The organism is Chromobacterium paludis (assembly GCF_008275125.1).
GTDB lineage: Bacteria > Pseudomonadota > Gammaproteobacteria > Burkholderiales > Chromobacteriaceae > Chromobacterium > Chromobacterium paludis.
In genome coordinates this window covers 1,764,030-1,877,837 of sequence record NZ_CP043473.1, presented here as the reverse complement: position 1 = coordinate 1,877,837, position 113,808 = coordinate 1,764,030, and the positions used below count along the sequence as shown (strand labels likewise).

Here is a 113,808-nt window from a genome sequence, read left to right as displayed (position 1 = left end):
GTTGCCGTATTTCTGCTTGATGGGCCACAGCAGGCGGCGGGCCTTGTCCAGATTGCCGTTGTCCGGCCAGCTGTTCAGCGGGGCGAAGCGCTGGTTGCCGCTGCCCGCGCCGCCGCGGCCGTCCGCGGTGCGGTAGGTGCCGGCGCTGTGCCAGGCCATGCGGATGAACAGGCCGCCGTAATGGCCCCAGTCGGCCGGCCACCAGTCTTGCGACGCGGTCATCAAGGCTTTGAGGTCCTGCTTCAGCGCCGGATAATCCAGCCGCCGGAAAGCGGCCGCGTAATCAAAGTCCGCATCCATGGGGTTGGAGGCGGGCGCATGCTGATGCAGGATGTTCAGGTTCAATTGCTGCGGCCACCAGTCGCGGTTGCCGCGCGCGCCGGCCAGCGCTTTGCCCGCATGGGCGCCCGCGAAGGGACACTTCTGTTCCTGGCTCATTGCTCTCTCCTTGCTGTCGGTACAAATGAGGGACTTGTTGAGCCTAGGTTAGTTGACATGCAGCGGCATGGCCATTGAGTAAGTTTTATCGCCGCCATTTCAATTTACTATTGAAATTTATTTTCAAGTTGTTATTGACTATTGATTATTCGGCGGGCTGGCAGCTTGGACAAGCAGGATTGTCAGTTCAGCAGTGTGGCCTTCTGCAGCATGGCGGCGGGCAGCCTGATACCCCAGTGCGCGAGTCCGGAGCGGCTGAAAATGAAGGCGCCTTCGGATGGGATGGTGGGAAAGATTTTGTCGGGTGGCACGTGGTCTTTCAGTATGGCTTTCACGATGGCGGACGCGGCCATTCCTTGCTCGGCGCCTGTCAGCACGATGCCGCCCAGGGCCAGGTGGGGCCCGACGGCGAAGCTCCAGAACGCAAAGACCGGCACCGGCGTGTGCTTCATGGTCCAGCGCATGACATCGTCGCCGGGGATGTAATGGCCGCTGCGATCATGCAGGGCAAAATACAGTCCCACCCAGATGGCGCGGTAGGTGTCCTTGGCGCCCAGCACCGCTTGCTGCCAGTCCTCGAAGGTGGGCGCTTGCTGCATGATCACGTTGAACATGCCTAGCTTCACCGCCGGCAGATTGTCGAAGCTTTCCCGCTGGATGACGTCGGCCGTCGTTTCTTTGTCGAACAGGATCAGCACATTGTGCGAGCGGCCTGGGACATAGGGCGCGATGCTGAGAATGTTGCGCGAAAACAGCGGCCGCTCCAGCACGCCGGTCACATGATGGGGGCTGCTTTTGAAGTAGCGCCTGGGGTTGTTGTTGATGCCGAGGTAGACCACGGGAATCTGCGGGTCCGTCTTGGTGCCGACTCGCTCCAGTGAGGCATCGTCCCCGGCAATGACCAGATCCGGTTTGTCCTGGTCTATGAGACGGACCAGCTTGTCTGCCGTGGCCTGGACCGTGTCAGGGGGATCGACCTTGGTGTTCAGCTCGTAGAAGGAAAGGTTGGCGATGGGTGACAGCTCGGTTTTCAGAGCCTCGCGGTAGGCGCGGCTCCAGGCATACTGTTTCGAGTAGCTGTCTATCACGTAGACTCGCTTGAGGCTCTGGCACCAGGCTGGGCAGGCGACAAGCAGGAAGAGCAGGAGCAGGCCAGGGCGCTTCATCGCGGTTCTCCTCTGCGCCGCGGGCCTTGGCCGAGAGGACAATGGGGAATGCGGCGCTTCCCACCATGTTAGGTCGAGGCCGCGGGGTTCTCCAGCGCGGCCGCGCCGGCCGGCTACTTCACCGCTCCATCCATGCCGCGCATGAAGTAGCGCTGGCTGAAAACGAAAACCGCCAGCACCGGCAGGATGGTCAGCACCGCGCCGGCCGCGACCAAGCGGGTGGACGTGGCGAAAGCGCCTTTCAAATACAGCACGCCCACCGACAGCGGATAGAGGTCCGGCGTTTTCAGCACCACGCTGGGCCAGACGTAGACATTCCAGGACCAGACCAGGGTGAAGATGCCCAGCGTGGCGAGATAGGGCAGGGACAGCGGCAGGCAGATGCGGCTGAATACCTGCCAGTCGTTGGCGCCGTCCATGCGTGCGGCGTCTATGATTTCGTCCGGGATTTCCTCGAAGGCGTGCTTCATCAGGTAGATGCCGAAAGCGCCGGCCAGCGAGGGCAGCACCACGCCCAGGCGGGTGTCGTCCAATCCCAGGCGAGCGATGGTGACGTAGTTGCTGATGAAGTTGATCTCGCTGGGCAGGAGCAGGGTGGCGAGGATGGCGTAGAACACCAGCTGGCGGCCGCGGAAGCGCAGCTTGGCCAGCGGGAACGCCGCCAGCGCCGACACCGCCAGCGTGCCCACGGTGGTCAGGCCGGAAATCCACAGCGAATTCCAGAAGAAGCGGCCCAGCGGGATGGCGTCCCAGACGGCAGCGAAATGCCGCCAGCCGGCGTCTTGCGGCCACAGCGGCGGCGGGAAGTCGAATACCTGGTCGCCGTTGCCGACGGCGATGCCCAGCGTCCAGATGAAGGGGTAGCAGCAGGCGAGCGACAGCGCCAGCAACAGCAGGAAGTGGGGCAGCCGGCGCAACAGCCGGCGCGGGGCGCGGCGGGGCAGGGCGAGCGTGGTCATTTTATCCTCCTCAGCGGTGGTCGGCGCGGAGCAGCCGGAAGTTCAGCCAGGCCAGCAATAGGCAGACGGCGGTCAACACCAGTCCGGCGGCGCTGCCGCGGCCGAAATCCAGCTGGTTGAAGCCTTGGTGGAAGGCGTAGTACAGCACGGTGTAGGTGGCGTTCAGCGGCGCGCCGCGCGTCATCACCAGCACCTCCTCGAAGGCTTTCAGCGCATCCAGGGTGGACATCAGGCTGCAGAACAAGAGGGTGGGCTTGAGCATGGGCAGCGTGATGCGCCAGAAGCGCTGCCAGCCATTGGCGCCGTCCAGCCGCGCAGCCTCCTGCATTTCTGCCGGGATGGCCTGCAGTCCGGCCAGGTAGAGCACCATGTAATAACCTATGCCCCGCCAATACGTGACGAACATCACGGAATACAAGGCCAGGTCTTCGTCGCTGAGAAAACCGATGTCGTGCTCCGGCGCCAGCCAGCCCAGCCAGTGCAGCGCGCCGTTGAGCACGCCGTAGTCGGCGTACATCCAGTTCCACATGATGCCCACCACGGAAACGGTGGTGATCACCGGCAGATAGAGCGCGGCGCGGAACAGCTTGATGCCGGGCAGGGCCTGGTTGACCAGCACCGCCAAGGCGATGCCGGATAGCTGGATCAGCGGCACCACCAGCAGGTAGCGCAAGGAGTTGGCCATGGCCTGCCAGAATACCGGGTCGTCCAACAGATAGCGGAAATTGTCCAGGCCCGCCCATTGTGGCGGCGAGATCAGGTCGTAGCGGGTGAAGGCAACGTAGCTGCCGAACAGCAGGGGCCAGAAGGTGAATACGCCCATCAGCAGCAGGGCGGGGGACAGGAACAGCCAGGCGTTGCGGGACGAGGTCTTCATCGTGCGGGTCCGGAAAGCCGAAAAAAAGGCCCCTTCATGCGGCAAGAAGGGGCAAGGAGAGGAGACGGTCGCTGCGTCTTACTTAAGTTGTCTGTTCCAGAAGGCTGCGGCGTCGTCCAACGCTTTCTGGGCGTCTTTCTTGCCGGTCACCGCGGCTTCCACATTGTCCACCAGGTTTTTCTTCAGGTCCGCCACATTGGGCACGCCGGTCAGCACCAGGGTGCGGATGTTGTGCGCCACCTTGGCGCCCTGGATGCGGGAGTCCTCGATGGCGCCGCCGGCGGCGGTCTTGACGAAGTAACTGTCAGTCAGCGCTTTTTGCGTGGACGGGAAGGTGGCGCCGGTCACCTTGGAGAAAGCCAGTTGCTGGTTGTCGTTGGTGAGGAAGCGGGCAAACTTGATCGCTTCCTGCTCGGTGGCGGCAGGCAAGCCCTTGGAAACCGCCCAGCTGAACAGATAGCCGCCCTGGGCGATCTTGGTGGGGCCAAGCGGCGCAGGCTGCACCACGGTCGTGGCGTAGATGGAGCGGGCATCGCTTTGGGTACGCCGCGCGGCGGTGGGCGCGGTTTCCATCATGGCCAGGCGGCCGCTGTTATACAGTTTGATGCTGGCCTGGTAGTTGTCATCGGCAAACAGGTTGTCCTTGGCCAGCGCGCCGGCCCGGTAGGCGTCGGCTAATTGGCGGATCAACGCGACATGCTTGGGACTGTTGAACACGGCCTTGCCGTTCTGGATCAGGGGCAGGCCTTGGCCCAGCATGATGCCGTCTATCTGGCCCAGTTGCGGCAGCAGGCCAGGCACGCCGGTCTTGGCCTTGATGATCTTGGCCAGGCGCAGCTCGTCTTCCAGGCTGGCGACGGGGTGCTTCGGATCGAGCCCGGCCTTCTTGAACAGCTCGCCGTTGATCACCAGCACATTGATGTTGTTGTACCAGGGCAGGCCGTACAGCTTGCCGCCAAAGCTCAGGTCCGCCAGCGCGTTGGGCAGGTAAGCGGCCTTGTCCGCGCCCAGGGCGGCATTCAGCGGGATCAGCGTGCCCTTTTGGGCGTATTTGAACAGGCGCGGCACGTCGTGATTGACGAGGGCGGGCGGTTTGCCGGCGGCGATGGCGGCGTTGAGCTTGGTTTCGAAGCTGTCGTTGAACACGTCCACCCACTGGACTTCCACATTGGGATGTTGCGCCTCGTAGGTTTTCTTGACGTTGGCGAAATAGCCGTTGAAGGTGGGTTGAAGCGAATCGGTCCAGAACTCCAGCTTGATTTTTTCCGCGTGCGCCGAGGCCGCCAGGCCGCAGGCAAGCAGGGACAGCCCTGCCAATGTCAGACGTGCTGCTTTCATCACCATCTCCTCTGTTATTGTCAGCGGCGCAGCAAGAGTAGCGCGCCTGAAACGGAATCTCCCTTGGCGGCCACCAGTTTCTGGCGGAAGCCGGGCGGCAGCCAGTCGCGCAGGGCCTGGCCCAGCCCACCGCACAGCGCCACCGGCAATTCGCCTGTCGGGTCCAGCGCGCGGGCGATGGCCCAGGCGTCTTCGCCGGCCTGGCGCAGCAAGGCGTCCGCTTCCGGGTCGATGCGCGCGGCGGCGATCACCAGCGGCGCCAGCTGGGCGAAGTGCGCCGGGCTGGCCTTGCCGTTCCAGCGCATCATCGCTTGCCAATCGCCGCCGACTTGCGCCAGTACGGCCCGGGTCAGGGCGCTGTGCGTACTGCGGCCGTCCAGCGCCATCTGCGTCAGTTGCGCGGCGCGTTGGCCCAGCCAGGCGCCGCTGGCTTCGTCGCCGCTGGGGTAGCCCCAGCCGCCCACTTCGCGGTGGCTGCCATCGGGGTACAGCGCCTCGCCTATGCTGCCGGTGCCTAAGGCGACGATTACGCCGGGTTGGCCGCCATGCGCGCCCAGCAAGGTGGTGTAGCCGTCGGTGGCCAGTTCCAGCCGGGCGAAACCAGGCGCCAGTTCCCGGAAACGCTGCGCCCACTGCTGGTTGTGCACGCCGGACAGACCCAGGCCGACGGCGCAGTCGCTGCGCGGCGGGTAGCCCAGTCCGGCTTGGTCAAAGGCTTGCTCCAACAGGCCGAGTATGGTGCACCAGGCGGCCTCTATGCCCTGGGACAAGGCTGAACCGGGGCCTTCCGCCTGGGCGAGCATCTGGCCGGCGGGGTCGGCGATGCGTAGCCGGGTGCCGGTGCCGCCGCCGTCCACGCCTATCTGAAACGGTGTCGAAGCGTGCATGTTTTGCGCCCATCTTATGATGACAATTGGATTTCGGCCAGTAAAGCACGTCGATTTTATTTCGTCAACTTGATTTATTTAAGTGCGAGGCATGACAAGTGCTTGTCGGCGGGGTTGGGCGCTTGCGATACTGGCGGCCATGAAATCGACCGCTTCCCGGCCGGCCTCCTTGATGGTGACCGGCACCAATCTTGAACATGCCCGCTCCCATAATCGGCGCGCTGTGCTGGAAACCATACGCCTCAACCAGCAGCTGACCCGGGCCGACCTGGCCCGCCTGACCGCGCTGACGCCGCAGACCGTGTCCAATATCACGGCGGAGTTGCTGGAGGCCGGCATGCTGCTGGCGGGCCAGCCCTTGCGCGAAGGTGCGCGCGGCCAGCCGGCCGTGCCCTTGAGCATCAACCCGGACGGCGCTTACTCCATGGGCGTGCACCTGGATCACCAGCGCGTGATCATGGTGCTGTCCGACTTGTCCGGCCGCGTGCGGGCGCGGGCCGAGCGTGAGGTGCGGCAGCCCGAGCCCGCCCTGGCGCTGCCGTTGATCGCCGAGTTGCGCGACAGCCTGCGGCGCGAGTGCGGCCTGGATTGGTCGCGCTTGCTGGGCATGGGGTTCGTGATGCCGGGTCCGTTTGGCGTGGAGGGCATGACTTCGGTGGGGCCGACCACGCTGCCGGGATGGGAGGAGGTGGATGCGGCGCGCTTGAGCCGGGAGCTGGGCTTGCCGGTGCTGCTGCAAAAAGACGCCACTGCCGCGGCCATAGGTGAGCGCCTGTACGGCATGGCCAGCCAGTTGCGCCATTTCGTTTACCTGTTCGTCGGCACCGGCCTGGGCGCCGGCTTGTTCTTGGATGGCCGGTTGTATACCGGCGGCCGGGGCAATGCCGGCGAGGTGGGGCATATGATAGTCACGCCGGGCGGGCGGCCATGCGAGTGCGGCAACCAGGGCTGTCTGGAGCGTTACGTTTCCTTGCGCGCCTTGTATGAGGCCTTGGGCGTGGCGGATGGCAAGCAGGCCACCCCGGAATTCCTGGCCGGCTTGCCGATAGCGTCGGCCGGCGAACGCTGGCTGGATAGCGCGACCGGTCCCTTGCGCCAGGCGGTGAGCATGCTGGAATCCACTCTGGACATCGAGGCGGTGGTGATAGGCGGCTTGCTGCCGCCGCAATGGCTGAACGCGCTGGTGGAGCGGCTGCATCCGCTGCCGGTGTCCATCCGCCACCGCGCCGGCGAGCGTCTGCGCTTGGGCAGCGCCGGCCGCGACGTGGTGGCGCTGGGGGCCGCGGCGCTGCCCATCTTCGACGAATTCAATCCGCAGTACGAGGTATTGCTGAAAAACAGCCGCGGCTGAGCCTGGCGCAGGCTGGCGGACCATCACGAACTGGAGGGGGCGGACATGCGGTTCCTGTTCAATCATCTTGGCTTCGAGGCCGGCGCGGAAAAGCGGGCCTTGCTGCAGGGCGAGGCTGGGGCAAGGGTGGATGCGGTGGCGGTGCTGGATGAGCGAGGCCGCGTGGCGCTGCGCAGCCCGCTGCGCGCGCTGGGCCATGCGGAGGGCTGGGGAGCGGCGCATTACTGGTCGGTGGACATCGGGGAGGTGAAACAGGCGGGGCGCTACCAGCTGTGGCTGGAGGGCAGCATGCCGCCGGTGGTGTCCGCGCCGTTTGCCGTGGTCGACGGCTTGTACGGACCGGCCTTGTTGTCGGACCTGTTGTTCTATTTCAAGTCGCAGCGCTGCAGCGGCGTGTTCGACGCCGCGGATCGGGCCGCGCCCGAGGAGGGCGGCGATGAGCGGCGCGATGTGCATGGCGGGTGGTACGACGCCTCCGGCGACTGCTCCAAGTATCTGACCCACCTGTCTTACGCCAATCATCTGAACCCCCAGCAAGCGCCCTTGCTGGCGTGGAGCCTGATCCGCGCGCGCGATATCCTGCCCAGCCACGGCAAGTGGTTTGATGAGCGCATCGTGGACGAGGCCCTGCATGGCGCGGACTTTCTGGCGCGCATGCAGCATGAGTCGGGATTCTTCTATCAAACGCTGTTTGATGGCTGGAGCAAGGATGAGCGCCGGCGCAGCCTGTGCGCTTACGCCACGCAGCAAGGCTTGCGCTCGGCCGCGTATCAGGCCGGCTGGCGCCAGGGCGGCGGCATGGCCATCGCGGCGCTGGCGGCCGCTTCGAGGCTGCCGCGCGCGGGCGAATCGGCGCGCGAGCGCTATCTGGACGCGGCGCGGCGCGGCTTCGCCCATCTACAGGAGCATGGCCTGTCCTATCTGGCCGATGGCGAGGAAAACTTGATCGACGATTACTGCGCCTTGCTGGCGGCGTGCGAGCTTTACGCCGCCAGCGGGGAGGCGGATTACGCCGATGCGGCGGCCGAGCGCGCGGCCTGCCTGCTGGATAGGCAGCACGATGCCGGCTGGTTCTGGCTGGATGACGCGCGCAGCCAGAGCTATTGCCACGCTTCCGATGCCGGCTTGCCTTATCAGGCGCTGGCGCGCTATCTCGAAGTCTTGCCGCAAGGCCCTTATGCCGATGCGGTGGAGCAGGGATGCCTGTACGGCTTGTTGGGCGAACTGGAGCGCAGCATGGAGCCGGGCAACCCTTTCGCTTACCCCAGGCAGTGGGTGCAAAGGCCGGGCGAGGAGGGTGCGGCGCGCTTCTTCATGCCGCAGCGCAACGCCAGCGGCTATTGGTGGCAGGGGGAGAATGCCCGCCTGGCCTCGCTGGCGGCGGCGGCCTGGCAGGCGGCGCGGCGTTGGCCGGGGCATGCGGCGGCATTGGGCGCGTACGCCCAGGCGGCGGTGGACTGGGTGCTGGGATGCAATCCGTTCGATATGTGCATGTGGCAGGGCCATGGCCGCAATAATCCGCAGTACGAGCCGGGCTTTTTCAACGCGCCGGGCGGCGTGTGCAACGGCATCACCGCCGAGCCGGGGCGCGAAGACGGCGTGGCTTTCTTCCTGCCCAGCCAGACCGACATCAGCCAGTCCTGGCGCTGGAGCGAGCAGTGGCTGCCGCATGGCGCCTGGCTGTTTTTGGCCTTGGCGCAGCGGCAGGCCTGAAGCGGATGCGGCAATGAAAAACGCCACCGGGAGACGGTGGCGTTTTGGTTAGGCTGGCTTATTGCTGGGCGCTGCTGCGCGGGCCACGGTTGCCCTGGTAGCCGCCTTCGCGGCGTTGGCCTTGATAGCCGCCCTCGCGACGGTTGCCTTGGTAGCCGCCGCGGTTGCCGCCATTGCCGCGGCGATCGCCGTAGCCGCCCGGCTTGCCGTTGCGGCGCGGGCCCTTGGGCGGGCGACGGGTCGGTTCCAGGCCGTCGATCACGCCTTCGGTGATCTGGCGCTTCAGGTACTGCTCGATGCGGCGCACCTTGTGGAATTCCTTGGACTCCGCCAGGGTGATGGCGGTGCCGTCGCGGCCGGCGCGGCCGGTGCGGCCGATGCGGTGCACGTAGTCTTCAGCCTGCTTCGGCAGGTCGAAGTTCACCACGTGGGTGATGGTCGGCACGTCGATGCCGCGGGCGGCCACGTCGGTGGCCACCAGCACCTTGATGCGGCCGCGGCGCAAGTCGTTCAGGGTGCGGTTGCGCCAGCTTTGCGGCATGTCGCCGTGCAGGCAGGCGGCGGAGTAGCCCTGGTCGGACAGCTTGTCGGCCAGTTCTTCCGAGTAAGCCTTGGTGGCGGAGAAGATCACGCACTGGTCGAAGCCGGATTCCTTCAGGATGTAGTCCAGCAGGCGGTGCTTGTGGTTCAGGTCGTCCGCGTACAGCAGGTGTTCTTCGATGGTACCGCCGGAGGTTTCGGTGCGGGCGATCTCGATGCGCTGCGGATCGCGGGTCATCTTTTCAGCCATGCGGCCGACGATGCCGTCCAGCGTGGCGGAGAACAGCACGGTCTGGCGCGATTCCGGAGTGGCCTTGACGATGGCTTCGATGTCTTCGATGAAGCCCATGTCCAGCATGCGGTCGGCTTCGTCCAGCACCAGCATTTCCAGGCGGGAGAAGTCGATGCGGCCAGAGCGCATGTGGTCCATCAGGCGGCCCGGAGTGGCCACGATCAGGTCGATCGGGCGGCTCAGCGCGCGGATCTGGTAGCCAAAGGAGGAGCCGCCCACCAGGCAGGCGGTCTTCATCCAGCGCAGATCCTTGCCGTATTCCAGCGCGTTCTTCTCAACCTGTTGCGCCAGCTCGCGGGTCGGCGTCAGCACCAGCACGCGCGGGCCCTGGCCCTTGCCGGTGGAGCGCTCGGACAGCTTGGTCAGCGCGGGCAGCAGGAAGGCCGCGGTCTTGCCGCTGCCGGTTTGAGCGGATACCAGCAGGTCGCGGCCGGCGATGGCTGCCGGAACGGCTTCGGCTTGAACCGAGGTCGGGGAGGTGTAGCCGGCAGCTTCCAGGGCGCGCAGGATGGTCGGGGCGATGCCCAGATCGGAAAAGTTCATGTATGTCCTTTCAGGCCGGCTGTCTGCCGGCGTCACTTAATAGCCAGATTTCGTGGCGGTTATACGGCGCCTTTTGGCCGTAAATCATCGGCACTAACCTGGCAAGCGGCGAACAGCGGTCCAGTCGAGCAAACGACGACATTGCATGGACGAAGCCTGGAAAGGGTCAGGGACGATGAAAACACACTCGGGCAGAGGCGTGGTGTGGGTTTGCCCGGTGAAAATACAAGAGGCCGGACTATACGGTAAATATTGGTATGGTGCAACAGTTTTCGACATTTTGGCGGTTTAAGTGTTTGATTGTGTGCGGCTTGAAAGCAACGTTTTCAAAAAAATGACAGGCTTGCCGCTTGGCGGCGGCGTGGGGCCGTTCCGCTCGCTAAACTGAGAGCGGACCCCGCCAAAGGCTGGCGGGGGTGCAAACGGGCGGGAAACGGAGATGAATTGGGTGCAAAGGCTGTCCCGGTGGGCGTGCCGGGCGCGTCCGGCCGTCGTGTACGCCCTGGCCATGGCCGGGGCGGCGCTGTTGGTGGGGCTGCTTCTGCTGGCGCAGATGGGCGGGGTGGGCGAGGCGGCGCGGCACGGCTGGCGCAGTCTGGGACCCGCCTTGGATGCCATGCTGCTGGCGCTGGGGCTGGGCGCTGCGCTGGCCAGCTGGCTGCGGCGCGGCGCCGGCGCGCGGCGGGCGACGGAGTGGGAGATACTCGAGGGCATACGCAATGGCGAGTTTTCCGTGCAATACCAGCCCATCGTCACGGCAGCCGCCGGCGAGTGCGTGGGCGCGGAGGTGCTGGCGCGCTGGCGTCATCCAGCCCAGGGCAATATCCGCGCCGAATTGTTCATCCGCGCGGCGGTGGAAGCCGGCTTGATCACGGAGCTGACGCGGGCCTTGCTCAAGCAGGCGGCCTCGGAGTTGAGCCAGGTGGCGCTGCCGGCCGGCTTCATGGTGGCTTTCAATATCGCCAGCGAATCCTTGGCCTCCCCGGCGCTGCTGGATGACTGCAGGGAGTTGCTTGAGGTGCTGAAGGCGAATCAGGGCGTGTTGGTGCTGGATGTGTCCGAGCGCTCGCCGCTGCGCGAGGAAGCCGCCACGCTGGAAGTGATCTGCGCCTTGCGGCGGGAGGGGGTGCAACTGGCGCTGGATGACTTTGGCTCCGGTTACGCCGATCAGGCTTACCTGCGGCGCTGGGGCTTCGACTTCCTGAAAGTGGAGAAGGGCTTCGTGTCGGCCTTGGGGCGGGAATGCCTGCGCGGCAATGTGCTGGAGAACGCCGCCTTGACGCCCGGGCGAGTGGGCGCCAAGGTGATCGTAAAGGGCGTGGAGACCCAGGGGCAGCAAAACTACTTGAACGTCAAGGGTTATGAATTGCTGCAGGGTTATTACTTTGGCAGGCCCATGGGGTTGGGGCATTTCAGGCAGTGGCTGTATTCCGGCATCGCCGAGGACAGGCAGGCGGTGCGCTTGCGCGAAGAGGCCTCCGCGCGCAAGGGGTGAATGGGCGGCTTTGGCGCGGCGGCGGCCTTTGTTACAATGCCGCCTTTTTATTTTCAAGGACGCAGAGGAATGCAATACGCCGTGCAGCGCTACGCCGCCACCCGGCCCTGGGCCAAGCGGGTGGCCCAGCTTTACGCGCAGGCCGTTCAGGCCGCGGAGGCCAGGAAACAGATGCAGGACGTGATCAAGCGGGAATTGGAGCGGGCGGCGCAGGTGTTCGATATTCCTCAGTCCGCCATCGTGACGGAGTTGGCCCTGGCCGAGGCTTGGGGGCATTTTGCCCGCCAAGGCCGCGTGGTGTCGCATCTGGATGACGATTTGGCCAAAGCGCTGGCGCATACGCGGCAGCCGGGCAATCTGCCGGATACGCTGGTGCTGCCCGCGGACGCCTTTTTTCTGCATGTCCCCGGAGAGGGCGGCGCTTTCGTCGTGCACCAGCCGGAGCGGCGCGCCCTGTTGCTGACCATGGTGCGCATGGGTTTTGCGCCGGATGGCGTGAACTGGCTGCAGGCGGCGGATCAGGTTGAACTGGTGCGCGTGGAGTATCCCGGCGAACTGGGGCCGCAGCTGGGCGAGGTAGAAGCCGGGTGGCAAGTATTGTTGGCGGCCGTGCTGAATGGCCTGGCGATGATGACTCAGTCCAGGCTGTCTCTGGCCAAGGCATGGGAGGCGGCGGCGCCGGCGCAGTGGGTGGCCGATGCCGCGCACCCCGCTTGCGCCAAGACGCGGCAGAAGGCGCGAGGCTTGCTGCTGAAAAGCGGCTTTGGCGAGATCACGTTTTGCCGCGTCGAGGACCTAGCGCCGGCTGAGGCCTATGCCATGCAAGGGTATTGGCGCCGGCAGGCTTTTGGCGAGGACAAGGCGCACTCGCGCCTGGTGTGGGTGGCGCCGCGCTGAGTCCTGCCGCGCCCGCCCCGGTCCGGCGTTGCGCCGCTCTATGGCGCTGTTGGGGGGGGGCTTGGTGATGCGAGTCGCGGCGGCGAGGGGCAGCTGTTCTTGCTGTGTGGCGTCTGTCTGACTGGGGCCCGGATGGCGCGCCACGAATGGCGCTAAACTCTTCGTTTTGATGATTCCATCTGGAGTGCGCTGTGTCTTGTCCTCGTATCCTTTTGCGTCCGGGTGGTCCGGATTTTTCTCGGATTGTTGCCGGCATGTGGCGGCTGGCCGGCTGGAATCTGTCCGTCGCTGAGCGCGTGCGTTTCATCGAGTCATGCCTGGAACTGGGCGTCACCACCTTCGATCATGCCGACATCTATGGCGATTATCAGTGCCAGAAGTTGTTCGGCGAGGCGCTAAAGGCGGCGCCTGCGCTCAAGGAGCGCATCCAGTTGGTGGGGAAGTGCGGGATCAAGCTGGTGTCTCCGCATCGGCCGTCGCATCGCCTCAAGCATTATGACACCAGTGCGGCGCACATCCTGGCATCGACCGAGCAAAGCCTGAGGGAGTTGCAGGTGGAGGCGCTGGACCTGCTGCTGATTCATCGGCCCGATCCGTTGATGGATTACGACGAAATGGCGCGCGCGTTCGAGCGGCTTCGCGCCGACGGCAAGGTGCGGCATTTTGGAGTGTCCAATTTCACACCGGCGCAGTTTGCCGCGCTGGATAGCCGTTTCGAGCTGGCGACCCATCAGCTTGAGTTTTCGCCCTTGCATCTGACGCCATTGTTCGATGGCCAGTTCGATGTCCTGCAGCAGCGTGGCGTGGCGCCCATGATTTGGTCCGCATTGGGCGGCGGTGCCTTGTTTGCGACTCAGGCCGCCGAGTCCTCGCCATTGCAGCGATGCTTGTCTGCGCAGGCTGCCGAGCTGGGTGTATCGGTGGCGGCGCTGGTCTATGCCTGGATTCTGCAGCTGCCATGCCGCCCCTTGCCGCTGACCGGCAGCGGGCGCATCGAGGTGGTGAGGGAGGCGGTGGCTGCGACGTCGCTTGAGCTGGATCGCCAGCAGTGGTATTGGCTATTGGAGGCTGCTTGCGGGCATGCGGTGGCTTAGCTCTGCCGCGCCCGCCCCGGTCCGGCGTTGCGCCGCCTGGGGCGGTGGCGCTGTCGGGAGTTTTGCCGGCAATGCTGGCGGAGCGTCGCGGGGCCAGCATGGGTGCCGGCTGGGGGCTTGTGCGCGCTAGTACTCGTTGAGCAGGCGGCGAACCAGTGCGCGCAGCTGCTCCATGTCGAAAGGCTTCTCGCAGCAGGCGGCGATGCCGGCGTCTTCCAGCGCCTCGTCTCCGGCGATATCGTTGTGGCTGGTGATCATCAGGATGGGTGTGCCGGGCTGCAGCTCGCGCTCCCGCACGTGGCGGGCGAATTCCAGCCCGTTCATGCCTGGCATATTGTAGTCGGTGATGATGAGCTTGAAGGGTTCCTGTTCCAGGTATGGTAGCGCCGCTTCGGCGTTGGCGGCCTCGCAGAAATGTTCGAAGCCCAGCTTCTCCAGCACTTGGCGGATGTGATGGCGAGAGGTGCTGCTGTCGTCGACTATCATCACGCTCATCAGCGCCATGTCGGCGTCCACTTCCGCGCCCAGGCTTTCGCAATTGATGAAGCTCATCACGGTTTGCATGGTCTCGGCCAGCTGGGTGTTTTCAAACGGCTTGGGCAGGATGGCCAGGCTGCCGGCCTGGCGTATGCTCTCCAGCCGCTCGGGATTGCTCTCGCTGCTGATCAGGATGAAGGGCATGTCGTAGAGGTCTGAGCTTTCACGCAGGTTTTGCACCAGATCGGCCCCCGTCATGTCCGGCAGGTAATACGCGCTGATGACCAGGCTGGGGCGGAGCTCTCTGGCCTGGTTGATCAAGTCCTCTCCCGTCGCATGGACTTCTATCTGGCTTGCGCCCAGCTCTTCCAGTGCCTTGGTGATGATCTGGGCTTGCACCGGCGAAGGCTCCGCCAGCGAGATCAGCAATTCTTCTAGGGCCAGCATGGCTCCACTCCCATATATCCCTTATTGCATTATTGACGGTTTTGGCATGAATTGGCATGGCGGGCAAGCAAATTTGTGGCGAAGGCCCGGCTTGCGAAGCTTGCCGGGTGGGCGGCAAGTTTTGCCGCCGTGCGGCTGGCGTGGGCTGCGGGCTATGGGCGGACATGGGAAATCAATGGCTTAGCGCTGTATTTTTCCTGGCATGGTTTGTGCTTAATGAAGGCCGTCAGTCAGGAGGTGGTTCATGTTAGACAAGATTGCCCACTATTTCGATTTCCAACAGCGCGCGCTCGACCTGCAGGCTTATCGAGCCGAAGTGATAGGCAGCAATATCGCCAACGCGGAAACGCCTTATTACAAGGCGGTGGACTTCGACTTCAAGGCAGCCTTGCAGGCGCAGACGGAAAAACAGAACCGCCTGGTCCTGGCGGTGACCGATGCGCGCCATATCGAAGGCGCGGCGGCCCAGGGCGGGGCGACTCCGCTGCAATACCGCTCGGCGGTGCAGCCCAGCCTGGATGGCAACACGGTGGACATGGATGTGGAGCGCGGCGCTTTCGCTGACAACGCTTTGCAATACCAGACCACCCTGACTTTTCTGAATAAGCGGATCAGCGGCCTGAACGCCGCGATCCAAGGCAGCGGCAACGGAGGTTGAGCTAAATGTCTCTGTCCAATTTGTTCAATATTTCCGGTTCGGCGCTGTCTGCGCAGTCCATGCGCCTCAATGTGGTGGCGAGCAATCTGGCCAACGCCGAGAGCGCCACCAGCTCCACGGGCCAGCCGTACAAGGGGCGCCATGTGGTGTTCACGGCGGTGCCGGTGGACAGCGCCCAGCCGCAGGTGGCCGGCGTGCGCGTCACCTCGGTGGTGGAGGATCAAAGCCCGCCGCGCCTGAAATACGAGCCGGGCAACCCCTTGGCCGACGAGCGCGGCTATATCGCCATGCCCAATGTCAACGTGGTGGAGGAAATGGCGGACATGATCGCCGCCTCCCGCGCTTACCAGAACAACGTTGAAATGATGAACACCGCCAAGACCCTGATGCAGAAGACCCTGCAGCTGGGCCAGTGATTTAGAGGATTAAGCCATGGCTACCGCAAGCACCTCATACAATTACAGCCAGCTCAATAACCAGGCTGTATCAGGCGCCAACGCCCTCTCTAGCGTCAATGGGGCCGGCAATGGCAACACTTTGACCGCGACCAGCGCGCAGGACATGCAGAACAACTTCCTGAAGCTGCTGACTGCCCAGCTCAATGCTCAGGATCCGCTGAATCCGATGGACAACAGCCAGGTGACCAGCCAGATGGCGCAGATCAGCCAGGTGGCCGGCATCCAGTCGCTGAATCAGACCATGCAGCAGATGGTGGGCGCGCAAAGCGCCACCCAGTCCATGATGGCGGCCAGCATGATAGGCAGCAATGTGTTGGTGGCGGGCAATAGCCTGCCCACGCCGGCGGCGGGCAAGCAGACCCAGGCTGGCGTGATGCTGAGCGGGCCCGCGGCGTCGATGCAGGTCGACGTGCTCGACAAGTACAACAATGTGGTGGATAGCTTCACCGAGTCCAACCCATCCGCCGGCATGAATACCTTCAGCTGGGACGGGACCGATGGCAAGGGCAATGCCCTGCCTGCCGGCAATTATACCTTCCAGGTCAAGGTGGCCCAGTCGAGCGCCAATGGCTCGACTACCGCCACTGCTTACAATATGCAGCAGGTCAAGGCCGTGTCCTGGGTGAACGGTTCGCCGATGCTGGTGCTGCCGGACAATTCGCAGGTGCCGCTGTCCGGCGTCGCGCAAATGTCCTGAAACACGTCGTGGATAATCGAGCAGATTCGAGGAATTGAGAAATGGGCTTCCAACAAGGTTTGAGCGGTTTGAATGCGGCGTCGGTGCAGCTGGATACCATAGGCAACAATATCGCCAACGCCAACACGGTGGGCTTCAAGGGTTCGCGCACCGAGTTCGGCGACCTGTACAGCCGCAGCATCTACGGCCAATCCACCACCTCGCCGGGCCTGGGCACGCAGGTGGCCGCGGTGACGCAGGACATGAGCAACGGCAATAAGGATACCACCGGACGCAGCCTGGACTTGGCCATCAATAACAGCGGCTTCTTCATCATGGGGTTGACCGATGGCACGCTGGCGTACAGCCGCAACGGCCAGTTCCAGGTGGACAGCCAGGGCTACATCGTGAGCAATGCCGGCAGCTACCTGCAAGGCTGGACCGCGGATAGCAGCGGCAATGTGGCGCAGGGTCCGGTGGGCAAGCTGCAGCTGACCAATACCTCGATTCCGCCGACGCCGACCAGCAAGATCAATATGGCGGTGCAGCTGGACTCCACCAAGACGCCGCCGGTCAATACGCCGGTCAACAATCCGGCCGATCCGACGTCTTACACCTGGAGCAATAACCAGACCATTTACGACAGTCTGGGCAACTCCCACCAGTTGACCATGTATTACTCGATCGGCACGCCGACAGCGGCCGGCAATACCTGGTCGGTCAGCGCCTATGTGGATGGCGCGGCGGTGTCCTCGCCGAATCCGAACAGCTTCAATCTGGGTTTCAACACCAATGGCGTGCTCACCACCAATACCCCGGTGTCGCTGACCTTTACCCCGGCCGCGCTGAACGGCGCCGCCGTGCCGCAGACGGTGACCGTGGATTTCACTCACTCCACGCAGATCGCGCAAACCTCCGGCACCCTGAGCGCCACGCAGGACGGCGCGGCGCCGGGTGCTTTAAATGGCATCAGCATCGGAAGCACGGGCCTGATCCAGGCCACCTTCTCGAATAGCCAGACCAAGACCATAGGCCAGGTGGCGCTCGCGACCTTCCCGAACCCGCAAGGCCTGCAGGATATCGGCGGCAATAACTGGATTCAGACCGGCAATTCGGGCGGGCCGACCAATAACGCGCCGGGTTCGGGCAATACCGGCACCCTCGCGTCTGGCCAGGTGGAAACTTCCAACGTCAACCTGACCAGCGAACTGGTCAACATGATCACCGCTCAGCGTTACTACCAGGCCAATGCGCAGTCGGTGAAGACGCAGGACACGATCATTCAGACCCTGCTCAACATCTGATCCCGCTGAATAGAGACGAAATATGGATCGCGTGCTGTACCTGGCCATGACCGGCGCCAAGCATGAGATGTGGCAGCAGGCCACCACGGCCAATAATCTGGCCAACGTCAACACCAATGCCTTCAAGGCGGACCTGGCGGCATTCCGCGCCTTGCCGGTAGTGGGCGACGGCGCGCCCACCCGGACCTATGTGGTGGACAACACCATAGGCTTTGACGCCAGCCAGGGCAGCTTGCAGCACACCGGCAACCCGGCGGACTTCGCCTTGGGGTCGGCCGGCTTTTTTGCCGTGCAGGGGCCGGACGGCCAGGAAGCGTATACGCGAGACGGCGGCTACACGGTGGACTCCAATGGGCTGATGCGCACTCGTTCCGGCATGTTGATCATGGGCGACGGCGGCCCGATCACGGTGCCGGCCGGTTCGCAGATCCAGCTTGGCGCGGACGGCTCGGTGCTGGCCATTCCGCTGTCCGGCACCAATCGCACGCCGCAGCTGGTGGGCCAGATCAAGATGGTCAATCCCGCGCCCAAGGATGTGTACAAGGGCGAGGACAGGCTGTTTCATCCAAACGGCGGCGGCACGCTGCCGGCCAGCGCCGACGTCAAGCTGGTGCCGGAAATGCTGGAGTCGTCCAACGTCAATGCGGTGGACGCGCTGGTGCAGATGATCTCGCACGGCCGCCAGTATGAATTGAATGTCAAAATGATGCAGACCTCGCAGCAAAACGATCAGCAGGCTGCGCAATTGCTGTCCATGGGCTGACGGCAGGCACACGAATAAAGAACGGATAAATCGCCATGATGCGCGCACTGTATATCGCCAAGACCGGCATGGATGCCAGCCAGTTCCAACTGGACGTGGTGTCCAACAACCTGGCCAACGTCAACACCATAGGCTTCAAGCGCAACCGAGGGGTATTCGAGGATCTGTTTTACCAGACCCTGCGCCAACCTGGCGGCCAGCTGGCCAATGGCAATACCTTGCCATCCGGCCTGCAGGTGGGCACCGGCGCGGCGGCGGTGGCCTCCACCCGGATTTTCGAGCAAGGGCCGGCGCAGCAAACCGGCCAGCCGCTGGACTTGCGGATCGAGGGCGATGGCTTCTTCCGCATCCTGCAGGCGGACGGCACCACGGCCTATACCCGCAACGGCCAGTTCCAGCGCAACGCCAGCGGCGACATCGTCAATGCGGATGGCTTGCCGATGAATCCGAACATCAATATTCCGGCAACGGCGCAACAGATCTCCGTCTCCGCCGCGGGCGTGGTGCAGTACACCGTGGCCGGCGCCACGGCGCCGCAGACGGCGGGGACGATACAGCTGACCACCTTCGTCAATCCGCAGGGCCTGCAAAGCCTGGGCAACAATCTCTATCTGCAGACGGCCGCCTCGGGCGATCCGCAGGACGGCAACCCGCAGACGGATGATCGCGGCGCCATTCGCTCGGGTTTTCTGGAGTCCTCCAACGTCAATGTGACGGAAGAACTGGTCAATATGATCACGGCGCAGCGCTCGTATGAAATGAACTCGCGGGCGGTGACCACGGCTGACCAGATGTTGCAGAAGCTGAGCAATCTGTAATGCCGATGCGGTTTGAAGGGAGTCGGACATGAAACGGATGGGTTTAGTGTTGGGCGCCTTGCTGCTGGCCGGCTGCGCGGTGCAGGAGCCGCCGCTGGTGACGACGCCGACCACGGCGCGGCCGCAGCCGCGCGCGGTGGGCCTGCCGGCCAATGGCGCGATTTTCCAGGCCGCCAGCTATCGGCCCTTGTTCCAGGACAATATGCCGGTTCAGGTGGGCGATACCTTGCAGATCATGATCCAGGAAAACTCCTCCACCTCGCAGTCTGAGCAGACGACGGATACGCGCAGCTCCTCCCTGACGTCCAGCATCAGCGCCGGCGTGAAGATTCCCTTCCTGCCGACTGGCCTGGCAAACGGTCTGGGCGGCACCAATTTCAACAGCTCGGGCTCGGCCAACAATACTGGCAAGGGCAACAGCCAGGTGGCCACCACCTTCGTCAGCTCCATCACGGTGACGGTGATAGACGTGCTGCCCAATGGCAATCTGGAAGTCAGCGGGGAAAAGAAGGTGCGCATCAACAGCGACACCGAATCCATCCGCCTGTCGGGCGTGGTCAATCCGCGCGACATCTCGCCCGAGCGCACCGTGTCCTCGCTGAAGGTGGCCGACGCGCGCATCGAGCAGCAAACCAAGGGCAATAACCGCCTGTACAACGAGCCGGGCTGGCTGTCTAAGATTTTCTTGTCGCTGTTGCCCATCTGACGGCGCAGCGGGAGTTTGACGATGAAGAAGTGGATTGTGCTGGCCAGCTTGCTGCTGGCCGCGCTGCCCGCCTGGTCGGCGCAGCGCTTGAAAGACATTGCCAATATCGGCGGCGTGCGCCCCAACCAGCTGATAGGCTACGGCCTGGTAGTGGGCCTGGACGGCAGCGGCGACAAGGTCACCTCGTCGCCATTCACTGGCCAGGCCATGATCAATATGCTGAACCAGCTGGGCGTGCAGGTGCCGCCCGGAACCAAGATCGACCCCAAGAACGTGGCCGCCGTCACGCTGACGGCCACCTTGCCGCCGTTCGCCAAGCGCGGCCAGGCGCTGGATGTGACGGCGTCTTCCATCGGCGACGCCAAGAGCCTGCGTGGCGGCACGCTGCTGCTGTCGCCGCTGAAGGGCGCCGATGGCCAGATTTACGCCATGGCGCAGGGCAATGTCGTGGTGGGCGGCGCCGGTGCCTCTGCCGGCGGCAGCTCCACGCAGATCAACCAGTTGAGCGTGGGACGCATTCCGGCCGGGGCGACGGTGGAGCGCGAGGTGCAAACCGCATTGGGCGATGGCGAGTTCATTCACCTGGAACTGCAGGATGCCGACTTCACCACCGCCAATCGCGCGGTGCAAGCCATCAACAAGGTGTTCGGCCCCGATACGGCCCGCGCGGTGGATGGGCGGCTGATCGAGGTGCGCGCGCCGTTCGACAGCAATCAGCGCGTGCAATTTCTGTCCCGGATGGAAAATATTGCCGTCGATCCGGCAGATGTTTCCCCCTTGGTCATCATCAATGCCCGCACCGGCTCCATCGTGATGAACCAGGCCGTGACGCTGGGCGCCTGCGCGGTGTCGCACGGCAACCTGTCCATCACCATCAATAACACGCCCCAGGTCAGCCAGCCCAATCCCTTGTCCGGCGGCAAGACCAAGGTGACCAATCAGGCCGACATCACCATCAACAGCACCAGCGGCAAAGTCGTGGGCCTGCGCGAGGGCGCCAATCTTGGCCAGGTGGTCAATGCGCTCAACGCCCTGGGCGCGACGCCGCAGGATTTGATCTCCATCTTGCAGGCGATGAAGTCCGCCGGCTCGCTGAAAGCGGATCTGCAAATCATCTGACGTCGTGGCACGCTTCTTGCTTTTTGGAGGGCAAGGAGCGAAGCGATGACGATGAAGTTTCAGGGCGTGCTGCCGCAGGATGCCCTCAGCCACCAGCTTGCGATTGACCCTGCCAGCCTGCAAAAGCTGAAGGTCAACGCCGAAAAGGACCCGCAGGGCGCCGCCAAGCAGGCGGCCTCCCAGTTCGAGGCCTTGCTGATGAATACCATGCTGAAGACCATGCGGGCGACGCATTTCGATGAGTCCGACCCGTCCAACAGCCTGGATACCTATCAGAGCATGGCTGACCAGCAGCTGGTGCAGGGCCTCTGCGCGCGCGGCGGCATGGGGCTGGGCGACATGATTTATCGTCAATTGTTGCGGCAGAGCGGCGCCAGCCAAGAGGCTGCTGAGGCGACGCCTTTGCAAAACTATGGTCCGGCGCTGACGGCGCAGCCGATTGCCGGCAAGGGGCTGCAAGCCTACCGTGAGGCGCAGATGGCCGTTTCGCAGGCCATGCCGCAGTCGTCGGCGTCCAGCGGCAAGGATTTCGTCAGCCGCCTGTTGCCGCATGCGCGCCAGGCCGCCCAGCAACTGGGCGTGGCGCCGGAGTGCGTGGTGGCGCATGCCGCGCTGGAAAGCGGCTGGGGCAAGCGCGCCATCCGCAACGCCGACGGGTCGGACAGCCATAACCTGTTCGGCATCAAGGCGGGCTCGGATTGGCACGGCAAGACCGCGACGGTGCTGACCACGGAATACAGCGGCGGCGTGGCGCAGAAGCGCATGGAAACCTTCCGCTCCTATGGCTCCTATGCCGAGGCTTTCTCCGATTACGCACAACTGCTCAAGGGTTCGCCGCGTTATCGCAACGTGCTGAACCAGGGGCAGAACATGTATGGCTTCGCCAGCGGACTGCAGGCAGGCGGCTACGCCACGGATCCGCGCTACGCGCGCAAGCTGGTGGATGTGGCGGCATCGTTGGCGCAACAAGTTGCCGGCGCGTGATCAAGTTGGATCGCGGTCTGCCGATAAGGTATTAGAGAGAGGTTAATCATGGCACTCGTCGGAACGGATATTTTCGGAGTGGGGCTGAGCGGCCTGAATGCAGCCCAGAATGCCTTGGCCGTATCCAGCAACAATATCGCCAACGTCAACACGCCAGGCTATACCAGCCAATACATCACCCAAGCCGGCCGCGAGCCGCAGAACGCCGGCTTTGGCTTCCTGGGCCAGGGGGTGGACGTCACCAGCGTGCAGCGCAGCTACAACGTGTTTCTGTCCACCCAGATGCAAGTGGCGCAAACCAGCAGCAGCTACTATAGCACCCAGTCCCAGCAGCTGGCCCAGATCAACAATATGATCGCGGATACCACGCAAAGCCCCAGCGTGGCCATGCAGGACTACTTCGGCGCCATGCAGACCCTGACCCAGCAGCCGTCCTCCCTGCCCAGCCGGCAGAACGTGCTCAGCATGGCGCAGGCGCTGGCGACCAAGATCACCTCGGCGAATTCGCAGCTGGTGCAGATGCAGCAGGGCGCCAACGGCCAGATCACGACGACCGTGCAGAGCATCAACGCCTTGGCGCAGCAGATCGCCACCCTGAACCAGCAGATCGGCGCGGCGACCGGCGGCAACGTCAATGGACCGCAGCCGAACACCTTGCTGGATCAGCGCGACCAGGCCGTGCTGCAGCTGAATCAGCTGATCGGCGCCACGGTCAGCAAGCAGAGCGATGGCTCCTACTCCGTCTATATCGGCAGCGGCCAGTCCTTGGTATCCGGCACCGTGGTCAATCAGATGGCCACGCAGGCGGATCCGACGAATCCGGCCAATGTGCAGGTTGGCTTCACCAATGCCAACAATACCCTCACCGTGCTGCCGGACAGCCTGCTGGCCAGCGGACAACTGGGCGGGCTGCTCAATTTCCGCGACAACGCGCTGGTGCAGACGCAAAATCAGCTAGGCACGCTGGCCATTAATTTCGCCTCGGCGATGAATTACCAAAACCAGCTGGGCATGGATTACAACGGGCAGCCCGGCGGACCTATTTTCAAGGACCTGTCCGCGCTGGCGGCCAATCCGCAATACGCGGCCGGCCAGTTCGCCGTGGTGATGTCCGACCCCAAATCGTTGGCCACCGCGTCCAATTTGGTGCCCACCGGCACGGCGGGCGGCAATGGCGTGAAGATGAGCGGCGTGTGGTCCACCATGCCCGGCGGCTATACCGCCGGCCTCAACGCCACGCCGCCGACGTTTGCCCCCCAGACTCAGCACCCCTCGTCAGGGCTGACCGGCATGACCATCACCGCGGCCGGCAATCCGGTGTCCATGACCGCCACCATCGCCGGCACCAATGGCGGCGGACCATACAATGTGGTGGTCGATCCCTCTTTGCCCAATAGCTACAAGCTGCAGACTACGGCGAATCCGCCGGTGGATGTGGGCATAGGCTTCCAGTTGTCCGGGGCGCCGATCGCCGGCCAGACCTTTAGCGTCGGTCCGCAGACCGCGGGCACCCAGTCTTTGGGCGATGGCAACAATCTGCGGCAACTGACGGCGCAGCAGAACTTGCAATTGGTCAATAATCAGTCCTACCAGACCTATTATTCGAGTATGGTCGCCTCGGTGGGCAACCAGACCAACACGGCAAACCTGCAAAACACGGCAGCCCAGAAGACACTGGATCAGGCCACCACCAATAATTCCAACGCCAGCGGCGTGAATCTGGACCAGGAGGCCGCCAGCCTGATCAAATTCCAGCAGTCCTACCAGGCCTGCAGCAAGGTGATCCAGATCGCGCAGAGCACCTTCAACAGCATTCTGAACATGATCTAGGCGTAAGCGCCCCAAGGAGTAAGGCGATGCGAATCAGCTCATCCACCCTGTATCAATCCGGGGTCAACAATATGTCCGAGCTGCAGGCCAACCTGCTGCAGGTCAACAAGCAGATCGACAACCAAAAGCGCGTGGTGACGCCTTCCGACGATCCGGTGGCGGCCGCGCGCATCGAGCTGTTGAACACCTCGAACGGGCAGAATTCGCAGTATCAGAAGAATACGGATTCCGTGGCGAGCTGGCTGTCGCTGTCGGATTCGACGCTGAACAGCGCGATCAACTTGCTCAACTCCATGAAGAGCGAGGCCATTCACGCCGGCAATGGCTCCTTGTCCACTGTGCAGCTGCAGCAGATTCAGCAGACGGTGAAAGAGGGCATAGGCGAGCTGACCGGCTATGGCAACGCCACCGATGGCAACGGCAGCTATCTGTTCGGCGGCAATCAGGTGACCACGCCGCCGTTCTCGGTCGATGTGAACGCCGTGCCGGCGGTGACCTACAACGGCGACAATGGCCAGCGCAGCGTGCAGGTGGCCGCCTCGCGCACCATGACCATTTCCGATCCGGGCAACCAGGTGTTCGGCATTCCCGGCGGCAGCCAGACGGCAGCCTTCGACTCCCTGGTCAATCTGTACAATCTGCTGGGGCAGAATCCGCGCCCGGCAAATTACAACACCCAGCTCAATGGCGTGATCAATCAAATCACCGATGCGGTGCAGCAGCTGTCGGTGAGTCAGGCCTCAGTGGGCGCGCGCGAGCAGGAAAACGCCAATCTGCAGTCCATGAGCACCAACCTGGGCCTGCAGTACAACAGCAGCATCAGCGACTTGCAGGGCCTGGACATGGCCAAGGCGATTTCCGACTTCACCATGACGCAGACTTCCTTGCAGTACACGCAAAAGACCTACGCCCAAGTGGCGCAACTGTCGCTGTTCAATTACATCTCCAGCTGAGCTCCGGTCGCCGCGGAAGAGCAAAGGGCCGCCATGCAGCGGCCCTTTTGCTTGGCCTCAGTCCAGCCGCGCCGGCTCCACCACGATGCCGGCGCGCAGGCCGGGCTGCACTTTCGGGTTGGGGAACAGGATGCGCTCCGCGCCGCCCGCGGCCGTGTAACGCACCTCGCCGTCCTCCGCGATCAGCATGCCGTCCGGCAGCAGGGTGAAGTTTTCCACGCTGTCCGCCAGATGCAGCTTGAAGTCCTCGCTGTGTTTGATCAGATCGTACTTGGCGCGGAACAAGGGCAGACGCTGCTCGTCTAGCGCTGCAATGTCGGCTTGCGGATCGGACAGCAGGCCGCGCAGCGCGCCGTCTATGCCGGAGAAACGGGACAGATCGTTCTGGCCGAAGGGCCTGGCCTTGCCCAGCTCCAGGGTGAAGGCGTCGGCGCCGCAATGGCGGCTGGTGAAATAGCTGAAGGTGTTGGCGGGTTGGCTGTGCAGCAGGATGGCCTCGATGCCGCACTGCTGCAGCCAGGCCAGTTGCTCGCGGCTGTGCTCGCGCTCGTGCAGATAGGGATAGATGGCGAACTTCTCGAACGCCGAGCCGCGGATGGCGGTGTGCAGGTCGTAATGCAGGCGGCGGCCCTGGGCGGCGGCGAAAAAGTCAGCGGCCAGGGTTTCCAGTTCTTCGGCGCGCCGGGCCTCCGGCAGTTCCGGCAGCTTGCGATGCGCGCCGTTGAACAGCCGGTTCATGTCGTAATGGCCGTAACGCTCGCCGGCGCGAATCGCATCCAGATTGGCGAACATCACCAGCAAGCGGCAATTCAGCGTCAGCCTGCCCTCCGCCAGATCATCCAGAATGGCGTCCACCACCTCGATGGGCGCGGTCTCGTTCCCATGCACGCCGCAGGACAGCAGCACGGAGTCGGCGCCGGGGAGGCCTGTTTCGATGGCCGCGCAGCCGCGGGCCAGCCAGCGCAAGGTCAGGCCGGAGGGCAGCGTCCAGTGTTCCAGGGCGGCGGCGGAGTCTAGGGCGTGTTGCAAGAAGCGGCTCATGGTGCGTGTCGGCTAGGGTGGAGGAGGCTTTGATTGTAAACGCGGACGCGCCGTCGCGTCATGTCGCGCCGGGTGTTGCGTATTTGATGAAAATACCTTTTCGATGTGGAAAATGTTGAGCTTGAACAGATTGTTCCGCAGCAGACGCATGTCATGCTGCGGCCTTGGCAATGCGCGCAATTCATTGTTTTGACAGTACGGATTTTCAGCGGCCCGGATCACGACTTTTGCTGAGGGGCGGGCAGGCTGGCGCGGGCTGTGTTTCAGGTACATTTTTTTACTTGTCAATCAGCGCGATGTTGTTACAATCCGCGCTCGTTTGCGCTGTGCAACAACTACAATTCACTCTGTTTCGCTCCGACATCCCAGGCCCACATAAAAGCTGTAGAGCCCGAAAGCCGTGCACTAAGGAGCGGGGTTATCCATCATAAGTTCTGAGAGGAAAACTCATGGCTTGGTCTGTGGCTGATAGCCGGAGCCTGTATGGCATCCGGCATTGGGGGGCTGGTTATTTCGATGTGGGCGACACCGGCAATATCGTCGTGCGTCCCAATGTGCGCCAGCACAAGGAAATCGATCTGTATCGACTGGTGAGCGAACTGGGCGGCAAAGGCCTGGATCTGCCGCTGCTGGTCCGTTTCCCGGATATTCTGCAAGACCGCGTCGCCCGTCTGTGCGGCGCCTTCGACAAGGCCATCGCCGAGCAAGGCTATGGCAATCGCTATACCGCCATCTACCCGATCAAGGTCAACCAGCAAGAAGCGGTGGTGAAGAGCATCATCGCCACGCCTGACGTGTCCATCGGCCTGGAAGCCGGCTCCAAGCCGGAACTGATGGCGGTGCTGGCGCTGGCGCCCAAGGGCTGCACCATCGTCTGCAACGGCTACAAAGACCGCGAATTCATTCGCCTGGCCCTGATCGGCGAGCGCCTGGGCCATCAGGTGTTCATCGTCATCGAAAAAGAATCCGAAGTCGAACTGGTGATCGAAGAGTCGCGCAAGCTGGGCATCAAGCCCAATATCGGCCTGCGCGTGCGCCTGTCCTCGCTGGCTTCCAGCAAGTGGTCCGACACCGGCGGCGAGAAGGGCAAGTTCGGCCTGTCCGCCGGCCAGCTGATTTCCGCCACCGACAAGCTGGCGGCGGCCGGCCTGACCGACTGCGTGCGCCTGATGCATTTCCACATGGGCTCGCAGATCGCCAACATCGCCGACTACCGCATCGGCTTCCGCGAAGCCATTCGCTATTTCGCCGAACTGCGCGCCCTGGGCATGCCGGTGGACCACGTGGACGTGGGCGGCGGCCTGGGCGTGGACTACGACGGCACCCACTCGCGCAACGACAGCTCGATCAACTACGACATGGACGAGTACGCCCGCGTGATCGTATCCATGCTGGCCGAGTTCTGCGACGAGAACGGCATCCCGCATCCGCGCGTGCTGTCCGAGTCCGGCCGCGCCATGACCGCGCACCACGCCGTGCTGCTGATGAACGTGACCGACGTGGAGCGTCTGCCGGATAGCGTGGCGCCGATCGAGAACGTGGAAGAACTGTCCCGTCCGCTGCGCAAGCTGATCGGCCTGGCCAGTCTCAATGACGAAGAGCTGGTCACCGAAATCTACTACCGCGCCAGCCATTACGTGTCGGAAGTGGGCGAAATGTACGCCGAAGGCCGTTTGTCGCTGAAGGAAAAGGCGCTGGCGGAAGACGTGCACGCCGCGCTGTGCCGCCGCTTGCACAATCAGCTGCAAGCCAGCCAGCGTTCGCAGCGCCAGGTGTACGACGAACTGACCGACCGTCTGGCCGACAAATACTTCTGCAATTTCTCCGTGTTCCAGAGCCTGCCGGATACCTGGGCCATCGACCAGGTGCTGCCCATCATGCCGCTGCACCGCCTGGCCGAGAAGCCGACGCGCCGCGCCGTGCTGCAGGATTTGACCTGCGACTCCGACGGCAAGCTGAAGCAGTACGTGGACCAGCAGAGCATCGAATCCAGCATGTCCGTGCATGAAGTGAAGCAGGGCGACGAGTACTTGATCGCCGTGTTCCTGGTGGGCGCTTACCAGGAAATCCTGGGCGACATGCATAATCTGTTTGGCGATACCGACTCGGTCAACGTCTACGTGCGCCAGGGCGGCGAGCTGGAAATTTCCGGCATCGAAGAGCATGACACCATCGAGGACATGCTGCGCTACGTGCACTTGTCGCCGGAAGACTTGCTGAACCGCTACGAAGCCAAGACCCGCGAGTGCGATCTCAGCGCCGAAGAGCGCAGCCAGTACTTCGCCGAGTTCTGCCGCGGCCTGAAGCAGTCGTCCTATCTGGCGGTTTGAGCCGCCGGACGGCAAGCCAAAACCAAACCGGGCCCAGGCCCGGTTTTTTTGCGTCTGCGCAAGCCGCCGTCAGCCCGGGTCCGCGGGCACGAAATACAGGCTGGGTCCTTCGATGCCGGGCAATTCCAGCGTGCGATCATAGCGCAGGCCCAGTTTTTCCAGCACGCGGATTGAGCCCAGATTGTGCGGCGCGGTGATGCCGACGACCTGCGCTATCTTCAGGACGGCGCTGGCGTGCGCCAAGCAGGCCGCGCCGGCTTCGCAGGCGTAGCCGCGGCCCCAGTGGCGCTGCAGGAAGGCGTAGCCGATGTCGGGATGAGGCAGGCTGTCGCGCTTGACCAGGCCGCAGATGCCGACCGGCTCGGCATTGCCGCTCAGTTCGACCAGCAGCAGGCCGTGGCCGTATTGCTGGTAACTGGCCTGCGGGCCTTTTTCGATATAGTTGCGCGCGCCGGCGAGGTCGCGCACGTCCTTGTCGCCGATATTGGCGAGGAAGGCCGGCTCGTTTAGCAGTTCCAGGATGAACGGCGCGTCGCGCTCGTCTAGCGGGCGCAGGCGCAGGCGTAAAGTTTCGATTTCGAGTGCGTGCACGGAATAGTCTTGCAATGAGTTCGTCGTCCAGTGTGCCAGCGGGGCGGGCGGGACGCCAGAGCGAAAACGGCCGCGAATCAACGCGGCCGCAGGTTTCAAGCGAGTGGCGGGATCAGCATTCCACGATGTTCACCGGCACTTCGATCACATTGATCGCCAGGCCGCCGCGCGCGGTTTCCTTGTACTTGGTGCTCATGTCCATGCCGGTGTCGCGCATGGTCTTGATCACGCGGTCCAGCGACACGAAATGCTGGCCGTCGCCGCGCAGCGCCATGCGCACCGCGTTGATGGCCTTGACCGAGGCCATGGCGTTGCGCTCGATGCAGGGAACCTGGACCAGGCCGCCCACCGGGTCGCAAGTCAGGCCCAGATTGTGCTCCATGCCGATTTCCGCGGCGTTTTCCACTTGCTCAGGCGTGCCGCCCATCACTTCGCACAAGGCGCCGGCGGCCATGGAGCAGGCCGAGCCCACTTCGCCTTGGCAGCCCACTTCCGCGCCGGAGATGGACGCGTTGAGCTTGAACAGGATGCCGATGGCGCCGGCGGTCAGCAGGAAGCGCACGATGCCGTCGTCGTTGGCGCCCGGCACGAAGCGGGCGTAGTAGTGCATCACCGCCGGGATGATGCCGGCCGCGCCGTTGGTCGGCGCGGTCACCACGCGGCCGCCGGCGGCGTTTTCTTCATTGACGGCCAGGGCGTACAGATTGACCCAGTCCATCACGGTCAGCGGGTCGCGCATGGCCGCTTCCGGCGAGGCCAAGAGTTTCTTGTGCATGTCGGCGGCGCGGCGGCGCACCTTCATGCCGCCCGGCAGAATGCCTTCGCGCTCGCAGCCGCGCTTGACGCAGGCTTGCATCACGTTCCAGATGTTCAGCAAGCCGGCGCGCACCTCTTCCTCGCTGCGCCAGGACAGTTCGTTTTCCAGCATGATCTGGCTGATGCTCTTGCCGTGGCGCTGGCACAGCGCCAGCAACTCGGCCGCGCTCTTGAACGGGTGCTTCAACTCGGTCACGCCCGGCGGGACGAAGCCGGCGTCGATGGCTGCCTCGTCCACCACGAAGCCGCCGCCCACCGAGTAATAGGCGCGCTTGGACAGGCTTTGGCCCGCGGCGTCGAAGGCCTCGAAGATCATGCCGTTGGGGTGGTAGGGCAGGGTTTTCTTCTTGTGCAGGATCAGGTGCTCGCCTTCGACGAAGTCGATCTCGCGCTTGCCCAGCAGCTTCAGCTTGCGCTGCTCGCGGATGGCGGCCAGCATGCCGTCCACCGCGTCGGTGTCCACCAGGTCCGGCTGCTCGCCTTGCAGGCCCAGCAGCACGGCCACGTCGGTGCCGTGGCCTTTGCCGGTGGCGCCCAGCGAGCCGAACATTTCGGCGCTGACGCGCGTGGTCGAATCCAGCAGGCCGTCTTTTTCCAGGCGGGCGATGAACTGGCGGGCGGCGCGCATCGGGCCCACGGTGTGGGAGCTGGACGGGCCGATGCCGATCTTGAACAGGTCGAAAACACTGATTGCCATGGTAATGCTTCTCTGTAAGGGATTCCCGGCTGCTGCCGGATAGTTGTCGGGCGCCGTGAGGCGTCGCTTATCTTGATATGTATTGTAACGGTTGCCGGCGGGAAGGTGCGGTTCCTCCGCCTATGTCTGGGCGGCGCGGCGGCAAGCGCTGAGAGGGTAACCCAGAGTGGCGGCAGATGCCACCTTGTCCGCGCCAGGGTTTTGCATGGCATGAAGAGACGGGGCGCAAGAGGAGTCCGAAGGCAAGCGCTTGATTGCGAGCCGGCCGCCCTGGATGGCGCGGATTTCGCGCAGGGTTGGCCCGTGCGGTATGGTTTTCATGGGGTGGTCTGGCCTATTTAATCAACGACTTGGCGGTGGCTTTTTCTTGGCTAGGACTTGGGCGCCTGCGCTACAGTGAGAACGCATAGTCTGCTTCCCGGCAGGCGGGGCGGCTGTGATCCGCTCATCCACGCCTGGGTCCCGGATGGCGCCGCCTTGCCGTATGGCTTGCACTGTCAGCGTCGGCTGGCCCTGGCTTAATTGTTTGGCGAGCTTGGGTTGGGCGCGCGGGTGCGGCGCCAGCATGGATGAATATGAGAGCGCGATTGAAATGAAAATGGTATCCATTGCGATGGCAATGCTTTGCGCAGTATTTCTCAATAATGCCAATGCGAAGTCTTTTGTCGTAGGCGTGGAGCAAATTGATTACTACCCATTGCATGGTTATGTTAATGGGAAATACTCCGGGTATGGCAGAGACGTCCTGGACGCATTTGCCAAGCAATCAGGCTATTCGTTTACTTATGCTCCGCTTCCCGTTTCCCGGCTGTTTTATACCTTCCTCAACGAGAATACGATTGACTTCAAATATCCGGATAATCCGCATTGGCAAGCGGATATGAAAAAAGGAAAATCAGTCCTGTATAGCGATCCAGTCATAAATGTCATTGAAGGATTGCTGGTGAAGCCGGAAAAAGTCGATCAATTGTCTGAGGGTTCTCTTAAGGCCATCGTTACCATGCGCGGCTTCACGCCTTGGCCTTTAGAGCCCGCCATGCGGCAAAAGGTAAATGATGGCATCATTCGGGTCTATCAGGAGAATACCTTCAGCAAGGTGATTGCTCTGGGCTTGACGGGTCACTACGATGCGATCTATGCCAGTCCGATAGTCATCAATTACTATCTGGATGAGATTATTCACCAGCCAGGCGCCTTGGTCTTCGATAAAAACCTCCCGTTTGAAAGTAGCGATTTCCACCTCTCCAGCCTTCGCCAAGGGAAGGTTATCAAGCAGTTCAATGAATTTCTTTATAAAAACCAGGCCTTGATTTTGGAACTGAAAAGAAAGTACAGGCTGACGGAGAAAGCTGCGCAGTAAAAGGCGGATGTCAAAGCAGTTGTGCCAGGCGCTGCCAAAAGCCATCCGGCACCCAGAGCAAGACGGTGGTGGTCAGGAGATAGCGCAGGAACTTGCCAATTGCCATGTAGCACACGCTGGGCCAGAACGGAATGCGCAGCCAGCCGGCCAGGGTGCATAGCGGGTCGCCGATGCCCGGCAGCCAGGAAAGCAGCAGCATGGGCGCCCCGCGCTGGCGCATCCAGCGAAAATAGCGCGGGTTTAGCCTGGGTTTGCCCGCGCGCGGCGGGGGATGGGCGGATCGGCCGTGCGAGTGTGAGCGGTGGCTGCGGCGCTGGCGATAACGCAGCAGCGCCACCTTCGCGCCGTAGCCCATCCACCAGTCGATCATACCGCCCAGGGTATTGCCCAGCGTGGCGACCGCCAGCACAGGCCAGAACATGTCCGGCCTGAGCTTGATGTAGGCGAACACGGCGGGTTCGGAGCCCAAGGGCAGCAGCGTGGCGGATGCCAGGCTGATCATGAAGATGGCGCTAAGGCCCACCTTGGGTAACGCCAGCGTTGCGAGCAGCCAGTCCAGCATGGCTTCCATGATCCTGAGCCTCGGTCGTGTGAGTGGCGCCGATGATAGCATCGCCACGGCTTAAGAGCCTGTTCACCCTCTTTCGCCTTGGCCTCTGGCGCTTATGAAGGCGCGCATTTCGATGCGCCTCTCCTTTGAAGCCAACCGCAGGGCGGCAGGCCAGAGGTGTTGAGCGGCGCGCGAGATTCGCTGTCAGCGCCTCATGCCCGGCGCCAGGGCGATGCGACGGGTGGTCGCGTCAAACAGACCGCGCGGTCGCTGGTTTCATGCGCAGGCTGGGCAGGATGTCGGCGATGATTTCGCAGGCTCGCAAGCGGTCGGCAAAATCGTGACAGTCCACGGACAGCATGATTTCATCGGCGCCGGTGCGGTCCAGCAGGGCCTGCAGGCCGGCGCGCACGGTCTGCGGTCCGCCGAACACCGCTTCACCCAGCCAGTCGTGGCGGACGGCGAATTCCTCGCGCGGGTTCCACAAGCCCTCCATGCTGCGCACCGGCGGCGGCAAGGGCTGGCGGTCGCCACGAATCAGATTCAGGAACTTCTGGTACGGCGTGCTGGCCAGGTATTGGGCCTGTTCGTCGCTATCCGCGGCCAGGGCCGGTATGCACACCATGGCGTAAGGCTGGCTCAGCGTGGTGGAAGGCTGGAACAGCCGCCGGTACAGCGTCAGCGCTTCGTCCAGCTGCGCCGGGGCAAAATGGGCGGCAAAGGCGAAAGGCAGGCCCAGCTGCGCCGCCAGTTGCGCGCCGTACAGGCTGGAACCCAGCAGCCATACCGGAACGTCGGTGCCGATGCCGGGAATGGCGCGAACCTGCTGGCCCGCCCGCTCCGGGCCCAGGTAGCCGCGCAGCTCGGCCACTTGTTGCGGGAAGTCGTCGCCGGCAAAGCGCTCGCGGCGCAGGGCGCGGGCGGTGAGCGGGTCCGTCCCGGGGGCGCGGCCCAGGCCCAGGTCGATGCGGCCCGGAAACAGGGTGGCCAGGGTGCCAAATTGCTCGGCCACCACCAGTGGCGCATGGTTGGGCAGCATGATGCCGCCGGAGCCGACGCGTATGCGTTGGGTGTGGGCGGCGATGTGGCCGATCAGCACCGCGGTGGCGGAGCTGGCGACGCCGGCCATATTGTGATGTTCGGCCACCCAGAAGCGGGTATAGCCCAGTTGCTCGACATGGCGGGCCAGTTCCGCGCTGTGGCGAAGGGCCTGGGCGGCGTCGCCGCCGGCGACGATGGGCGCCAATTCCAGCATGGAGAGGCGTGGGTGAGGCGTGGCGGTCATGGAGGGCTTCCGTGGGTGCGGCGGGTTGGAGGGCGGGGCGACTGTCTTGTATCTGGCGGCGGTCGGCGGCATTTCAAGGCGCACGCGAGGGTCGGCGGGTTGGCGCGCTGGGCAAGGTCGCAGGCAAGGCGGGGAGAGGGATTGCCGTGAGCCTTTGACGCTAGTCAAGCGAATGGTTATCCGTTACGGCGATGGTTGGCTATGAATAGAGCTGGGGCCGCTGCTGGCCTTGATACCGATAGGGAGATAGCCATGCGACTTTTCGTCTCAATGAGCCTGCTCTTGACCTGTCTGTCCGCCGCGGCCCTGGCCGCGCCGGATGGCAAGGAGCTTTTTCAACAGAACTGCGCGGTGTGCCATGGCGACCGCGGGCAGGGCAAGGTCGGGCCCAAGCTGGTGGGGGACTCCAGCCGCTGGAGCAAGAAACTGTTCGAGAGGGCCGTGTTGGAAGGGGTGGATGACGAAGGCAAGGCCTTGAAGGCGCCGATGCCGCACTGGGGGCAGAGCAGCCTGAAGGAAGACAAGGGCAAGCCGCCCACCGCGGAGGAGATCGACGCCATCCAGGCCTATCTCAAAAAGCCGCACTGAAGCGCGCCGCAGACGGGGTGGCCAGCGTCATGAGACGCTGGCCATGTTCATTTCAGGCAGCGCGCAATGGCGCGGCGGGCGCCAGGCTCAGCAGCCGGCTCAGTATCAGTTTCAGCGCCACGCCGTACATCGGCAGGAAGAACAGCATGCAGATCAGCAGCTTGAAGCCGTAATCCACCAGGGCGATCTCCCCCCAGTGGGCGGCCATGAAGGGGTCGCTGCTTTTGTAGAAGGCGATGAAGAAAAAGGACAGGGTGTCGCTGATATTGCCCAGGAACATCGCCGCCGCGGGCGCAATCCACCAGGCGGGGAGCTGGCGCAGGCGGTTGAACACCTGCACATCCAGGATTTGGCCCAGGGCGTAGGCGGCGAAGCTGGCCGCGGCGATGCGGGCCACGAACAGGTTTGGCTGTTCCAGCGCCGCTGCGCCTTGCCATGCGCCCTGGTAGAACAGCACGGACACCAGATAGGAGATGGCCAGCGCCGGCAGCATGGATGCCAGGATGATGCGTCGGGCCAATGGCGCGCCAAACACGCGGACGGTCAGGTCCGTGGCCAGGAAAATGAACGGAAACGTGAAAGCGCCCCAGGTAGTGTGCAGGCCGAATACGGAGACCGGCAGCTGCACCAGATAATTGCTGGACGCGATGATGGCGATATGGAACAGGGACAGCCACAGCAGCGCGCTGGCGCGCTGGCGGTCAGTGAAGTCAAACATGGCTTTCCTTTTTGCTGAATGGGGTGAGGGAACCCAGTGAACGGACGCCGAGACTGCGCGAAAGGGCGGCATCATACCGGTTTGTGCGGCGAAAAGGAAGAGAGTATGTCGATGCGAATCGGGTAGTTGCCAGTTTCACTATACCAGCTATAACTACTCTAAGTAATTTCCCGGTCTGGGTTTCCGGGAATCGGGAGAGTGCGACATGACGATCACGAAGCGGCTGATGATGACGATAGCCTTGGCGCTGCTCGCCTTGATCGTGGTGGGGGGGCAGGGCCTGTGGCAGCAGCGTCAGGCCAACGAGCGCTTTGATTATCTGAGGATCAACACCTTCCCCAGCATTCATGACCTGGATGAGGCCAAGGTCGTCCTGGCCGACATGCGCCTGGCTTTGGCGCGCGGCGCGGCCATGGTGGACCCTGCGGCCAGACAAGCCCAGCTGGGCTTGCTGCCCGATCTTGACCGCCGCTTCGATGCGGCCATGGATAAATACGAGAAAGAGCTGCTGTCCAACGACGAGGATAAGCAGATGCTGCAGGCTGACCGCGAAAGCATGAAGGCCTACCGCGGGCAGCGCGACAAGTACTTGCAGCTGTTGCGCGCCAATGATGTGCCCGGGGCCGACAAACTGCTGGTGGGCGAGATGTCGGAGGTGGCCAAAAGCTTGAATCAGCAATTGCTGGCGCATGTCGAATTCAATTACAAGCTGGCCGAGCAACTATCGAGCGACAACGCCGCCGCTTATCAAGAGGGCGTGATGACCTCGCTGGCGGTGGTGGCCTTGGCGGTCTTATTGTGCGGCGGACTCAGCGCCCGGCTGTATGTCCACATTCGCCGCAGCCTGTCCAGTCTGCTGGGCATCATGCAAGAGGTGCGCAGCCGGCTGGACTTCAGGCTGCGCGCGCCGGTGGCGCGGATGGATGAGATTGGCCAGGCCTCTTCAGCCTTCAATGAGCTGATGGGCCGGTTGCAGCAAAGCCTTCAGGAGATACGCGGCAGCGTGGGCGAGATGCAGGGCGCCATCGTCAAAATGGCGGACTCTTCCTTGCATATCGCCGGCAGTTCTGTGGCGCAGAGCGAGTCGGCTTCAGCCATGGCGGCGTCGGTGGAGCAGGTGACGGTCAGCATCAATCACGTGGCGGACCGCGCGCGCGAGGCGGACGAGCAGGCGCGCGAGGCCGGCTCCATCGCGGAGCACGGCAGCGGCGTGGTCTTGGGCACAGTGGACGGCATCAGCGCGGTGGCGCAGGCGGTGACCGAGGCGGCGGAGCGCATCGGCAAGCTGCGCGACGATAGCGCCACCATCGCCACGGTGCTGAGCGTGATCAAGGACATCGCGGACCAAACCAATCTATTGGCGCTGAACGCGGCGATAGAGGCGGCGCGCGCCGGCGAGATGGGCCGCGGTTTCGCCGTGGTGGCCGACGAGGTGCGCAAGCTGGCTGAGCGCACCGCCAGCTCCACCACCGAGATTTCCGGCGTGATAGACAAGATGCAGCACGGCACGCAGGCGGCGGTGAGCGGCATGCAGCAGGTGGTGGACCAGGTCAATCAGGAAGCGGAGAGGGCGCGCGGCGCCAGCGTGGCTATCCAGCAGATCAAGACCAATTCCGAGCGCAGCGTGGAGCTGATCAGCGAAATTTCCAGCAGCATCGTGGAGCAGGGCACGGCCAGCAACATCATCGCGCAGAAAGTGGAGTAGATCGCCCAGATGGCGGAAGCGAACTCCAGGGACGCGGGGCGCTCGGCGGACTCCGCCAATCGTCTGCGGCAGCAGGCGGCGAGCATTCAGCAGACGGTGGCGCAGTACCAGGTATAACAGGAGGGTGCAGGTCGGGGAAAACAGGGCCGGAAGGCCCTGTTTCATTTGTGGCGGGGATCAGCCTATCAGCCGCATCTTGAATTGCTTGCCCTTGATCTTGCCCTGGGACAGCTTGGCCAGCGCGTCCTCGGCGATGGCGCGGTCCAGCGCGACGAAGCTGGCGAACTCGAAGATATTGATCTTGCCGATCTGGCTGCCGGCGAAGCCGGCGTCGCCGGTCAGCGCGCCCAGAAGGTCGCCCGGGCGCAGCTTTTCGCGTTTGCCGCCGGCGATTTCCAGCGTGACCATGGGCGGCAGCAGCGGGCCGCCCGGCGCCGGGGTCAGCTCTTCCACGTCGGCCCAGGTCAGGTCCGCCTGCTGGTAGTTTTCGATCTGCACCAGGCGCTTGGCCTCGCTGTCGGTGGCCAGGGTCAGCGCCAGGCCGTGTTGTTCGCCGCGGCCGGTGCGGCCGATGCGGTGGATGTGCACTTCCGGGTCGTGGGTGACGTCGACGTTGATCACCACGTCCAGCTCCTTGATGTCCAGGCCGCGGGCCGCCACGTCGGTGGCCACCAGCACGGTGGCGCTCTTGTTGGCGAAGCGCAGCAGGATCTGGTCGCGCTCGCGCTGTTCCAGATCGCCGTGCAGGGTCAGCGCGTGGAAGCCTTGCTCTTGCAGCTCGCGTACCAGCTCCTTGCAGCGTTCGCGGGTGTTGCAGAAGGCCAGCGCCGAAGTGGGGCGCAGGTGGCGCAGGATGCGGCTGACCGTCTCCAGCCGGGTTTCCGGCTTCACCTTGTAGAACCACTGCTCGATGTGGTCGGCGGTGTGCAGGGATTCCACCTTCACTTCCACCGGATTTCTCAGAAACTGCCCGCTGGCCTTGCGGATGTCTTCCGGATAGGTGGCGGAGAACAGCAGGGTCTGGCGGGTCTTCGGGCAGGCGCGGACGATGCCGACGATCTCTTCGATGAAGCCCATGTCTATCATGCGGTCCGCCTCGTCCAGCACCAGCGTCTTCACGCCGGCCAGGTTCAGCGTTTCGCGGAACAGATGGTCCTGCAGCCGGCCCGGCGTGCCCACCACGATGTGGGCGCCATGCTCCAGCGAGCCGATTTGCGGCCCCATGGGGGTGCCGCCGGTCAGCGTCACCACCTTGATGTTGTCGATGGCGCGCGCCAGGCGGCGGATTTCCTGCGCCACCTGGTCGGCCAGTTCGCGCGTCGGGCACATCACCAGCGCCTGCACGCCGAACCAGCGCGGATTGATATTGGCCAACAGGCCGAGGCCAAACGCAGCCGTCTTGCCGCTGCCGGTTTTGGCCTGGGCGATCAGATCGCGGCCTTCCAGAATGGCGGGCAGGCTGGCGGCCTGGATGGCGGTCATCTGGTGGTAGCCCAGGCTGTCCAGGTTGGACAACAGCGGGGCGGGCAGGGGCAGGGTGGAAAAAGCGGCTGGTTTCACAATGACTTGGCGCGGTTGGCTAAAGGCTGGGCAGTGTAACAGCAGTGAGGCTCGCGGCCAAATGCCCGGCGCATTTTCGTTGAAAAAACGCCTGGTCGAGCCGGGCGCGGGTCTTCCCATCTAGTTGTACCAGATGCGGCGGTTTCTGCCTGCCGATCTCGCCTGCGGGCCAATTTCCGCCCGCCTTGCGCCCTTCAATTGGCGCCGTCTGTGCTGGCGGGCCCTGGCCTGGGCGCGCGCAGCAAATCCAAGCTCAAACCTTGAAGCGCGACACCGAGTCGGTCAGCCGGCGCGCCAGCGTTTCCAGCGCCTCCGCCGCGCCCACGGTTTGCTGGATGCCGGCGTCGTTGGTGCGGGCCATGTCGGCGATCGCGTCTATGTTTTCGTTCACCGCCTGGCTGGTGAGGCGTTGTTGCTCGGTCACCTGCACGATCTGCTGCAGGCCGTCGCGCACTTCCGCCACCGATTGATTGGCGGCGGCCAGCACCCCCGCCACGCTGTCGGTGGACTGGCGGCTGGCGTGCAGCGACTCCAGGCCGGCGCTGACAGCCTGGCGCACGGCATCGGTCTTGTCGTTGAGCGAGCCCGTGACCGCGTCGATCTGGCTGGCGGAACGGGCGGATTTTTCCGCCAGCTTGCGCACCTCGTCCGCCACCACGGCGAAGCCGCGGCCCATCTCGCCGGCGCGCGCGGCTTCTATCGCCGCGTTCAAGGCCAGCAGATTGGTCTGCTCTGCGATCTCGCGCACTTCCTTGGTCATGCTGGTGATCACGGCGGTGGAGTTGACCAGGTCGCTTTCGGCCTGCGCCATCAGCTGCACCGCGCTTTCCACTTGTCCCACCTCCTGCTGCAGCTGCTGCAGGCTGCGCCGCCCTTGCTCGGAGCGTTGCAAACTCTCTTCCGCGCCGTTGCTGACGTGCTCGGCCTTGCCGGCGATTTCGCCGATATGGCTGGCCAGCTGTTCCACCGCTTCGGCGGCGGCCATGGACTGGCTGTTTTGGCGGTGAGAGCTGGCGGCCAGCTGGCCGGCGCCGCCGCTCAGCCGGCGCGAAGCTTGGGCCACCGCGTCGGCGCTTTCGCTCACCTGGCGCACCAGGCTGGCTACCGTGCCCAACATGCGGTTGAACAGGCTGGCGGTGACGCCGATCTCGTCATTGCTCTTGACCGGCAGCCGGCGCGTTAGGTCGCCTTCGCCCTGGGCCAGCTCGGCCAGGCCTTTCGCCATTTCCTGCAAGGGATCGGTGACGAAGCGGCGGATGAACAGATACACCACGCCCAACAGCGGCAGCGAGGCCAGCAAGGCGAACAAGATGCTTTGCGCACGGAAGCTGTCCACGGCGGCGTAGGGCTTTTCCAGCGAAATGCGCATGCTGACGGCGCCCAGCGGCGTCTTGTCCGCCACTTGGTGGCAGGTCATGCAGTTCTTGCCCAGGTAGTTGGACGAAGCCAGGGCCGGGTAAACCACGCGCAGCTGTTCGCCGCGGCCGGGCGCGGACTCTATCTCGATGCGCGGCTTGCCGTCCTGCAGCGCCTCGCGCTCCAGCTCGTCGCCGGCGCGGGCCTTGTCGCCGGCGTTGCCGGGGCCGAACTGCTTGCTCACCGCGTCGCCGCGAATCACGCGCAGGTCGCGCACGGCGGACAGCTCTCGGATCTGGTCCAGAAACACGTCGCGCTGGCCCACGGTGCCGGTGATCATCATGCCGGTGAGGCCGGCCAGCGTCATCTCATTCATGCTGTGCGCCAGGTCCTTGGCCTGTTCGACCGCGATGTCGCGGCTGGCCCGCGTTTCCCAGGCGATCAGCCCTCCCCATGCCAACACCAGGCAGCCCCAGATGGCGCCGGTCAGTCGCAGCCAGATCGGCCAGTCGGAAAATTTTCTCATCGCCTGCCGGGGCGGCGCGGCCCCGTCTCCTGTGTGTGTTTGATATTCTGGTCGTCGCCTCGCGGAGCAACTGATTTGACTTATAGCATGTTCATGCCGTAGGAATTCTAATGGGACCGAGTGGAAGAAAGTCTGGCGAAGATCAAGGAATAGGCGGAAAAATCTTGCCGCAATGGCGGTTTTGGTATTGCGGCTTGGGCTGTGTGCCTTTTTCTGCAACAATCGCGCCCTTGCCGCCGCGGCGGCTATGGTGAAATCAGCTTGTTAGGACGAGGTATTGGGCATGAAAGAAGAGGCGGGGCGCAAGGTCGCCATCATTGGCGGCGGGCCGGCGGGTCTGATGGCGGCGGAAGCGCTGGCGCAGCGCGGCATAGCGGCGGACGTGTATGACGCCATGCCTTCGGTGGGACGCAAGTTTCTGCTGGCCGGCATCGGCGGCCTCAATTTGACCCATTCCGAATCTTATCCGGCCTTTGTCAGCCGCTATGGCGAGCGCGCGGCGCAAATCGACCTGCTATTGCGCGGTTTCGATGCCGGCGCCTTGCGCGCCTGGGCTCACGGACTGGGCGTGGAGACCTTCGTCGGCAGCTCTGGCCGGGTGTTTCCGCGGGAGATGAAAGCGGCGCCGCTGCTGCGCGCCTGGCTCAGCCGCCTGCGCGAGGCCGGCGTGCGCATTCATGTCCGCCATCGCTGGCAAGGCTGGAACGAGGACGGCAGCCTGCGTTTCGACACGGCGGACGGCGAGCTGGCGGTGCGCGCGGACGCCACCTTGTTGGCGCTGGGCGGCGGCAGCTGGAAAAAGCTCGGCTCGGACGGCCGTTGGCTGCCGTGGTTGGCGGAGAGGGGCGTCGCCACCGCGCCGCTGTTGCCGTCCAATTGCGGCTTCGACGCCGGCTGGAGCGCGTTCTTCGCCGACAAGTTTGCCGGCGAGCCGCTGAAATCCGTCGGCCTGTCCTTCCAGGGCGGCGACGGCCGCGCGTTTCAGCGCGTGGGGGAGTGCGTGATCACTCAAAGCGGCATCGAGGGCAGCTTGATCTACGCCTGCTCGGCCTTGCTGCGCGACGAGATCCTCCGCGCCGGCTCCGCCACCTGTTACCTGGACCTGATTCCGGCCTGGGACGAAGCCAGGGTGCTGGCCGAGGTCACGCACCCGCGCGGTTCCCGCTCGCTGTCCAGCCATCTGCAAAGCCGGCTGAACCTCAAGGGCGCCCGCGCCGGCATCCTGCGCGAGTGTCTGGACAAAGACCGTTTCCAGAACCCGGCGGCGCTGGCCGCGGCCATCAAGCGGCTGCCCTTGACGCTGACGGCGACGCGGCCCATGGACGAGGCCATCAGCACGGCGGGCGGCGTATGCTTTTCCGCGCTGGATTCGCGGCAGATGCTGAGCGCGCTGCCCGGCGTGTTTTGCGCCGGCGAGATGCTGGACTGGGAGGCGCCCACCGGCGGTTATTTGTTGACGGCCTGCTTCGCCAGCGGCCGCGCGGCAGGGATCGGGCTGGCCGAGTGGTTGGCGGCCGAATAGTTTGACTTGAGAACGGCAAGCAGGCCTGACAGAATACCCGGATTGCATGTATTCGCCATTTCTGGCGCGATCCCCAAACTGTTTTTCTTGCTTGCCATGAGTGAAAAAAGCAATCCCTGCCAATCCTGCGGCGCTTGCTGCGCCAGCTTCCGCGTTTCCTTTTACTGGGCCGAGGCCGATGACGGCGGCGGCACGGTGCCTCATCACCTGACCGAAAAAGTCAACGACTGGACGCGCTGCATGCGCGGCACCTGGTCATCTGCGCCACGCTGCGTCGCCTTGCAGGGTGAAGTGGGGCGCAGCGTCGGGTGCGCCATCTACCCCTTGCGCGCGGATGCCTGCCGGGCGGTGGAGGCCGGCTCGCCGCAGTGCGGGAAGGCGCGCGCGAAGCATGGCCTCCCCCTTGTGCCGCTGGATCTGGCCGACGCAGCGCCGCTGCTGGCGGGATGACGCCCGTCGCAGGCTGCGGCTAGTCTGGGCGCGCGCCGCCGTCGGCCGCCAGCCTTGCGGCTTCGCGCAGCTTGTCTTTCTTGCTCTTGCGTTTGCCCTTGATGCCGCCGTTGCCGTCTGGGTCGGTCGCGGAGGGCGGCGGCGCGGCCGCCGCGCTTGGCTCGAAGCTGGCGATGCGCTCGCGCGGCAGGCTCAGGCCTTGGCGCTTTTCGATCAGCCGGAAGTGGGCGGCGCTGTCGGCGCAGACGAAGCTGATGGCTTCGCCGCGGGCGCCGGCGCGCCCGGTGCGGCCGATGCGGTGGGTGTAGTCGGCGGTCGAACGCGGCAGGTCGTAGTTCACCACCAGCGGCAGCCGGGCGATGTCGATGCCGCGCGCCGCCACGTCGGTCGCCACCAGCACCCGCAAGCGGCCGGACTTGAGATCGGCCAGCGCCTGGCCGCGCTGGCTCTGGCTGCAGTCGCCGTGCAGCGCGGCGGCGGGCATGCCCTTGCGCTGCAGCTTGTCCGCCACCCGGTCGGCGGCATGGCGGCTGGCGACGAAAACCAGCGCTCGCTCCCAGCCATGTGTCTGCAGCAGATGGTGCAGCAGCATGGTGCGCCGATCGGCGTCCACCTCGATGGCGCGCTGGCGGATGTCCGGCGCGCTGGCGGCGCCTGGCTCGATCTCAATCCGCAGCGCTTGCTGCTGCAGCTTTGCCGCCAGCGCGCGGACCGCCGGCGGGAAGGTGGCCGAGAACAGCAGGTTCTGCCGCGACGGCGGCAGGCGGTCCAGCACCGCGTTCAGCTCGTCGGCGAAGCCTGGATCCAACAGGCGGTCCGCCTCGTCCAGCACCAGGGTGCGGATGGCGGAGAGCCGCAGCGCGTTGCGCTCCAGCAGGTCCAGCAAGCGGCCGGGCGTCGCCACCAAGATGTCGGCCCCGCCTCGCAGCGCCATCATTTGCGGATTGATGGACACGCCGCCGTAGACTACGGCCGTTTTCAGCTTGCGCGGCAGTCCCAGGGACAGCTCGCGCAGGATGTCGCCCACCTGAACCGCCAGTTCGCGCGTAGGCAGCAGGACCAGGGCCTGCGGCTGGCGCAGGATGGCGCGCGGGCTGTCCAACCACTGCCGCAGCAGCGGCAGGCAGAAGGCCGCGGTCTTGCCGGAGCCGGTTTGCGCGGTGGCTAACACGTCTCTGCCTTGCAGAATGGCGGGGATGGCGGCTTGCTGGATGGCGGTGGGCTGCAGATAGCCTTGCGCCAGGGCGGACTGGGCCAGGTCGGGCGGCAGGCCCAGGGAGGCAAATGGCATGAATGGTGACAATCAATTAAAGAGTGGGGGGCTTGGGGCGGCCCGAGGCGGCAGGAGTATCGGCCGCGGCGGGCGCCAGGTCAAGGAGAAGGACGGGGGCGGGATGGCGACTTGTCAGCGGACGCCGCCGTTTGCGGGTACTATCTGCGCTCTATCATCCCGAATGAAGCCATCCCTAGATGCAAACAGAAGTCAAAGAGAAGCCCCGCTACGCCATTGTGGCCTCGGTGCAGTTGCCGGACGTCAGCGATGTCGAATTCGAGGCCTCTCTCGCCGAGCTGAGCGAGCTGGCCAAGACCCTGGGTTTCCGCGTGGTGCAAACCTTTGTGCAAAAGCGCAGCAGCTTCGACCGCACCGCCTATCTGGGCGTCGGCAAGCTCGAAGAAGTCAGCCAGTTCGTCAAGCGCGGCATCCGCGCCGATGAGCTGGAAGACGAGCCGCAAGCGTGGGACGCCAGCGCCGTCGAGATCGACGCGGTGCTGGTCGATCACGAGATTTCGCCATCGCAGGCGCGCAATCTGGAACTGGCCGTCGGCTGCGAAGTGATGGATCGCACCATGGTCATCCTGGAGATTTTCCATCGCAACGCGCGCTCGCGCGCGGCGCGCGCCCAGGTGGAAATCGCCCGCCTCGGCTATATGGCGCCGCGCCTGCGCGAGGCGGCCAAGCTGGCCGGTCCGCAAGGCCGGCAGCGCAGCGGCATGGGCGGCCGCGGCGCCGGCGAATCGCATACCGAGCTGGATCGCCGCAAGGTGCGCGACCGCATCGCCGAACTGCAGCGCGAAATCACCGCCATGGAGTTGGAGCGCAAGACCCAGCGCGCGCGCCGGCTGGAGCGGCAGGGCCTGGGCTTGGGCGGGGTGTCGCTGGTGGGCTACACCAACGCCGGCAAATCCACGCTGATGCGGGCGCTGACCGGCAGCGAGGTGCTGGTGGCCAATAAGCTGTTCGCCACGCTGGATACCACGGTGCGCGTGCTGTACCCGGAAAGCGTGCCGCGCGTGCTGGTCAGCGATACCGTGGGCTTCATCAAGAACCTGCCGCACGGTCTGGTGGCCTCCTTCAAGTCCACGTTGGAGGAGGCGCTGGACGCCTCGCTGCTGCTGCACGTGATCGACGCCAGCGACCCCGGCTTCCAGCGCCAGCTGGAAGTGACCGACGAGGTTTTGCAGGAAATCGGCGCCGACGAGGTGCCGCGCATCCGCGTGTTCAACAAGCTGGACCATGTCGGCGACGAAGCGGCGCAGAACGAGTGGGCTGCCGAGCTGCGGCAGCGTTATCCGGGCTGCGCGGTGATCAGCGCGCTGCGTCCGGATGATGTGGCCGGCCTGCACTCGACCATTGTTTCCTTCTTTCAGCAGGATTTGGTGGAAGACGAACTGCTGCTGCCGTGGTCGGCTCAGCAATTGCGCGGCGAAATCTACAGCCATTGCCAGGTGCTGGAGGAGCATGCCGAGGAGGAAGGCAGCCGCTTCCGCGTTCGCGCCGAGCCGGCCAAGCTGCGCAGCCTGCGCGAGCAGCTCTATCCCGGCTCCCAGGGTCGGGAAAAGGAAGACTGGGAAGTCTGAACCGGGCGGCGGGCCCGCCGACTTGCCGCCCAAAGGCTGTTGATGTCCGCGGACCGCCCGGCAAACGTCCGCAACGCATGGGCCCGTCCTGGTGATGCCATGAGCAAGCGGCAAGGGAGTGCCCCTGCCGGCCTCGTTTTCACCTAGACTTACAGTCATTCGCACCGCGAGATTGCCATGGCCAGGATCGCCGCGCTGTCTGCCCGTTCTTTTCGACTGGTACCCTATTTTTTCATGCTGTCGCTGCTGCTCATGAGCTGCGCGACCGCATTGATGGCTGGGTATCTGCGGCATTACTCATCCGAGCAGCTGCTAAAGCTGGAGATGAGCCGCGCGGCATCCTTGGTGCAGATTTTCAAGAATTCGCTGTGGGGGGACTTTCGTCCCCTGATCCCGCTCTCGAAGCAACCGGCCCGACTCAAACAGCTTGCCAGCAGAGCGGAGCTGCGGGAGGCTGTTGTCCGCCTGATGCAGGGCAGCGATGTGATCCGGGTAAAGATGTATGCGCCGGACGGCATCACTATTTTCTCCACCGACGCGCGACAGATCGGAGAGGACGAAAACGATGATGGCGGGTTCCGGCTTGCGATCAACGGCAGCCCAGCCAGCGAGCTGGTGCACAAGCACAGCATAGATGCCTTCGAACACACCCTGACCGAGCGCGACATCATCTCCGCCTATGTGCCGGTGCATGGGCAAGCCGGCAATATTGAAGGCGTGCTGGAACTATATCTGGACGCCACGCCTTTCGTGGACGATGCCAATCATCAACTGTGGTGGTTGACGCTTGCCATCGTCGGTCTGATGGGCACGCTGTTTATCGCCCAAATGCTGGTCGTCCGTCATGCTGGGCGGATCATCTCGCAGCAAGCTGCCTCATTGGCGGAGGCCAACCGCGAACTTGACCGCCGAGTCGCGGAAAGAACCCGCGAGCTAGAGGCCAGCAACCGCCTGCTTCACAGCGAAATCATCGAGCGCAGGCGCGCGGAAGCCACGCTGGACAAACTGGCGCATCATGACACGTTGACAGGCTTGCCCAACCGATTGCAATTTCAGCAACAGCTTGCCAGAACGCTGGCGGATGAAGGCATTGCGCTACGTGGGCCGGCCATTCTTTATATCGATCTGGATCGTTTTAAAGACGTCAACGATACCCAGGGGCATTACGTAGGCGATCAACTCTTAATCGCCGTTGCAAATCGCCTGTCCGATCATGTCGCCCCGCGTGACTTGCTGGCACGGCTAGGCGGAGATGAGTTTGTTTGCATCCTGGGAACGCTGGCCCATCCGGATATGGCGGATGCGGCGGCGGGCAAGCTGCTGGCCTTGTTCCAACGGCCATTTGCTGTCGGCGGTCAGGATATCTATCTCTCCGCCAGCATAGGCATAGGGTTTGTCGGGCAAGATGGCTCGGATGTAGACACCCTGCTACGCAATGCGGACCTGGCCATGTACCAAGCCAAAGCCGCGGGTCGCAATCGTTACCAGCGCTATACGCCCCAGCTGTCGGCCGCGATAGAGGAAAGGGTCCGGGTTGAGCATCATCTGAGGCAATCCATCGCCGATGGCGCGATAGAGGTCTACTATCAGCCCAAGATTTTGTGCGCAGGCGGGTCTCTCTACGGGGCAGAGGCTTTGGCGCGCTGGCATAGCGCAGAACTGGGCGACGTCAGCCCCGCCCGCTTTATTCCTATTGCGGAAGAGTCGGGGCAAATCCAAGCGCTAGGCGATCTGGTTCTGGAAAAGTGTTGCCGGCAGCTTGCCCAATGGCATCAGGCGGGTCTTGTCATGCCATCTGTTTCCGTCAATCTGTCAGTCAGGCAGCTTGAACAGGCTGACTTCCCGCAACATGTCCACGCCTTATTGCAAAAACATGGGCTGCGGCCGGAGTGGCTGGAGCTAGAAATCACGGAAAGCGTCATCATGGCCAGTGATGATGCCATTTCCACTTTGACAGAGCTGCACCAGCTGGGTGTTCGATTGTCCATCGATGACTTCGGTACCGGCTACTCCTCCCTATCCTACCTGGGGCAATTGCCGGTCCAAACCCTGAAAATCGATCGCTCCTTTGTCATGGGAATAGGCCAGGGCCAGGATGCCGAGGCCTTGGTGCGTGGCATCCAGTCGCTAGCGGATAACTTGAATCTGGAATCGGTAGCCGAAGGCGTGGAGACCGCGGCTCAGTCCGACTTTCTGATCGCGATCGGCTGCACGGCCATACAAGGATTCCTCTACGATAAACCGCAACCTGCCGCAATCTTTGAATCCCGCTGGCTTCAAGCCGCCACCCTTCACCGTCTTTGATCGCCATTGCAGGCAGGCGATTCTTGAGCGGCGCCGGGTCCTCGTGCTCTCGGACGGCTGGCGAAGGCGGCGCTCAAGCGGAAGGAATGCCTTGTTCATGGCGGCCGGTGGCCGCATGGCTGCGCAATGTCTCAATATCGCGTTTGGGCGGGGCGCCGAAGAGCCGGGCGTACTCGCGGCTGAATTGCGACGGGCTTTCATAGCCCACCTCGAAGGCGGCGCTCGCGGCGTCCCGGTGCGCGTTCAACATCAGCCGGCGCGCCTCATTCAGCCTCAGCCATTTCTGGTACTGCAGCGGGCTCATGGCGGTGAGTTGGCGGAAGTGCTGGTGCAGGCTGGACGTGCTCATCTGCACATGCGCGGCCAGGTCTTCAATGCGCAGCGTCCGGGTGTAGTTCAGCTTCAGCCAGTCAATCGCCCTGGCGATGCGGTGGCCCTGGCTCCCCACCGCCGCGATCTGCCACAGCCGCGGCGCCTGCTCGCCGCGGAGCAGGCGGTAGTGGATCTCGCGCTCGATCAAGGGCGCCAGCACGGGTATGGCGGCAGGGTCATCCAGCAGGTCCAGCAGCCGCTTGAACGACTCCAGCAGCGGCGGGGTGACCGCGCCCAGACCCACGCCGCCCGCCTTGTCTTGGGAGCGCTCCGCCGGCAGCGGCAAGCCGCCCTGGGCGATCAGCTCCGCCATCACCCTCAGGTCCAGCTTCAAGGCCAGCCCCAGGCAGGGCTGGTCCGCGCTCGCCCGCATCACTTGCGAGTTCGCCGGCAGGTCGAGCGATGTGATGAGAAAGCGATGGATGTCGTAGGGGTAGGCCTCGCCGCCCACTAGCATTTGCTTTTCCCCCTGCACCACAAGAATGATGCTGGGTTCGACCAGGCAGATGCAGGGCGGCATGGGGCGCTCGCGCCGGAAGAAGGTGAGATTGGCGATGGGGCTGCGCCAGTCCGTCAGGCCGGCCGTCCTGCTGCCAATGCTGTGAATCATGGATTCCCGCAAGCGGGCGAGCGGATCCGGGGCGAGGGCGTCGGATGATCGTGGGTCGGGCATGGCAGGGTCTCCAGGCGGGGTTTGGGCTGAAGCATATCTCGTCCCGGCGCGGTCGCCCAGGCCGAAATTTGCATCCATGGAGAATCAGGCAAGAAGCGCGCAGGATTTATATACCGATGACGGGCGTGGATGAAGAAAAATACGCTGCATCAAGTCACTGCACGCATCACATCGAAAGGCGAGCCATGGAAAACTTCAGCTTCTTCAACCCCACCCGCATTGAATTCGGCACCGACAAGGAGCGCCTCATCGGCAAAGGCCTGGCCGAACACGGCGTCAAGAAAGCGCTGCTTTGCTACGGCAGCGAGCGGATCAAGCGCGAAGGTCTGTTTGATGTCGTCGGCCGGAGCCTGGCCGAACATGACATTCAGCTCGTCGAATTCGGCGGGATCGTCAGCAATCCAGTGATCTCCCGTGTGCGTGAAGGCATTGCGCTGGCGCGGGCTGAGGGGGTGGATGCCATACTCAGCGTAGGCGGCGGCTCCGTGCTCGACAGCGCCAAGGCGATTGCGGCCGGCGTCCGCCATGCCGGGGATGTCTGGGATCTTTTTGTCGGCAAGGCCGGCATCGAGTCGGCCCTGCCGCTGTTCGCCATCCAGACCCTGGCGGCCACGGGCAGCGAGATGAACCCCTCCGCGGTGGTGACCAATGACGAGACGCAGGAGAAGTTCTTCATCGCGTCGCCGCTGCTGTTTCCCAAGCTGTCCATTGTCAACCCGGCGCTGATGCGCGGCGTATCGCGCGACTACCTCGTCTATTCGGCTTCCGATGTCATCGCTCACCTGATCGAAACCTATTTCACGGCCACGGTGCAGCCCAAGCTGCAATCGCGCCTGGTGGAATCGCTGATCATCACGGTCATCGAGACGACCGAGGCCCTGCTGGCCAACCCGGCGGACTATGCCGCGCGCGCGCAGTTTGCCTGGGCCGCCACGTTGGCGCTCAATGGACTGTGCTATTCCGGCACGGCGGGCTTCAGCTATCCCAACCATGCCATTGAACACTCGCTGTCGGCGCTGTTCAACGTGCCGCATGGCGCCGGCTTGTCGGTGGTGGTGCCAGCCTGGATGAAGTGGTATCGGGCGCGGAATCCGAGCCAGTTCGATCGCTTCGCCGTCGAAGTGTTCGGCGTGGACGGCGGCGAGCAGGGCATCGCGGCCTTGCAGGCCTGGTACGACAAGATCGGCACGCCGACGCGGCTGTCGCAGTTGGGCATTCCGGCCGATGACCTGTCTGCCATCGTCGACAACGTGCAGCGCAATGTCCGCCTGTTCGGCATCGCCGAAACCTATACCCCGGAAGCGGTCGCCGAGATATTGCGGCTTGCGCGCTAAGCCCGCGCCCATCGCGGGCCCGCCGCCTGGGCGGCGTTCCGGATGGGCGAGGCAGCCCAAGGGGCATCTCTATGGAAGGAAAATCATGAAATACAGCGATAAAGCGGCGTTCGATAGGGCCAATATGTTTGGCACGGGGGTGCCGAACCAAGCGTATGCGCAATACTTCATCGGGAATTCATTCTTGAACTTTCTGCTTAAGCCGGGCGAGGCGCCGTTATTCCTGGCCAACGTCACCTTCGAACCCGGTTGCCGCAATCATTGGCATATCCACCATGCCAAAAGCGGCGGCGGGCAGATGTTGATCTGCACCGCCGGCGAGGGCTGGTTCCAGCAGGAAGGCGAGCCGGCCGTCAGCCTGCAAGAGGGTTCCTTCGTCTATATCCCGGCAGGGAAAAAGCATTGGCACGGCGCCAAGGCCGACAGCTGGTTCAGCCATCTGGCGATTGAAATTCCCGGAGTGGGAAGCCGCAACGAATGGCTGGAGCCGGTCAGCGACGAGGCGTACCGCCAGCTTTGAATCGGCCGGATAGGCGGCCCGCCAGGACCGCCGCCACCCCTGCATTTTTTTTGCAAGCATCTATGATGAAGTGTCGTGAGCGAAGCAGCCCAGGGGCTGGGGTCGATGTCGCGGAGGATCGGGGGAGGAACATCATGAAATTGGATGATTTCAATGTGGTGGCGGACTTGATCGGCATGAAAAAGCGTTCGCGCGAGGCGGTGTGGCTGATGGAGGTGGAGGGCATGACCGGCTATTACGCCGCTCAGCAAATGGACATCAGCGAATCCACCGTGTCCCGCGCCCACGCGCGTTTCCGCCGCGCCATCACGCAGCTGAATACTTTGTCGGGGCATTTGCCCCTGCGCTGAATACTGTTCATTGCTGTCCATTGGCCCGAGGCGTTGCCCACGCTTCGGGCTTTTTGTTTTCGCCGAGCGCGCGGCGTGTCTGCATCGGCATCTGCGGATCACGCCATTCCACATGATGCGTTGGCTCAGCCCGCATGCGGCCGCCGCTGGTGCTGATGGGCTACTTGGCCGCCTTCGCTGTCTGGCCGGCCGAGGCCAGATGGGGCCGTCACGGCGGGCGGTTTCTGTTAATTTGCGTGTCATCCGCGGCGGCAAGCGCGAACCCGGTGATATAACCACGCTGTGAGGGGGCGAGTCCCCGGCCGATGAAGTGGATGCCATGCGTTTTGCCATTACCCTGTCTGACCGGTGCAAACCGGTGCTGGATGTGTTCGTGAAGGCCGGCTGGGAGCCGCTGAAGGTGTTTTGCACGCCGGTGGATCACCGCATGCATCATCACAAGGCCTCGGTGGCGTTTGCCGAGCAACACAAGCTGCCGCTGCAGTTGTCGCCCATGCGCGAGCGCGATCTGGCCGAACTGGCCGACATGGGATGCGAGGCCCTGCTGCTGGGCAGCTATAACTGGCGCGTGCCGGACTGGCGCCCATATCTGAAATACGCGGTGAATTTCCATCCTTCTCCCTTGCCCTTGGCGCGCGGGCCATACCCCCAGGTGCGCGCCTTGCTGGAGGGGCGCAAGGAATGGGGGGTGACCTGCCATAAGGTGGGGCCGGAATTCGATACCGGCGATATTCTGGATCAGGAGAAGTTTCCCTTGGGCGAGATGGACAGCCATCAGGTACTGGACATCAAGCTGCAACTGGCTTTGCACCGTCTTTGCCATCGCGTGGCGGGACAGTTCGAGCGCCTGTGGGCGGAGGCCCGTCCGCAAGGCGAGGGCGGCAGCTACTGGCCGCTGTGGAGCGATCAGGATCGCATGCTGGACTTTCGCCGCAGCACGTCCGATTTGTTGCGCCAGATTCGGGCTTTCGGCGATTTCGAATGCGTGGCCACCCTCAATCAGGTCACCTTGTTTGTGCATCGAGCGGAGGGGTGGACGGAGGCGCACGCGTTTCAACCGGGTAGCTTGATCTACTCTCAGGCCGAGCAATTGCTGGTGGCGACGGCGGACGGCATGCTGCTGATCAGCGAGTGGAGCGTGCACACGCCCGGTGCGGTCACCGGGCGAGGGCGTGGCTAATTTAATGCCTTTGGAATATTTGTTGCGCGCTTGCTGCGCGCTTGTCCTGTGCATGGCGCGCGATTTGACCCCCGGCTCGACTTGTTGAAAAATGCCTTCCGCGTCAAGTGCTTGACGCAATGAGGAGAGTCGGCTTGCTGCCGGTTCGGCATCGCCGTGCGGACATGTTCCGGCGGCGATTGTTGTTTGGAGAAGGTGCCGCGTAGCGGCGTTGGTGTCGGGAATATGTACGGGAAGTGGTTGGGATGGGTGTGCGCGCTGGGCTTGAGCGCCGGCGTGTGCCAGGCGAGTGTGCCGCAATGGTATGCGGAAAGCTCAGCGGTGGTGGCGCGCCAGGCTTGCCAGGCGGCGGCATGCGAGCCCGCTCCGGTTGCCTTGCGCCATTCCGAGGCTTCCGGGGCTGGCGGCGACAATATCTCGCAGCTGGCGCTGGCGGACGAGGTGATGTCGCGCAGCGAGAATATGCGCGACGCCAAGCGGTGGTTCGCGTTGGATCTGCTGTTGCTGGGCGCAGGGGTGCTGTGTTTGATCGCGTATTGCCGCCGCTTGCTGGGGCCGGATGAAGACGAAATGTGCTGAGGCTGTTAAACAGCGTGCAAAAGTGACCAGGTTCCCGGGGTAAACAGCGTCCAATTTTGACCACCCCGGGCATGTGCCACACTTCGTCTTTTTGGCGAGGGCAAACCTGGAGTGATTTGCATGGAAACCATCGGCAAGATCCGACGCCGTCACCTGGTGGGCAACGAGAGCATCAGCGCTGTTGCCCGCTCCCTCAACCTCTCCCGCAACACCGTCAAGAAATACCTCAAGGCCACCACCGCCCCGCAATATCAGCGCCAGCCGCGCCATCCCAGGCTCGGCGCCTTCATGGACACGCTGAACGCCTGGCTCAAGCGCGATAGCCAGCTCCCCAAGGCCCAACGCCGTACCGCCCGCCGCCTGTTCGAATGCCTGCAGGCCGAGGGGTACAGGGGCGCCTACGACAGCATCCAGCGCCACGTCAAAGCCTGGAAGGCCGCTCAGCCCGGCACGCTCACCCCAAAGCAGGCTTTCGTCCCGCTGCTCTTCGCGCCCGGCGAAGTTTGCCAATTCGATTGGAGCTACGAGCAGGTGGTGCTCGGCGGTATCGCCCAGACCATCAAGCTGGCGCACTTCCGCCTGGCTTATAGCCGCCAGCCTTTCGTCATCGCCTATCCGCGCGAAACCCAGGAAATGGTGCTGGACGCTCACGTCCAGGCTTTCGCCTTCTTTGGCGGCGCGCCGCGCAAGGTGATCTACGACAACCTCAAGGCAGTGGTGGACGCCATCTTTACCGGCAAGTCCCGCCGTTTCAACAGCCGCCACCTGGCTTTGGCCAATCACTACCTGTTCGAGCCGGTGGCCTGCACGCCGGCATCGGGCTGGGAGAAAGGGCAAGTGGAGAATCAGGTCGGCAATATCCGGGAATGGCTGTTCACGCCCACCCCGCGCTTTGCCGACTTCGCGGCGCTCAATGCCCATCTGGCGCAACGCTGCCGCGAACTGGGGCAACGCCAACACCCGCACCAGCCGGTGACGGTGGCCGCAGCCTGGGCAGACGAGCGGCAGCAGCTGACGCCGATCGCCATGCCGTTCGACAGCTATGTGGAGCAGGCGCTGCGCGTCTCCAGCACCTGCCTGGTGACGATAGAGCGCAATCGTTACAGCGTGCCGGCGCAATGGGCGGGCAAGGTGGTGTCGGTGCGCGTCAGCGCTGGCCAGATCCGCGCCGTCGCCGACGGCGCCGAGATCGCCTGCCACGACCGTCGCTTCGGGCGGGATCAGTGGATCTGCGAACCCTGGCACTACGTGCCGATCCTGCAAACCAAACCCGGCGCCTTGCGGCATGGCCGGCCCTTTGTCGAATGGGTGCTGCCGGCGGCGATTGAAACCGTGCGCCAGGCGCTGATGAAAGAAGCCAAAGGCGATCGGGCCTTCGCCGATCTGCTGCTGGCCGCGCGAGAAACCGGCCTGGAAGCGCTGGAAGTGGCCTGCCAGCTGGCGCTGGAGCACAAGGCTATCAGCGCGCCCATCATTCTGAATGAGCTGCGCCGGCTGACCGAACCCGCCCGTCCGGCAGCGTTGAGCGTGATGGAGAACTTGCAGCTGAAAGAAGCGCCGGCGGCGAACTGCGCGCGTTACGACCAGTTGCTGGAGGGCTGCCATGACTGATCCCCTGAGCAAACTGAAAGCGCTGAAGCTGTACGGGATGGCCAGCGCCTGGGGAGAACTGATGGCCGAACCCCGCCGCCAACCTTTGACCGGCGAAGCGATGCTGCTGCGACTGTTGGAGGCGGAACAGGCCGACCGCCAAGCGCGCAGCCTGAGCTACCAGATGAAAGCCGCGCGCTTCCCGCACCACCGAGATCTGACAGGCTTTGACTGGGCGGAAAGTCCGCTGCAGTCAGACAGATTGACCGCGCTGGCCGGCGGCGACTACCTGGCGGAAGCGCGCAACCTGATTCTGGTGGGCGGCACCGGGACGGGCAAAACCCACCTGGCGACAGCGCTGGGGGTGGCGGCGATCCATCAGAGCAAGCGGGTGCGGTTCTATAACGCGGTGGACCTAGTCAATCTGCTGGAGCATGAAAAGCGCGCCGGCAAAGCCGGGCACCTGTCGCGTCAACTGATGCTGATGGACGCGGTGATCCTGGACGAGCTGGGCTACCTGCCGTTTCCGGAATCAGGCGGCGCGCTGCTGTTTCACCTGATCAGCCAGTTGTACGAGAAGACCAGCCTGATCGTGACGACGAACCTGAGCTTCGGGGAATGGGTGAGCGTGTTCGGCGACGCGAAGATGACGACGGCGCTGCTGGACCGGGTGACGCACCACTGCGACATTCTGGAGACGGGGAACGATTCCTACCGGTTCAAGAAGCGCCGGAAAGCGGTCTGATGCCTGGTCAAAATTCAACGCTGACAGGTGGTCAAAATTCGACGCTGATTGACACTGAGGCTGTGCCGAGAATGTCGAAACGGCGCCATCGCATGCGATGGCGCCGTTTTCATTGGCAAGCGCGCTTGTTCTACAGCACTTCGCCGGCGTAGTCCGCCAGGCGGGAGCGCTCGCCGCGTTGCAGGGTGATGTGGGCGGAGTGGTCCCAGCCCTTGAAACGGTCTACCACATAGGTCAGGCCGGAGCTGCCTTCGGTCAGGTAGGGCGTGTCGATCTGGCTGACGTTGCCCAGGCATACCACCTTGGTGCCGGGGCCGGCGCGGGTGATCAGCGTCTTCATCTGCTTGGGCGTCAGGTTTTGCGCCTCGTCTATGATCAGGTATTTGTTGAGGAAGGTGCGGCCGCGCATGAAGTTGAGGCTCTTCACCTTGATGCGGCTGCGTATCAGGTCGCGCGTGGCGGCGCGGCCCCAGTCGCCGCCGTCGTCGTCGCTCTTGTTCAGCACATCCAGGTTGTCTTCCAAGGCGCCCATCCACGGCGCCATTTTTTCTTCCTCAGTGCCGGGCAGGAAGCCAATGTCCTCGCCCACCGGCACGGTGACGCGGGTCATGATGATTTCGCTGTAGATTTTCTGTTCCAGCGTCATCGCCAGGCCCGCCGCCAGCGTGAGCAGCGTCTTGCCGGTGCCGGCCTGGCCCAGCAGCGAGACGAAGTCCACGTTGGGGTCCATCAGCATGTTCAACGCGAAGTTCTGCTCGCGGTTGCGCGCGGTGATGCCCCAGACATTGTTCTTGCTGTGGCTGTAGTCCTTCAGCGTTTCCAATACCGCGCTCTTGCCTTCCAGCTTGATCACGCGGGCCTGGAACGGTTTGTCGCCTTCCTGCCATAGCAGCTGGTTGACATAGAGGCTGGCCGTGTCGGGGCCGGTCAGCTGATAGTAGCTGCGGCCATGATCCTGCCAGGATTGGATGTCCTTGCCGTTGCGCTCCCAGAACGCCTGGTCGATTTCGCGGGTGCCGGTATAGAGCAGGTCGGTGTCTTCCAGCACCTTGTCGTTGAAGTAGTCTTCCGCCTCCAGGCCCAGCGCGCGCGCCTTGATGCGCATATTGATGTCTTTGGACACCAGGATGACGGCGCGTTCCTGATGCAGATTCTTCAGCGCCATCACGATGCCGAGAATCTGATTGTCGGCCTTGCCCACCGGCAGCGAGGACGGCAGCGTGCCGTTGATGGCCTGGGTCTGCAGGATCAGTCGGCCGCTGGCGGCGTCGCGGCTGGCGTTTTTCAGCGGAATGCCATCGGCGATGTTCAGCTCGTTGCCGCTGATGATGTCGTCGAGGAAGCGGCTGGCCTGGCGCGCGTTGCGCGCCACTTCGGACATGCCCTTCTTGTGGGTATCCAGTTCTTCCAGCGTGATGATGGGGATGAACACATCGTGTTCTTCGAAGCGGTACAGACAGGTGGGGTCGTGCAGAAGAACGTTGGTATCCAGAACAAACAGCTTGCACGTGTTGGTCTTTTTGCGGCCGGCCATGATGTGGTCCCCTTGTTCATGTCGTTGCCCGGCCGGCTGGCCGGGCGGGTACAACCGTTTACAGCGTTTTCACGTACGCCAATACCTCCTCCGCGTGGCCCGGCACTTTGACGCCGCGCCATTCTCTGGCGATTTCGCCGCTCTTGCCGATGACGAAGGTGCTGCGTTCGATGCCGCGCACCTGTTTGCCGTACATATTCTTCATCTTGATGACGCCGAACAGATTGCAGGCGGTTTCTTCGCTGTCGGACAGCAGCTCGAACGGCAGCTCCAGCTTGGCCTTGAAGTTGTGGTGGGATTTCAGGCTGTCGCGGGAAATGCCGACGATCTCGGCGCCCAGCACGGCGAACTCCGCGTGCAGGTCGCGGAAGGCCATGCTTTCATTGGTGCAGCCGGGGGTGTTGTCCTTGGGGTAAAAGTAGATCACCAGCGGCTTGCGGCTGGCGGAGAGCGTGAAGTCGGTGCCCGATGTGGATGGTAAAGTGAAGTTAAAACAAGGGCTTGCATTCATTTGTAGTTCTCTTGTCGTTTAGAGGCTGGAGTGTGGTAAATCTGCTAACCCACACTCTAACCCACATACGCACGGAGCTTTAGTTTTCGGCCTCTACACCGTACCTAGAGGCAAGAGCTTCAGCGTGCCTAGCCCGCCGCGTCTCTTGTTAAAGGTAGTCTATCGGCGTGTAGGGCTCCTGACAATCAAGTAAATTGTGTTGATAGTTGTTGACGTCGCAAGGGACTTCGACCGTCAAGTTGCAGAGCTCCAAGTGCGAGCGGCGATCTTGAACCGCTTCACGCGGCTCGGGACGCCGATGACGGTGCGCATGCCATAAATCCGTCTGGGGAAAGGGGCTTTGCATGCCGAAGCCTATTTATGCAACAAAGCCGTGTCTGTCTCTTCGCGGTTTTTTGAGCAAGCTCTGGCTTGGGTGCTGCCCTTTGTGGCTTCGGAAGGTTTGGCGCTGCCTCCTGCCGCATGGGGTCATGCGGCCAATTTGAGTGCCTTGCGTATGCCCTCGCTGAGATTGCCGTGGCCCAGTTTGCGGGCAATCTCGATGCTTGCCGTGTCCAGATAGACGTTCTTGCGTGAACCGCCCTGCAGTTTGGGCGGCGCGCCTGCGCCGTTGGGTATGCCCAACGCTGCTTTGACGCGGCGCTGGTCCAAGGGACGGACTTCGTTGCGATAAGCCATGCCGTAAACCCCGCTGGCGGTATGCCTGACCAACGCGCCCGTGCGGTTGCCCTGGTGGATCACGCCTACCATTTGATATCCCGGCAGATCGCTCAGCTGGTACAGCCGGGGTTTGCCTGGTTGCTCAATGTGAATGCGTGAACGGCTGTCGGTAGGCATGGCGTGTTCCTTGTGTGGTGGCGGCAAGGGCGATGGAGAGCTTGTTGCTGCAAGCCTTTGCCTCTTCAATTTTGTACACAAGAAATAAAGTTGCAAGCGATATTATGTGTGTATGAAATTAGCTGTTGCATGCATTATTTTCATCATGCGAGCTGGCTGCCTTGTTTCTTCTGCATGGATTTGTCCGTCGCTTGCCGGTCATGGGGCGGGCATCTCTTGCGCTATGCATGACGCCATCGTCGGCCATGTGTCCGGCTCTCCGTTGTTCCGCGCGGGCAGAGAATGAATATTCCGCGCGCGAAACGCTTCGATTCGTCGCAAGACGCATATGGGCGGGATCGCTCTGCAGCCATCAACCGCTCCTGGCGCTAGGGCCCGCCTATTGACCGTTTCCGGCCGTGGGCGGGCGCAGCGCCTGGTGGCGGGCTTCAGGATGATTTGGATGGCTCATCTCCGGGCATCATGCTGTGACTGGGCCGGCACGCGCCAGAGGCAGTCATTTTCATAACAGCAGGACTAGCTTGAACTCGGGCGCATTGGCCGGTCGCAGCGTGATCTGCCGTTTGTTGATCTGGCCGAGGGCCGGGTGATGGAAGGCGCGCTCGCCGCCTTCTCGCTCCAGCACATCCTGCTGTCGCCACAATTGGTCGAATTCCGCGCTGTTGAGGCGCAGCCGCTGCAGCATGTCCGCCGTTTCGGCATCATCCAGCTGCTGGCCCAGGTCGGCGCGCAATTCAGCGACGATGCGCCGCGCGCGCTCCGGCCAGTTGTCGATGAAGCTGCGCGCGGCCGGCATCAGGAAAATGAAGTCGAGCTGGCTGCGGCTGGCGTCCGGCTTGCCCAGCCAATCGCAGAACAATTCCGCCGCGGCGTCGTTCCAGGCCGCCGCCCGCCAATGGCGGTCCAGCACATAGGCTGGAATGGCGATGTGCGGCAGCATTTCCGCCAGAATCTCGCGCGCTTGAGGATTGTCCTCGGCGCGCTTGTCTTTGGGGTTCTTCAGGCCGGCCAGATCAAACAGATAATCGGTTTCCGCGCCGGACAGCTGCAGCGCGGCGGCAAGGCGGGCCAGGGTGTGCGCCGACACCGATTCGGTGCGCCCTTGCTCCAGCCAAGTGAGCCAGGTGGGACTGATGCCGGCCAGTTGCGCCACTTCTTCGCGGCGCAAGCCCTTGGCGCGGCGCCGCGCGCCTGCGGGCAGGCCGGCTTGCTGCGGCGTCAGCCGTTCGCGGTGGGCGCGCAGAAAAGCGCCAAGCGGGCTGGCGGCGGTCGATTCCATACTCTTATCCTATTGGTTTTTATACCAGTATAACGTCTTATCTTGTAACAGGATTAAAGCTGGTCAAAGATGTGTGCAACGACGACCCGAGGACACGCAATATGACCGCGCAAACCTTGTACGACAAACTGTGGAACAGCCATGTGGTGCGCCAAGAGGCAGACGGCACCGCGCTGTTGTATATCGACCGCCATCTGGTGCATGAAGTGACCAGCCCCCAGGCCTTCGAGGGCTTGAAGCTGGCCGGCCGCAAGCTGTGGAGGGTGGATTCCGTCGTCTCCACCGCGGACCACAACACGCCCACCGACCATTGGGATCAAGGCATTCAGGACCCGATCTCGCGCCAGCAGGTGGAAACGCTGGACGCCAACATCAAGGCCTTCGGCGCGCTGGCCTACTTCCCGTTCAAGGACAAGGGCCAGGGCATCGTCCACGTGATGGGGCCGGAGCAGGGCGCCACCTTGCCGGGCATGACCGTGGTGTGCGGCGACAGCCACACCTCCACCCACGGCGCGTTCGGCGCGCTGGCGCATGGCATCGGCACCTCCGAAGTCGAACACGTGATGGCCACGCAATGCCTGGTGGCCAAGAAGTCCAAGAACATGCTGGTGCGGGTGGATGGACAGCTGGGCGCGGGCGTTACGGCCAAGGACGTGGCGCTGGCCATCATCGGCAAGATCGGCACCGCCGGCGGCACCGGCTACGCGATAGAGTTTGGCGGCGAGGCGATCCGCAGCCTGAGCATGGAAGGCCGTATGACGCTGTGCAATATGGCGATAGAAGGCGGCGCGCGTTCCGGCCTGGTGGCGGTGGACGACAAAACCATAGCCTACGTCAAGGGCCGGCCGTACGCGCCCAAGGCCGAGCAGTGGGACGCGGCCGTGGCGTATTGGCGCACCCTGCATTCCGACGACGGCGCGCATTTCGACGAAACGATCATCTTGCAGGCCGCGGATATCCAGCCGCAGGTCACCTGGGGCACTTCGCCGGAAATGGTAGTGGACGTGGGCGGCAAGGTGCCGAATCCGGCCAATGAGAACGATCCGGTGAAGAAAGCCGGCATCGAGCGCGCGCTGGCCTATATGGGCTTGGAGGCCGATACGCCGATAGAGCAGATTCCGGTGGACGTGGTGTTCATCGGCTCCTGTACCAATAGCCGCATCGAAGACCTGCGCGAAGCGGCGGCGGTGGCCAAGGGCCGCCAGAAGGCCGCCAGCGTGAAGCAGGTGTTGGTGGTGCCGGGTTCCGGCCTGGTCAAGGCGCAGGCCGAGGCCGAGGGACTAGACAAGATTTTCGTCGCCGCCGGTTTCGAATGGCGCGAGCCGGGCTGCTCGATGTGCCTGGCGATGAACGCCGACCGGCTGCTGCCGGGAGAGCGCTGCGCCTCCACCTCCAACCGCAACTTCGAAGGCCGCCAGGGCCAGGGCGGGCGCACCCATTTGGTGAGCCCGGCAATGGCGGCGGCGGCGGCGGTGGCTGGGCATTTCGTCGACGTGCGCGGCTTGGCCGCCAACTGAGTGCCGCTGGGGGGCGGATCCGGGCGCGGCGGGTCTGACGAAAACGCAGGGATTGCTTAGAATGTCCCTTTTGTCAGACCGGCGGCCCGGCTGCCACCCGAACGGAGCGCATCACATGAAAAAAGAGATGGTTTGTCTGAGCCTGGCCCTGCTGCTGGGCGGCTGCAACACCGTGCAAGGCATCAAGGCCGACGCCAAGGAAGGCGGGCAGGCGGTGGGCCACGGTTTGCAGAAGGCTGGACAGGCGATCGGCAACGCGGTGGAGAAGGGCGGAGAAGCGATCAAACGCACCGCCGAGTAACCCCGCGCCATCCTGAACAGGGAGCGCAGCATGAAAGCATTCACCACTTTGCAGGGCTTGGTCTGTCCGCTGGATCGGGCCAATGTCGACACCGACGCCATTATCCCGAAGCAGTTTCTGAAATCGATCAAGCGGTCCGGCTTCGGACCCAATCTGTTCGACGAATGGCGTTATCTGGATCACGGCGAGCCGGGCATGGACAATAGCCAGCGTCCGCTGAACCCGGACTTCGTGCTGAACCAGCCGCGCTATCAAGGCGCGCAAATCCTGCTGGCGCGCGAGAACTTCGGCTGCGGCTCCAGCCGCGAGCACGCGCCGTGGGCGCTGGACGATCAGGGCTTCCGCGTGGTGATCGCGCCCAGCTTCGCCGACATCTTCTTCAATAACTGCTACAAGAACGGCCTGCTGCCCATCGTGCTGGCGGCGGACATTGTCGACCAGCTGTTCCGCGAGTGCGAGGCCGCGCCGGGCTACCGCCTGAAAGTGGACCTGGCGGCGCAGACCGTGTCCACCCCGTCCGGCCAGACCTTTGGGTTCGACATCACCGAGCACCGCAAGCATTGCCTGCTGGGCGGCCTGGATGAAATCGGCCTGACCTTGCGGCACGCGGACGAGATCAAGGCTTTCGAAGCCAAGCGCCGCGCCGAACAGCCCTGGCTGTTCGCCTGATCTGCCGGACGACCAGCCTTCATGGGCGCGTTGAGCAAGCGATGCGGCGGACGCGGCCGGATGGCTTGGCTGCATCGCCACCCCTTGGCGGCCTTCTTGCTGCTGGGACTGAGCTTTTTGCTGTTCGGCGCGGGCACCGTCAACCTGGCCCTGCTGCTGCAACTCAACCTGAAACTGTGGTTGGAGGTGGGATGGCAGGCGGCGATGGATGGCGCGCTGCGCCAGCTGGGCGAGCTATTGCTGTCCGGCTATGCCGCAATGGCCGCCTACATCGTGTTCAAGTGCTGCGAAAAGGCGCTGGTGGAGTGGTTGACCCGGCGCGAAGAAGATAAACGGAAATAAGGAAGAAACCATGAAGATCGCCATTCTGCCCGGTGACGGCATCGGCCCGGAAATCATCGCCCAGGCCGAGCGCGTGCTGGACGTATTGCGCCAAGACGGCCTGAAAGTTGAGACCGAGCACGCCCCCTTGGGGGGCGCCGCTTACGATCAATACGGCGCGCCGTACCCGGAAGCCACGCAGAAACTGTGCCGCGAGGCCGACGCGGTGCTGCTGGGCGCGGTGGGCGGCCCTCAATACGACAAGCTGGATCGCCCGCTGCGGCCGGAGCGTGGCCTGTTGGCCATCCGCAAGGACCTGGGTCTGTTCGCCAATTTGCGGCCGGCCATTCTGTATCCGGAACTGGCCAACGCCTCCACCTTGAAGCCGGAGGTGGTGTCCGGGCTGGACATCATGATCGTGCGCGAACTGACCGGCGACATTTACTTTGGCCAGCCGCGCGGCATCGCCGTCAATGAGCTGGGCGAGCGCGAAGCCTACAACACCATGCGCTACAGCGAGAGCGAAGTGCGCCGCATCGCCCATGTCGCCTTCGGCATCGCCATGAAGCGGGGAAAGAAGCTGTGCTCGGTGGACAAGGCCAATGTGCTGGAAACCACTGAGTTCTGGAAGGAAATCATGATAGACGTGGCGCGAGAATATCCGCAGGTGGAGTTGTCGCACATGTATGTCGACAACGCGGCGATGCAGCTGGTGCGCAACCCCAAGCAGTTCGACGTGATGGTCACCGGCAATATCTTTGGCGACATTCTGTCCGATGAGGCCTCCATGCTGACCGGCTCCATCGGCATGCTGCCATCGGCGTCTTTGGACCAGAACAACAAGGGGTTGTACGAGCCTAGCCACGGCTCGGCGCCGGACATCGCCGGCCAGAACCTGGCCAACCCGCTGGCCACCATCCTGTCCGCCGCCATGATGCTGCGCTACAGCTTCGGCCAGGAAGCCGCCGCTCAGCGTGTGGAGGGTGCGGTGAAGAAGGTGCTGGCCCAGGGTTACCGTACCGGCGATATTTACGAAGCCGGCTGCGAAAAGGTCAGCTGCTCCGGCATGGGCGACGCGGTGGTGGCGGCGCTGTAAGCCCCGGTGTTTCCTAAACGGCCGGCGCGCGCCACGCCAGTGGAGCCGCCGGTTTTGCATTTGAGACGGGTTTTGCCGTGGGCGATGCGTTTTTTTAATCGCAGCCGCCAAGACACATCGTGCTTTTCCCCCGTGCGGCACGCGCAAGCCGGCAAGGCCGGACCGCTGCCATCAAGCGCGTTCATGGCTGTTGACGGCATCGCGATCCGTGTCTGCGCTGGCTTAACCGTTTGTTCCGCTTGCCTTCACAATAAAAACGATTCACCCCATTGCCTGACACGGTATCGCGCTGCACAATGGAGTAACAAAAATTTCATCGCCGCCGCGCGCAAGACGGGGCGCGATACGCGATTCGGACTTAGGACAGACTCGGGAGATTGATAGTGAGAGTAGGCTTTGTAGGTTGGCGCGGCATGGTGGGTTCCGTGCTGATGCAGCGCATGCGCGAAGAAAACGACTTCGCCGTCATCGACGAACCGGTGTTCTTCACCACTTCCAATGTCGGCGGCAAGGCGCCGGATATCGGCCGTGATGTGCCGCCGCTGAAAGACGCCGGCAATATCGACGAACTGCAGGCGATGGATGTGATCGTCACCTGCCAGGGCGGCGATTACACCACCGAGGTGTACGGCAAGCTGCGCGCCGCGGGCTGGAAGGGCTACTGGATAGACGCCGCCTCCACGCTGCGCATGCAGGACGATGCCATCATCGTGTTGGACCCGGTCAACCGCGATCTGATCGACCGCGGCCTGGCCAGCGGCGTCAAGGACTTCATCGGCGGCAACTGCACCAACTCCATCATGCTGATGGGCATGAATGGCCTGTTCCGCGAGGGGCTGGTGGACTGGGTGTCGTCCATGACCTACCAGGCCGCCTCCGGCGGCGGCGCCAACCATATGCGCGAGCTGCTCAAGGGCATGGGCGCCATTCATGCCACGGTGGCCGATGAGCTGGCCACGCCGTCATCCGCCATTCTGGACATCGACCGCAAGGTGGCGCAGGCCATCCGCGAGGATGTGCCGACCGAGTTTTTCGGCGCGCCGCTGGCCGGCGGCCTGATCCCCTGGATCGACAAGCAGCTGGACAATGGCCAGTCCAAGGAAGAGTGGAAGGGCCAGGCCGAGGTCAACAAGATTCTCGGCACTGCCAGCGTGATCCCGGTGGATGGTCTGTGCGTGCGCATCGGCGCCATGCGCTGCCACAGCCTGGCGCTGACCGTGAAACTGAAGAAGGACCTGCCGCTGTCCGAGATCGAAGCCATCATTCAGTCCGGCAACGACTGGGTGAAATGGGTGCCGAACGAGCGCGAGATTTCGGTCAAGGAGCTGACTCCCGCCGCCATTACCGGCGGGCTGGAAGTGGGCGTCGGCCGCGTGCGCAAGCTGAACATGGGCGGCGACTACCTGTCTGCCTTCGTGATCGGCGACCAGCTGCTGTGGGGCGCCGCCGAGCCGTTGCGCCGCATGCTGCGTATCCTGATCGCGCGCTGACGGGTAGAATGGGCGCCAGCCTGCGGCCGGCGTGCCGGCCGTAATAGAATTCAAGGGCACTTCGGTGCCCTTTTTGCATTGGATGGCGCCTTGCGCGTATGCTGCGGGCGTGCCGTAACAATAGGAATACGAATATGTCGACTTCTCTGCAAATCGCCGTGGTGGGCGCCACCAGTCTGGTGGGCCAGGCCGTGTTGGACTTGCTGGCCGAGCGCAATTTTCCGGCCGCCCGCGTGTTCGCGGTGGACAGCGCCGAGCAGGACGGCAGCACCGTGTCGCTGGGCAATCTGGAGCTGGATGTGCGCCCGGTGGATGAGTTCAGTTTCGAAAATGTCGGCCTGGCCATCTTCGCCGCCGGCAGCGAACTATCCCGCCAATACGTGCCGCAGGCGCGCGATGCCGGCGCGGCGGTGGTCGATTTCAGCTCCGCCTTCCGCCAGGAAGCCGGCGTGCCGCTGGTGGCGCCTGCCATCAATGCCGCCGAGCTGGCAGACCTGGGCCGCGCGCCGCTGGTGGCGGTGCCCAATTGCACGGTGACGCCGCTGGCGCTGGCGCTGGCGCCGCTGCTGCCCTTGGATATCGCGCGCGTCACCGTCGCCACCTATCAGGCCGTATCCGGCAGCGGCCAGAAGGCGATGGAAGAAATGGCAGACCAAACCACCGCGCTGTTTTCGCACCGCGACGCCGAGGTCAATGTCTATGCCAAGCGCATCGCCTTTAATGTGCTGCCGCAGATCGGAGAGGTGGACGAGAATGGCGATTCGGAAGAGGAGCGCTCGGTGCGCGACGAAACCGCTCGCCTGCTGGGGCTGAAGCCGGAGCAGCTGGAAGTGAGCTGCGCGCGCGTGCCGGTGTTCTTTGGCCACTCCTGGGCGATTCAAGTCGAACTGCATAAGGAGTTTGACCTCGAGCAAGTGCAAAAGCGCCTGAAGGCCGCAGGATTGCAGCTGGTGAGCCGCGACAAGCATGGCGGCTACGTGAGCCCGATGGAGGCCACTGGCAACGAGGGCGTCTGGGTCAGCCGCCTGCGCCGTCATGGCAACGTGCTAAGCTTGTGGGTCTCGGCCGATAATGTACGGGCGGGCGCGGCCATTCACTGTGTGCGCATCGCGGAAATTCTGGCCGGACAGAGCGCGTTGATGTGACAAACGCCGCGCCGGGCCAGGTCCCGGCGCTTGTGACATCTGGCTAAACGCCCTGCCAGGGCCTAAGATTGCAGCAGTTGCCCGCCATCCCGGAGGCGGGCTCGCGCCAAAAAAATCACACAAATGCGACAATGCCGGAAGGTAGACAGTGAGAAATCAGCGAAAAATCAAGCTTGGCATGCTTTTGATCAGCCTGGCGTATTCTGCTTGCGCTTGGGCCGGATTGGGGAAAATTTACGTCCGTTCCAACCTGGGGGAGGTTTTGCGGGCGGATATCGAAATGACCGGCGTCGCGGCCAATGAGCTGGACGCCATCCGAGTGGGCCTGGCCGATATCGGCACCTTCCAGGCCTTGAATGTCGATTACGCTACGGCATTGTCATCGCTGCGCTTCGCTTTGAACCCTAGCGCCAAGGGCGCCACCATACGCGTCAGCTCCATTCGTCCCATCAATGATCCTTACCTGCGCTTCGTGGTCGAGGCCAGAGCGCCTTCTGGCCGTTCGGTGCGCGAGTACACCGTGCTGCTGGATCCTGCCAATTACAATCCCGGCGGGCAGAGTATCGTGCAGGATGTGCCCAGCTACGCCGACAATGACCAGGCATCGCGCTATCACGCCGCCGCGCCGGCGAAAAAAACGCCTGCCGTTCCGGCGGAACTGCGCGTGAGACAGGGCGCCAGCCTGCGCTCGCTGGCGTTGAAGGTCAGGCCGCGTGGCGCCAGCCTGCGGCAGACCATGGCGGCATTGGCCCAGGAAAATCCCGATGCTTTCGATGCCGGCGATGTCAGCCATCCCAAGGCCGGTGCCCTGCTGAAAGTGCCGTCGTCGCGCAAGATCAAGGCAATGACGGCTGAGCAGGTGACCAGCATCCTGGGAGCGGAGCCGGCTAGCGCCCAGCAGCAAGCGTCCGGCGGCGCGCCGGCTGCGGGCAAGGGCGGCGACGTGCTCAAGCTGGTGCCGGGCGATGGCGCCGATAGCGCCCGGCTCAATGATTTGCAGCAGCAGATCAATGCCCGCGAAAAAGCCTTGCAGGACGCTACTGCGCGCATCGCGGCGCTGGAGCAGCAACTGAAGGCTTTGCAGGCGTCCGGCCTGGTGCCGCCCATGAAGGCCGCCTCCGCGCCAATGACGGCATCCGCCAGCGCGCCCAAGCCGATGATGAAACCGGTGGAGCCCCCGCATCCGGCAGCCAAGCCCAAGCCGGCGCATGTCGCGCCGCCGCCGCCCCCGCCGGCCCCCTCGCTGCTTGACCGCATCATGGAGAATCTGCCCTTGGTCGGCGGCGGCGTGGCTGCGCTTGGCTTGCTGGGCCTGCTGGGGGCGATGATCCTCAGACGCCGGGCGGCCGCGGCGCTGGACGCCAATGCCAGCGCGACCTTGGGCCGCGCGACGGTCACCGGCCATGGCCCGAATACGGTGGCGGGCTCCAACTCCTTCATGAGCAATTTCACCCAGGCCGCCGGCGCCATCGACGCCGCAGAGGTGGACCCGGTGGCGGAGGCCGAAGTGTACATCGCCTATGGCCGCGACCAGCAGGCGGAGGAAATTCTCAAGGACGCCTTGCTGAAGGACCCGTCGCGGCATGAAGTCAGGATGAAACTGATGGAGGTGTACGCGGCGCGCCCGGATACGGCTAGCTTCGAGCGCTTGGCGCGGGAAATGCAGGCGGCTTTCGATGGCCGTGGCGTGATGTGGGCCAAGACGGTCACCCTGGGACGGGCCATTGATCCGGACAATCCGCTCTACCAGAGCAATGAGGAAACCCTGCCGGATGCCGAAGCGCTTGCGCCTGAGGGCGAGCTGATCGACTTGGACAAGGAGCTGTTCGGCTCGGACGCCGCCGAATCTGCCCCGGCCGCGGAGCCCGCCGCAATGGCGCCCGAAGCCCAGGAAGAGGCGGACCCGCTGGCCGCCTTGTTCGACGCCCCGCTGGATGCGCCAAAACCGGCGCAAGAGGCCAACATGCTGGACTTCGACCTGGAGGCCATGTTGCCGTCGGAGACCGCGCCGGAAGCGGCCAAGCCGGCCGCGGCGGAGAACAATCTGCTCGACTTTGATTTCAATCTGGACGCGGTGTCTGCCGAAGCCGCCGCGACAACGGCGGAAGCCGCGCCGGAAGGTTTGGAGTCTTTGTATGCGGACATGCTGAATGAGCCGGCTGAGTCATCCGCGCAAGGGAGCGCCCAGACGGAGGGCATGTCCGTACTGGACGACCCGCTGGCAACCAAGCTCGATTTGGCCAAGGTATATCTGGATATGGGCGACCGCGAAGGCGCGCGCGAAGTGCTGCAAGACTTGTTGAGCGAGGCGCAGGGCTCGCTCAAGGACGAGGCCCAGGCCTTGCTGGATAAAATCAGCGTTTGAGCCAGCCAGGCGTGAAAGGCCGCCATCGCAGCCATGCGACGGCGGTTTTTTTATGCCGGATGCTCGCCCTTTTGGGCCCCTGGCCCGCCATTGCGCCTGCCCCATCGGGGATGAGGCGGCATCGAACAGCCCATCACGCGTTCAGGCATTTGCGATGGCGATATTTGCGCCTATTTTGATAATTGATGACCTTGGTAATTCTGGGCCTGGGCGGGATTGCCAATTGAAACGGCTATAAGGTTTAATTGGCAAGCATGCGGCTTCAGTGCGGCGGCGGCTGCCCAGGCCGCTCGAGTGTGGGCCGGCGGGCTGGTGATAACAATACAGGCAAAGGTTGGGACATCCAAATGGCTGCAAATTTACGCATGGCGAGTCTGGCCTTGCTGTTGGCGGGAATGGGGAGCGTATCGGCTGCGCTGGCGGGCCTGGGGCCGATCCATGTGCTCTCATCCGACGGCGAAACGTTCTCCGCTGAAATTCCGGTCGTCAATGAGGACATCCGCGATTTTGCCCAAGTCAACTTGGCCGATCGCAATAGCTATCCTCTGCTGTCTCCTTACAGCGGCTCCGCCGGCATGCTGCAATTCAGCCTGGTGCGAGGCGCGGATGGGAAGCTGCGCAAAGTGATGGTCCGCGGCCCCGCTGCCTTCGCCGAATCCTTATTGCGCTTCGCGGTCGAGGTGGGTTGGCCGGATGGCCGGCTCGTGCGCGAGTTCGAGGTTGATTACAAGCGGGATGGTCCGCGGCGCAAGACTCCGGCGCCTGCGGGGGAGGACGGCAAGTCCCATGCGGCCACGCCTGACCAGGGCTCCAGGCTGGATGGTTCGGCCCTGGGCGATCTGCGCATCAGTTCGCGGCTGGGCGAGCCGCTGATGGCCGAGCTGCCGCTGCTGGGCAGCGCTTTCGACAAGGCCGACCAGCTGCAGGTTTCCATTTATGCGGACACCGCGCAAGGCGGTCCGGTCAAGGACTTGCTGCAGCAAGTCGCCTCCATTACGCACCAGTTGGATAGGTCCATAGATGGCCGCCGCATGCTTTTGTTGTCATCGGCCTTGCCTATCACGGTGCCGCACCTGGCCTTCCGCTTGGAGGTCAGCGCCGGCGCGGTAAAGGCGCAAAAGTCCTATGTGCTGTCCATGGAGGGCTCCCCGGTTGCCATGGCGGCCAAGGCGGAAAAAGCGGGCAAGGCGGAACAGGAAAAGCCTGCCGAGGCGAGCAAGGTTTACAAGGTCAGCAAAGGCGATACCTTGTCCGGCATCGCGGCGCGCATGCGCGGCTATGAGCGCGGGCAGGATGTGGCGGCCAAGTTGCTGAAAGACAATCCCGACGCCTTCATTCATGGCGATGCCAACAAGCTGCTGGCGGGCTCGGATCTGCGATACCCCTCGCACTGGAAGCTGCATGAGGCGTCGAGCGCGGCCAAGGCCGCCGCTCCCGTTGAGCAGGCCAAGCCGAAGGAGTCGATGGCCAAGCTGCTGGCGGAGGGCCGGCAGGCGGACCAAGCGGGCGCCGCCGCGAAACCGGCAGGCAACGCTCCTGCGCCAGCCAAGGCCCAGCCTAAGATCGAGTCCAAAGCCCCGCCTAAGGCCGAACCCAAGACGATGTCCGCGCCTCCCGCTCCCGCGCCGACGCATGCGGCCTCGTCGCCAGCGGTGCTGGCGGCGGAGCGCAAGATGCGTGACACGCTGCAGCAGCAGGACAAGGTGTTGAAAGAAACGGAGTTGCGGACGCGGGCGCTGGAAGAGAAAATCCGCGCCTTGCAACAGCAGAAGCCTGCTGCGTCTGCGCCCATGAAGGAAAAATCAGCCGCGGCCATGCCCAAGCCCACAGCCCAACCTGCCGCAGCGGAGGCCATGGCAAAGCCGACTGCAGCCTCCGCGGCCAAGGCCGGCGATAAATCGCCGGAAGCAGCCGCTCCGCCAGCCAAAGCCGTAGCATCCATGGCGAATGCGATAGCGGCGGCGAATCAGCATCAGCCTCAGCCGGCCCCCGCGCCGTCCCAGCCCGCCCAGCCCTTGACCCCCAAGCCGGCTGCCGAGGGCGTGATGGATGATGCGATAGCGGTGCTGACTGACAAGGATGTCGTGATCAAGCTGGGCGGCGCAGCGGCGGCGCTGGGGCTGGTGGCTTTGTTGCTGCTGCGGCGCAAGCGGCAGGGCAGGGCGTCGGAAGCGCCGGAGGATCCCAGCACCATAGGCGTGCCCACTCGGCCCGCGATGGGGCCGCTGGCCAGTTTGATGAGTTCGCTGAAGAAGGAAGACGGCGGCATCGATCTTGGCACCGTGGACGTGATGGCCGAGGCCGAGGTGTATCTGGCGTATGGCCGGGCCGACCAGGCCGTGGTGATCCTGCGCGACGGACTGGACAAGGAGCCGATGCGGCAGGACTTGCGATTCAAACTGCTGGAAGTGCTGGCGGCCAAGCCTGACAAGGACGAGTTTCTGCAGGAGGCGGTGACCGCCAAGGGCATGTTGAGTCCTGACAGTACGCTGTGGCAGCGTATCTGCGAGCTGGGCAAGGCCGCGGTGCCGGGGCATCCCTTGTTCGAGGCCGCCGCTGCGCAGGCTACCGATCGGCCGGGCGTAGGCGTGATGGAGCCCATCGTGGCCGCCCGTGCGCCGGAAGAGGGCGCGGAGCTCGAGATGGATCTGAGTCCTCCCGCCCCCGCGATGGCCGAGGCGCGCGCGCCTGTCGCTCAGGCGGCCCCTGCGGTGGCGGCCTCGGAAGTGGACCAGGAAAAAATGGAACTGGCCAAGCTGTATATGGAAATGGGCGACAAGGAAACGGCGGAAACGCTGATTCGCGAAGCGCAGCACGGCCGCTAGCAGCGGGCGGGCTTTACGGCGCAATGGCACCGGCGTGATGTCGGTGCCATTCGTTTTTCTGCGGCCTGGGACGTGGCGCAAACCGGGCTGGATAGGATAAAGTGGGGGTTTTGCGGCCTTGCCAGCGCGCGGGCCGCCGGATGAATGGATGAGTGGGTATGAGAATCGCGCTCGGCATCGAGTATGACGGTCGGGCATTTGCCGGCTGGCAGAGTCAGCCGCACGGCAACACGGTACAGGATATATTGAATCGGGCCCTGGGCCAGATCGCCGGCAACCGGGAGGTTGCCACGGTAGCTGCCGGCCGCACCGATGCCGGCGTGCACGCCGCGATGCAAGTGGCGCATTTCGACACCGAAGCCAGCCGGCCGCTGAATGCCTGGGTGCGCGGCGTCAACGCCTTGCTGCCGCCCGAGATCGCCGTGGTGTGGGCACGCGAAGCGGGCGATGATTTCCACGCGCGGTTTTCCGCCTTTTCCCGCAGCTACAGTTATTTCCTGCTGACCCATCCGGTGCGTTCCTGCCTGCTGGCGGGCAAGGTGGGCTGGTATCATCAGGCCTTGGACGTGGCGGCGATGCGCAAGGCGGCGGCATGTCTGCTGGGCCGCCACGATTTTTCCAGCTTCCGCGCGTCCGAGTGTCAGGCCAAATCGCCGGTCAAGGATTTGCAGCGGCTGGATATCGTGGAAGATGGCGGTCTGATCCGCTTCGATCTGATGGCCGATGCCTTTTTGCATCATATGGTGCGTAATCTGGTGGGCGCCTTGCTCTACGTCGGCAAGGGCGCGATGGACGCTGCCGGCATGCAGGCCTTGCTGGCCGCGCGCGACCGCACCTGCGCGCCGCCCACCTTCATGCCGGATGGGCTGTATTTGACCGGCGTGGGTTATCCGGAAGCGTTCGGCCTGCCATCTTGCTGCGAGGCGGGGCGGCTCAAACTGCGCTGAGCGCGAGGGGCGAGAGTGGTCAGGATCAAGATTTGCGGCATCACCAGGCCAGAAGACGGCGCGGAAGCGGCCCGATTGGGCGCCGACGCCATTGGCCTGGTGTTTTACGACAAGAGCCCGCGCAATGTCACCCTCGCGCAGGCGCGGGCGGTGATCGCGGCCTTGCCGCCTTTCGTCACCGTAGTGGCGCTGTTCGTGAACCCAGCGCGAGAGTGGGTGGAGCGGGTGTTGGCCGGCTGCGCCATCGACGTGCTGCAGTTTCACGGCGAGGAAGAGGCGGATTTTTGCCGCTCGTTTCAGCGGCCTTATTTGAAGGCTGTGCGGGTGAGGCCAGGCGTCGACCTGATGCAAATGGCGAGGTCCTACTCCGATGCGCGCGGCCTGCTGGCCGATGCTTTTGTCGAAGGCGCGCACGGCGGCACCGGCGCGACGTTTGACTGGACCTTGCTGCCGGATGATCTGTCTTTGCCGCTGATTTTGTCGGGCGGCTTGGACGAAAAGAATATAGAAGAAGCCGTGCGCCGGGTAAGGCCGGCGGCGGTAGACGTCTCCAGCGGAGTGGAGGCGGCCAAAGGAATCAAAGACGCCGCCAGAATGGCGGCCTTCATATCAGGAGCAAGACATGGATCGGTATGATTTCCCCGATGCGCAGGGCCACTTCGGCCCTTACGGCGGCGTGTACGTCGCCGAAACCTTGATGGTGGCGTTGGACCAGCTGAAAGCAGAATACGCTCGCGTGAAGGCCGACCCGTCTTTCTGGCAAGAATTCCATCATGAGCTCAAGCATTACGTCGGCCGTCCCAGTCCGGTTTACCACGCCAAGCGCTGGTCCGAACAGCTGGGCGGCGCGCAAATCTGGCTGAAGCGCGAAGACCTGAACCACACCGGCGCGCACAAGATCAACAACGCCATCGGCCAGGCCCTGCTGGCCCGCCGCATGGGCAAGAAGCGCGTGATCGCCGAGACCGGCGCCGGCCAGCACGGCGTGGCCACCGCCACCGTCGCCGCGCGCTACGGCATGGAGTGCGTGGTGTACATGGGCGCGGAGGATGTTAAGCGCCAGTCGCCCAATGTTTTCCGCATGAAGCTCCTGGGCGCCACCGTGGTGCCGGTGGAGTCCGGCTCCAAGACGCTGAAGGACGCGTTGAACGAAGCGATGCGCGACTGGGTGACCAATGTCGACTCCACTTTTTACATCCTGGGCACCGCAGCCGGCCCGCACCCGTACCCGATGCTGGTGCGGGACTTCGTGTCGGTGATCGGCCAGGAGGCCAAGGTGCAGATGCCGGAGGTGATAGGCCGCCAGCCGGATGTGGTGGTAGCGTGCGTCGGCGGCGGCTCCAACGCCATCGGCATGTTCCATCCCTATATCGACGTGCCCGGCGTGCGCATGGTGGGCGTGGAGGCGGGCGGTTACGGCATCGAAAGCGGCAAGCATGCCGCGCCTATCACGGCCGGCGCTAAGGTGGGGGTGCTGCACGGCTCCAAGAGCTATCTGATGCAGGACGCGGACGGCCAGATCATCGAGACCCACTCCGTCTCCGCCGGTCTGGACTACCCGGGCGTGGGGCCGGAGCATTGCCACCTGAAGGACATCGGCCGCGCGGAGTACGTGGCGATCAACGACGACGAAGCGCTGCGCGCCTTCCACGACTGCTGCCATCTGGAAGGCATCATTCCGGCGCTGGAGTCCAGCCACGCGCTGGCCTGGGCCGCCAAGGTCGCGCCTAGCATGGGCAAGGACCAGGTCATTCTGGTCAATCTGTCCGGCCGCGGCGACAAGGACATCAATACCGTTGCCGGCCTCTCCGGCATTACGCTGTAAGGAGAAGCCGCATGTCACGCATAGAAAAACGATTCGCCGCGCTGGCGGGCAAGAAGGCCCTGATCCCGTTCATCACCGCAGGCGACCCGCATCCCGAACTGACCGTGTCGCTGATGCACGGCCTGGTGGAGGGCGGCGCCGACATCATCGAACTGGGGGTGCCGTTTTCCGACCCGATGGCAGATGGTCCCGTGATCCAGCGCGCCTCGGAGCGCGCCCTGGTGCACAAAGTGGGCCTGCGCCACGTGCTGGAGATGGTGGCGGAATTCCGCCGCACAGACGACGTCACGCCGGTGGTGCTGATGGGCTATCTGAACCCGCTGTGCGCCATGGGCTATACCGAATTTGCCAAACGCGCCAAAGCCGCGGGCGTGGACGGCGCGCTGACCGTCGATTGTCCGCCGGAAGAAGCGGCCGAGCTGCAGGCGGCGCTGGACGCCGAGGGCCTGGACACCGTGTTCCTGATCGCGCCCACCACGCCGCCTGCGCGGGTGGCGGAAATCGCCAAGCTGGCGCGCGGTTATGTCTATTATGTGTCCTTGAAGGGCGTCACCGGCGCGGGACATCTGGACATTGACGACGTAGCGCGTAAAATTGCTGCCCTCAGACAACAACTGCCGCTGCCGATAGGCGTGGGCTTCGGGATTCGCGACGCCGAAACCGCGAAGGCCATCGCGGCCACTGCAGACGCGGTGGTGGTGGGCAGCAGGCTGGTACAGGAAATTGAGGCGGCGACACCCGAAACTGCCAAAGAGCAGTTAACCCGTCTGGTGGCCGAACTGAAGGCCGCCATCCGCTAGAACACCGACGGGGGCGCAGCGCCCCCGTTCATGTGCCGGGCCCTGGCCCGCGCACTCAGATTCAAGGAGTCAGCATGAGCTGGTTGAATAAGCTCCTCCCGCCGAAGATCAAGCGCGAAAACCGCGCCGACAAGCCTTCCGCGGTGCCCGAGGGGCTTTGGAGCAAGTGCCCGGAATGCGAAGCCGTACTGTATTACACCGACTTGGAAAGCAATCAGCAGGTTTGCCCCAAGTGCGGCCATCATCATCCCTTGACGGCGCGCCAGCGCCTGAACCTGTTGCTGGATGAGGAAGGCCGCCGCGAGCTTGGCGAAGAGGTCAAGCCGGTGGATATCCTGAAATTCAAGGACAGCAAGAAGTACCCGGACCGTCTGAACGCGGCCAAGAGCGAAACCGGCGAGGACGACGCGCTGGTGGTGATGCAAGGCAGCATCCATTCGCTGCCGGCCGTGGTCGCCGCGTTTGAATTCAAGTTCATCGGCGGCTCCATGGGCTCGGTAGTGGGCGAGCGCTTCGTGCGCGGCGTGCGCGCCGCGGTGGAGGCCAAGGCGCCTTTCATCTGCGTGGCCGCATCCGGCGGCGCGCGCATGCAGGAAGGCTTGAACTCGCTGATGCAGATGGCCAAGACCAGCGCCGCGCTGCAGCTCTTGTCCGAGCATAAACTCCCGTTCATCTCCATCCTGACCGATCCGACCATGGGCGGCGTGTCCGCCTCCTTCGCCTTCCTGGGCGACGTGGTGATGGCCGAGCCCAAGGCGCGCATCGGCTTCGCCGGCGCGCGCGTGATCGAGCAAACGGTGCGCGAGACGCTGCCGGAAGGCTTCCAGCGCGCCGAATTCCTGCTGGAAAAAGGCGCGGTGGACATGGTGGTGGACCGGCGCGAGCTGAAGCGCAAGGTGGCCAGCATGATTACCTTGCTGATGAAGGAGCCGACCGCCGTGTAAGGCAGCTTGCCTGCCTTCGCACTGAGCCCGCCCCGTTGCAAAACGGCGCGGGTTTTGTTTTGCCTGAGACGATCGCCGTTCAAATAAAATGACATATTCATTTTCTTGTGGCATGCTGGCGGCTTCCGATCAAACTACGCAAGGAGACTGCAGATGGATAGATTCGACATTGACGCGCAAGGGCAAGTCGGCGTAGCGGTTTCCGGATGCGGCGGCATCGCTTGAATCGTTTTCCACGCTAGTCCGTAGTCGCCGCTCGGCGACCGTTCCCCGCTTGTTCCCTTCCACCGCATCCGCGCGGTGACATCCGCCTGTCCGCCAGGCTGATTTCCTCATTCTTTTCTTAAAGCTCAATCAAGCCTGGCGCTGCCGGGCAGTGTCGGCTTGCGAGCGTTCGCAGGAGTTCTGATGCTGAATTTCGATTTTCCGCGCTTGGCCGCCATCGGCCTGACGCCGCAATTGTTGCAGCAAGCGCTGGTTTTGGCCGGCGATCAAGATAGACAACTGGTCCGCGTCTGCCGCGTGCAGCGCGATTGCGTTTGGGGGCATGACGGCGAGTCCGAATGGCCGGCCCAGGCTTTGCCCCATGCGCACGGCGAGCTGGCGGTAGGCGATTGGGCGCTGTGCCAGCCGCAGGCGGAAGGGCCGTGGCGGCTGATCGACCGACTGGAGCCGTTCAATCAATTGGCGCGCTTTAATGACGAAGGCGCGCGCCAGGTCTACGCGTCCAACGTCGACACCGCGTTGCTGGTGATGGGCCTGGACGGCGACTACAACCCGCGCCGCCTGGAGCGCTATTTGGGTCTGGCGGCGTCCGCCGGCGTCGCGCCGGTGGTGGTGTTGAGCAAGGCAGACCTGTGCGCCGACACCGCAGATAGAGTCGCGGAACTGGAGCGTCGCCTGCGCCCCGCGCCGCCCATCCTGGCGCTGAACGGCAATGACCCGAGCTGCCGCGAGGCGCTTGCGCCCTGGCTGGGCGCGGGGCAGACCCTGGTGCTGCTGGGCTCGTCCGGCGCTGGCAAATCGACGCTCAGCAATGCGCTGCTGGGCGAGGCGACCCAGATCGTGGGCGAAGTCAGGGACGACGATAGCCGAGGCCGCCACACGACGACGGCGCGCACCCTGCTGCCATGCCCGGGCGGCGCCTGCATCATCGATACGCCCGGCGTCCGCGGCCTGCAAGCGCCGCTGGACGAGCAGGCACTGGCAGGCAGCTTCGCCGACATCGCCGAGCTGGCGGGGCGCTGTCAATTCCGCGATTGCCGCCACCAGGAGGAGCCTGGCTGCGCGGTGAGGGCCGGGGTAGACGCAGACCGGCTGCGCAATTACCACAAGCTGTTGCGTGAGACCCGGAGGCTGGAGCAGAGCCCGCTGCAACGCCAGCAGCAGCGCCGGGAATGGAAGGCGCGCAGCAAGGCGGCGCGGCGTCGCTAGGGGGAGGCTCGGCCTGCCGGGCCAGTTGTCGATGGCGGTGGATCGCCCCGCGGCGCGGGGCGCCCGCCAGATTGAAGGAACGATATGAGAGTTTGGAACCGAGAGGGCGTAGCCGCGCCCATCGTCACGCCGCGCTTGCGATTGCTGCCGCTGGGGGCGGAGCACGCCGATGCGCTGTTCCCCTTGCTGCGGCAGCCGCGCATTTACGACTGGATTTCGATGCGCCGGCCGGAGTCGGCGGAGGCCTTGGCTCGCCGCTGGGGCGAGTTAAGGCAGGAAGGCGCCGGCGAGCGCGAGGAGTATTTTTTCGGCTGGGCGGCACAACGCGCGGCTGACGGCGCTTGGCTGGGCGCGCTGGACGCCGATGTCCGCGCCGATGGCGTCGCCGTTAATGTGGGTTATTGGTTCGGGCCGGAATATTGGGGGCAGGGCTACGCCAGCGAGGCGGTATTGGCCCTGGCTGGCCATCTGTCCGGGCAAGGCGTGCATGAGCAGCGCGCGACGGTGACGCTGGGCAACGAGGCCTCGATGCGGGTGCTGGAGCGGGCCGGCTTTGTCCGTGGCCGGGTGTTGCCGGATAACGATACCGTGGGCGGATGCCTGGTCGATGACATAGAGTTTGTCCGGCTGGACTTGAGGTAAGCCGGACATGGCTGGAAAACGCGCCCCGAGGCGAGTCGGGGCGCGCATGGCTTGCGATCAGGGCTGCGTTGCCGGCTGCCCGGCTTGCGCGGTTTTCTGCGCGCGCGGCGGAGCGTTTTTCACGTATTTGTCGAACCAGTTCAGCATTTCGTAAACCAGTTGCTCGTTGGATTCGCGCGCGGCGTACCAGTGCGGCTCGTGCGGCAGCATCACCAGGCGAGCGGTGCCGCCGTTGCCGCGGATGGCTTCGTAGAACTTGACCGCCTGCAAGGGTGTCGTGCCGGGATTGGCGTCATCCGCGCCGTGCATGATCAGGATGGGCGTCTTTAGCTTGTCGGCGTAGAAGAAGGTGGACGCCTTGCGGTACACCTCCGGCGCCTCCCATACCGAGCGGCGCTCGCTCTGGAAGCCAAACGGCGTCAGCGTCTTGTTGTAGGAGCCGCTGGTGGCCGCGCCGGCGCGGAACAGATCGGTGTGCGCCAGCAGATTCGCCGTCATCAGCGCGCCGTGGCTGTGGCCGGTGACGCCGATGCGGTCCGGGTCCGCCACGCCCAGCTTCACCGCCTCATCCACCGCGGCCTGGGCGTCCATCTTCAGCTGGTCCAGGTAAGTGTCGTAAGCGGCCTTGGGGTCGCCCACGATGGGGAACGATGCCTGGTCGATGATGGCGTAGCCCGCCAGCAGCAGGTATTTGTACTGATAGAGGCGGGTGAAGGTCTGTTGCGAGCCGCTGACCTGGCCGGCGCTGGCGGCGTCGGCGTAGTCCAGCGGATAGGCGTTGAGGATGGCGGGGATGCGGGTGCCTTCCTTATAGCCCGGCGGGGTGTATAGCGTGAATGACAGTTCCATGCCGTCGGCGCGCATATATTTGACCAGTCGCTTTTTGATCTGGCGCAGCTCGGGCGTCGGATCGGTGATATGGCTGACGGCGACTTCGCTGGAGGCGAAGGCGGCCTCGCCCTTGGCGGCGGCGATGGGCTGTTGCAGCGTGCGCAGATAAACATTCGGCGCGGCCATGGGGGTTTGGCGCCAGGTCAGGAAGCTGTTGGCGCCGGTCAGCGCCACCGGGCGCTCCAGCGCGTCCTTGCCGCTGCGGAACAGCCGTTCGCTGGCCAGCGTTTTCAAATTCAGCTTGTCGAGGAAGGGGCGGTTGCCCTCGGGCGAGGCGCCGGCGCCGTTCAGGTAGATGGCGTCGCCGTCCTGACGGATCACGCGGAAACCATTGGCCAGGGTGCGGGTGACCGGCGTGCCGGGCGAGGCGTACTTGTCGTCGTAGGACAAGCTCCACAGCAGGCGGGACTTTTGCGCCGGGTCTTCAAAGTTGACGACGCGGGTTTGATACCAGTGGCGGTTGATGTCGAACTCGCTGACCAGCGCAGTATCGCGGCGCTCGCCCCATTCTATGCCGCCAAAGCGCTGCGCGGTGCGCAGCAGTTCCACCGGCTTGCCGGTGAACGGCGCCTTCCACGTCATCACTTTGTCGCGCGCCGGCACGGTGTTTTTCCAATCGCCGCCGTCCAGCGCCTCGGCCCAGATCAGCGTGGCGGGGTCGTTGGCGCGCCAGGAGAAGTCGCGCGGGCCTAGCGGTTCGCCATGCACCGGCACGCGGTCCGCCAGCGGCAGGGTGGCGATGGAGCGGATGGCGACGCGGCCCGGCTTAGACAGCGCCCAAACCTGAACCTCGTGCGGGAAACGCTCGTAAGTGGTGACGTAGGAATAGGGGCGGCGCACGCTGGAAACCAGGAGGTGCTTGCCATCCGGGGAGGGGCCTACGCCGTCGTACAGCGCCGGCTCGCCTATGGGCGTGGCCTTGCCGCTGGCGGCGTCCACCAGCATCAATTGCGAGGCGCCGTAGTAGTCGAACAAGGCCTCGTCGTGCGGGTTGTTCAGCGTGTCGCGCACCTCATAGGTGCTGCTTTCCCCCTTCACGCCATCGCTTTCCTGCACGCTGGGGCCATCCGGGCCGATGGACTTGGCCGGCGCCGGCCCTTGCCTGGCCGGCACGGTCTTGACCAGCAGCGTCTTCTGGTCCGGCATCCATTGCAACTCGTCATTGAGCATGGGGTTGAGGCGAATGCCCGGTATCTTGCGCAGCTTGCCGCTGGCGGCGTCGCCCACCCACAGCTCCACCGCATCCTTAGTGGCATTGGCGAAGGCGAAACGCTTACCGTCGGCGGACCAGGCCGGCGCGTCGGGGCAGGAACCTGCCGGCAGGGCCACCGGGGTTTCCCTGCCGCTGGGTATCTTCACCAGCTTGAAGCTCTCCGCGCATGGCGCGATGCCGTAGCCGCCGGGCGTGTCATGTTTGGCGCGGTTGGCCGGTTCGATGCGCGTGCCGGCCAGTTTCAGATACGGCGCGGCCACGCGGGCGATGGACGGGTACTCCTGCCAGCCCACCAGCAGCATGGCGTCGCGGGTGGGGTTGATGCTGGGCGTGGGCAGGGCGGGCGCGCGCATCACCTTGAGAATATTGGCGGGCGGCTGCTGGTAGCCGGCGGCGGAGGCGGACGCGGCGCAGGCCAGTAAGGTGGCTGCGGCGATGCTTTTCAGGGCGATGGAGTGAGGCATGTTCATCCTTGCAGACTTGTTCTTGTCGATGTTGTGGTCTGTCAACGCAAGACGGGAGGACGCTGAGCGCCCTCCCGTCACTAGACCTGAGGCTAAATCTACCACACGTCATATTTATTGTGGCGGATATCTGGACCTTGTCAGTTCAGCGTATGGAAATGTTTGACGATGCTGGAGAAGTCCAGCTTGCCATTGCCCTGTTGCACATGCTCCTCGTACAGATTGCGGGCCAAGGCGCCCAGCGGGTTGGATGCATGGCTTTGCAAGGCGGTTTCCTCGGCCAAACCCAGGTCTTTCAGCATCAGTTCGGACATGAATCCGCCGGCGTAGTTGCGGCTGGCCGGAACATTCTCCATCACGCCGGGCCACGGGTTGTAGAGTTCCGTCGCCCAGTTGCGGCCCGAGCTCTTGCTGATGATCTCGGACAGCACTTTCGGGTCCAGGCCGTTCTTGACGCCCAGGGCTAGCGCCTCGGCGGTGCCGGCCATCAGGATGCCCAGCAGCATATTGTTGCAGATCTTGGCGGTCTGGCCGGCGCCGGGGCCGCCGGCGTGGAAGATGTTCTTGCCCATGGCCTCCAACACCGGCCGCGCGCGCGCCAGGTCGCCCGCTTCGCCGCCGACGATGAAGGTCAGGGTGCCGGCCGCCGCGCCGGCCGTGCCGCCGGACACCGGCGCGTCCAGCATGGCCAGGCCCTGCGCCTGCGCCGCCTCTGCCACTTTGCGCGCGGCGCCGGCGTCTATGGTGCTGCAGTCTATGATCAGCGTACCCTTGGGCAGCTTGGCGAACAAACCGTCGTCGCCCAGGTAGAGTCCCTGCACATGCTTGCCGGCCGGCAGCATGGAGATCACCACGCTGGCGCCGTCAATCGCATCGGCGGCGCTGGAGGCGGCGCGGCCGCCGGCGGCAGCCACCTTGGCCAAGGCCTCGGCAGACAGGTCGAAGGCGCTGACCTTGAAGCCCTTGTTCAGCAGATTGACGGCCATCGGGCCGCCCATATTGCCCAGGCCGATGAAGGCGATGTTTTCCATGTCTCTTCCTTTGCTCGTTTGACGGGACGGCTTGATTCGCCCCCTCTTCCCAACCCCTCTCCCGCGAGGGGAGAGGGGCTATGGCGTTGTCGATGTTTGGATGCGTATCGAGTGTATTTGCGACTCTCCGCGAGGGAGGTCGAGTCGGCCTAGAGGTTTCCAGTGTTGTGAGATGGCGCTGAAAGCCAGCAAGTCGCCGACTTGCCCTCCCTCTTCCTTGAGGGGAGAGGGGCTGTTGTGTTGTTGACGTTCGGCTGCGTGTTGCGTTGTACGAATCCCCGTGAGGGAGGCAGACCTTGAACTTTCCAGCGCCGCGCGTTGGCGCTGAAAACCAGCAAGTCGCTGACTTGCCCTCCCTCTCCCCTCGCGGGAGAGGGCCGGGGAGAGGGGGTTATTTCAATCCAGCCAGCGGATGGTCGCCGTCGCGCCAGGGCGATTCGAAATGTCCGTCCACCCAGGCTTGGTCTATGTCTTGCAGCTGGCGGCTCCAATGCGGCTTGCGATCCTTGTCCACCAGCAGCGCGCGCACGCCTTCCGGGAAGTCGGAGCGGGCGCAGAAGTTGATGGACAGCACCAGCTCCATGCGCAGGGACTCGGCCAGCGACATGTGCTTGGAGCGGTTCAGGATTTCCCAGCTGACGGCGGCGGAGGTGGGGCTGCCGTGGACGAAATTCTTGGCGGCGTCGGCGAGCCACGGGTCTTCGAACGCCGTTTCCGTCAGCGCGGCGCTGACGGCGGCCAGATCGCCCTTATTCATCAGCCGGTGCACGGCCAGCAGGTTGCGCTCGACGTTGGACGCCGGCAAGGCATCGCCCAGTTGGCCTTCCAGCTGATTGAGCAGCGCGCTGACCAGGGCCGGGCGCGCATGCGCGTCGCCGCCCCAGTTGGCCGCCTGCAAGGCTTTCAGCAGCGCCGGGTAGGCGTCGGCGGCCAGCACGTGGTCGGCCAGGTTGGCTATCAGCGCGTCGTGCGCGTTCAAGGGCGCCCCGGTCAAGGCCAGGAACAGGCCCAGGTGGGCCGGCATGCGCTGCAGGAACCAGCTGCCGCCCACGTCCGGATACAGGCCGATGGTGATTTCCGGCATGGCGATGCGGGTGGCCGGGGTGGCCACGCGGTGGCTGGCGCCCGCCATCAGGCCCAGGCCGCCGCCCATGACGATGCCGCCGCCCCAAACAATCAAGGGTTTCCTGTAGCGGTGGATGCGATAGTCGAGCGTGTATTCCTCGGCGAAGAAAGCCATCGCGTGCGGGTTGGGGTAGTGGGGCTCATCTATCAGCTTGCCGCGCAGGCTGCGCACGTCGCCGCCGGCGCAGAAGGCGCGCTCGCCGGCGCCGCGCAGCACCACGGCGACGATGCCTTCGTCGCGCTCCCAGATGGTGAGCCGCGCGTCCAGCAGCCGGATCATCTCCAGCGTCAGCGCGTTCAGCGACTTTTCGGCGTTGAGGGTGGCGATGGCGATGCGATGGCCGTCGCTGGTGGTCAGTTCGTCAAACAGCACCGCGTCATGCATGGGGAGACTCCGGAAAGACGGTTGTTAACCACAAAAGGCAGTAGCAAAGCGGTGGGCTTACGCCACCGGTGACTCGGGGCTGCCGCTCGCCGCTTTCGTGTTTTTGTGGGGTTCGTGACCGTGTGTTTTTGAGTTCAGGCGTTCTTCCAGTTCGGCGCGCGCTTTTCCAGGAAGGCGCGGGTGCCTTCGCCCTGGTCATGGGTGTCGAACAGCTTGATGAAGGCCTCGCGCTCCTTGATCAGGTTCCAGGCCGGCGGCTGGGTGCGGGCGGCTTGCACCAGCTGCTTGCATACGCCCACCGACGACGGCGACTGTTTGGCCACGCCCTCGGCCAGCTGGATGGCGGTTGCCAGCGCCTCGCCCTTGGCCACCACTTGCTCCACCAGGCCGATGCGCTCGGCGGTGGCGGCGTTGACGCGCTCGCCGCACAAAATCATGCGCTTGGCCCAGCCTTCGCCCACCAGCCAGGGCAGGTTCTGCGTGCCGCCGGCGCAGGGCAAGAGGCCGACGCCGGCTTCCGGCAGCGCCATCTGCGCCTGCTCCTCGGCGATGCGGATGTCGCAGGCCAGCGCGCACTCCAGGCCGCCGCCCATGGCGTAGCCGTTGACGGCGGCGATGCTGACGCCGCGAAAAGCTGACAGCGCCTCAAAGGCTTCGCCGAACAGCATGGTCATCTCGGTGGCGACCTTTTTGTCGCCGTCGGCGAACATATTCAGGTCCGCGCCGGCGGAGAAGAACTTCTCGCCCTGGCCGGTGATGACCAGTGCGTAGATGTCGCGGTCGGCGTTGAGGTCGGCCACCAGCTGTTTCAGCGCGGTCAGGCTCTCGCGGTTCCAGGTGTTGGCCGGCGGGTTGTCTATGGTCACCACGGCGGTGTGGCCGCGTTTTTCCACGTTCAGGTGGGCGTAGTTTTGCATCTGAATTCCTTTTCTTCTGCCACGAAAAGACACGAATGAGACCACTCTTGCCATGGCCGCAAGCAGGTGGCGTGATCCTAGGGCGCGATAGTTCGTGTTCTTTCGTGGTTTTCGTGGCGGCCAAATAAGCTGTTAACGCAGCGTTTCCAGCGCGCCGTCCTGCAGCAGCTTGCGCGCGACTATCATGCGCATCACTTCGTTGGTGCCTTCCAGTATCTGGTGCACGCGCAGATCGCGCACATGGCGCTCCAGCGGGAAGTCCTGCAGATAACCGTAGCCGCCGAACAGCTGCAGCGCGTTATTGGCGATATTGAAGCTCAAGTCGGTGGCCAGGCGCTTTGCCATCGCACAATAGGCGGTGGCGTCGGGGCTGGCATTGTCCAGCTTCCAGGCGGCCAGCCGCACCATCTGGCGGGCGGCCACCAGTTCGGTCAGCATGTCGGCTAGGCGGAATTGCACGGTTTGCAGCTCTGCCAGCGGATGGCCGAATTGCTGGCGCTCCTGCACATAGCGCTGGGCGGCGTTCAAGGCGGCTTGCGCGGTGCCGACGGCGCAGGTGGCGATATTGATGCGGCCGCCGTCCAACCCCTTCATGGCGAAGGCGAAGCCTTGGCCTTCCTCGCCCAGGCGGTTTTCCACCGGGATTTGGACGTTGTCGAAGGTGATGGCGCGGGTGGGCTGGCTGTTCCAGCCCATCTTCTTTTCCTTCTTGCCGTAGCTGACGCCCGGCGCGTCCGCCGGCACCACGAAGGCGGAAATGCCCTTGGGGCCGGGGCCGCCGGTGCGGGCCATCACTACCAGCACCTGGGTGCTGCCGGCGCCGGAGATGAACATCTTGCCGCCGTTGAGCACATAGACTTCGCCTTTTTTCTCGGCGCGGGTTTTCAGCGAGGCGGCGTCGGAGCCGGCGCCGGGCTCGGTCAGGCAGTAGCTGCCCAATATCTCGCCCGTCACCATTTTCGGCACCCACTGCTCGGCCAGCTGTTTGCTGCCGAAGCTGGCGATCATCCAGCTGACCATGTTGTGGATGGTGAGGTAGGCGGCGGTGGAGGTGCAGCCGGCGGCCAGCTCCTCGAATACGATGGCGGAGTCCAGCCGCGACAGGCCCAGGCCGCCGTAGGCTTCCGGGGTGTAGAGGCCCAGAAAGCCCATTTCACCGCTCTGGCGGATCACGTCCAGCGGAAAGATGGACTCGGCATCCCATTCGGCCGCGCGCGGCGCCAGTTCATGCTCGGCGAAGTCGCGCGCGCTTTGCTGGAAGGCGAGTTGGTCTTCGGTCAGGTCAAAATTCATGTTCTGTATTCCTATGCGGGCGGAGCAGGCGGATTGCCCCGCTGACGGGGCGTCCGCCCTACGCGACAATCAGCGCAGCGAGATGGTGGTGTGCACCTTGCCCATGCTCGCCTCGTCGTCGAACCAGCGGCTGGTGACGGTCTTGGTCTGGGTGTAGAAGGCCACCACCTGCTTGCCGTAGGGACCCAAGTCGCCCAGCTTGGACGCGCGGCTGCCGGTGAAGCTGAACAGCGGCACCGGCACCGGGATCGGCACGTTGATGCCCACCTGGCCCACGTCGATGTCTTCCTGGAACTTGCGCGCCGCCGCGCCGCTCTGGGTGAAGATGGCGGTGCCGTTGCCGTTGGGATTGGCATTGATGATGGCGATGGCGTCGTCCAGGGTGTCCGCCGCCATCAGGCACAGCACGGGGCCGAAGATTTCCTGGTGGTAGATGGCCATCTCGGGTTTGACGCCGGAGAAGATGGTGGGGCCGACGAAGTTGCCGTTCTCGAACCCGGCCACCTGCACGCCGCGGCCGTCCAGTTCCAGCTTGGCGCCTTGCTCCACGCCCTTGGCGATCAGGCCTTCCACCCGGTCGCGCGCGGCGCAGGAGATCAGCGGGCCCAGGTCCAGATTGTCCTTGCCGGCGCCCACTTTCAAGCCCTTGGCCTTGGCCACCAGTTCCGGAATCCAGCTTTGCGCCTCGCCCACCAGCACGGCCACGGTCAAGGCCATGCAGCGCTGGCCGGCCGCGCCGAAAGCCGCGCCGGTCAGTTGGTTCAGCGCCTGCTCCTTATTGGCGTCCGGCAGCACGATGGCGTGGTTCTTGGCGCCCATCATGCACTGGGCGCGCTTGCCGCTGAGGGTGGCGCGTTGGTAGACATGGGTGCCTACCTTGGTGGAGCCGACGAAGGACACGGCCTTGATGTCGGGATGGTCGCAGATGGCGTTGACCACGTCGGCCGCGCCATGCACCACGTTCAGCACGCCCTTGGGAATGCCGGCTTGCAGCGCCAGCTCCACCAAGCGCATGGTCACCATCGGGTCTTGTTCGGACGGCTTCAGCACGAAGGTGTTGCCGGTGGCGATGGCCATCGGGAACATCCACAGCGGGATCATGGCCGGGAAGTTGAAGGGGGTGATGCCGGCGCACACGCCCAGCGGCTGCTGCACGGTATAAGTGTCCACGCCGCCGGCTACGTTTTCGGCGTACTCGCCCAGTTGCAGCGTGCCGATATTGGCCGCGTGCTCCACCACTTCCAGGCCGCGGAACACGTCGCCCTCGGCGTCAGCCAGGGTCTTGCCTTGCTCGGCGGTGAGGATGGCGGCCAGCTCCTTCATGTTTTCGCGGATCAGCTGCTGGTATTTCAGGAAGATGCGCGCGCGCGCGCCGATAGGCGTTTTCTTCCAGGTCTTGAACGCTTCCTTGGCGGCGGCCACGGCGGCGTTCACCTCGTCGGCGGTGGCCAGCGGCACGCGCGCCAGCACTTCCTGGGTGGCCGGATTGACGATGTCGCGCCATTCCGTGGTGTGGGAGTCGACGAATTCGCCGCCTATCAACAGCTTGATCTTGGGTACCGACTGGCTCATGGCACTGCCTCCTCTATTTGTGCGGGCTGATGGCGCTGCTCAGTTGTAGCTGTAGAAACCCTTGCCGCTCTTGCGGCCCAGGTGTCCTGCCTGCACCAGCTGCACCAGCAGCGGGCAGGCGCGGTATTTACTGTCGCGGAATTCGCGATGCAGGATGTCCATGATGGACAGACAGGTGTCCAGGCCGATCAGGTCGGCCAGGGCCAGGGGGCCTATCGGGTGGTTCATCCCCAGCTTCATCACGGTATCGATGTCTTCGGCGGTGGCCAGGTTTTCGAACAGCGCGAAGGCGGCTTCGTTGATCATCGGCATCAGGATGCGGTTGGAGACGAAGCCTGCGCCGTCCTTGACCGTCACCGGGGTCTTGCCCAGGGCCTGGGTCAGATGGAATACGGTCTGGTAGGCTTCGTCGCCGGTTTGCAGCGCGCGGATGATTTCCACCAGCTGCATCAGCGGCACCGGGTTCATGAAGTGCATGCCCACCACGCGCTCGGGGTGGCTGACCCAGCTGGCGATGCGGGTGAGGGAGATGGACGAAGTATTGGAGGCCAGCACGCACTTTTCGCCGACGACGGCGGCCAGGTCGCGGAAGATTTTCTCCTTGATCTCGGCGTTTTCGGTGGCGGCTTCCACCACCACGTCGCAGCCGGCCAGGTCGGCCAGCTGGGTGGTGCTGCGGATGTGGGCGAGAATGCCGGCGATATTGGCCTCGGCGATCAGTTCTTTCTTGGCCATGCGCTGCAGGCTGATGTTGATATTGGCCATGCCCTTGACCAGGGCCGCGTCGTTGACGTCGGCCAAGACCACGTCGAAACCCTTCATCGCGAACACCTGGGCGATGCCGTTGCCCATGGTGCCTGCGCCCACCACGCCGATTTTCTGGCTCATCTGGATTCTCCTGGACTGTTTGCTCTACTTTCGCTCACGATAACTTGACGTTTACGTCAACGTCAACAGACAATGAAGTCAAAAGCAAGCGACTGTGGCGCGCGTGGCCGCAGCCGGAAGATCAGGGGACAAACGCATGGGCGAACAGGTTTTCAATATCACCGAACTCGCGCAGGAGTTCGACATCACCACCCGCGCCATCCGCTTCTACGAGGACCAGGGCCTGCTGGAGCCGGCGCGGGCAGGGCAGCGCCGCATCTACAACCGGCGCGACCGGGTGCGGCTGATGCTGATTCTGCGCGGCAAGCGCATCGGCCTGTCCCTGCAGGAGATACGCGAGCTGTTCGCGCTGTACGACGCGGCGCACGATGACGCGCCGCAACTGCAGGAATTCATCCGCATCCTGGCGCGCAAGGAACAGCAGCTGTTGGCGCAGATGGAAGACATCAAGGTGGTGCTGACCGAAATCGGCCAGTTGCGCGGCCAGTGCGAAAAATCGCTGGGCAAGCGCGGCAACGGCCACAACCAAGCAAAGGAGCTGTGATGCAACAACAAGAAATCGTGATCGTGGGCATGGCTCGCACCGCCATGGGCGGCTTCCAGGGCGCGTTGTCCGGCCTGACCGCCAGCCAGCTGGGCGCGGCCGCCATCCGCGCGGCGGTGGAGCGGGCCGGCGTAGCCGCCGGCGATGTGGACGAGGTGATCATGGGCTGCGTGCTGCCGGCAGGCCAGGGCCAGGCGCCTGCGCGCCAGGCGGCGCTGGGCGGCGGCTTGCCCCAGGCCACGCCGTGCACCACCATCAACAAGATGTGCGGCTCCGGCATGAAGGCCATCATGATGGCGCATGACCAGCTGCTGGCAGGCAACGGCAGCGTGCTGCTGGCAGGCGGCATGGAAAGCATGAGCAACGCGCCTTACCTGGTGCCGAAGGCGCGCGGCGGCCTGCGCCTGGGGCACGGCGAAATCAAGGATCACATGTTCCTGGACGGGCTGGAAGACGCCTATCAAAAGGGCACGCTGATGGGCGTGTTCGCAGAGCAGTGCGCCGAGAAATACGGCTTCAGCCGCCAGGACCAGGACGAATTCGCCATTGCCTCCCTGCTGCGCGCGCAGCAGGCGATCCAGGGCGGCCAGTTCAAGGATGAAATCGCGGCGGTGACGGTGCCGGGCCGTGGCGGCGACACCGTGGTGGACACCGACGAGCAGCCGCTGAAGGCCAACCTGGACAAGATTCCGACGCTCAAGCCGGCCTTCAAGAAGGACGGCACCGTGACGCCGGCCAACTCCAGCTCCATTTCCGACGGCGGCGCCGCCCTGGTGCTGATGACGGCGGCCGAGGCGGCCAAACGCGGGCTGCATCCCATCGCCCGCATCGTCGGCCACAGCAGTTTTGCCCACGAGCCGGGCTGGTTCACCACCGCGCCGGTGGGCGCGATGCAGAAACTGTTCGCCAAGACCGGCTGGACGGCGGAGGGCGTGGATCTGTTCGAAATCAACGAGGCTTTCGCCGTGGTGACGATGGCGGCCATGCACGACTTGAAGCTGCCGCACGACAAGGTGAACGTGCACGGCGGCGCCTGTGCGCTGGGCCACCCGATAGGCGCGTCCGGCGCCCGCATCGTGATCTCGCTGCTGTCGGCCTTGAGGCAGCGCGGCGGCAAGCGCGGCGTGGCCAGCCTGTGCATCGGCGGCGGCGAAGCCACCGCGCTGGCGGTGGAACTGATCTAAGTCTTCGTTTTGCTGATCGACGGGGCGCCGGATAGCCGGTGGCCCGTTTGTGTTTGCGCCTTGCTTTGCCGAGGCGCATGACGGATTTTGATAGGGGCGCGTAGCGCTGGCGCGCCGCCGTCCGCTGCTTTATCATCGCCCGCCTTTAGCACAAGAAATACGATAGACGCCATGACAGAACCCATCGACGCCCTGCCGGCTGAAATCCAGCTGGACGATTACCTGGCCGAACACCAGGCCACCATCGTCACCACCGAGGGCAGCCACGCGGTGTCGGTGCATGGCGAGCTGGAGCTGGACGGCCATCGCATTCCTTATCACTTGGTGCCGGACGAGGGCTTCCTCGGCAAGAGCGGCAAATGGCGCAAGCTGTTGCCGGACGATAAGCTTGCCCTGGTCAAGGAACGCTGGAACGAGGCCGCGCGGCTGAAGCTGGAGGCCCAGTTGGCCGCCTGCGCGCGCGAGGTGTTCGCGGTGGACGGCATCGAGCCGCTGCGCGCGCTGAGCGCCTTCATGGCCAAGTACGAGCGCGCCAAAGTGCGCTGCACCATCGCGCTGGACCGGGTGGCTGCCGCGCGCAGCCGGCAGACCGCCGACAAGGCCGCCGCCAAGACGCGCGACGCGGTCAACCTGTCGCGCTACCCGGAATCCTTCGCCACCGCTTACGCGATGCAGCGCCACTTCATCGCTGTATTGGGGCCGACCAACTCCGGCAAGACCCACGCCGCGATGGAACATCTGCAAAAAGCGAAGAGCGGCGTCTATCTGGCGCCGCTGCGCCTGCTGGCGCTGGAAAACTACACCCGGCTGCAGGAGGCCGGCGTGGCGGTCAGCCTGATCACCGGCGAACAGCGCAAGCTGCACCCGGACGCCACCCACGTCGCCAGCACGGTGGAAATGCTGAACCCGGAGCGGCAGGTGGAGGTGGCGGTCATCGACGAAATCCAGTTGCTGGACGATCCGGACCGCGGCGCGGCCTGGACCGCCGCCGTGTGCGGCGTGCCGGCGCAGATGATTTACCTGGTGGGCGCGCCGGAAGCGCGCGAGGCGATAGAATCGCTGGTGGCGCGCGTGGGCGGCACGCTGGAAGTGCGCACGCTGGAGCGCAAGACCGCGCTGCAGATGGATAAGGCGCCGCTGCTGTCCTTGAAGAATCTGAAGCCGGGCGATGTGCTGATCGCCTTTTCGCGGCGCGAGGTGCTGAACTGGCGCGACAAGGTGATCGAGCAGGGGCTGAGCGTGTCGGCCATCTACGGCAATCTGTCGCCGGAAGTGCGCCAGGCCCAGGCCGAGCGCTTCGTCTCCGGCGAAACCCAGGTGGTGGTGGCCACTGACGCCATCGGCATGGGGCTGAATACCCCGGCGCGCCGCATCATCTTCACCACGGCCAGCAAGTGGGACGGCTACGCCGAGGGCATCATCGCCGCGCCGCTGGCCAAGCAGATCGCCGGCCGGGCCGGGCGCTTCGGCAAACATGAAACCGGCTATGTGGCCGGTTTCGACGGACTCACCCACAAGACCATAGGCGCGCTGCTGCGGCAGAAGGCCGAGCCGCTGCCGAACAACGGCTTCTTCGTCGCGCCCAGCCTGAAGTATCTGGAAGCCATTTCCCAGGCGACGGGCGAGGTCAGGCTCAAGGCCTTGCTGGGCCTGTTCGCCAAGCACATCAATGTGCATGACGAATTCTTCCTGCCGGCCAATCTGTCCGACCAGATGGAAAAGGCCGAGTGGCTGGATGCTTTGCCCTTGAGCCTGGCCGACCGCTATACCTTCAGCCTGTGTCCGATTTCCACCAAGATCCCGATGCTGGAGAACGCGCTGCATGACTGGGCCGAACAGCATGCGCGCGGCAAGGCCGCGCCGCTGTTGCGGATGATGGGCACCGGCGGGCGCAATGAGCTGCAATATCTGGAAGACAGTTGCAAGCTGTATGCGGCTTACGCCTGGCTGGGCTACCGGCTGCCGGATACGTTCCCGGATGGCGAGATGGCGCAGTTGTTGATGCAAAGCACGTCGGAGCGCATCGACGCGCTGTTGCAAGTGCAGAACGCGCAAAAGCGCAAGACCGCGCGCGGCGGGGAGGGCGGCAGGCGCAAACCCGGCGCTTGGCGCAAGCGCTGAGCCGGCGGCCTGGCGCAGATGTTCCCCATGCAAGAAGCCCCGCTGCAGCGGGGCTTCTTGCATGGGGCGTCGCGACGCGGACTCAGGCGGTGGCGCTTAGGCCTGGGCTGGTCACGCTGGGCTGCAGCAGGGATTGATTGGCCTGATATTGGGCCACGGCGAGCTGTCCGCTATTGCTGCGTTGCTGCGCCAGCTGCGTTGGCTGGGTGGCCTGAGCGGCTTGCGTCGCGCTTGCCTGCGCGGGCGGGGCGGCTGGCGGCTGGGCGTTGGTTTGCGTCTGGGCCGTGTTTGGCGCGGCGTTTGCCGCTTGCGCAGTCACATTATTGTTGACCGCGTTGTTTGCGGCGTTATTGGCTTCCGCTGGCGTTGGGTTGCCGTTGACGGCCGGCGCGTTTGCCGCCGCCTGCTGCGGTGGCGGATTGGTTGCCAACACGGCCGCGTTGAGGGCGGGAGCGGATGGCTGCCGCGGCGTGGGCGTTGTCGTCTGCGCCGATGGGGCGGCCTGCTGCGTCTGGCGAGTTTGCTGCTGGCTCTGGTTGGCGGCAGCCAGTTGCTGTTGCAGCTGCTGCTCCACGCGCGCGGTATCGGGATTTTGCCGCACGGCCGTCTGGGTGAGCGGCTGGCTGGTGGCTTGTTGCACCGCGGGATGGGCGGTGTCCAGCGACGACTGAACCTGCCGCGTGCTCAACGTCGCATACGGCGGCTGCGTGCTAAAGCCTACGTTGGCGATGTTTGCCATGATTGCAGTCCCAATGATCCTATATCGCTGATATTAGTACAATTTTTGCTGAGCGGCTTGACTTTTTCAAATCTGCTCGATCAGCACCAGCTGCAGCATGTGCTCGGCCAGGGCGTCCACGCCAAGCGCGCCGTCGCGGCGATACCACTGTACCGTCCAGTGCAGGCTGCCCAGCAGGGTGCGGCGCAGCAGGCCCGTGTCGGGCTTCACCAGGCCGGCGGCGGCGGCTTCTTCCAGCACTTGTTGCCATAGCGCTTCATAGCGGTCGCGCAATACCACGAGGCCGGGCTTGGCGGTTTCGGACACGCTGCGCCACTCGTACAGCATCACTTCCAATGCCGCCTGGTTATCGCCCAGCAGCGAATTCAAATGGACGCGGAACAACGCGGCCAGCTTGTCGCGCGGCGTCTTGGCTTCCGCCAGGGCGGCGGCCAGTTGCTCGGTGGTGCTGGTGATGCCCAGCGCCATCACCGCGACCAGAATCTCTTCCTTGGTGCGGAAATGGTAGAACAGGCTGCCGGATTGCATGCCGACGGCGCTGCCCAGGTCGCGCACCGTGGTGCGCTCATAGCCTTGGTCGCGGAACAGCACGGCGGCGGCGCGGATCAGCGCCATGCGGCGATTGTTTTCTTCAGGCGGTTTTGGCGTTTCCACTGGGCTCATGTCAGTCCTGGTCGGAGTGGGCGAGGGCGGGCAGGAGAGTTTGGGCGGCATGCCAGGCCATGTCCGGCTGCATTTTCTCCAGGCAATTGGTATGGCCGTAAGGGCAGCTGCGCTCGAAGCAGGGGCTGCAGTCCAGGTTCAAGGACACGATGGCGGCTCGGTCGGACAGCGGCGGCGTGAAGTCCGGGCTGGATGAGCCGTATAGCGCCACCAGGGGCTTGTCCAGCGCGGCGGCGACGTGCATCAGGCCGGAGTCGTTGCAGACGGCCAGTTCCGTCAGGCCGATCAGGTCTATCGCTTCCTCCAGGCCAGTGGCGCCGCACAGGTTGGCGGCGCAGCCGCTGGACAGCCGGGCGATTTCGTCGCCGATTTCCTTGTCCTTGCCGGAGCCGAACAGCCAGACCGAATAGCCGGCATCGTTGAAGCGGCGGGCCAGCTCGGCGAAGTGGCGCGCGGGCCAGCGTTTGGCCGGGCCGTATTCGGCGCCGGGACAGAAGGCGATGGCGGGGCGCGACAGGTCCAGGCCCAGTTTTTGCGCGACCTGGCGTTGGGTGGCTGGGTCAGTGCTCAGCTGCGGATTGGGGATGGGGCGCGGCAGCGCGGACCGTTTGTCTTCGGCCAGCGCGCAAAAACGCTCCACCATCATCGGCAATTCCTGCTCGTCCAGTTCGCGCGCGTCGTTGAGCAGGCCGTAGCGCGATTCGCCAAGAAAGCCGGTGCGCAGCGGGATGCCGGCGAACAGGGGGATCAGCGCGGACTTCAGCGAATTGGGCAGCACGATGACTTGGTCGAAGTCTTCCTTGGCCAACTGGCGCGCCACTTTCCAGCGCTCGGCGAGGCGCAGCGCGCCGTGGCCGAACGGGTTCAGGTGCGATTGCGCCACTTCCGGCATGCGGGCCAGCAGCGGCAGCGTCCAGGCCGGGGCGAACACATGCAGTTCCAGCTCAGGGTGGCGCTGGTGCAAGCGGCGGTACAGCGGCTGGGCCATCACGCTGTCGCCTACCCAGGACGGGCCGATGACGAGGATTTTCTTTTTCATGCGGGTGCTTCCGGTTCCAAACGCAAGCCGGCTGCGGCAGCGCGGCTTGCGTTTGGCGGCGGCAAGCAAAAAAGGTGTGGCCCAGGCCACACCCTTGGCCGGCTGCGCGGCGGCTTAGTGATGATTGCCTGCCGGGCCGATCAGCTTGTAATGGGTGCCGCAATACGGGCAGAGCGCCTCGCCGGTCTTGTGCACCGGCAGGTAGACGCGGGGGTGGGAGTTCCAGGCCAGCATGTCCGGCATCGGGCAGTGCAGCGGCAGGTCGTGCTGGGTGACTTCGATATAGCGGGCGGTGTTTTCTTTCAGTTCTGCCATGGTCGTTCCTTGTTGCGGCGGGCTTCCGACAAAAACGCCGCCAGCAGGGCGGCCGGTGGGCCGCTCGCTGCTGGCGCGCGAGATGCGGATTGTACCGCTTATTTTACGTAAGTGAGCCAGTGCCGGTGTTCGGCGTCCTGCCCCTTGACGATGCTGAAGTAGCGGCGCTGGATTTCCGTGGTGAGCGGACCGCGGACGCCGTCGCCTATCGGGCGGCGGTCCAGTTCGCGGATCGGGGTCACTTCGGCGGCGGTGCCGGTGAAGAAGGCTTCGTCCGCGCTGTACACTTCGTCGCGGGTGATGCGCTTCTCGATGATCTGCAGGCCCATTTCCTGGGCGATCTGCACCACGGTGTCGCGGGTGATGCCTTCCAGCGCGCTGGTCAGGTCCGGAGTATATAGCTTGCCCTTGCGCACGATGAAGATGTTTTCACCGGAACCTTCGGCCACGAAGCCGTCCACGTCCAGCAGCAGGGCCTCGTCGTAGCCGTCCGCCGTGGCCTCGTTATTGGCCAGGATGGAGTTCATGTAGTTGCCGTTGGCCTTGGCCTTGCACATGGTGATGTTGACGTGGTGGCGGGTGAAGGAACTGGTCTTCACGCGGATGCCTTTTTCCAGGCCTTCGTCGCCCAGGTAGGCGCCCCAGGGCCAGGCGGCCACGATCACGCGCACGTCGTTCTTCATCGGCGCCACGCCCAGCTTGCCGGAGCCGTAGAAGGCCATCGGGCGGAAATAGCAGGACTTCAGGCCGTTGGCCTTCACCACGTCCAGGTGAGCCTGATTGATTTGCTCGGGCGTGAACGGCAGGTTCATGCCCAGAATCTTGGCCGAGCGGAACAGCCGCGCGGTGTGGTCCTCAAGGCGGAAGATGGCAGGGCCGTCGGCGGTTTCATAGGCGCGCACGCCCTCGAACACGCCCATGCCGTAGTGCAGGGTGTGGGTGAGGACGTGGGTGGTGGCGTCGCGCCAGTCCACCAGCTTGCCGTCATACCAGATATATCCGTCTCGATCAGCCATCGACATCTTGGTTCTCTCCTGTTGTTGTGCGGGGGCGGCGGCGGGCGGGCCCGCGCCTGCTTGACGGAGCAGTGTATACCGCGGCTTGCGGCTTTGTGAACCCGGGCTCAGGAAAAATCGAGCGCTTGCTCGAAAACCTGTTGCCAGAGTTTCCTTCCTTGCGCATAGGCCGCGCGCAACGCTGCGTCCACCTCCACCATTTTCCTGTCATTGAGCCGCGCGGCGTGCTGCAGCCGGCGATACAGGCGATAGGCGTCGCGGGTGGCGTCGGCCAGCTCGCCGTCGATCAGGCCGGCTGCGGCGCCCACGGCCAACAGCGCGATATTGCCGGTGTTGCCGGTCAAGGCGGGAAGGTGGTGAGCATGGGCCAGGATCAGATACTGGACGATGAATTCGATGTCTATGATGCCGCCGCGCGCGTTCTTGACATCGCCGTCCTGCGCCGGGTGGCTGTCCAGCATGCGCTGGCGCATGGCCAGCACCTCCTCGCGCAGCTTGGCCGGATCGCGGCGCAGGGTCAGGATGGCGTGGCGCTCGGCTTCGAATTGCGCGCCGATGTCGGCGTCGCCGGCGACGAATCGGGCCCGGGTCAGCGCCTGGTGCTCCCAGGCCCAGGCCTGGGTTTCCTGATACTGGCGGAAGGCGGAGAGCGAGCTGACCAGGAGGCCGCTGGCGCCGTTGGGGCGCAGCCTGAGGTCGATGTCGTACAGCACGCCGGCGGCGGTGGCGCTGGTCAGCCAGGTGGACAGTTTGCGCGCCAGGCGCGAGTAAAGATCCGGCGCGTCCGGGTGTGGGTCGTCGTACAGGAAGATGATGTCGAGGTCGGAGGCGTAGCCCAGCTCCTTGCCGCCCAGCTTGCCGTAGCCGATCACGGCGAAGCGCGGCGTATCGGTGTGGCGCGAGGGGATGTCTCGCCAGGCGTGGCGCACCGCGGCGTCCAGCACCAGGTCGGCCAGCCGCGACAGCTCGTCGGACAGCGCTTCCAGCGTCCACATGCCGGCCAGGTCCTGCGCCACCAGACGGAAGGTTTGCGCGTGCTGGAAGTGGCGCAGGGCGTCCATTTTGGCCTCCACGTCGCCGTCGGCCTGCGCCAGCAAGGCCTCCAGCTGGCCGGCCAGCTGCGGCCAGTCCGGCGCGGCGTACAGCACGCGCACGTCCAGCAGCTCGTCCAGCAGGATGGGGTGGCGGCTGAGGTAGGCCGATACCCAGGCGCTGGCGGAATACAGCGAGGCCAGCCGTTGCAGCGTTTGGGGGTATTCGGTCAGCAGCGCCAGGTAGGAGGCGCGGCGGCTGATGGCCTCCATCAGGCCGATGATGCGCGCGAGCGTGTCGTCGGCGTTGGGAAAGCGCGAGGCCACTTCGATCAGCGCCGGCATCAGCGCGTCCAGCTTCTTGCGGCCGGCCAGCGGCATTTGCAGATAGCGCTGGCTCTGCGCCAGGCCCTTGAGCTGGCGCGAGACGGCCGCCGGATCGGCATAGCCGAGTTCGGCCAGTTTCTGCTCCGGGGCCTGCTCGGCCACGTCCAGCCACAGTTCGGCCAGCGGGTGGCCGGGACTGTCTTCCGTGGGCAGGATGAAGACCTGTTCGAAGCGGCGGCTGACCTTGCCTCTGACCTCGTTCAGCGCCGGCAGGAAGGCTTCCCAGCTAGAGTAGCCCATGCTGGCGGCGATCTTCTGCCGCGTGTCCGGCGCGGCGGGCAGGGTTTGCGTCTGCTGGTCGTCCAGATATTGCAGGCGGTGCTCCAGATTGCGCAGGAAGGCGTACGACGCTTGCAGCTCCGCCACGGCGGCCGGCTCCAGCAGGCGCAGCGCGGCCAGCCGGTCCAGCGTGGCGCGGGTGCCGCGCAGCTGCAGGGTGCGGTCGCGGCCGCCGCGTATCAGCTGGAAGACCTGGGCGATGAATTCCACCTCGCGGATGCCGCCGGGACCGAGCTTGATATTGTCCGCCATGTCGCGGCGGGCCACTTCGCGGCGGATTTGCGCATGCAGCTCGCGCATCGCGCCATAGGCGTTGTAGTCGAGGTATTTGCGGTAGACGAAGGGGCGCACCAGTTGGTTCAGCGCCTCGGCGTCGCCGGTCAGTACCTTGGCCTTGATCCAGGCGTAGCGCTCCCATTCGCGGCCCTGGGACAGCAGGTAATTTTCCAGCGCGGCCAGGCTCATCACCAGCGGGCCGGAATCGCCATAGGGGCGCAGCCGCATGTCCACGCGGAATACCTGGCCGTCCGGCGTGAGGTCGTTGAGCAGGGCGATCAGCCGTTTGCCGACCTGGGTGAAATATTCATGGTTGCTGATGCGGCGCGCGCCGTCGGTTTCGCCGCCCTCGGGGTAGATGAAGATCAGGTCGATGTCGGAGCTGACGTTCAGTTCGCCGCCGCCCAGCTTGCCCATGCCGACGACGATCAGCTGCTGCCGCTCGCCGCTGTCTTCGCCTATGGGCTGGCCGTACTGGCTCAGCGAGGCGGTGGCGCAGGCCAGGGCTTGGCGCACGGCGAACTCGGCCAGTTGGCTGATGCTGGCCATCACCTCGTCCAGCGTGGCCAGGCCGTTCAAGTCGCGGCTGATCAGCCGCGCCATCACCGCTTGGCGCAGCTGCCGCAGCGCGGGCGCTTGTTGTTCGGGCGAGGGCAGGGCCGGCCAGTCGGCGAAGGCCTGCATCTCCTCCAGGGTGAAGGGCTGCGCCAGCCGGGTTTCCAGTCGCGCCCGCTCCTGCGGCCGGGCAGCCAGCAGGCGGTGCAGATATTGGGAAAACTCACTGCTGCGGGCAATGGCATCACTCGTGTTTGCTGGCATAATGGCTCCGACGGCTTGGCGCGCGCGGCATACGCTGCGGCGCCGAGGGGCAGGCAGCAGCCGGTTTCGCGCCGTATTTCTCACAGTGCCATTGTAATGGTTTGCCATCGTTGAAAAAGCCCTTGTCGCCGTTGTCTCATATTCATGTGCTGCGCTTGCTGAAGCGCGGCATCTTCCTGTTGGCCATGGCGCTTGCCGCCGGCGCCGCCGCGCTGTGCGCGGCTTTCTGCGTTTTCACTTTCTGGCTGCTGCCGCGGCTGGACCAATACCGCCCGCAGCTGGAGCAGAGCCTGTCCGCCGCGCTGGGCCATCGCGTTGCCATCGGCAAGCTGACGGGGCATTGGCTGGAGTTGGCGCCGCAGTTCGAGCTGCGCGACGTGTCCATCGCCAACCCGGTGTCGGGGCAGGCGCTGACGCTGAGCGCGGTGGCGGTGCAGCCATCGTGGACTTCGCTGCTGGCGCGTGAGCCGCGCCTGTCCGTGCTGGCGGATGGCCCGGCGGTGGAGCTGCGCCGCGGCGCGGATGGCGCCATCTATCTGAACGGCTTCGACTTGAGCAGCGGCGCCTCGCACGACAACACGCTGGGCAATTGGCTGCTGCGCCAGCCGGCGCTGGAAATCCGCAATGCGAGGCTGAGCTGGGTGGACGAACGCCTGGGTTTGCCGCGGCTGGATTTGAAACAGGGCCGGCTACTGCTGGAGCGCACCCTGCTGGGGCATAAGCTGCAGCTGTCGGGCGTGCCTGCAGTCTCGCTGGGCAAGGGATTCGAGCTGAGCGCCGGCTGGCGCGGCGACGACATTGAGCACTGGCAGGATTGGTCCGGCTCGCTGAAGGTGGCGCTGAACGGCGCGCGCGCCAGTGTCTGGTCGCGCTATATGCGCGACTTGGGCGTGCTGCGCAGCGGCGAGGGCGACGGCACGCTGGAGATGTCGTTTGCCGATGGCGCCGTGAGCAGCCTGCGCGCGGACGTCAGCGTGCGCGACGCGGCCTACACGCCGCCCAGCTCGCGCGAGCTGGTGTTGCCGCAATTGAGCGGCAAGCTGCAGCTGGACCGCCAAGCCGATGGTAGCTACCGCATCGCGGCCAGCGACCTGACCCTGGCCAGCGCCGCAGGCCTGGCCTTCGACAAGTCCACGATCCAGGGCCAATGGCGCCCTGGTCCGCAGGGCGGCGGCGAACTGACGTTGGACAATGTCGATGTCGGCAACCTGAATCCCTTCATTCATGCCCTGGGCGTGGATGAGAATCCCTTGTTCGCCCGCTTTGCCCCGCGCGGCGCGCTGCACGGCCTGACCGTGGGCTGGCAAGGCGCGGTGGAGGCGCCGCACAGCTTCAAACTGAAGTCTCGCTTCGAGCGGCTGGCCTGGCAGCCTTTCGGCGACTTGCCGGGCGTTTCCGGCGTGTCGGGCAGCGTGGCCTTCGATGAGCATGGGGGCAAGCTGCTGTTGCAGACCGGCAAGTCCGAGGTGGTGTACCCGGAAGTGTTCGCGCACAGCCTGGATTTTGATCAACTGGCCGCCGACGTCGAATGGCGGCAGGGAGCCGATACGCTGGACATCGCCCTGCGCAAGGTGGCTTTCGCCAATGCCGATCTCAGCGGCGCGGTGAGCGGCAGTTATCGCTATGCCGGGGGCGGCGCCGGCGTCATCGACCTTGACGGCACGGTGAGCCAGGTCAAGGCCGCGCGCATTCCGGCCTACCTGCCGCACCAGGTGGGCGAGCGCACCACGGCCTGGTTGCGCAAGGCGCTGCTGGACGGCGTGGCGAAGAACATCGTGCTGAAGCTGAAGGGCGATCTGGACCGTTTCCCCTTCCCGGGCGGCCAGGGCGGCGAATTCCGGGTCGAGGCCGATATCGAGAAAGCCAAACTGCTGTATGAGCCGGGATGGCCGACCATAGACGACATCGACGCCAAACTGCGCTTCCATAACGCCGGCCTGCAGGTGCTGGGGCGGCGCGCCGCCACCGTGGGCGTGCCCCTGCGCGAGGTGACGGCAAGCATAGACGAGCTAGGCGCCGACGCGCCGGTGCTCAAGATCGACGGCCGCGTGCAGGATGCGCTGCAGCGCATGCTGGTTTTTGTCGAGAAGAGCCCGGTGGATGGCTGGTTGGATGGCTTCACCCGCCAGATACAGGCGGAGGGCGAGGCCGGGCTCAAGCTGCAGTTGAGCGTGCCCTTGGCGGGCGAGGCTTCTACGCGAGTGCGCGGCGATCTGGAATTCAAGCGAAATGCCCTGCAGTTCAAGAATCTTCCTCTGCCGCCGCTGGACGCGGTGCAAGGCGTGCTGACCTTCACCGAGCGCGGCGTGGACAGCAAGGGTTTGAATGTGCATGCCTTCGGCGGCCCGCTGCTGCTGAGCGCCCATACCGGCAGCGACAAGCGCATGCGTTTCGAGGTGGGCGGCGAGGTGGATGGCAAGGCCTTGCTGCGCCAGTATCTGCCCATGGTTGAGCCTTTGGCGGACGGGCGGACGCGCGTGAACGGGCGCTTCGTGGTCAGGAGCGGCCTGGAGAGCCTGCAGCTGGACAGCAGTCTGCAAGGATTGACGCTGGATGCGCCGGCGCCGCTGGGCAAGCGCGCCGGCGACGCCTTGCCCCTGCAATTGCAGTTGCAGCCCGCCGGGCGCCTGGGCGGCATGCGCTTGGACTTTGGCCTGGGCGACGCGCTCAGCGGCAAGCTGAGGCTGGATCCGCATGGAGAGCTGCAGAGCGCGGCGGTGGGCCTGGGCCGAAAGCCGGGCGAGTGGCCCGCCGGCGGACTGGCCTTCCGCGCCCAGCTGCCCAAGGTGAACCTCGATGACTGGTGGCAGCGCTTGTCGCGCCTGGCCTTGCCTTCCAGCGGCGGCAGCGTGCCCCTGCAACTGGAATTGAATACGCCGGAATTGGGCCTGGCCGGTTTCATGCTGCACCAAGTGGAAGCCCGGCTGTCCAACGACGGACAGAGCAGCGCATGGGACATGGACTTGCGCTCGCGCGAGGCAGCCGGCACGGGCAGCTACCGTCTGGCTGGCGGGGGGGAGCTGCAGGCCAGCCTGGATAGGCTGTCGCTGAGCTGGCCCTTGCGCAGCGGCGCGGAGGCGTCGGGCAGCCTGATGCAGCAGCAATTGCCGGCGATGAGGCTGCATATCGGCGAGCTGTCACTGCAGGGGCGCAAGATCGGCCAGCTGGAGATGACGGCGAAGCGGGAAGGCAGCGTCTGGAATATGGACCCCTTGCGGCTGAGCGCGCCCGAAGGGGTGCTGGCCGGCAGCGCGCGCGTGGACGAGCAGGGGGCGGGCAAGGTGGAAAGCCGCTTCTCGCTGGATGTGTCCAATGCGGGCAAGCTGCTGGACCGTTTCGGCCTGGTGGATGTGTTCCGCAATGGCCAGGGCAATCTGAGCGGCCAGCTGAGCTGGCCGGGCGGGCTGAGCGATCTGGATGCGACCCATCTGTCTGGACAAATGGCGCTGGACTTCAAGAACGGCCGCTTCGCCAAGGCCGATCCCGGTGTGGCGCGGCTTTTGGGCGTGCTCAGCCTGCAATCGCTGCCACGGCGCATACGGCTGGATTTCACCGATGTCTTCAGCGACGGCTTCGCCTTTGATACCCTGCAAGGCAAAGCCAGCGTGCGCGACGGCGTATTCCGCTCGGACAAGGTGGAGATGAAGAGTCCGGCGGCAGAAGTCAGCCTTGCCGGCAGCGTGGACTTGGCGCATGAGACGCAGGCGCTGCAAGTGAAGGTGGTGCCGCATGTCGCGGAGAGCGTGGCGCTGGCGGCCGGCGCCGCGCTGCTCAATCCGGTGATCGGCATCGCCGCGCTGGCGGCGCAGAAAGTGTTGCAGGACCCGGTGGGCAAGATTTTGACGCTTGAATATGCCGTGACCGGTTCGCTGAAGGATCCCCTGGTGAAGCGAGTCAATAGCGGCGAGCCGGCGAAAAACAAAGGAAAAAAACCATGAAGCAGAAGTTCATCGCCGCATCGGTGCAGATGGTGTCGACTTGCGACGTGGCGGCCAATCTGGCGAAGGCGGACCCGCTGCTGGGCGAGGCCGCCGCGCGCGGCGCCAGCCTGGCCGTGCTGCCGGAGTATTTTTGCCTGATGGGGGCCAAGGACACCGACAAGGTGGCAGTGTGCGAGCCCTTTGGCGACGGTCCCATCCAGCAGGCCCTGTCCGACATGGCGCGCCGCCACGGCCTGTGGCTGCTGGGCGGTACGGTGCCTTTGCAGTGCGAGGACGCGGACAAGGTGTACAACACCAGTCTGCTCCTCAATCCGGCGGGCGAAACGGTGGCGCGTTATGACAAGATCCACCTGTTCGGTTTTACCGGGCAGGGCGAGAGCTATTGCGAGTCCAATACCATCCGCCCGGGCCAGGCGCCGATCAAGGCGGAAACGCCGCTGGCCGACATCGCGCTGGGCATCTGCTACGATTTGCGTTTCCCCGAGCTGTTCCGCCTGCTGGCGCCGTTCGACCTGTTGATCCTGCCGGCGGCGTTCACCGCCACCACCGGCCAGGCGCATTGGGAGCCGCTGCTGCGGGCGCGGGCCATAGAAAACCAATGCTATCTGATTGCCTCCGCTCAGGGCGGCAGGCATGAAAATGGCCGGCAGACGCACGGCCACTCCATGATCATCGATCCCTGGGGGCGCATCCTGGCCCAGTTGCCCGGCGGCGAGGGCGTGATTGCCGCCGAGATCGATCCCGAACTGATCCACTCGGTGCGCACCGGCCTGCCGGCGCTGGCGCATCGGGTCATACGCTGAAAGAACCATCATGCAAGACGCCTTCACCATCGCCAATGATCTGCTGCTCAAACCCTATGGGCTGGACGAAGCCGCGCTGGCCCGCACGCTGGGCCATATGCGCCACCACGCCATCGACTACGCCGATCTCTACTTCCAGTACACCCGCAACGAGGGTTGGCATCTGGAGGAGGGCATCGTCAAGTCGGGCAGTTTCAGCATCGACCAGGGGGTGGGCGTGCGCGCCGTTGCCGGCGACAAGACGGCTTTCGCCTATTCCGACGCCATCAACCAGGACGCGCTGACTCGCGCCGCCGAGGCGGTGCGCGCCATCGGCAATGCCGGCGGCGACGGCAGCGCCGGCGCGGTGGAGAAGCGCAAGCCGCAGTCGCTGTATCCGTCCATCGACCCCTGTCACAGCCTGGAGGCCGCGGAGAAAGTGGCGCTGCTGGAGAAAGTGGAGAAGCTGGCCAAGGCCATGGATCCGCGCGTGATCCAGGTGATGGCCGGCCTGGCCATGGAGTACGACGTGGTCTATGTGGCCCGTCACGATGGCGTGCGCGCCGCCGACGTGCGGCCGCTGGTGCGGCTGTCGGTCATGGTGATCGCGGAGCAGAATGGCCGGCGCGAGCAAGGCTCGGCCGGCGGCGGCGGCCGTTTTGACCTGGCCTATTTCGATGACGGCGTGGTGGAGCGCTATGTGCGCGAGGCGGTGAAGCAGGCGCTGGTGAATCTGGACGCGCGGCCGGCGCCGGCCGGCCAAATGACGGTGGTGCTGGGGCCGGGCTGGCCCGGCGTGCTGCTGCACGAGGCCATAGGCCACGGACTGGAAGGCGACTTCAACCGCAAGGGCACCTCGGCCTTCTCCGGCAAGCTGGGCCAGCGCGTGGCCGCGCCGGGCGTCACCGTGGTGGACGACGGCGTGATGGGCGGCCGCCGCGGCGCGCTGGCGATAGACGACGAGGGCAATCCGACGCAGCGCACGGTGCTGATCGAGGACGGCATCCTCAAAGGCTATATGCAGGACGCGATGAACTCGCGGCTGATGGGCGTGGCCTCCACCGGCAATGGCCGCCGCGAGTCCTACGCCAGCATTCCGATGCCGCGCATGACCAATACCTATATGCTGGCCGGCCAGCGCGATCCGCAGGAGATCATCGCCTCGGTCAAGGATGGTCTGTACGCGGTGAATTTCGGCGGCGGCCAGGTGGACATCACCAGCGGCAAGTTCGTGTTCTCCGCCTCTGAGGCCTGGCGCATCGAGAACGGCAAGCTGACCTACCCGGTCAAGGGCGCCACGCTGATAGGCAGCGGCCCGGAAGTGCTGAATTACGTGTCCATGATGGGCAATGACTTGCAGCTCGATCAGGGCGTGGGCGTTTGCGGCAAGGAAGGCCAGAGCGTGCCGGTGGGCGTGGGCCAGCCCACGCTGCGCATAGACGGCGGCCTGACCGTGGGCGGCACCGGCGGTTAATTTCACCATGCAAGGCCGGGCCTGCGCCCGGCCTTGTCCATCGTCAGAGCGCGATGCCTTGCGCGTCCAGCGCCAGCGCCAGCCGCTCCAGGCCTATGCCGAAACCGGCGCCTTCGCGATAGGCGCCGCCGCCCACCACCTGTTTTTGCGCGCCCAGTTCCGGCACGCGCATCTCGAATCCTTCCCCGCCCAGGTAGTAGCTCAACCCGCGTCTGGCCGCGCCGTCCAGCTCATAGCGCAGGCCCAGGCTGTCCAGGAAGCCGCGGCCTAACGCCAGGCTGCGCTCAAACGCCGCGCTGGGGTCTGGCCCCAGGCACTCGAAACCTAATTGGGTGAATTCCCGATAACGGCCCGCTTGCGGCCGTTCGTAGCGATAGCAGCGCGCGATGTAGAAAAAATCCGCCGAGCGCCGGCCATTCAAAAATTCCTTGTTTCTTTCCTGAAACAGCGCGGTGGCTTCCGGTATCAGGCAGCAGGCGCGGCCCTTGCGGTCCGGGAAAGCCCACATTTGCTCCAATATTTCGCTGCCGCCGGCCTTGGCGACGAATGTATCCTGGCTCCATAGGGCGGGCAGGATGACCTCTTCCGCGCCAGCGTCAATGAAGCCAGCTCCGGAAGCGGTTTTCCAGCTGGCGTTGAGTGGCGGCTTCGCGGCCGCGGACGATGCGGGTGCCTCGGATCATGGTCATGGTGTTTTCCTTTAGAGTTCGCGCCGACGAGCGGCAAATAAAAAAGGCGCCTTGCGGCGCCTGTTCGGGTGGTGGCTGATGGAGGATGCGGCTCAGTCACCGTTTTCCTTCCAGACAGCGCGCACCGTCGCGGCGCCCTTGGGCTGGCCGTGATGGTGGTGGCGGTGGGTCTGGAAGCTTTTCATTCATCCATCATCGCCGCTGTCCAGCCTGGATGTCAAGCCTGAGGCTTGAGCTGCACTTAAAGCCAGCGCCGGTGCGGCGTGATTTTCCGGGGCTGATCTTGGTCAAATTTTTAATGTGTTTGGAATTGCAATCTTGATCGGCGCGTCGGCAGCTCCGAGGCGCTTGGAAAACTACAAGATTGGAGTTTCGTGATGCAAAGTTTGAACAAAACGCGGATGGCCTTGGTGGGCGCGGCGCTTGGCTGGATGGCTGGTTTGGCCGGCGCGGCGGAGGTCACGCCGCCCGGGCCAGGCGGCGCGGCCATTCCCTTTTCGGCTGTCGGGCCGGCCGTGGTCGGCAAGTCTGGCATAGACGTGGATTGCAACGCGGTGTTCAGCGGCACGGTGGACGGCGCCGGCAATATCCTGATCACCAGCGCGGCGTTCAAGGGCATTCCGGTGTGCCGCATGATCAAGGCCAGCGCCAGCGCGTCCGCGCCCTGGGTGGGCAGAGTGACCGCGCAGAACCAGCTGGTGATTGATGGCGTGATGGTCAATGTCAATACGCCGATCCTGGGCGGGCAGTGCGGGCCTAGCCAGGTGGCCGGCACGATAGCCGATAGCGGCAGCGATACCACCATCGGCTTGTCGGCCGCGCCGCTGGCCGGCGGCTGCGCCATCTCCGCGACGCTGAGCACCACGCCATACATGCATGTGGCGCCTTGAGTGGTTGCGACCCGCTCCTGGATCCTGCGTGGTGCGCCTTGGCTCAGGCGCTTACGCGCTGGGTCCGATGACGCCTAGTCAGTGTGTGGGGCGGAGGGCGGCGTATCGTCCTCCGCCCGCCACCAGCGCCGGGCCGCGCGCAAGGCGTAGGCGCGGCGATAGGCGGTGGGGGTGAGGCCGGTCAGTTTGCGGAACAGGCGGCGGAAGGAGCTGACGTCCTCATAGCCGCACTGTTCCACGATGCCGGGCAGGTCTAGCGTGGTGACTTCCAGCAGCAGCTTGGCGCGCTCGATGCGCAGCTGTTGCAGGTAATCCAACGGCGTCATGTCCGCCACTTCGCGGAAGTGGCGCAGCAGGGTGCGGCTGCTGACCGCGGCGGCGGCGGCAACTTGGTCCAGGCTGTAGGGCTCTGCCACGTGCTGCTCCAGCCAGCGCCTGGCCTTGAAGACCGCGCTGTCGCGCGTGGGCGTGTTCAGCAGGGGCAGGGCTTGGCCGGATTGTTCGAAGCGGGCCGGCTGGTACAGCAAGCCATTGGCGCAGCTTTGCGCCAGCGCGTCGCCGGCAAAGTGGCGCACCAGCTCGACCGCAAGCTCGATGGCGGTGGCCGGCGCGCCGCTGCAGAACACATTGCCGTCCACGGTGACCGGGCGGTCCATCAGCAGCTTGACCTTGGGATATTGGTTGGAAAACCAGCCGGCGATCAGCCAGGTGATGGTGGCGTTGCGGCCATCCAGCACGCCGGCGCGGGCCAGCATGGCGGCGCCGTTGTAGTTGGTGGCGATGATGTCGCCGGCGGCGTGGCGGCGCGCGATCATGGCCAGGGCCTCGCCGGACTGATCCAGCAACTTCTTCAGGTGCGGCACGCTGTGCATGTCCAGGCCCGGTACCAATAGCGCGGACTGGCTGGCGGGGCCATGCCGGCCGGGCGGCGGCACCAGCCAGGCCGGCAGCGGCAATTCCGCGCCTGAGGCGTCGAGCAGGCGCCAGCTGAATAGCGGTTTTTTCTGCCGTGGGTGGTGCAGATGCCACAGTTTGTTGGCCGCATGCAGCACGTCCACAGTGGAAAACAGCGTGCCGCTGAGGCAATTGGGCAAATACAGCAGGTCAATGCAGCCGTTCATCTTGGTCAGCCTTGGCGGGATTCGCCTCTACCTTGGCGAAATCCGCCTGTAAAGGCAAGGTCAAATGGCTGTCATTTTCTTTGCAAGACCATGCGGCCGTTGCCGGAGGGCCTGATTTGTCAAGCCGGAGCGGCTGATGGCTTGGCGAAACCCACCTTTTTAATGGCGTTTTTCACCGCCCATGATGGCGGCTGTCCGTCCCTAGACTGGTGTGCAAGGCGAGTGCGCGGCCTGCGCCAGCCTGAATCCCACCCACAGGAACGGAGGGCCATCATGAGCCAAATCCAGGGCGTCATCGCCGCCATTCACGATCGAGCATCCGAATTCATCGCCATTCGCCACGCCATACATGCCCACCCGGAACTGGGCTTCGAAGAGGAGAGCACCAGCCAACTGGTGGCCGAGGCTTTGCGCGGCTGGGGATACGACGTGACGGCAGGCCTAGGCGGCACCGGCGTAGTCGGCCAGCTGCGCTGCGGCAAGGGCGCGCGCCGTCTGGGCATACGCGCCGACATGGACGCGCTGCCCATTCACGAGGAGACCGGTCTGCCTTACGCCAGCCGCCTGCCCGGCAAGATGCACGCCTGCGGCCATGACGGTCATACCGCCATCTTGTTGGCGGCCGCGCGCTACCTGGCTGAGACCCGGCGGTTCCACGGCACGCTGAATCTGATCTTCCAGCCGGCGGAGGAGGGGCTGGGTGGCGCGGAACGCATGCTGGCCGAGGGCTTGTTCGACCGCTTCCCCTGCGACGCGGTCTACGCCCTGCATAACGGCCCCACGCTGCCTGCAGGCAGTTTCGTGGTGCAGCCCGGCGTGCTGGCGGCTTCCTCCGACACCGTCACCATCACCTTGACTGGCCGGGGCGGCCATGGCGGCATGCCTCACACCTGCATCGACCCGGTGGTGGCGATGGCCTCCCTCATCCTGGCGTTGCAAACCATCGTCTCGCGCAATGTGCCGCCCGACCAGGCGGCGGTGCTGACCATAGGCGCGGTCCATGCCGGCGCGGCCAGCAATGTCATTCCCGATAGCGCCAGGCTGGAGGCGACCGTGCGCACCTTCAATCCGGCCATCCAGCAACTGATAGAACAGCGCTTGCGCGAGCTGGTGGCGGCACAGGCGCAGAGCTTCGGCGTGACGGCTCAGGTGGAGTGGCGCCGTGTGACGCGGGTACTGGTCAACACGCCGGAGGAAACCCGCCTCGCGCGCGAGGTGGCGGAGGCCATGGCGGGGCCGCAGGGCATCGTGCCGCTGCCGGCCGGCGCCATGGGCGGGGACGACTTCTCCTGGATGCTGGAGCAAGTGCCGGGTTGCTATGTGGTGCTGGGCAACGGCATAGGCAGCAAGGGCGGCTGCATGATCCACAACCCCGGCTACGACTTCAACGACGACATTCTCAGCGTGGGCGCCAGCTACTGGGCCCGCTTGACCGAAGCCTATCTGGGTTAAAGCGCGCATGCGCGGCGGCGCGGCCGCGTCGTCGCGACGACAAAGGGGACGAAAAATGAAGAGAACGATGCTCTGTTGCAGCTTGTTGGTATCGGGTATGGGCGCGGCCTGGGCGGGGGAAGTCACCATGAGCACCTTGCCTTCCGGCTTGGGAGAAGGCTGGCATGGCGATTGGGGCGCGGCACAGTTGACGGCAAAGGGCGCGATGGCCATTGGCAATGTTTATCGCATGGATAGGCCTGACCCGACGTTCACCGGCCATGCCAACGCGATGGACACGCTGAACGACGGCGATTTGAACTATGGCCGCGGCAGCCTGATTTCCCAGGCCTGGCAGGGCTATTTGCAGGGCGACCTGCATTACCGCGACGCCGGCATCTTCGTCAGCGGCAAGGCCTGGTACGACTATGGACTGATCCACCACGCGGCGCCGCACGGCCATTCCTCCAATGGCTATGCGGCGGGGGCGCCGCTGGACGACAGCCGCTTCACCCGGCTGGACCGCTTCAGCGGCCTCGCCTTGGATGACGCCTACGTCTACGGCCGCGCGCAGCTGGGGCAATCGTCGCTGCTGCTCCGGCTGGGGCAGCAGGTGATCCCATGGGTGACGCCCACCACCATTCTGGGCGGCATTCAGCAGGTCAATGCCATGGATTTCAATGCCTTGGGCCGCGCCGGCACCATACCCGAAATGGTAAACATCCCGGCGCCGGCCTGGTATGGCAAGCTAGATGTCACGCCCAAGCTGGCCTTGGACGCCTATTACCGCTTCCAGTTCGAACCCAATGCCTATCCGGGTTGCGGCAGCTTTTATTCCGGCAACGATTACGCCCAGCCGGGCTGCGACAAGCTGACGCTGAACGGCAGCCTGCTGAGCATGCTGCAGCATCGCAACATCGCCACCAGCGACCAGCAGTCCGCCGCCAATCCGCTGGACTACATCGCGCGCGTGGCGGACGACAAGCCGCACGGCGGCGAGTACGGCTTGAGCATCCGCTACTTGCTGGACGACATCGGCCAATTGGGCTTTTTCTACGCCAATGAAGCCAGCCCGATGAGCTTCAGCCAGATGCTGCGCACTGGGCCCGGCGTCTTGCTGCCGGCGGCGGCCAATCTGGGGCTGGCGAAGCCTGTGGGCATCGCCGGCGTGTTCCGCCGCAGCTTCCCCGACGGCATCCATATGTTCGCTGTCAACTTCAAGACACGCCTGCCCGGCGGCGCCGGCATCTACAGCGAGCTGAGTTACCGCCCCAAACAGCCGGTAGCCTGGAACGGCGCCGACTTCCTGTACGGGGTGCTGTCCGGCGCGGGCCCGCTGGGCTATCTGGCCCATACGCCCACGGGCTATTTGGCGCGAGGCTACGATACCTTTCGCAGCAGTCAGTTCAGCCTGGGCGCAACGCAGCCCTTGGGGCGTTTGCTGGGCGGCGACGCCAAGCTGTCAGGCGAGGTGGGGGTGAAATACCTTGCCGGCCTGCCTGACGCTTATGTGATGCGTTACGGCAGGGTGGGTTTTGGACAGGCGCCTAGCGCCGCGACGCCGGCTTGCAACGGGACGGGACTGAGTTGCGCGCTGGATGGTTTCGTCACGCCCTTGTCCTGGGGGCTGCGCGGCAAGCTGGAGGAGCATTACGGCGGCGTGCTGCCCGGCCTGGCGCTGATGCCTTCTCTGCTGCTGGCATATGACGCCAAAGGCTACTCGCAGGATGGCCAGTTCATCGAAGGGCGGCGCAGCGCCTTGTGGCGGCTGCGCGGCGAGTATCGCAAGCAGTATTCCTTCGAGCTGTTGTATCTGGCCACCGGCGGCGGCCAGTACAACACGCAATCAGACCGCAGCCTGGCGATGATCAGCGCCGGCATCAAGTTTTAAGGCCTGCTGACCCAGGCCCGGATCCAGCCTTGTAAGGTACTTCCGTACGGCTGCTACGGGCTGGGTCGGCGCGACGTGGCGGATTCTCGGGCGAGGCTTGCTTGGCGACTGCAAAGCATGGCCGTGTCTGATGATCGGGCCGGACGGAGGGACGAGGGCCGTGCTTTTAACGGCCTTTGGTAAGAGGGATGGTCTTTTATTGATAATAAATACAATGGAATGACGGTTTTATCTTCAATATGAATGGAATGATCCGTGCAAATACTGACTTGGTCTTTTTATCTGGCATTGTTCATTCTGTTCGCGCTATGACCAAAATGTCAGGGATTTGACGGGATGGGATCATGGCGACGGCTCTTTCACCGGCGGGCGTACCCGCCAATATTTTCAAAACCGCCGGCCGTATTCGGCTGACGGATCGGCAGCGGCTGTTTGGACATGACGCCATGACGCTGTGGCTGACCGGTCTGAGCGGGGCGGGCAAGTCCACCCTTGCTTACGCCTTGGAAGCGCGCCTGGTGCGAGCCGGGTTTTCGTCCGTGGTGCTGGATGGCGACAATTTGCGCCATGGACTCAATCGCAACCTTGGCTTCTCGACGGCTGACCGGCAGGAGAATATCCGCCGCGTGGCGGAGGTGGCGCGGCTGATGAACGAGGCCGGCCTGATTGTCCTGGCCGCCTGCATCTCGCCGCTGCGCGGCGACCGCGAAATGGCGCGCGAAATCATAGGCGAGCACCGTTTTGCGGAAATCTATGTCAGCACCGCCCTATCGGTGTGCGAGGCGCGGGACTGCAAGGGCCTGTACGCCAAGGCCCGCTCCGGGGAAATTGCGCAGTTCACCGGGGTGTCGGCGCCTTACGAGCCGCCGCCGCAGCCGGCGCTGGCGCTGGATACGGGAACGCTGAGGCCGGATGAGGCCGTGGAGCGTTTGTTTGGCCTGGTGTTGCATCGTTGCAGCGCAGCGGCCATGAAACAGAGGGCATGCCATGACTATTTCATCTGAATCCCATCGTCCGCTGCCGGTGCTGATGATTCCGCTGCGACGATGCGGTAGCCATGCATTGCGTTTGCGGCTCAACTTCAGCCATGAGTTCTTCTCGCCCTATCCGCTTCATATCGTGGATTTCATGCCGCTGCTGCCGCTTTATGGCGACTTGTCCCAGGATAGAAGCTATTTCCAGCTTGTGGTGGATGTGGTGGGCCTGCAGGCAGCCAGCATGGTGAAATGGCCGGATATCGTTTTTGATCCGGTGGAGCTGTTTGAGTCGCTTGCGGATCAGCCGCGCAGCGTCCACCGCATCGTGTGGGAGATGCTGCTGCGGGCAGGAGAGAAGCAGCAGGCCAGGGTGGTGATGGACAAATCCCTGGATAGCGTGCACTACGCGGACGAGTTACTGCGCTTGTTTCCCAATATGCGCTTTTTGAACGTCGTGCGAGATCCGCGCGCCCAGATCGCTTCGATCAATCGCGCCATCATTCACGACTTTGACACCGTGCTGAACGTGCGCACCTGGCTGGCCGCCTATCAGGCCGCGGACCGCCTGCTGGCGCAGCGCGCCGACAAAGTGCTCACGATACGCTATGAGGACTTTCTGGCCGATCAGCAAACGGTGCTGCGCCAGGTGTGCGATTTCTTCGGCATCGCCTTTTTGCCGCAAATGCTGGACATTCGCAGCTCCTATGAGGCGGCCAAGATCGCGCGGCTGTCCGCGTTGTGGTCATCCAATCACTTTCCGCCCATCGCCGCCAATGCCGACAAGTTCAAACAGCAGTTGTCGATGCGCGAGATCGAGATCATCGAAACCGTCTGCCGCGACTATATGGCGCGATATGGTTACTCCATGCTGACGGCGGGGCAGTTGCCGCTGAACGAGGAGCTGATCAAAGCGGCGGAAATCCGCTCGCTGCAGGCGCGGGCGCAAGCCTGGGGGGACCTGCGGCGAGACAATCATCGAGACTACATCCTGAGGCAGAGCCGGGCGGACTATCTGGCGGGGATCCGGCGCCGACTGCAACGTGATCGGCAGGTGGAGTTTTCCATGCCTGCGGTGAAGTAAGGCTTGCAGGCGAGGGAGCTTGGAAATCACAGCGGGGGGGTTAGCGCCCCCCGTGTGTTTGCCGGCTCGTTGGTTCGTGCTTGCGCAATCCGCTTGGTGGTACCTGGAGCGGTTGACGTTTGTTGCGAGGGTCGGGTTCGGCCAAAACCACAGCCTGGGCGTGTTTCGCTCCGGTTCTTCCTTGTCCTCGCTGGCTGAGAGGGAAAGGCCTTGATCCGTCGCAAGTGCAACCCCTCAGCAAAGGTCAACGGTTCACAGGCGCGCGATACGCTGGTTAAAGTCGTTTCAGCCTTGCTGATCGGCGGCTAGTCCGGCAACTAGGTCTTCTCTCGTCAGTAAGAAGACGAACCCATCGCCGCTCTGCGTTTCCATCCACATGAAGGGCAGGGTGGGGAAGCATTCTTCCAGCATGTCGCGGTTGTGGCCGATTTCCACCAGCAGCACGCCGCGTTCGTTGAGGAAGTCCGGCGCGCGGCGCAGGATTTCGCGCGTGGCGTCCAGGCCGTCTTCGCCGGAGCCGAGCGCGATTTCCGGCTCGTGCAGGTATTCCTGCGGCAGCTCGTCCACCGATTCGGCATCGACATAGGGCGGATTGGAGATGATCAGGTCGTACTTCTCTTCGATGCCCTCGAACATATCGGTGTGGATCAGGTTGATCCGGTCCTGCAGGCCGTAGTGTTCGACGTTGATCGCCGCCACCTCCAGCGCATCCAGCGAGATGTCGACGGCATCGACCTCGGCGTCCGGGTAGTGGTGGGCCAGCTGGACGGCCAGGCAGCCGGAGCCGGTGCACAGGTCCAGCGCGCGATGCACCAGTTCCGGGTGCTCGATCCACGGCGCCAGCGGTTCGCCCAGCAGCTCGTAGATGAAGGAGCGCGGCACCAGCACGCGTTCGTCGACGTAGAAATTGAACTCGCCTTGCCAGGCCTCGTTGGTCAGGTAGGCGACCGGCACCTTGTCTTCGGCGCGGCGGCGGATCAGCTCCACCACGGTTTCCACTTCTTCGGGCAACAGTTTGGCGTCCAGGTAAGGTTCCAGCTTGTCGATGGGCAATTGCAGCGCAGACAGAATCAGATAGGCGGCTTCATCATGGGCGTTGCTGGTGCCGTGGCCGTAGGTCAGTTCGGCCTCATTGAAGCGAGAGACGGCAAAGCGCAGCAGGTCGCGCGTGGTGGTGAAGTGGCTGGCGGCCAGTTGATACATGGCATTCCTTTCAATACAACGGGGACATGGTCAACCCATGTCCCCTGATAGCGTAGTTCATCAGCCGCGATCACGCGGCCGAGCGGCATCAGAACGGCAATTTGGCGTCGGTGGCGGTGGCCAGCACGCGGCGGAAATCGCCTTTGATCCGCTCCAGCGCTTCCTCGTTATCCGCTTCGAAGCGCAGCACGATCACCGGGGTGGTGTTGGAGGCGCGGGCCAGGCCGAAACCGTCCTTGTACTCCACGCGCAGGCCGTCCAGGGTGTTGATTTCCTCGGCGCCATCGAACTTGGCCGACTCCTGCAGTTTGGCGATCAGCGCGTGGTTTTCGCCTTCCTTGGCCATCTTCAAGTTGAGCTCCGGGGTGGAGACAGCATTGGGCAGGGCGTTCAACAGTTCGCTAGGGTCTTCCACGCGCGACAGCACCTCCAGCAGGCGGGCGCCGGTGTAGATGCCGTCGTCGAAACCGTACCAGCGCTCCTTGAAGAACACGTGGCCGCTCATTTCGCCGGCCAGCAGGGCGCCGGTTTCCTTGATCTTGGCCTTGATGAAGCTGTGGCCAGTGCGCGCCATCACCGGCGTGCCGCCGTTTTTCTTGATCCAGGGCTTGAGCAGGCGGGTGGATTTCACGTCGAAAATGATCTTGGCCTTGGGATTGCGCTCCAGCACGTCGGCCGCGTACAGCATCAGTTGGCGGTCCGGCCAGATGATATTGCCGTCCTTGGTGACCACGCCCAGGCGGTCGCCGTCGCCGTCGAATGCCAGGCCGATTTCCGCATCGGTCTTGGCCAGCGCTTCCTGCACGTCCTTCAGGTTTTCAGGCTTGGCTGGGTCCGGATGGTGGTTGGGGAACGTGCCGTCCACGTCGCAGAACAGCTCGCGCACCTTGCAGCCCAGGCGTCGGTACAGCAGCGGGGCAAAGGCGCCGGCCACGCCATTGCCGCTGTCCACCACGATGTTCAGCGGGCGCTCCAGCTTGATGTCGGAGGTGATGCGCTCCAAATAAGCCTCCGCGATGTCATGGGTGGCGTAGCCGCCTTCGCCTTCCGCCAAGTCGCTGTCGACGATGCGCTGATACAATTTTTGGATGTCGTCGCCGGCCAGGGTGTCGCCGGCCAGCATCATTTTGAAGCCGTTGTAGTCGGGCGGATTGTGGCTGCCGGTCACCATCACGCCGGACAGGGTGCCCAGCTGGTGGGCGGCGAAGTACAGCATGGGCGTGGCGACGCGGCCGACGTCGATCACGTCCACGCCGGCGGCGCGGATGCC

Annotated in this window: 98 protein-coding genes and 1 pseudogene (2 of these 99 running past the window's edge); 59 read left to right on the top strand and 40 right to left on the bottom strand. The window is 64.3% G+C overall.

What is annotated here, in order from left to right; all coding sequences use genetic code 11:
- The 6 genes from katG to FYK34_RS08530 form a co-directional block, all read right to left on the bottom strand.
- Positions 1 to 438: the beginning of a catalase/peroxidase HPI gene (gene katG, locus FYK34_RS08555; protein WP_149295979.1), read on the bottom strand. 1,773 nt of this gene lie to the left of the window's left edge; 438 of the gene's 2,211 nt are visible here — the first part of the coding sequence; the start codon lies at positions 436 to 438; its stop codon lies beyond the left edge, outside the window.
- Positions 439 to 620: 182 nt separating this feature from the next.
- Positions 621 to 1,604, bottom strand: coding sequence for an ABC transporter substrate-binding protein (locus FYK34_RS08550; protein ID WP_149295978.1), 984 nt, complete (start codon positions 1,602 to 1,604; stop codon positions 621 to 623).
- Between the two features lie 113 nt (positions 1,605 to 1,717).
- Positions 1,718 to 2,563: a carbohydrate ABC transporter permease gene (locus FYK34_RS08545; protein WP_149295977.1), complete on the bottom strand. Its 846-nt coding sequence runs from the start codon at positions 2,561 to 2,563 to the stop codon at positions 1,718 to 1,720.
- A 10-nt stretch (positions 2,564 to 2,573) separates the two neighbouring features.
- The gene (locus FYK34_RS08540) at positions 2,574 to 3,440 is read right to left on the bottom strand and encodes a carbohydrate ABC transporter permease (protein WP_149295976.1); all 867 of its coding nucleotides are present in this window, start codon (positions 3,438 to 3,440) and stop codon (positions 2,574 to 2,576) included.
- 78 nt (positions 3,441 to 3,518) lie between these two features.
- Positions 3,519 to 4,778, bottom strand: coding sequence for an ABC transporter substrate-binding protein (locus tag FYK34_RS08535; protein WP_149295975.1), 1,260 nt, complete (start codon positions 4,776 to 4,778; stop codon positions 3,519 to 3,521).
- Between the two features lie 20 nt (positions 4,779 to 4,798).
- On the bottom strand, positions 4,799 to 5,665 hold the full coding sequence (locus FYK34_RS08530) for a BadF/BadG/BcrA/BcrD ATPase family protein (RefSeq protein WP_149295974.1): 867 nt from the start codon (positions 5,663 to 5,665) through the stop codon (positions 4,799 to 4,801).
- Positions 5,666 to 5,804: 139 nt separating this feature from the next.
- Here FYK34_RS08530 and FYK34_RS08525 point away from each other — a divergent pair, with 139 nt between their 5' ends.
- Both FYK34_RS08525 and FYK34_RS08520 read left to right on the top strand, forming a co-directional pair.
- Entirely contained in the window at positions 5,805 to 7,016 is a 1,212-nt protein-coding gene (locus tag FYK34_RS08525; protein WP_149295973.1) for an ROK family transcriptional regulator, read from the top strand.
- A 45-nt stretch (positions 7,017 to 7,061) separates the two neighbouring features.
- Positions 7,062 to 8,729, top strand: a complete 1,668-nt coding sequence (locus tag FYK34_RS08520) for a glycoside hydrolase family 9 protein (protein ID WP_149295972.1) — start codon at positions 7,062 to 7,064, stop codon at positions 8,727 to 8,729.
- Between the two features lie 58 nt (positions 8,730 to 8,787).
- On the opposite strand, the gene FYK34_RS08515 is transcribed toward FYK34_RS08520, so the two are convergent.
- The gene (locus tag FYK34_RS08515; RefSeq protein ID WP_149295971.1) at positions 8,788 to 10,104 is read right to left on the bottom strand and encodes a DEAD/DEAH box helicase; all 1,317 of its coding nucleotides are present in this window, start codon (positions 10,102 to 10,104) and stop codon (positions 8,788 to 8,790) included.
- Between the two features lie 439 nt (positions 10,105 to 10,543).
- Between FYK34_RS08515 and FYK34_RS08510 the strand changes: the two genes are divergently transcribed.
- The 3 genes from FYK34_RS08510 (at position 10,544) to FYK34_RS08500 (ending at position 13,590) form a co-directional block, all read left to right on the top strand.
- Positions 10,544 to 11,599 (top strand): EAL domain-containing protein, encoded by a 1,056-nt coding sequence (locus FYK34_RS08510; RefSeq protein WP_149295970.1) that lies wholly within the window; start codon positions 10,544 to 10,546, stop codon positions 11,597 to 11,599.
- A gap of 69 nt (positions 11,600 to 11,668) precedes the next feature.
- Positions 11,669 to 12,496: a hypothetical protein gene (locus FYK34_RS08505; protein ID WP_149295969.1), complete on the top strand. Its 828-nt coding sequence runs from the start codon at positions 11,669 to 11,671 to the stop codon at positions 12,494 to 12,496.
- 191 nt (positions 12,497 to 12,687) lie between these two features.
- Positions 12,688 to 13,590, top strand: coding sequence for an aldo/keto reductase (locus tag FYK34_RS08500; RefSeq protein ID WP_407923597.1), 903 nt, complete (start codon positions 12,688 to 12,690; stop codon positions 13,588 to 13,590).
- A gap of 126 nt (positions 13,591 to 13,716) precedes the next feature.
- Here FYK34_RS08500 and FYK34_RS08495 read toward each other — a convergent pair whose 3' ends face one another.
- On the bottom strand, positions 13,717 to 14,514 hold the full coding sequence (locus FYK34_RS08495; RefSeq protein WP_149295967.1) for a response regulator: 798 nt from the start codon (positions 14,512 to 14,514) through the stop codon (positions 13,717 to 13,719).
- Between the two features lie 244 nt (positions 14,515 to 14,758).
- On the opposite strand from FYK34_RS08495, the gene flgB reads away from it, so the two are divergent.
- From flgB to flgL, 11 genes are read left to right on the top strand one after another with little or no spacing between them, the layout of a single operon-like run.
- Entirely contained in the window at positions 14,759 to 15,172 is a 414-nt protein-coding gene (gene flgB / locus FYK34_RS08490) for a flagellar basal body rod protein FlgB (protein WP_149295966.1), read from the top strand.
- Between the two features lie 5 nt (positions 15,173 to 15,177).
- A complete protein-coding gene (gene flgC / locus FYK34_RS08485; RefSeq protein ID WP_149295965.1) occupies positions 15,178 to 15,588 on the top strand; it encodes a flagellar basal body rod protein FlgC in 411 nt (136 codons plus the stop codon).
- 16 nt (positions 15,589 to 15,604) lie between these two features.
- Positions 15,605 to 16,327: a flagellar hook assembly protein FlgD gene (locus FYK34_RS08480; RefSeq protein WP_149295964.1), complete on the top strand. Its 723-nt coding sequence runs from the start codon at positions 15,605 to 15,607 to the stop codon at positions 16,325 to 16,327.
- A 41-nt stretch (positions 16,328 to 16,368) separates the two neighbouring features.
- A complete protein-coding gene (gene flgE / locus FYK34_RS08475) occupies positions 16,369 to 17,610 on the top strand; it encodes a flagellar hook protein FlgE (RefSeq protein ID WP_149295963.1) in 1,242 nt (413 codons plus the stop codon).
- Positions 17,611 to 17,632: 22 nt separating this feature from the next.
- Positions 17,633 to 18,373, top strand: coding sequence for a flagellar basal-body rod protein FlgF (gene flgF, locus FYK34_RS08470; RefSeq protein ID WP_149295962.1), 741 nt, complete (start codon positions 17,633 to 17,635; stop codon positions 18,371 to 18,373).
- Positions 18,374 to 18,408: 35 nt separating this feature from the next.
- The gene (gene flgG / locus FYK34_RS08465) at positions 18,409 to 19,191 is read left to right on the top strand and encodes a flagellar basal-body rod protein FlgG (RefSeq protein WP_149295961.1); all 783 of its coding nucleotides are present in this window, start codon (positions 18,409 to 18,411) and stop codon (positions 19,189 to 19,191) included.
- Positions 19,192 to 19,219: 28 nt separating this feature from the next.
- On the top strand, positions 19,220 to 19,897 hold the full coding sequence (locus tag FYK34_RS08460; RefSeq protein ID WP_149295960.1) for a flagellar basal body L-ring protein FlgH: 678 nt from the start codon (positions 19,220 to 19,222) through the stop codon (positions 19,895 to 19,897).
- Between the two features lie 21 nt (positions 19,898 to 19,918).
- Positions 19,919 to 21,016 (top strand): flagellar basal body P-ring protein FlgI, encoded by a 1,098-nt coding sequence (locus FYK34_RS08455; protein WP_149295959.1) that lies wholly within the window; start codon positions 19,919 to 19,921, stop codon positions 21,014 to 21,016.
- Positions 21,017 to 21,061: 45 nt separating this feature from the next.
- A complete protein-coding gene (flgJ, locus tag FYK34_RS08450; RefSeq protein ID WP_149295958.1) occupies positions 21,062 to 22,000 on the top strand; it encodes a flagellar assembly peptidoglycan hydrolase FlgJ in 939 nt (312 codons plus the stop codon).
- 48 nt (positions 22,001 to 22,048) lie between these two features.
- The gene (gene flgK / locus FYK34_RS08445) at positions 22,049 to 23,830 is read left to right on the top strand and encodes a flagellar hook-associated protein FlgK (RefSeq protein ID WP_149295957.1); all 1,782 of its coding nucleotides are present in this window, start codon (positions 22,049 to 22,051) and stop codon (positions 23,828 to 23,830) included.
- Between the two features lie 26 nt (positions 23,831 to 23,856).
- A complete protein-coding gene (gene flgL, locus FYK34_RS08440) occupies positions 23,857 to 24,783 on the top strand; it encodes a flagellar hook-associated protein FlgL (protein ID WP_149295956.1) in 927 nt (308 codons plus the stop codon).
- Positions 24,784 to 24,840: 57 nt separating this feature from the next.
- On the opposite strand, the gene astE is transcribed toward flgL, so the two are convergent.
- Complete coding sequence (gene astE / locus FYK34_RS08435) at positions 24,841 to 25,824, bottom strand: succinylglutamate desuccinylase (RefSeq protein ID WP_149295955.1); 984 nt, start codon at positions 25,822 to 25,824, stop codon at positions 24,841 to 24,843.
- Between the two features lie 12 nt (positions 25,825 to 25,836).
- Positions 25,837 to 26,097, bottom strand: coding sequence for a hypothetical protein (locus FYK34_RS08430; RefSeq protein WP_149295954.1), 261 nt, complete (start codon positions 26,095 to 26,097; stop codon positions 25,837 to 25,839).
- A 176-nt stretch (positions 26,098 to 26,273) separates the two neighbouring features.
- On the opposite strand from FYK34_RS08430, the gene speA reads away from it, so the two are divergent.
- Entirely contained in the window at positions 26,274 to 28,154 is a 1,881-nt protein-coding gene (gene speA, locus FYK34_RS08425; protein WP_149295953.1) for an arginine decarboxylase, read from the top strand.
- 69 nt (positions 28,155 to 28,223) lie between these two features.
- On the opposite strand, the gene FYK34_RS08420 is transcribed toward speA, so the two are convergent.
- Together FYK34_RS08420 and FYK34_RS08415 are read right to left on the bottom strand one after the other, a co-directional pair.
- The gene (locus FYK34_RS08420) at positions 28,224 to 28,745 is read right to left on the bottom strand and encodes a GNAT family N-acetyltransferase (RefSeq protein WP_149295952.1); all 522 of its coding nucleotides are present in this window, start codon (positions 28,743 to 28,745) and stop codon (positions 28,224 to 28,226) included.
- A gap of 112 nt (positions 28,746 to 28,857) precedes the next feature.
- Entirely contained in the window at positions 28,858 to 30,258 is a 1,401-nt protein-coding gene (locus FYK34_RS08415; protein WP_149295951.1) for an L-serine ammonia-lyase, read from the bottom strand.
- Positions 30,259 to 30,823: 565 nt separating this feature from the next.
- Between FYK34_RS08415 and FYK34_RS08410 the strand changes: the two genes are divergently transcribed.
- Entirely contained in the window at positions 30,824 to 31,618 is a 795-nt protein-coding gene (locus FYK34_RS08410) for a substrate-binding periplasmic protein (protein ID WP_168209687.1), read from the top strand.
- Positions 31,619 to 31,628: 10 nt separating this feature from the next.
- On the opposite strand, the gene FYK34_RS08405 is transcribed toward FYK34_RS08410, so the two are convergent.
- Both FYK34_RS08405 and FYK34_RS08400 read right to left on the bottom strand, forming a co-directional pair.
- Positions 31,629 to 32,189, bottom strand: a complete 561-nt coding sequence (locus tag FYK34_RS08405) for a YqaA family protein (RefSeq protein WP_149295949.1) — start codon at positions 32,187 to 32,189, stop codon at positions 31,629 to 31,631.
- Positions 32,190 to 32,418: 229 nt separating this feature from the next.
- On the bottom strand, positions 32,419 to 33,453 hold the full coding sequence (locus FYK34_RS08400) for an LLM class flavin-dependent oxidoreductase (protein WP_149295948.1): 1,035 nt from the start codon (positions 33,451 to 33,453) through the stop codon (positions 32,419 to 32,421).
- Between the two features lie 252 nt (positions 33,454 to 33,705).
- Between FYK34_RS08400 and FYK34_RS08395 the strand changes: the two genes are divergently transcribed.
- The gene (locus FYK34_RS08395) at positions 33,706 to 34,041 is read left to right on the top strand and encodes a c-type cytochrome (RefSeq protein WP_149295947.1); all 336 of its coding nucleotides are present in this window, start codon (positions 33,706 to 33,708) and stop codon (positions 34,039 to 34,041) included.
- A 52-nt stretch (positions 34,042 to 34,093) separates the two neighbouring features.
- Here FYK34_RS08395 and FYK34_RS08390 read toward each other — a convergent pair whose 3' ends face one another.
- The gene (locus tag FYK34_RS08390; RefSeq protein ID WP_149295946.1) at positions 34,094 to 34,759 is read right to left on the bottom strand and encodes a 7-cyano-7-deazaguanine/7-aminomethyl-7-deazaguanine transporter; all 666 of its coding nucleotides are present in this window, start codon (positions 34,757 to 34,759) and stop codon (positions 34,094 to 34,096) included.
- Between the two features lie 205 nt (positions 34,760 to 34,964).
- On the opposite strand from FYK34_RS08390, the gene FYK34_RS08385 reads away from it, so the two are divergent.
- Positions 34,965 to 36,464, top strand: coding sequence for a methyl-accepting chemotaxis protein (locus FYK34_RS08385; protein ID WP_149295945.1), 1,500 nt, complete (start codon positions 34,965 to 34,967; stop codon positions 36,462 to 36,464).
- Positions 36,465 to 36,641: 177 nt separating this feature from the next.
- On the opposite strand, the gene dbpA is transcribed toward FYK34_RS08385, so the two are convergent.
- Positions 36,642 to 38,024, bottom strand: a complete 1,383-nt coding sequence (dbpA, locus tag FYK34_RS08380; protein WP_149295944.1) for an ATP-dependent RNA helicase DbpA — start codon at positions 38,022 to 38,024, stop codon at positions 36,642 to 36,644.
- A 253-nt stretch (positions 38,025 to 38,277) separates the two neighbouring features.
- Positions 38,278 to 39,906: a methyl-accepting chemotaxis protein gene (locus FYK34_RS08375; protein ID WP_149295943.1), complete on the bottom strand. Its 1,629-nt coding sequence runs from the start codon at positions 39,904 to 39,906 to the stop codon at positions 38,278 to 38,280.
- A 283-nt stretch (positions 39,907 to 40,189) separates the two neighbouring features.
- Here FYK34_RS08375 and FYK34_RS08370 point away from each other — a divergent pair, with 283 nt between their 5' ends.
- Positions 40,190 to 41,428, top strand: a complete 1,239-nt coding sequence (locus FYK34_RS08370; RefSeq protein WP_149295942.1) for a TIGR03862 family flavoprotein — start codon at positions 40,190 to 40,192, stop codon at positions 41,426 to 41,428.
- Positions 41,429 to 41,524: 96 nt separating this feature from the next.
- Positions 41,525 to 41,878 (top strand): YkgJ family cysteine cluster protein, encoded by a 354-nt coding sequence (locus FYK34_RS08365; protein ID WP_149295941.1) that lies wholly within the window; start codon positions 41,525 to 41,527, stop codon positions 41,876 to 41,878.
- A gap of 19 nt (positions 41,879 to 41,897) precedes the next feature.
- Here the strand turns inward: FYK34_RS08365 and FYK34_RS08360 are convergent, their stop codons facing one another.
- On the bottom strand, positions 41,898 to 43,169 hold the full coding sequence (locus FYK34_RS08360) for a DEAD/DEAH box helicase (protein ID WP_174774510.1): 1,272 nt from the start codon (positions 43,167 to 43,169) through the stop codon (positions 41,898 to 41,900).
- 179 nt (positions 43,170 to 43,348) lie between these two features.
- Here FYK34_RS08360 and hflX point away from each other — a divergent pair, with 179 nt between their 5' ends.
- On the top strand, positions 43,349 to 44,737 hold the full coding sequence (gene hflX, locus FYK34_RS08355; protein WP_149295940.1) for a GTPase HflX: 1,389 nt from the start codon (positions 43,349 to 43,351) through the stop codon (positions 44,735 to 44,737).
- A gap of 177 nt (positions 44,738 to 44,914) precedes the next feature.
- Positions 44,915 to 47,041 carry a putative bifunctional diguanylate cyclase/phosphodiesterase gene (locus FYK34_RS08350; RefSeq protein ID WP_149295939.1) on the top strand — a complete coding sequence of 709 codons (2,127 nt, stop codon included), beginning with the start codon at positions 44,915 to 44,917 and terminating at the stop codon, positions 47,039 to 47,041.
- A 73-nt stretch (positions 47,042 to 47,114) separates the two neighbouring features.
- Here the strand turns inward: FYK34_RS08350 and FYK34_RS08345 are convergent, their stop codons facing one another.
- Positions 47,115 to 48,086, bottom strand: a complete 972-nt coding sequence (locus FYK34_RS08345; RefSeq protein ID WP_149295938.1) for an AraC family transcriptional regulator — start codon at positions 48,084 to 48,086, stop codon at positions 47,115 to 47,117.
- A gap of 185 nt (positions 48,087 to 48,271) precedes the next feature.
- Between FYK34_RS08345 and FYK34_RS08340 the strand changes: the two genes are divergently transcribed.
- The 7 genes from FYK34_RS08340 (at position 48,272) to istB (ending at position 54,384) form a co-directional block, all read left to right on the top strand.
- The gene (locus tag FYK34_RS08340) at positions 48,272 to 49,420 is read left to right on the top strand and encodes an iron-containing alcohol dehydrogenase (RefSeq protein WP_174774509.1); all 1,149 of its coding nucleotides are present in this window, start codon (positions 48,272 to 48,274) and stop codon (positions 49,418 to 49,420) included.
- Positions 49,421 to 49,604: 184 nt separating this feature from the next.
- Positions 49,605 to 49,940 (top strand): cupin domain-containing protein, encoded by a 336-nt coding sequence (locus FYK34_RS08335; protein WP_196782657.1) that lies wholly within the window; start codon positions 49,605 to 49,607, stop codon positions 49,938 to 49,940.
- 134 nt (positions 49,941 to 50,074) lie between these two features.
- On the top strand, positions 50,075 to 50,290 hold the full coding sequence (locus tag FYK34_RS08330) for a sigma factor-like helix-turn-helix DNA-binding protein (protein WP_149295937.1): 216 nt from the start codon (positions 50,075 to 50,077) through the stop codon (positions 50,288 to 50,290).
- Positions 50,291 to 50,609: 319 nt separating this feature from the next.
- On the top strand, positions 50,610 to 51,470 hold the full coding sequence (locus FYK34_RS08325) for a methionyl-tRNA formyltransferase (RefSeq protein ID WP_149295936.1): 861 nt from the start codon (positions 50,610 to 50,612) through the stop codon (positions 51,468 to 51,470).
- 225 nt (positions 51,471 to 51,695) lie between these two features.
- Positions 51,696 to 52,049, top strand: coding sequence for a hypothetical protein (locus FYK34_RS08320; RefSeq protein WP_149295935.1), 354 nt, complete (start codon positions 51,696 to 51,698; stop codon positions 52,047 to 52,049).
- Positions 52,050 to 52,169: 120 nt separating this feature from the next.
- Complete coding sequence (gene istA, locus FYK34_RS08315) at positions 52,170 to 53,660, top strand: IS21 family transposase (protein ID WP_149295553.1); 1,491 nt, start codon at positions 52,170 to 52,172, stop codon at positions 53,658 to 53,660.
- Entirely contained in the window at positions 53,653 to 54,384 is a 732-nt protein-coding gene (gene istB / locus FYK34_RS08310) for an IS21-like element helper ATPase IstB (RefSeq protein WP_149295554.1), read from the top strand. The genes istA and istB overlap by 8 nt, the downstream gene beginning before the upstream one ends.
- Before the next feature lie 130 nt (positions 54,385 to 54,514).
- Here the strand turns inward: istB and FYK34_RS08305 are convergent, their stop codons facing one another.
- Positions 54,515 to 55,918, bottom strand: coding sequence for a PhoH family protein (locus FYK34_RS08305; RefSeq protein ID WP_149295934.1), 1,404 nt, complete (start codon positions 55,916 to 55,918; stop codon positions 54,515 to 54,517).
- Between the two features lie 58 nt (positions 55,919 to 55,976).
- Complete coding sequence (locus FYK34_RS08300; protein ID WP_149295933.1) at positions 55,977 to 56,429, bottom strand: peroxiredoxin; 453 nt, start codon at positions 56,427 to 56,429, stop codon at positions 55,977 to 55,979.
- A 214-nt stretch (positions 56,430 to 56,643) separates the two neighbouring features.
- On the opposite strand from FYK34_RS08300, the pseudogene FYK34_RS08295 reads away from it, so the two are divergent.
- Positions 56,644 to 56,748, top strand: a pseudogene (locus FYK34_RS08295) (IS5/IS1182 family transposase); the annotation flags it as partial.
- A gap of 149 nt (positions 56,749 to 56,897) precedes the next feature.
- Here the strand turns inward: FYK34_RS08295 and FYK34_RS08290 are convergent.
- A complete protein-coding gene (locus FYK34_RS08290; RefSeq protein WP_149295932.1) occupies positions 56,898 to 57,266 on the bottom strand; it encodes a hypothetical protein in 369 nt (122 codons plus the stop codon).
- 502 nt (positions 57,267 to 57,768) lie between these two features.
- Complete coding sequence (locus tag FYK34_RS08285) at positions 57,769 to 58,545, bottom strand: helix-turn-helix transcriptional regulator (protein ID WP_149295931.1); 777 nt, start codon at positions 58,543 to 58,545, stop codon at positions 57,769 to 57,771.
- A 101-nt stretch (positions 58,546 to 58,646) separates the two neighbouring features.
- Here FYK34_RS08285 and leuC point away from each other — a divergent pair, with 101 nt between their 5' ends.
- The 16 genes from leuC to FYK34_RS08205 all read left to right on the top strand — a co-directional run bounded on the left by leuC (position 58,647) and on the right by FYK34_RS08205 (position 76,866).
- On the top strand, positions 58,647 to 60,062 hold the full coding sequence (gene leuC, locus FYK34_RS08280; RefSeq protein ID WP_149295930.1) for a 3-isopropylmalate dehydratase large subunit: 1,416 nt from the start codon (positions 58,647 to 58,649) through the stop codon (positions 60,060 to 60,062).
- A 115-nt stretch (positions 60,063 to 60,177) separates the two neighbouring features.
- Complete coding sequence (locus FYK34_RS08275; protein WP_149295929.1) at positions 60,178 to 60,363, top strand: entericidin EcnAB; 186 nt, start codon at positions 60,178 to 60,180, stop codon at positions 60,361 to 60,363.
- A 30-nt stretch (positions 60,364 to 60,393) separates the two neighbouring features.
- Positions 60,394 to 61,032: a 3-isopropylmalate dehydratase small subunit gene (leuD, locus tag FYK34_RS08270; protein WP_149295928.1), complete on the top strand. Its 639-nt coding sequence runs from the start codon at positions 60,394 to 60,396 to the stop codon at positions 61,030 to 61,032.
- Positions 61,033 to 61,092: 60 nt separating this feature from the next.
- Entirely contained in the window at positions 61,093 to 61,374 is a 282-nt protein-coding gene (locus FYK34_RS08265; RefSeq protein ID WP_149295927.1) for a hypothetical protein, read from the top strand.
- Between the two features lie 10 nt (positions 61,375 to 61,384).
- The gene (gene leuB / locus FYK34_RS08260) at positions 61,385 to 62,449 is read left to right on the top strand and encodes a 3-isopropylmalate dehydrogenase (protein ID WP_149295926.1); all 1,065 of its coding nucleotides are present in this window, start codon (positions 61,385 to 61,387) and stop codon (positions 62,447 to 62,449) included.
- A 383-nt stretch (positions 62,450 to 62,832) separates the two neighbouring features.
- Complete coding sequence (gene asd / locus FYK34_RS08255; RefSeq protein ID WP_196782655.1) at positions 62,833 to 63,939, top strand: aspartate-semialdehyde dehydrogenase; 1,107 nt, start codon at positions 62,833 to 62,835, stop codon at positions 63,937 to 63,939.
- 134 nt (positions 63,940 to 64,073) lie between these two features.
- The gene (locus tag FYK34_RS08250; RefSeq protein ID WP_149295924.1) at positions 64,074 to 65,084 is read left to right on the top strand and encodes an aspartate-semialdehyde dehydrogenase; all 1,011 of its coding nucleotides are present in this window, start codon (positions 64,074 to 64,076) and stop codon (positions 65,082 to 65,084) included.
- Between the two features lie 178 nt (positions 65,085 to 65,262).
- The gene (locus tag FYK34_RS08245; protein WP_456236748.1) at positions 65,263 to 67,449 is read left to right on the top strand and encodes a FimV/HubP family polar landmark protein; all 2,187 of its coding nucleotides are present in this window, start codon (positions 65,263 to 65,265) and stop codon (positions 67,447 to 67,449) included.
- Positions 67,450 to 67,796: 347 nt separating this feature from the next.
- On the top strand, positions 67,797 to 70,274 hold the full coding sequence (locus FYK34_RS08240; protein WP_149295923.1) for a type IV pilus assembly protein FimV: 2,478 nt from the start codon (positions 67,797 to 67,799) through the stop codon (positions 70,272 to 70,274).
- A 158-nt stretch (positions 70,275 to 70,432) separates the two neighbouring features.
- Complete coding sequence (gene truA, locus FYK34_RS08235; RefSeq protein WP_149295922.1) at positions 70,433 to 71,221, top strand: tRNA pseudouridine(38-40) synthase TruA; 789 nt, start codon at positions 70,433 to 70,435, stop codon at positions 71,219 to 71,221.
- Positions 71,222 to 71,236: 15 nt separating this feature from the next.
- Entirely contained in the window at positions 71,237 to 71,857 is a 621-nt protein-coding gene (locus FYK34_RS08230; RefSeq protein WP_149295921.1) for a phosphoribosylanthranilate isomerase, read from the top strand.
- Positions 71,844 to 73,046, top strand: coding sequence for a tryptophan synthase subunit beta (gene trpB / locus FYK34_RS08225; RefSeq protein ID WP_149295920.1), 1,203 nt, complete (start codon positions 71,844 to 71,846; stop codon positions 73,044 to 73,046). The genes FYK34_RS08230 and trpB overlap by 14 nt, the downstream gene beginning before the upstream one ends.
- Before the next feature lie 11 nt (positions 73,047 to 73,057).
- Positions 73,058 to 73,846 (top strand): tryptophan synthase subunit alpha, encoded by a 789-nt coding sequence (gene trpA, locus FYK34_RS08220; protein ID WP_149295919.1) that lies wholly within the window; start codon positions 73,058 to 73,060, stop codon positions 73,844 to 73,846.
- Between the two features lie 74 nt (positions 73,847 to 73,920).
- Positions 73,921 to 74,790, top strand: coding sequence for an acetyl-CoA carboxylase, carboxyltransferase subunit beta (gene accD, locus FYK34_RS08215; protein WP_149295918.1), 870 nt, complete (start codon positions 73,921 to 73,923; stop codon positions 74,788 to 74,790).
- Between the two features lie 408 nt (positions 74,791 to 75,198).
- Positions 75,199 to 76,224, top strand: a complete 1,026-nt coding sequence (rsgA, locus tag FYK34_RS08210; RefSeq protein WP_149295917.1) for a ribosome small subunit-dependent GTPase A — start codon at positions 75,199 to 75,201, stop codon at positions 76,222 to 76,224.
- A gap of 84 nt (positions 76,225 to 76,308) precedes the next feature.
- On the top strand, positions 76,309 to 76,866 hold the full coding sequence (locus tag FYK34_RS08205) for a GNAT family N-acetyltransferase (protein ID WP_149295916.1): 558 nt from the start codon (positions 76,309 to 76,311) through the stop codon (positions 76,864 to 76,866).
- A gap of 57 nt (positions 76,867 to 76,923) precedes the next feature.
- Here the strand turns inward: FYK34_RS08205 and FYK34_RS08200 are convergent, their stop codons facing one another.
- The 7 genes from FYK34_RS08200 to FYK34_RS08170 form a co-directional block, all read right to left on the bottom strand.
- Entirely contained in the window at positions 76,924 to 79,434 is a 2,511-nt protein-coding gene (locus tag FYK34_RS08200) for an alpha/beta hydrolase family protein (RefSeq protein WP_231137404.1), read from the bottom strand.
- Between the two features lie 140 nt (positions 79,435 to 79,574).
- The gene (gene mmsB / locus FYK34_RS08195; protein WP_149295914.1) at positions 79,575 to 80,465 is read right to left on the bottom strand and encodes a 3-hydroxyisobutyrate dehydrogenase; all 891 of its coding nucleotides are present in this window, start codon (positions 80,463 to 80,465) and stop codon (positions 79,575 to 79,577) included.
- A 391-nt stretch (positions 80,466 to 80,856) separates the two neighbouring features.
- Positions 80,857 to 81,975 carry an enoyl-CoA hydratase/isomerase family protein gene (locus FYK34_RS08190; protein ID WP_149295913.1) on the bottom strand — a complete coding sequence of 373 codons (1,119 nt, stop codon included), beginning with the start codon at positions 81,973 to 81,975 and terminating at the stop codon, positions 80,857 to 80,859.
- A gap of 134 nt (positions 81,976 to 82,109) precedes the next feature.
- A complete protein-coding gene (locus FYK34_RS08185) occupies positions 82,110 to 82,892 on the bottom strand; it encodes an enoyl-CoA hydratase (protein WP_149295912.1) in 783 nt (260 codons plus the stop codon).
- Between the two features lie 132 nt (positions 82,893 to 83,024).
- A complete protein-coding gene (locus tag FYK34_RS08180; protein WP_149295911.1) occupies positions 83,025 to 84,185 on the bottom strand; it encodes an acyl-CoA dehydrogenase family protein in 1,161 nt (386 codons plus the stop codon).
- A gap of 69 nt (positions 84,186 to 84,254) precedes the next feature.
- A complete protein-coding gene (locus tag FYK34_RS08175; protein ID WP_149295910.1) occupies positions 84,255 to 85,757 on the bottom strand; it encodes a CoA-acylating methylmalonate-semialdehyde dehydrogenase in 1,503 nt (500 codons plus the stop codon).
- Positions 85,758 to 85,796: 39 nt separating this feature from the next.
- A complete protein-coding gene (locus FYK34_RS08170; protein ID WP_149295909.1) occupies positions 85,797 to 86,645 on the bottom strand; it encodes a 3-hydroxybutyryl-CoA dehydrogenase in 849 nt (282 codons plus the stop codon).
- Positions 86,646 to 86,781: 136 nt separating this feature from the next.
- Here FYK34_RS08170 and FYK34_RS08165 point away from each other — a divergent pair, with 136 nt between their 5' ends.
- From FYK34_RS08165 to FYK34_RS08155, 3 genes are all read left to right on the top strand, one after another.
- A complete protein-coding gene (locus FYK34_RS08165) occupies positions 86,782 to 87,189 on the top strand; it encodes a MerR family transcriptional regulator (protein WP_149295908.1) in 408 nt (135 codons plus the stop codon).
- Positions 87,189 to 88,373 carry an acetyl-CoA C-acyltransferase gene (locus FYK34_RS08160; RefSeq protein ID WP_149295907.1) on the top strand — a complete coding sequence of 395 codons (1,185 nt, stop codon included), beginning with the start codon at positions 87,189 to 87,191 and terminating at the stop codon, positions 88,371 to 88,373. The genes FYK34_RS08165 and FYK34_RS08160 overlap by 1 nt, the downstream gene beginning before the upstream one ends.
- 171 nt (positions 88,374 to 88,544) lie before the next feature.
- Entirely contained in the window at positions 88,545 to 90,494 is a 1,950-nt protein-coding gene (locus tag FYK34_RS08155; RefSeq protein WP_149295906.1) for a helicase-related protein, read from the top strand.
- A gap of 82 nt (positions 90,495 to 90,576) precedes the next feature.
- Here the strand turns inward: FYK34_RS08155 and FYK34_RS08150 are convergent, their stop codons facing one another.
- From FYK34_RS08150 to glnE, 6 genes are all read right to left on the bottom strand, one after another.
- Positions 90,577 to 91,233, bottom strand: a complete 657-nt coding sequence (locus tag FYK34_RS08150) for a hypothetical protein (protein WP_149295905.1) — start codon at positions 91,231 to 91,233, stop codon at positions 90,577 to 90,579.
- 66 nt (positions 91,234 to 91,299) lie between these two features.
- A complete protein-coding gene (locus FYK34_RS08145) occupies positions 91,300 to 91,848 on the bottom strand; it encodes a TetR/AcrR family transcriptional regulator (RefSeq protein WP_231137403.1) in 549 nt (182 codons plus the stop codon).
- A gap of 49 nt (positions 91,849 to 91,897) precedes the next feature.
- On the bottom strand, positions 91,898 to 92,935 hold the full coding sequence (gene waaF / locus FYK34_RS08140) for a lipopolysaccharide heptosyltransferase II (protein WP_149295903.1): 1,038 nt from the start codon (positions 92,933 to 92,935) through the stop codon (positions 91,898 to 91,900).
- Positions 92,936 to 93,049: 114 nt separating this feature from the next.
- Complete coding sequence (locus FYK34_RS08135; protein ID WP_149295902.1) at positions 93,050 to 93,250, bottom strand: zinc-finger domain-containing protein; 201 nt, start codon at positions 93,248 to 93,250, stop codon at positions 93,050 to 93,052.
- Between the two features lie 98 nt (positions 93,251 to 93,348).
- Positions 93,349 to 94,272: a branched-chain amino acid transaminase gene (locus tag FYK34_RS08130; RefSeq protein ID WP_149295901.1), complete on the bottom strand. Its 924-nt coding sequence runs from the start codon at positions 94,270 to 94,272 to the stop codon at positions 93,349 to 93,351.
- Between the two features lie 101 nt (positions 94,273 to 94,373).
- On the bottom strand, positions 94,374 to 97,058 hold the full coding sequence (glnE, locus tag FYK34_RS08125) for a bifunctional [glutamate--ammonia ligase]-adenylyl-L-tyrosine phosphorylase/[glutamate--ammonia-ligase] adenylyltransferase (protein WP_149295900.1): 2,685 nt from the start codon (positions 97,056 to 97,058) through the stop codon (positions 94,374 to 94,376).
- A gap of 122 nt (positions 97,059 to 97,180) precedes the next feature.
- Between glnE and FYK34_RS08120 the strand changes: the two genes are divergently transcribed.
- Genes FYK34_RS08120 through tldD form a run of 3 tightly spaced genes read left to right on the top strand, consistent with a single transcriptional unit; the run spans position 97,181 to position 103,255 of the window.
- A complete protein-coding gene (locus tag FYK34_RS08120; RefSeq protein ID WP_149295899.1) occupies positions 97,181 to 100,996 on the top strand; it encodes a YhdP family protein in 3,816 nt (1,271 codons plus the stop codon).
- Complete coding sequence (locus FYK34_RS08115) at positions 100,993 to 101,802, top strand: carbon-nitrogen hydrolase family protein (RefSeq protein WP_149295898.1); 810 nt, start codon at positions 100,993 to 100,995, stop codon at positions 101,800 to 101,802. The genes FYK34_RS08120 and FYK34_RS08115 overlap by 4 nt, the downstream gene beginning before the upstream one ends.
- Before the next feature lie 10 nt (positions 101,803 to 101,812).
- Complete coding sequence (gene tldD / locus FYK34_RS08110; protein WP_149295897.1) at positions 101,813 to 103,255, top strand: metalloprotease TldD; 1,443 nt, start codon at positions 101,813 to 101,815, stop codon at positions 103,253 to 103,255.
- A 43-nt stretch (positions 103,256 to 103,298) separates the two neighbouring features.
- On the opposite strand, the gene FYK34_RS08105 is transcribed toward tldD, so the two are convergent.
- Positions 103,299 to 103,856 carry an ATP phosphoribosyltransferase regulatory subunit gene (locus FYK34_RS08105; protein ID WP_149295896.1) on the bottom strand — a complete coding sequence of 186 codons (558 nt, stop codon included), beginning with the start codon at positions 103,854 to 103,856 and terminating at the stop codon, positions 103,299 to 103,301.
- A 465-nt stretch (positions 103,857 to 104,321) separates the two neighbouring features.
- Here FYK34_RS08105 and FYK34_RS08100 point away from each other — a divergent pair, with 465 nt between their 5' ends.
- Positions 104,322 to 104,834 (top strand): hypothetical protein, encoded by a 513-nt coding sequence (locus FYK34_RS08100; protein WP_149295895.1) that lies wholly within the window; start codon positions 104,322 to 104,324, stop codon positions 104,832 to 104,834.
- Positions 104,835 to 104,908: 74 nt separating this feature from the next.
- Here the strand turns inward: FYK34_RS08100 and FYK34_RS08095 are convergent, their stop codons facing one another.
- Entirely contained in the window at positions 104,909 to 105,955 is a 1,047-nt protein-coding gene (locus FYK34_RS08095) for a GlxA family transcriptional regulator (protein WP_149295894.1), read from the bottom strand.
- Between the two features lie 273 nt (positions 105,956 to 106,228).
- Here FYK34_RS08095 and FYK34_RS08090 point away from each other — a divergent pair, with 273 nt between their 5' ends.
- From FYK34_RS08090 to FYK34_RS08075, 4 genes are all read left to right on the top strand, one after another.
- Positions 106,229 to 107,407, top strand: a complete 1,179-nt coding sequence (locus tag FYK34_RS08090; RefSeq protein ID WP_149295893.1) for a M20 aminoacylase family protein — start codon at positions 106,229 to 106,231, stop codon at positions 107,405 to 107,407.
- Positions 107,408 to 107,414: 7 nt separating this feature from the next.
- Positions 107,415 to 109,277 (top strand): DUF1302 domain-containing protein, encoded by a 1,863-nt coding sequence (locus FYK34_RS08085; protein ID WP_407923596.1) that lies wholly within the window; start codon positions 107,415 to 107,417, stop codon positions 109,275 to 109,277.
- A 344-nt stretch (positions 109,278 to 109,621) separates the two neighbouring features.
- Entirely contained in the window at positions 109,622 to 110,281 is a 660-nt protein-coding gene (cysC, locus tag FYK34_RS08080) for an adenylyl-sulfate kinase (RefSeq protein ID WP_149295891.1), read from the top strand.
- Entirely contained in the window at positions 110,265 to 111,335 is a 1,071-nt protein-coding gene (locus FYK34_RS08075) for a sulfotransferase family protein (RefSeq protein ID WP_149295890.1), read from the top strand. The genes cysC and FYK34_RS08075 overlap by 17 nt, the downstream gene beginning before the upstream one ends.
- 285 nt (positions 111,336 to 111,620) lie before the next feature.
- Here FYK34_RS08075 and prmB read toward each other — a convergent pair whose 3' ends face one another.
- Together prmB and FYK34_RS08065 are read right to left on the bottom strand one after the other, a co-directional pair.
- Complete coding sequence (gene prmB, locus FYK34_RS08070; RefSeq protein WP_149295889.1) at positions 111,621 to 112,538, bottom strand: 50S ribosomal protein L3 N(5)-glutamine methyltransferase; 918 nt, start codon at positions 112,536 to 112,538, stop codon at positions 111,621 to 111,623.
- 88 nt (positions 112,539 to 112,626) lie between these two features.
- On the bottom strand, positions 112,627 to 113,808 hold the 3' portion of the coding sequence (locus FYK34_RS08065) for a phosphomannomutase/phosphoglucomutase (protein WP_149295888.1). 195 nt of this gene lie beyond the right edge of the window; only the last 1,182 of its 1,377 coding nucleotides appear in the window; its start codon lies off the right edge, out of view; it ends in the stop codon at positions 112,627 to 112,629.

Bases quoted from the DNA above. Each gene is read 5' to 3' on its own strand.
- FYK34_RS08550 (WP_149295978.1), bottom strand. From the start codon at position 1,604: ATGAAGCGCCCTGGCCTGCTCCTGCTCTTCCTGCTTGTCGCCTGCCCA.
- FYK34_RS08545 (WP_149295977.1), bottom strand. From the start codon at position 2,563: ATGACCACGCTCGCCCTGCCCCGCCGCGCCCCGCGCCGGCTGTTGCGC.
- FYK34_RS08540 (WP_149295976.1), bottom strand. From the start codon at position 3,440: ATGAAGACCTCGTCCCGCAACGCCTGGCTGTTCCTGTCCCCCGCCCTG.
- FYK34_RS08535 (WP_149295975.1), bottom strand. From the start codon at position 4,778: ATGAAAGCAGCACGTCTGACATTGGCAGGGCTGTCCCTGCTTGCCTGC.
- FYK34_RS08530 (WP_149295974.1), bottom strand. From the start codon at position 5,665: ATGCACGCTTCGACACCGTTTCAGATAGGCGTGGACGGCGGCGGCACC.
- FYK34_RS08525 (WP_149295973.1), top strand. From the start codon at position 5,805: ATGAAATCGACCGCTTCCCGGCCGGCCTCCTTGATGGTGACCGGCACC.
- FYK34_RS08520 (WP_149295972.1), top strand. From the start codon at position 7,062: ATGCGGTTCCTGTTCAATCATCTTGGCTTCGAGGCCGGCGCGGAAAAG.
- FYK34_RS08515 (WP_149295971.1), bottom strand. From the start codon at position 10,104: ATGAACTTTTCCGATCTGGGCATCGCCCCGACCATCCTGCGCGCCCTG.
- FYK34_RS08510 (WP_149295970.1), top strand. From the start codon at position 10,544: ATGAATTGGGTGCAAAGGCTGTCCCGGTGGGCGTGCCGGGCGCGTCCG.
- FYK34_RS08505 (WP_149295969.1), top strand. From the start codon at position 11,669: ATGCAATACGCCGTGCAGCGCTACGCCGCCACCCGGCCCTGGGCCAAG.
- FYK34_RS08495 (WP_149295967.1), bottom strand. From the start codon at position 14,514: ATGCTGGCCCTAGAAGAATTGCTGATCTCGCTGGCGGAGCCTTCGCCG.
- flgB (WP_149295966.1), top strand. From the start codon at position 14,759: ATGTTAGACAAGATTGCCCACTATTTCGATTTCCAACAGCGCGCGCTC.
- flgC (WP_149295965.1), top strand. From the start codon at position 15,178: ATGTCTCTGTCCAATTTGTTCAATATTTCCGGTTCGGCGCTGTCTGCG.
- FYK34_RS08480 (WP_149295964.1), top strand. From the start codon at position 15,605: ATGGCTACCGCAAGCACCTCATACAATTACAGCCAGCTCAATAACCAG.
- flgE (WP_149295963.1), top strand. From the start codon at position 16,369: ATGGGCTTCCAACAAGGTTTGAGCGGTTTGAATGCGGCGTCGGTGCAG.
- flgF (WP_149295962.1), top strand. From the start codon at position 17,633: ATGGATCGCGTGCTGTACCTGGCCATGACCGGCGCCAAGCATGAGATG.
- flgG (WP_149295961.1), top strand. From the start codon at position 18,409: ATGATGCGCGCACTGTATATCGCCAAGACCGGCATGGATGCCAGCCAG.
- FYK34_RS08460 (WP_149295960.1), top strand. From the start codon at position 19,220: ATGAAACGGATGGGTTTAGTGTTGGGCGCCTTGCTGCTGGCCGGCTGC.
- FYK34_RS08455 (WP_149295959.1), top strand. From the start codon at position 19,919: ATGAAGAAGTGGATTGTGCTGGCCAGCTTGCTGCTGGCCGCGCTGCCC.
- flgJ (WP_149295958.1), top strand. From the start codon at position 21,062: ATGACGATGAAGTTTCAGGGCGTGCTGCCGCAGGATGCCCTCAGCCAC.
- flgK (WP_149295957.1), top strand. From the start codon at position 22,049: ATGGCACTCGTCGGAACGGATATTTTCGGAGTGGGGCTGAGCGGCCTG.
- flgL (WP_149295956.1), top strand. From the start codon at position 23,857: ATGCGAATCAGCTCATCCACCCTGTATCAATCCGGGGTCAACAATATG.
- astE (WP_149295955.1), bottom strand. From the start codon at position 25,824: ATGAGCCGCTTCTTGCAACACGCCCTAGACTCCGCCGCCGCCCTGGAA.
- FYK34_RS08430 (WP_149295954.1), bottom strand. From the start codon at position 26,097: ATGTACCTGAAACACAGCCCGCGCCAGCCTGCCCGCCCCTCAGCAAAA.
- speA (WP_149295953.1), top strand. From the start codon at position 26,274: ATGGCTTGGTCTGTGGCTGATAGCCGGAGCCTGTATGGCATCCGGCAT.
- FYK34_RS08415 (WP_149295951.1), bottom strand. From the start codon at position 30,258: ATGGCAATCAGTGTTTTCGACCTGTTCAAGATCGGCATCGGCCCGTCC.
- FYK34_RS08410 (WP_168209687.1), top strand. From the start codon at position 30,824: ATGGATGAATATGAGAGCGCGATTGAAATGAAAATGGTATCCATTGCG.
- FYK34_RS08405 (WP_149295949.1), bottom strand. From the start codon at position 32,189: ATGGAAGCCATGCTGGACTGGCTGCTCGCAACGCTGGCGTTACCCAAG.
- FYK34_RS08400 (WP_149295948.1), bottom strand. From the start codon at position 33,453: ATGACCGCCACGCCTCACCCACGCCTCTCCATGCTGGAATTGGCGCCC.
- FYK34_RS08395 (WP_149295947.1), top strand. From the start codon at position 33,706: ATGCGACTTTTCGTCTCAATGAGCCTGCTCTTGACCTGTCTGTCCGCC.
- FYK34_RS08390 (WP_149295946.1), bottom strand. From the start codon at position 34,759: ATGTTTGACTTCACTGACCGCCAGCGCGCCAGCGCGCTGCTGTGGCTG.
- FYK34_RS08385 (WP_149295945.1), top strand. From the start codon at position 34,965: ATGACGATCACGAAGCGGCTGATGATGACGATAGCCTTGGCGCTGCTC.
- FYK34_RS08375 (WP_149295943.1), bottom strand. From the start codon at position 39,906: ATGAGAAAATTTTCCGACTGGCCGATCTGGCTGCGACTGACCGGCGCC.
- FYK34_RS08370 (WP_149295942.1), top strand. From the start codon at position 40,190: ATGAAAGAAGAGGCGGGGCGCAAGGTCGCCATCATTGGCGGCGGGCCG.
- FYK34_RS08365 (WP_149295941.1), top strand. From the start codon at position 41,525: ATGAGTGAAAAAAGCAATCCCTGCCAATCCTGCGGCGCTTGCTGCGCC.
- FYK34_RS08360 (WP_174774510.1), bottom strand. From the start codon at position 43,169: ATGCCATTTGCCTCCCTGGGCCTGCCGCCCGACCTGGCCCAGTCCGCC.
- hflX (WP_149295940.1), top strand. From the start codon at position 43,349: ATGCAAACAGAAGTCAAAGAGAAGCCCCGCTACGCCATTGTGGCCTCG.
- FYK34_RS08350 (WP_149295939.1), top strand. From the start codon at position 44,915: ATGGCCAGGATCGCCGCGCTGTCTGCCCGTTCTTTTCGACTGGTACCC.
- FYK34_RS08345 (WP_149295938.1), bottom strand. From the start codon at position 48,086: ATGCCCGACCCACGATCATCCGACGCCCTCGCCCCGGATCCGCTCGCC.
- FYK34_RS08340 (WP_174774509.1), top strand. From the start codon at position 48,272: ATGGAAAACTTCAGCTTCTTCAACCCCACCCGCATTGAATTCGGCACC.
- FYK34_RS08330 (WP_149295937.1), top strand. From the start codon at position 50,075: ATGAAATTGGATGATTTCAATGTGGTGGCGGACTTGATCGGCATGAAA.
- FYK34_RS08325 (WP_149295936.1), top strand. From the start codon at position 50,610: ATGCGTTTTGCCATTACCCTGTCTGACCGGTGCAAACCGGTGCTGGAT.
- FYK34_RS08320 (WP_149295935.1), top strand. From the start codon at position 51,696: ATGTACGGGAAGTGGTTGGGATGGGTGTGCGCGCTGGGCTTGAGCGCC.
- istA (WP_149295553.1), top strand. From the start codon at position 52,170: ATGGAAACCATCGGCAAGATCCGACGCCGTCACCTGGTGGGCAACGAG.
- istB (WP_149295554.1), top strand. From the start codon at position 53,653: ATGACTGATCCCCTGAGCAAACTGAAAGCGCTGAAGCTGTACGGGATG.
- FYK34_RS08305 (WP_149295934.1), bottom strand. From the start codon at position 55,918: ATGGCCGGCCGCAAAAAGACCAACACGTGCAAGCTGTTTGTTCTGGAT.
- FYK34_RS08300 (WP_149295933.1), bottom strand. From the start codon at position 56,429: ATGAATGCAAGCCCTTGTTTTAACTTCACTTTACCATCCACATCGGGC.
- FYK34_RS08290 (WP_149295932.1), bottom strand. From the start codon at position 57,266: ATGCCTACCGACAGCCGTTCACGCATTCACATTGAGCAACCAGGCAAA.
- FYK34_RS08285 (WP_149295931.1), bottom strand. From the start codon at position 58,545: ATGGAATCGACCGCCGCCAGCCCGCTTGGCGCTTTTCTGCGCGCCCAC.
- leuC (WP_149295930.1), top strand. From the start codon at position 58,647: ATGACCGCGCAAACCTTGTACGACAAACTGTGGAACAGCCATGTGGTG.
- FYK34_RS08275 (WP_149295929.1), top strand. From the start codon at position 60,178: ATGAAAAAAGAGATGGTTTGTCTGAGCCTGGCCCTGCTGCTGGGCGGC.
- leuD (WP_149295928.1), top strand. From the start codon at position 60,394: ATGAAAGCATTCACCACTTTGCAGGGCTTGGTCTGTCCGCTGGATCGG.
- FYK34_RS08265 (WP_149295927.1), top strand. From the start codon at position 61,093: ATGGCTTGGCTGCATCGCCACCCCTTGGCGGCCTTCTTGCTGCTGGGA.
- leuB (WP_149295926.1), top strand. From the start codon at position 61,385: ATGAAGATCGCCATTCTGCCCGGTGACGGCATCGGCCCGGAAATCATC.
- FYK34_RS08250 (WP_149295924.1), top strand. From the start codon at position 64,074: ATGTCGACTTCTCTGCAAATCGCCGTGGTGGGCGCCACCAGTCTGGTG.
- FYK34_RS08245 (WP_456236748.1), top strand. From the start codon at position 65,263: ATGCTTTTGATCAGCCTGGCGTATTCTGCTTGCGCTTGGGCCGGATTG.
- FYK34_RS08240 (WP_149295923.1), top strand. From the start codon at position 67,797: ATGGCTGCAAATTTACGCATGGCGAGTCTGGCCTTGCTGTTGGCGGGA.
- truA (WP_149295922.1), top strand. From the start codon at position 70,433: ATGAGAATCGCGCTCGGCATCGAGTATGACGGTCGGGCATTTGCCGGC.
- trpB (WP_149295920.1), top strand. From the start codon at position 71,844: ATGGATCGGTATGATTTCCCCGATGCGCAGGGCCACTTCGGCCCTTAC.
- trpA (WP_149295919.1), top strand. From the start codon at position 73,058: ATGTCACGCATAGAAAAACGATTCGCCGCGCTGGCGGGCAAGAAGGCC.
- accD (WP_149295918.1), top strand. From the start codon at position 73,921: ATGAGCTGGTTGAATAAGCTCCTCCCGCCGAAGATCAAGCGCGAAAAC.
- rsgA (WP_149295917.1), top strand. From the start codon at position 75,199: ATGCTGAATTTCGATTTTCCGCGCTTGGCCGCCATCGGCCTGACGCCG.
- FYK34_RS08205 (WP_149295916.1), top strand. From the start codon at position 76,309: ATGAGAGTTTGGAACCGAGAGGGCGTAGCCGCGCCCATCGTCACGCCG.
- FYK34_RS08200 (WP_231137404.1), bottom strand. From the start codon at position 79,434: ATGCCTCACTCCATCGCCCTGAAAAGCATCGCCGCAGCCACCTTACTG.
- mmsB (WP_149295914.1), bottom strand. From the start codon at position 80,465: ATGGAAAACATCGCCTTCATCGGCCTGGGCAATATGGGCGGCCCGATG.
- FYK34_RS08190 (WP_149295913.1), bottom strand. From the start codon at position 81,975: ATGCATGACGCGGTGCTGTTTGACGAACTGACCACCAGCGACGGCCAT.
- FYK34_RS08185 (WP_149295912.1), bottom strand. From the start codon at position 82,892: ATGCAAAACTACGCCCACCTGAACGTGGAAAAACGCGGCCACACCGCC.
- FYK34_RS08180 (WP_149295911.1), bottom strand. From the start codon at position 84,185: ATGAATTTTGACCTGACCGAAGACCAACTCGCCTTCCAGCAAAGCGCG.
- FYK34_RS08175 (WP_149295910.1), bottom strand. From the start codon at position 85,757: ATGAGCCAGTCGGTACCCAAGATCAAGCTGTTGATAGGCGGCGAATTC.
- FYK34_RS08170 (WP_149295909.1), bottom strand. From the start codon at position 86,645: ATGAGCCAGAAAATCGGCGTGGTGGGCGCAGGCACCATGGGCAACGGC.
- FYK34_RS08165 (WP_149295908.1), top strand. From the start codon at position 86,782: ATGGGCGAACAGGTTTTCAATATCACCGAACTCGCGCAGGAGTTCGAC.
- FYK34_RS08160 (WP_149295907.1), top strand. From the start codon at position 87,189: ATGCAACAACAAGAAATCGTGATCGTGGGCATGGCTCGCACCGCCATG.
- FYK34_RS08155 (WP_149295906.1), top strand. From the start codon at position 88,545: ATGACAGAACCCATCGACGCCCTGCCGGCTGAAATCCAGCTGGACGAT.
- FYK34_RS08150 (WP_149295905.1), bottom strand. From the start codon at position 91,233: ATGGCAAACATCGCCAACGTAGGCTTTAGCACGCAGCCGCCGTATGCG.
- FYK34_RS08145 (WP_231137403.1), bottom strand. From the start codon at position 91,848: ATGGCGCTGATCCGCGCCGCCGCCGTGCTGTTCCGCGACCAAGGCTAT.
- waaF (WP_149295903.1), bottom strand. From the start codon at position 92,935: ATGAAAAAGAAAATCCTCGTCATCGGCCCGTCCTGGGTAGGCGACAGC.
- FYK34_RS08135 (WP_149295902.1), bottom strand. From the start codon at position 93,250: ATGGCAGAACTGAAAGAAAACACCGCCCGCTATATCGAAGTCACCCAG.
- FYK34_RS08130 (WP_149295901.1), bottom strand. From the start codon at position 94,272: ATGTCGATGGCTGATCGAGACGGATATATCTGGTATGACGGCAAGCTG.
- glnE (WP_149295900.1), bottom strand. From the start codon at position 97,058: ATGCCAGCAAACACGAGTGATGCCATTGCCCGCAGCAGTGAGTTTTCC.
- FYK34_RS08115 (WP_149295898.1), top strand. From the start codon at position 100,993: ATGAAGCAGAAGTTCATCGCCGCATCGGTGCAGATGGTGTCGACTTGC.
- tldD (WP_149295897.1), top strand. From the start codon at position 101,813: ATGCAAGACGCCTTCACCATCGCCAATGATCTGCTGCTCAAACCCTAT.
- FYK34_RS08100 (WP_149295895.1), top strand. From the start codon at position 104,322: ATGCAAAGTTTGAACAAAACGCGGATGGCCTTGGTGGGCGCGGCGCTT.
- FYK34_RS08095 (WP_149295894.1), bottom strand. From the start codon at position 105,955: ATGAACGGCTGCATTGACCTGCTGTATTTGCCCAATTGCCTCAGCGGC.
- FYK34_RS08090 (WP_149295893.1), top strand. From the start codon at position 106,229: ATGAGCCAAATCCAGGGCGTCATCGCCGCCATTCACGATCGAGCATCC.
- FYK34_RS08085 (WP_407923596.1), top strand. From the start codon at position 107,415: ATGCGCGGCGGCGCGGCCGCGTCGTCGCGACGACAAAGGGGACGAAAA.
- cysC (WP_149295891.1), top strand. From the start codon at position 109,622: ATGGCGACGGCTCTTTCACCGGCGGGCGTACCCGCCAATATTTTCAAA.
- FYK34_RS08075 (WP_149295890.1), top strand. From the start codon at position 110,265: ATGACTATTTCATCTGAATCCCATCGTCCGCTGCCGGTGCTGATGATT.
- prmB (WP_149295889.1), bottom strand. From the start codon at position 112,538: ATGTATCAACTGGCCGCCAGCCACTTCACCACCACGCGCGACCTGCTG.